Here is a 115,343-nt window from a genome sequence, read left to right as displayed (position 1 = left end):
ATCTCGAGCAGCTCGGCATCGAGTATCCCACGGTGCGTCCGATCGAAGCCAAGCCGAAGGGCGACAATCAGTGAGCCTCCGCACCAGACTCCTGACGGCCGCCCTCGCGGCGGCCGTCGTTCCCTCGCTCAGCGCCGCGCAGCCGGCCATCTCCGACGCGGCCCTCGCGTCGGAGATCGAGAAGCGCACGGCCGCCATCACCGACAAGGTGACGGCGTGGCGCCATGACATTCATCAGCACCCTGAACTCGGCTATCAGGAGAAGCGCACCGCGGCGCTCGTGGCGGCGCACCTCAAGTCGCTCGGCATTGAAGTACAGGAAAACGTGGGCGGGATCCCCGGCGTGGTCGGCATCCTCAAGGGGGGCAAGCCTGGACCCACGGTGGCCCTCCGCGCCGATATGGATGCCTTGCCCGTCACAGAGCTTGTGGACGTGCCGTTCAAGAGCACGGTGCGCACCGTGTACAACGGCGTGGAAACGGGCGTGATGCATGCCTGCGGGCATGACATGCATACCGCGATGCTCATGGGCACGGCCGAAGTGCTCGCGGGGCTGCGCGCGAAGCTGCCGGGCACGGTCAAGTTCCTCTTCCAACCGGCCGAGGAAGTGCCACCGCGCGGCGGGGCGCAGCCCATGATCGAGGCCGGCGTGATGAACGGCGTGGACGGCGTCTTCGGGTTGCATGTGGGCCCCGGTCCGTCCGGCGCGATGAGCTACCGCGGCGGGTCGATCAGTGCGTCGGCGGATACATGGAAGATGATCATCCGCGGCAAGCAGGGGCACGGAGCATTCCCGTCGGCCGCAGTCGATCCGATCGTGGTCAGCGCCGAAATCGTGTCAGCCCTGCAGACCATCGTCTCTCGCTCCCTCGACCTCACGGCAGGCCCGGCGGTCGTGACGGTGGGCGCCATTCACGGCGGCCTGCGCGAGAACATCATCCCCGATTCCGTCTGGATGATCGGGACAATCCGCACCTTCGATCCCAAATCGCGACAGATCGTGGCCGAGCGGATGAAGACCCTGGCCCAGAACATCGCAGAGGCGCACGGGGCGAAGGCCGAGGTGGACGTGGTACTCGGCTACGGCAGCACGATCAACAATACCGGCATGGTCACGAAGTTCGCGCCCACGCTGAAGAAGGTGGGTACGCCGGCGGGGGTGTTCGAGAACAAGGCCGGGACGATGGCCGGTGAGGATTTCTCCCGCTTCGCCGACAAAGCCCCGGGTTTCTTCTTCAACCTGTCGGTCACGCCGGCCAACGTGGACCTGTTCAACGTGGCCAGCAATCATTCGCCGCTGTTCCAAGGCGATGACAAGGCGCTCCCCGTGGGCGTTCGCGCGATGAGCACGCTCGCCGTGGAGTTCCTCGTATCAGGGGGCGTGCCGCGCGTGCCCTAGTCCGCCAGCGGCAGGCGGCAGCGGCAGGCCGGCGCTGCCGCCTGATAGATTGATGGTATGCCCATCGCCGACTCTTCCGCGGGCGACCTCCCGCCCGAGGCGTTCCGCACCGCCGCGCATGCCGCCGTCGACTGGATTGCCGAGTATCTTGAGCAGAGCGCGCACTATCCGGTGCGCAGCCGGGTACAGCCCGGCGATATCCGCGCAATGCTGCCGGCACATCCCCCGGCGCAGGGGGAGCCGCTCGACGCGATGCTGCAGGACTTCCATGCAACGATCCTGCCCGGCATCACCCACTGGAATCATCCGGCGTTCTTCGCCTACTTCGCCAACTCGGCGTCGTATCCCGGCATCCTCGGCGAACTGCTGACCGCTGGCCTCAACGCCAACGGCATGCTCTGGATCACGAGCCCCGCCGTGACGGAGCTCGAGCAGGTCACGCTCGACTGGCTCCGGCAGCTCATGGGACTGGGCGACGGATGGTTCGGGCAGATCACCGATACCGCCAGCGTGAGTACGTTCTACGCGCTCGCTGCGGCGCGTGAGCGGGCAGGATATGATGTGCGCACGAAGGGCATGACGGCGCGGCCGGAATTGCCGCGCCTTCGCGTGTACTGCAGTGAGCATGCCCACTCGTCGATCGACAAGGCGGTCATCGCTCTCGGGATCGGGCACGAAAACCTGGTCAAGATTCCCGCCGATGACCAGTTCCGTATGCGCGCCGATGCCCTCGCGGCGGCGATTGCCGACGATGTCGCAGCGGGATTCAAACCGATCGCCGTGGTACCGTGTATCGGCACCACGAGCACCACCAGTGTCGATCCCGTGGTGGAGGCCGTGCGCATCGCGCGCGAATACGGGTGCTGGGTGCACGTGGACGCGGCCTACGGGGGCGTGGCGGCGATCGTGCCGGAACTCCGCTACCTGCTCGACGGCGTGGATGGTGCCGACTCGCTGGTGGTGAACCCACACAAGTGGCTCTTCACCCCCATGGACTGCTCCGTGTTCTACACGCGCGATCCCCACACCGTGAAGCAGGCGTTCGCCCTGCTGCCCGAGTATTTGGTCACATCGACGCCCGACGAGACCATCAACCTGATGGACTACGGCATCCAGCTCGGCCGGCGCTTTCGTGCGCTCAAGCTCTGGATGGTACTACGCGCCTTTGGCCGCGAGGGATTGGCCGAACGCATTCGTCGGCACTGCGAACTCGCCCGCGAGTTCGCGGGCATGGTGCACTTCGAAGGGGGCTGGGAGCTCACCGCACCGGTCACGCTGTCACTGGTGTGCTTCCGTCTGGTGCCCCCCGGTGCCGACGAAGACACCATTGCCCGGGTGAATGCCGCGATCATGGAACGGGTAAATGCCCGCGGACACGCCTACCTGTCGCACACCAAGGTGGCGGGGCGTTACACACTGCGCCTCGCCATCGGCAACATCCGCACCGATCGGTCGCACGTGGACGTGGCGTGGCGTGAATTGCGTGGGGCGGCGGCTGCAGTGCAGCGAGCCGAGTAGGCCGCCGCGCGGCACGAGCGGGCATCCTGCCCCACAGGATACGGGCGAGGATGTCAGCCCGCGGGGGGGCCGTCCTCGGCGTGGCGCTGCGTGGCCTGCCGGCTTGCCTTCCGTTCCTGCCGACGGCGCTGCCAGCGGACGAACGCGAGGAGCGCCACCGTGACGCTGATGGCGCCGACGACTTCGCCGGCCTTGCCGAGATGTCCGATCGCCTGCACGGCAGCCTCGCCGGCCGCATAACCGACCGCCGAAAAGAGCGCCGTCCAGAGCGCGGAGCCAATCAGCGACACCGGGAGATACACCAGCAGGGGGACGCGGGCCGCTCCACAGGCCATGGGAAGCACGAGGCGCAGCCCGAAGGCGAAGCGCACCAGGAAGGACGCCGTCCACGGATTTCGCCGTACCACGCGCAGCGCCACCGTGCCGGTGGCGCGCGTGCGCGGGAAACGACGACGGATCGTGTCCCACTTGAGGCGCCCCACCGCATAGAGCAGCGTGGTGGCGAGCCATCCGCCGACGGTGATGCTGACCAGCAGGGGCGCGAGCCGCAATTCCTTCTCGTGTACAGCAATCCCACCGAAGATGGGCGCAAGCTCTTCGGTGATGATAGCCGACGCGCCGAGGACGAGGTACGTCCACGGCGCGTCGGTCAGAGCAGATAGCCACGTCGCATCGGCAACGAGCAAGGAGACCAGCAGGCGCATGTCCGGCTAATCTAACCGCGAGCCGCGCGTTACCGCCCCCGCCACGTTTCCTTTTTCACGACTGGTACCTCGGTTCAATTGCCGGCCTCGGGGACCGGCAACTGATAGGTGCGGAACTCCCCGGTCTGGGGCGGGGTGAGCCCCACCATGCCGGCGAGTCGCGTGCGCCACCGGTCGAAGATCTCGTAAAAGGTGGGGATCACCAGCAGCGTGAGGATGGTACTGGTCACCACGCCGCCGATGACCGCGACTCCCAGCGGGGCACGGAACTGGGCGCCTTCGCCCCGCCCGAGCGCGACCGGCACCATGCCGGCGATGAGCGCGAAGGTGGTCATGAGGATGGGCCGTAGGCGGATCGCTCCCGCCTCGATCAGCGCCTCACGCAGCGGCATGCCGTTCTTCTCGCGGGCCCACTTCGCAAAGTCGATCAGGAGGATCGCGTTCTTTGCCACGATCCCGCAAAGCAGGATCACGCCGATCAGGCTCATGAGGTTGATCGTGTTGCCGGTAATGGCCAGCGCACCCATAACGCCGATGAGCGACAGCGGCAGCGAAATGAGAATGGAGATCGGATCAAGGAATGAACCGAACTGCACGACCAGGATGAGGTACATCAGCGCCACCGCTACGCCGAGCGCGATGAAAATGCTGCTGAACACCTCCTGCTGCTGCGCCACCTGTCCACCACTGCTGAGCGACACGCCCGGCGGCAGCGGAATCAACGCGGTCCCCTTGGCAATGTCGGCCTGCACCTCACTGAGCGAACGACCAGCGATGTTGGCTTCCACCTTGATCACGTTGTCACGATTCAGGTGGTTGACGACGGCAGGGCCGAGCTCACTCTTGATGCGCGCCACCTGCTGCAGCGGGACGAGTGTACCCGTAGCCCCCTGCCCCACTGCAATCGGCAGCTGTGCCAGGTCAGTCCCGCGGGCGCGGGCTTCTGGAGACAACCGTACGATCACCTTACGGGTCTCGTTGGAGGGATCGACCCAATCACCAGCATCGAGCCCGGCGAACGCCGGACGAATGGCATTGGCGACCTGGCCGACGCTCAGCCCCAGTGCCCCCGCCAGCCCGCGATCTACCTGCACCGTCAACTCAGGCTTCTGCCCCTTCGTGCTGAGCCCCACGTCCACGGCACCGGGCGTACTCTTCATGACGGCCAGATACTGATCGGCGACTTTCTGCAGCGCGTCCTTGTTCTGACCGCGCAGCTCAAGTGAGATCTGCTTCTCCTGACCGGCGAAGTCATTGGTGAACACCGACACCGTGGCGCCACCAATCCCGGCCACCTCGCGACGGACCACCTCACCCAACTCCTCCGCCGACCGCTGCCCCTTGGCGAGGCGGTCCCCCTTGGGATGCAGCTTGAGGTAGACGCTGGCAGCGTCGACCGCGCCGCTCACACCTCCCGCCGTCACGAAGCTGTACATCACTTCAGGGTGCCGGGTGGAATCGGTGAGCGCGAGCGCCTCGGTCACCTTCTGGCGGAGATAGGCGATGTTCGCACCCGGCGGCGTTTCCACCGTCATGTTGAGCTCCGCGTTATCCTCGAGCGGAAAGAATCCGCCACCCACGAAGCCCATGGCCGGCATTGCGAGGGCGAACACGAAGGTGCTGACGGCGAGCGTGACCATGCTCTTGGGGTGATCCAGCGCCCATCCGATGAGCCGGCGGTACCCGTTGGCGAGCCCGTTGAACCAGGCGTTGAACTTGTCGAGCTGCTTCGTGATCCAGCTCTTCTGGTGCTCCTCGAGATGGGGATCGGGCCAGTAGGCCGACAGCATCGGATCCAGCGAGAACGACACGAACAGCGACACGAGCACCGAGCAGGCGATCGTGAGCGCGAACGGCTTGAACCACTGCCCCGACTCGCCCTGCAGGAAGGCGATCGGCACGAAGACCGCGATGATCGAGAAGGTCGTGGCCGCAACCGCCAGACCAATTTCGTCCGTACCCTCGCGGGCGGCAGTGTAATGATCCTTCCCCATTTCCACGTGGCGCACGATGTTCTCGCGCACCACGATGGCGTCATCGATGAGAATCCCGATCGCCAACGACAACCCAAGCAGCGACATCGTATTGAGCGTGAAGCCGAACGCCCACACGGCCACGAAGCTGGCCAGTACGGAGACCGGCAACGCCAATCCGGTGATGACCGTCGAGCGCCACGAGTTCAGGAAGAGGAACACCACAAGGACAGTGAGGAGTGCGCCTTCGATGAGGGCGCTCTGCACGTTGTTGACCGAATTGGTCACGCGCGTCCCCTTGTTCTTCACCACGTCGAGCTGCGCCCCCTTCGGAAGCGTGGGACGCAAGGCGTCGACCTTCTTGACGATCGCCTCGGCGACGGCCGTGGTGCTGTAGCCCTTGGTCTTCTTGATTTCGATGCCCACCGCATCGCGACCATTGAAGAGCGCCAGCGTGCGCTGCTCCTCGATGCCGTCGTCCGCGGTGGCCACGTCCCCGAGGCGTACGATGCGGCCGCTCCGCTCTGACACGACGAGGCGCATGAAGTCCTGCGGACCGTCGAGACGACCGCGCAGACGGATGGTGCGCTCGTCGAGCGCCCCGTTCACCCGACCGACTGGCACTGCAAGATTGCCCTGCTGCAGCGCGGCCACTACCTGCGGCACCGACACCCCGGCGGCGATCAGCCGCTGCGGGTCCAGGTTGACGGTGAGCTCGCGCTTCACCGATCCGGTCACCGACACATCGGCCACGCCCGGGATCGCGCGCAACTCCCGGGTGATGCCGGGATCCGCGAGCAGCGTGAGCTGCGCCGGCGTGAGGGAGCTGGAATACAGACCGAGCGTCACGATCGGTGCGTCGGTCGGATTAAACTTTCGAAGAATTGGCTCCTCGATTTCCTGCGGCAGATCCTGACGCTTGGTGCTGATCGCGTCGCGGATGTCCTGCGTGGCTTCCTGGAGGTCCTTCGAAAAGTTGAACTGCGTGATGATCTGAGCGAACCCGTCACGCGCCTCTCCGCTGATGGTCTTCACGCCGGAGATGGACTGGATCGCTTCCTCGATCGGCTCGAGCACTTCGCGCTCGACCTGCTCGGGTGACGCCCCCGGATACACCACCGTGGTCAGTACGACCGGCGGTTGGACCTCGGGGAATTCGTCCGTTTGCAGCTGGAACAGCGCGACGAGGCCGAACCCCACCAAGGCCAGCATGGCCACGACGGTGATCAACGGTCGCTTGATGGCGAAATCGGAAATGAGCATGTGTGCCTGGGTAAGTGTCGGTCAGGACACGCGGGTCAGTTCTTCGCGGGCTTCGCGGGGACTGCGGGTGCCACGGCTGCCGAGGGCGACGCCGCGCGGGCGGCAGCATCGGCGGGTGCCGAGACGGTGATCGCCACGCCCGCCGAGATGCCGCGCGCAGCGCCGAGCAGCACGGTATCGCCACTCGCAAGGCCGATGGTTACCTCCACGCGCTCGGTCACCTCATCGCGCAGCCCGATCTGGATCTCAACCTTTTCCACCTTGCCACCCTTGAGACGCATGACGTTCGGCACGATGCCGGTCTGATCCACCGCCTGCTCCGGCACGAGGACCCCCACACGCTTCTGCGCGGCCACGCGCCCCTCCACGAACAGGCCGGCGACGAGCATACCCGCGTCGTTGGGGACCGACGCCTGGATGTCGACCTGCTTGGTCTGCGCATTCACCATCGGCGCGACCCGCGTAATGGTGCCCCGCAGTTCGCGATCCGTGCCGTTGACGGTGAACGTGACGGGCGCCCCGACACGCACATCGCTCAGCGCCACCGCCGGTACCGATGCTTCCACGCGCAAACTGCGGGGATCGATGACCGTGAAGAGCGCAGTACCCGGCGCCACGATGTCGCCAGGGCTCACGGTCTTCTCAGCCACGATGCCGGCGAAGGGTGCGCGGATCTGCGTGTTGCGCAGATTCTTGTCGGCGGAGGACTGACGTGCCTTCGCGTCGGCGAGTGCCGCCTGGGCCGACAGGTTGGCGCGTTCGGCGATCTCCACGTCACGCTCTGCAATGGCACCAGCCGCCGCCAGCGTCTTCGCGCGCTGCAGCTCGCGCGCGATCTGCTCGGCGCTCACCGTGGCCTGTGTGACGGCGGATCGTGCCGACATCGCCGCATCGCGCACAGCGGCATCCTCGATACGCGCCAGAACCATCCCGTCCGTCACGCGCTGGCCGGCATCTACGTAGGTCTGTCGCACGGCCCCGGCGACTTCGGCACGAATACGGGCTTCGCGATCGGCGGCCAGGGTACCAGAAATTGCCGGACCACTGCTCAGCGTGTCCGCGGTGGCCACCGCGATGTTGTCAGGGCCGATGGTCTGTGTGGCACCGGTGGCCGTGGCGTCGGGGGCCTCGGTTTTCTTGCCGCAGGCGGTGAGCGAGACGACCGTCATCACCAGGAACGCAACAGGCGCCGAGCGGCGCAGAAGGGAAATCATCGCGAGGTACCCATGTTCGTGGAAGCGGCTGCCGACGCGCCGCCAGAGGACAGCGGGAGATACGGAAGGAGTTCAATACGCTTGCGTGCGACTTGCAGGTCGCGCGCCGCGCGCGCCCGATTGGCAAGGGCCTGTTGGAGCTGCACGCGCGTTTCGGATAATTCGAGTTGGGTGGAGATCCCCTCACGGAAACGGACTTCCGCAATGGTGTACGCACGCTGTGCCTGCTCGGCCGTGCCGATGCTCGCCGTCCAATTGGCTTCCGCCTCGGTGAGCTGCAGGGCGGCGACCTTGGCATCGAGGGTGGCCCCCTCTTCGGCGAGCTTGAGCCGCTGCCTCGCCTCGGCCACGCCGGCCTCGGCGGCTACGATCTCGTTGCGCACGCGCCCCCCAGTGAATACCGGGTAGGACAGACCGATTCCCACCGTCCAATTCGGGAAGAATTCGTTGAGACTCGTTGGCAGCGCGTTGGACGGATAGGCAAGGCGCTGGTACACAGTCGTTGCCGAAAGCTGCGGTAAGCGCTGGCCCTTGGTGGAGCGGAGCTGCAGCTTGGCGACCTCGACCGACTTCTGAGCTTGCCGCACGGCCGCGCGTGCCCGCGCCGCCGTATCGCTTGCGGCAATCACACGGGCCACCTCGCCAGCGACGCGCGGATCGGCAGCGAGCACCTGCCCCGCATCCACATTGACCGTAGTAATTGGGGCCGTGCCGAGCGGCTCAACAGCGACCGGCCCCTCGGCAATGCTGTCGACCAGGACGATCGATTGGCTGGCCGGCAGGTCCAGCAGCTGCCGGAGGCGCAGTAAGGCACTCTCGCGGTTCGTGCGCGCCTGCAGCAGCTGCGGACGCTGGTTGTCGCGCGTGACGCGCGCCCTCACCAATTCAAACTCCGACGCAGCACCCACATTCCGCGTCAGTTGTACCTGACGCAGCGTCCGTTCCGCCTGCACCAACGCCGAATCGGCGATCAGTGCAAGCCGCTCGGTGAGCAGGGCATCATAGTACGCCTGCGTTACGTCGAGCTGCACCTGCGCATCGGCACTGGTGATGGCAATCACGGCCGATTCGCGGGCGATTTTCGCGGCCTTGAGATCGCTCGTGATGCGCCCACCGGTGAAGAGCGCCTGGGACGCCGTGATGCCGGCCGCCAGGTTGTACGGCGACGCAAAAATGCGGTTGATGGGGTTGTCGGCAAGCGACGCCGTATCCCTGCTTCCGCCGCTCCCGTCCGCGTTGTTGTTGCCGCCACCGAATCGCTCGCTGATGGCCGCAAACTGATTTTGCAGCTGCTTCTGCCAGGTCAGCGTCGTGCCAATCTGCGGCAGTACAGCGGAACGCCGCTGCCCCACCTGTCCGCGGGCACGCTGTTCGTCGGCGCGCGCCATGGCCACGTTTTCACTCGTGCTGCGCGCAAGCTTCAGTGCGTCCGCCAGCGACAGCGGCCGTGGTGCGGGCGGCTGCGCTGTGGCCATGGCCGGCGTCAGGATGGTAAGCGACAGTGCGACGACCCGCCTCCGCACAGAACAAAGAGACGTCATTCGGAGATCGATGTTGGAGACGAAACAACCGCGGCCGTCCGCGCGGTCGGCCCGGATGGGCCGGACACTGCGCGAATGCCGCGAAGGAATATCCGGACATACGACTGCAGACTCACGTCGACGGTCTGCGTGAACATCATTGGCATGACATCGCGATTCATGCCGTCGGCGAAGAGTGCGCCCATGAGCATGGTGACCGCGGCCTCCACTTCAGCCTCCGGCACAGCGCCGTTCGCCTGGATAAAGCCATACTGCGCGAGCCGTCCGACGTACTCGCGTAGCTGATTCGACGCACTATTGGGGCCTTCGGTTGCGCAGCCCACGAGATCCGGATGCGTCTCGAGGTCCGACATCAACTGCCGGATGAAGGGACGACGGGCGCAGGTTTCGCTGTGGTGTGCCACCATCCAGCCGAGCAGCTCGGCTTCCGGCGTCACGGGAATGGGGGGGAGCTGCATGCCAGCCGTGGCGGCCTCGAGCTCCCGCATCATCTGCGCGAGGAGCGCGTCCTTTGATCCGAAATGGCGGAACAGCGTCACTTCGTTGACTCCGGCTTCTTCGGCAATGCGCCGCGTGGTCGCGCCACGCCACCCGTGTTGGGTATAGACGCGAGCGGCTGCCTGCAGAATCCGGTGGCGGTGGTCGTCGATCATGATGGAATATTAAGCAAGTGTTTGCTTGCACGCAAGCAGGCACTTGCTTTCACTGTACGAAGCACCGTGCGAGAGGCCAATGGCCTCGAGGGCCGTTGTGTTTCACCGGGCTTGCGCCAGCGGGTCTGGATTGCCCCAGCGCAGCCGCCCTCGCTAATTCCCCCGAACACGCGTTTCCCTTCCCCGTTGTCTGCCGGAGCATCCGTGAACGGCTTCGTCGAACTCGCGCGAGCAGCCGCCGCCGCCCGGCAGTCCCGCCCGCAGGTAGCGCTGGCGCTTGCCACGCTGGTGCAGGTGGACGGGTCGTCGTACCGACAGCCCGGCGCACGGCTGCTGGTGGACGCCGAGGGACGGGTGCTGGCCGGTGCCGTCAGCGGCGGCTGCCTCGAGGGTGATGTGGCGGCGCGGGCGGCAGCGGTGTGCGCGACCGGGCGTGCGGCGCGCCTTACCTACGACCTCCGTGCCGACCTCGAAACGATCTGGGGGCTGGGCGCGGCCTGCGATGGCATCGCGCACCTGCTGCTCGAACCGCTTCCGGACTGGCAGTGGATGGCCGAGGCCGAGGCAATCCGTGCCCGTCGGCAGGGAGGGACCGTGGTCACCATCCTCGACGCACACGGGAGTGGGACCACCTGCCTGCTACTCGACGGCGACAGCCCGTCGGCCCGCTGGCACCCGCTGACCGATGATGCGCGGCTCGTTTCGCCGACCGACGTGGCACCGATCGCGCACACCGCCATACGCACGGTGATGCCCGTGCTGCACGCCCTGTCCAACGACGCCTCGGTATTCGTGGAGCCGTTGGTGGCACCCATCGCCCTGCATTGCGTAGGAGCCGGGCGCGGCGCCGCGGCCTTCGCACACATCGCCGTGACGCTGGGCTGGCACGTGACGATCCTCGACCACCGGCCAGCGATGCTCGAGGCGCTCGAGGTACCGGAGGGCGTGCATCGGCGCCAGATGCGGCAGCTCGATGCGGTGCAGACAGCCTTGAGCGAATTGCCGCACGATGCGCGGACCGCAGTCGCGCTGCTGTCGCACATGTTTGACGTGGATGCCGCGTGGCTCGCCGCCACGCTCCCGCTGCCGCTCGGCTACGTTGGGGTGCTCGGTTCACGCAAGCGCGCCGCGCAGCTGCTCGCATCGGCTGAGGCAACGCTGGCGGCATCGCAGGTGGAGATCACCCCACGCCATCGCCACAAGCTGCACGCACCGATCGGACTCGACTTGGGTGGTGAAAGCCCAGCGTCTATTGCGCTGGCTGCGATCGCCGAGATCGAAGCGGTGATGCACGCCAGACCGGCGGGGTTTCTCCGGGAGCGCCAGAGCCCCATCCACTCGCGCACGCCCACACCGACACTGCCGGAAGACGGCAGGGCACCGACGTCCCCAACGCAGCCGTTACGCTGCGAGCTCCCCGAGCCGCGCGTCGACTGAATGGGTGCGGACATGACCATCGCCGCCGTGCTCCTGGCGGCCGGGGCATCGCGCCGGCTCGGCGAGCCGAAGCAACTGCTGCAGGATGCCGAGCATGTGCCCACGGTCGTCCGCATGGTGCAGGCACTACGTGATGGCGGGTGTGCACCGGTGATCGTCGTACTCGGTGCTGCCGCCCACGAGGTGCGGCACACGCTCGAGGAGCACGGCGTTGCGCGGTGGGTGCAGTGCGTACTGAACGGCCAATGGAGCGAGGGCATGGGCACATCCATCGCCGCCGGTGTGGCAGCGATTCCGTCCTGCGACGGGGTGCTCGTGGCGGCCTGCGACATGCCGTCGGTCGATGCCGCGCATGTGGGTGCTCTCCTGCATGCCGCGCGCAGCGGCGGGCGTGTGGCCTCGACCTACGTCAGCGGCGATGGGCGATGCGTGCGTGGTATTCCCGCCGTTCTTCCCGCGCAGGACTGGCCGGTGCTCCGTGCTCTGCGTGGCGAGACGGGCGCGCGGACACTCCTGGCCAGTGACGGCACCATCACCGTACCGTTGTCAAACGGCCACTTCGATCTGGATACCCCGACCGATGTGGCCCAATGGCGCCGTTCTCTCGCGCCGCCGCGTCGAGACGAACACTGAACGCAGCGAGGGGGATGCAGCCGGTCGGCCACATCCCCCTCAGGCACTCGATGATCAGCGGGGGCGTGCCGCCCTCGGCCGTTACGATGCGCCGCCCGGACCGAGCGGGCGCTGCGGGCCGCCGCGGCGGACGCCCCGCCCGCCCGCGCGCCCGTTATTGCGCATCGTGCCGCGCATCTTGTCGCGCGCCTCTCCGCGCATCGCCTTCCGCATGTTGTCGAGCGTGGTCCGCTGCTCGGCGTTGAGGACCGCGCGCGCGTCCTGACGCAGCTTGAGCCCCCCGATCACGCGCTCGTTGCGAAGGGCACTCATGCGGTCGAGGGCCGCACGCGCCTTCGTGAGATTCCCGTCGCCCTGCATGGCGTCCATCAGATCAGCGCGCGCACGAAGCAGATCCGACGCGTTCGACTTCGGGGCCGCCACGCTCTGCAGCGCCTCCAGCTTCTTCACCTGATCGTCCGTGAGCGACAGGGCCGTGCGCAGACGGAGGAGCATGGCCGCCGGATTGCCGCGGGCGCCACGCCCCGGCCGTTCGCCGCGCTCACCCATGACGCCCGGCGGCCCGCCGGGACCGCCAGGACCACGTCGCGGCATCATGCCGCCGGGGGCACTCCCGCGCTGACCGACGGGTGGGCGCGGCCCCTGCCCACCCGCACCCTGCGCTTCGGCAGCCGACGCGAGGGTCAGCCCGACGATCGTGGCGGCCATCAGGAACTGGGAACGGCTATGTGTCATGGGATCCTTTCCGGTCGAGGGGTACGGTCGCCCATCCGGCGCCCGCTTCACCTCATTGGACGAGGCTCCGCCCCCGATGTTAAGGCGTCGCCGACGGCGCGGCCCTCGTGCTCGAGGCAAACGCCACCCGGCGTCTCGCGATGGATCAACCGTTGCTGTTGGCCCATAGGCGTCGCGTCACGCCGAGCAGCACCCCACCGCTCACGACCAGCACGGCGGTAAGGATCCACGCATCGGCCACACGTGACGGATCGCCCGCTGCGTAGAGGAAGTTGCCGATCGCGAACAGCGATGACCAGATCACAAGGCAGCCTGCCACCCACCCGAGCAGCGAGGTGCCCACACGGTTCTCCCGTGCGACCTCGGCGTCACTCACACCGGCCTCGGCGCGCTGCAGGCGCCAGCCGGGCCCAGCCGGCTTCACCTTCCGCACGAACGCCACGAGGGTGGTGCGGTCCGTGGCCGGCCCCACGAACGCGGTCACGAGCCACGCCAGCGTGGTGATGCCCACCTGCACGATCGTGGTCATGGCGAAACCGGCATCCGGTATGAGTTGCGGTACCGCCAGGCTGGTGACGAGCGACATCACCATGGCCACAATCTCGCACCACGCCGACACGCGCCACCAGAACCAGCGGGCCATGTACAGGAGACCGGTGCCGGCACCGATGGACAGCAGCACCTGAAAGGCCTGCTGCGCGGAGCTCATGGTAAGGCTGAGCAGAGCCGCCACCACGTAGAGCAGCACCGTACACCACCGCCCCGCATTCACGTAGTGCGATTCCGTGGCATCGGTACGCACGAAACGGCGGTAGAAGTCGTGCACCAGATATGACGAGCCCCAGTTGAGGTGCGTGAGGATCGTCGAGGAATTGGCGGCGATGAGACCACCGATCATCAGCCCCACGAAGCCGACCGGCAGGAACTTCAGCATCGCCGGAAAGGCGGAGTCGTGACCGATCAGGGAGCGATCCGCCATGGGAAAGGCGGCCTGAATGCTGGCCAAGTCGGGGTAGACGATGATCGAGCAGAGGGCGGTGATGATCCACGGCCATGGGCGCAGCACGTAATGCGCCACGTTGAAGAAGAGCGTGCCGCCGAGCGAGTCCTTTTCTGACTTTGACGCGAGCATGCGCTGCGCGATGTACGACCCACCGCCCGGCTCCGCACCCGGATACCAATTGGCCCACCAGCTCACGGCGATCGGCAGAATGAACACCATCAGCGCCAATTCCGACATGCTGAAGTTGGGGAGCATGTCCAGGATGGGCTGCCCCGAGCCGTCGGCGACCGACATGACCGGCTGCGCATCGCCGGCCCCCTGCACCACCTGCTGCGTGGAGAGCTTCTCGATCAGCAGCGTGAGTCCCGTCCAGCCGCTGGCGTCGTTGCCAAGCCGGCGTCCCACCTCGACGAGCGAGAACCACGCGGCCGCGAACACGGCCGTCATCTTGATGAAAAACTGGATCATGTCGATGACGAGCACGCCCCAGAGACCGGAGTGTGCCGCGAACACCACATTGAGCACACCCGTGAGCAGGATCGTCTGCCACGGGGCAAGCCCGAAGAGGATGTTGGCAATCTTGCAGGCCGCAAGCGTCACCATTCCCATGATGAAGCAGTTGAAGAACAGCCCAAGGTACAGGGCGCGGAAGCCGCGCACCCACGAGGCCTCACGCCCGGAATAGCGGAGTTCGTAGAACTCGAGATCAGTGAGGACCCCGGAGCGGCGCCACAGGCGCGCGAAGAGAAAGACGGTGGCCACGCCGGTGAGCACGAACGCCCACCACTGCCAGTTGCCCGCCACACCATACCGTCGCACCTGCTCGGTGACCCAGTTGGGGGTGTCCGAGGAGAAGGTCGTCGCCACCATCGACAGGCCGGCGAGCCACCAAGGCACCGACCGGCCCGAGGCAAAGAACTCGGTGGTGCTGGCTCCTGAGCGCTTAGCGAGAAAGAGCGCGGGCACGAAGCACACGAGGATGGATGCCGCCACGATGACCCAATCGATCCAGGAAATGGTCATGCGCGCCGTCCGGGGAGGAGAGACAGGAAGGGAAGGTCCATGAAGCGGGAATGTGGGGGGCGGTTCGCTCTGGAGCAACGCGTGCGCCGGTATTGGCGCGCAGCCGCTCCCGGCGGCTCGCAGCGCGCCGGCGGTGGCGGTAGCCCCTGACCGTCAGTGCGGCCCGGCAGAGCCGTCGCTCCGCCGCACCAGTCCCTTGAGGAAGTCCAGCCGGAATTCCACCCAACCGGTCACCTGCACGTACTGCACACGCACCCTGTGAGACCCGCCGCGCAGCTCAGCGTAGGCCGGTGCGGTTTCGTGGGGGGCGAAGTGGTCGATCACGAGCCGATCGTCGACCCAGACGCGCACCGCGTCGTCGCTGAGGGTGCGCAGCGTGTACTGACCGGGCGGCAATTCGATGCGACTCTCTGCTTCGACCGCAAAGCGCGACATGGGAATGCCCGCCTCGCGTGGGCGTGACCAGAAGAGATCGAGACGCGGAACCGTGCGCGTGAGCAGCGGGGCCTCGTTCAGCAGGGCCGCGAATGCCTCCGGCCTGGTGAACGGGTCCGTGCTGTCGGCATAGGCGAAGAACCGCTGCGTCCACTCCTGCGCCGGCTCCCAGTGCGCATACGCGAAGCGGACCGGCATACCACGCCCCACACGCCGGCCGTTGCGGAGCACGACGGCCTCGCCGCGATACTCCAGCTGCAGGCGCCAGTCGCCACGGTGGGCCACCGCCGGCTCCACCGTGATGGTGTCGCCGGTGCGTCCGCGCCCCGCGGAAAGACGCGCGATGCCGCGCTGTGCAATCACGCGCCATTGTCCGACCGGTCCCAATACCCTGAGGCGCAAGGGCGCGGCGCGGGTGCTGTCGAGTGGCCAGAGTCGCGGGGATTGCCAGTCGTACGGCCCCCATTCGTCCACCACGATGGCCTGACGGTTGCGGGTGGCGTTCCCAGCGGCAGGCCAGCGCAGCGGCGCAGCGGGAATGTCCGGGACGCGCCACCAAGCCGTCGTGGGAACGATGCGCGCCGGGTCACAGCTGCTGTCGGGACGCACCATCACCACCTGATTGCGCGCGCTGTCCAGCGCACTGGTGTTGGCAATGCGCCACGGTTGTAACACCGCCTCAAACCGGTTCTCCACAATGCGCCAGTTTCGGCTTCGCGTATCGCGGTGCCTCGGATAACCCCAGTCACTCGGCTCGATCGAATCGGCCCAGAGACGAATGCCGAGCGTGTCGCCGCTGAAGTGGTTGCCGCCCACGACATTGTCTTGCCCGTGCTCGATTGCCACCGCGATGCGGTTGTTCGAAAAGCAATTGCCCACGATGCGCGTGCCATAGCTGTAGCCGCCCCACAAGCCGTGCGTGCTCCCCTCGATGCGATTGCCGATGAACTGGTTACGACTGAACGTGGCTTCGATGCCGTTGGTGGGCGCGAAGCTGAAGTCGTTCATGAGGAACAGGTTGTCGTTGGATCCCCCCTGCCCCGTGTCCATCGTGTGCTGCCCGGCCCACAGAAACAGCCCGTCGCCACTGTGGGTCATGCTGTTGTACGCCACCACGTTGTGCATGCACTGCTCGAACATGAGCAGGGCGGCGGAGTCCTGCCCTCGCTGATAGAAGCCGTGCGATGAACCACGCACGTTGTAATCCACGCGATTGTTCACGATGCGGTGCCAACTGGCGCGGTACATGCCGATACCGAGACCGGAGTTGTACGAAAAGTCGTTGTCGCGTACGTCGAGCGAGTCGCTGTGCGACAGCAGCAGCCCGTTCATGCCCTGCCGCACCGTAGTGCCGGTAATGCGGCCGCCACGCACGCCGCGCAAATAGACCCCGGCGCCGAACCGCAGCCACTGATCGTCCTCGTTCTTGTGATACGAGAGCCAGTCATTGAGACTCTCGTGTTCGACGAGACTGAATAGCCGTGGCTTCCAGCCATAACTGAGATCATTCCGCTCGAGCACCAGGTCGCGCACCTGGCGCGCGAGAATGCCGACCTTGTAGCCGCGGGCAACGAGCCCGTGCAGACGCACGTTGCGGCCGCCGTCGATGCGCACGGCGGTCCCGCGCGCCGCGTCGGGAGCGCTATCGGTGGGCGTGCCCACCAGCACCACACCGCGCATGTCGACGGTGATGTCGCGACCTCGCACGGTGATCAGGGCGGAATCGAGTGAGGCGGAGGCACGCAACCGGTACACGCCTGGCCGCACCTTCACGCTCGACGTGATCACCAGCCCTGGGCGTGGGGTGACCACTGGTACTGGCTGCGCCTTGAGCGGGAGACCGGCACCGAAGATCATGCCGGCGATCAGGAGCCGACGGATCAGATCCAACGGCGCACCCTCGCGCAATACGCGGCGTACTCCTGCGGAAATCGCTGCCATAAGTGACGCTCCTCACGGGCGATCACGTGCACGTGGAGCACGACGAGTACGATGGGGAATTGGACCAGCGCGCCAAGCGAATGCAGGATCAGCACACCACCGGCATAGAACACGGACATGCCGAGGTACATGGGGTTGCGCGTGAACGCGTAGATGCCGGAATCGACGACCAGCTTCGCCGGTCGATTCGGATAGATCGCCGTCCGGAATCGCCGAAAGGTGAGGATACCCGTGTACACGATGGCGAGCCCCAGCACCCCGAGCAGCGCGCCGACCACCTCGACAGCAGGGGTCGCAGGCCACAACGGCGGGAGCTGGCCGTATCGATCGATCATCACGCCCGTGCCAAGCCCCGCCACAAACAGCAGCGGTGGGGGAAAGCGCACCGCCGGTCCCAGATCCTTGGTCATCCGGGCAAAGCTACCGTGTCAGTCCCCGGGCAGCATCACCCAGAGCGCGGTCCGCCCCACGTTGCAATGCACGACCCGTGAGATGGGCGTGAGTGCACCCCAGCTCATCCACAGTGCCTGCCGCGCCAGATTGTGCGCGTGCCAAAGGCGAAGGCCACCGGCCGCATCCTGATCCAGTCGCGCCAAGCGATTGGAGCGTGCGGGCACCGGATGGAAGATGCGCTCCACGTTGGGGGTACGGGTGGGCTCGTCATCCTGCCACTTGTCCAGCAGTTCGATGCTCGTGCGGAGTGCCGCGTCGCCCTGCGTGCGACGGACGGCATCGTCGGTGGCATAGACCGCGGCGCGCGAGGGGGTGGGGAGCAACAGGACACCGGCGAAGGCCCAAAGCGTCATGCCGGCCATGAGGGTGACCACCCCCGCCGCCGTGGCCGGTGTGGTACCCGTGACCTGCTGCACGACCACGAAGCCGATGGTGTTCCAGAGCAGGGCGCCGAGCACCCCCCGCAGATGTGCGCCGCTGTCGGCCACCGCCTTGCGACGCGCCAGTTGTGCCGCAAGTACCCTTACCGGCAGGGTGCCCCAGCGCATCGGCACCAGCAGGGTGCGCGGCCAGAGGCTGCTCCATCCCCCCACGAAGCCTTCGTCTGGGGAGTCCACCACGCGCAGCTGCTCCACACGAAGCCCCGCCAGCTCGGCGGCCTGCACGAAGGTGGCGCTGGGCGGATGCGGAGTGAGCGGCGCGACCAGACGAGCCATGCGTCCGCGAAAGGCCGCCAGCAGTAGCTGCACCACCACGAACACGGCCACGGTCGCGAGACCGCCGACCGTACGTGCCGTGACCATGAGCGCCACGGCGGCAAGCATCCACACCAGCCACTGCAGCGCCGCGCCACGGAGCCAACGGAACAACCAGTACTGCGCATGACCCTTCCGACGCACCACCCATGCGCCGCCCATCAGGTCGAACAGAAAGAAGAGGGCCGCCACCATGGCGAAGAAGATCCCAAGGGCGAAGAGCGAGCGCCCCAACGAGTACTCGGCGCTGACCGAGAAGCCGGCCGTTGGAATATCGAAGGCCAACAGACAGACGGCGGCCAGGACCGCCGTCCCCACCCCGCTGATGCCGAGGGAGAGACGCGCGCGGGCGTACGACAGGCGGCCAGGACCGGCGCCACGGGGAAACGAAGGAGAAGTCATGGGCCTGTAACGCACCGGTGCCGATTTTGGTTTTCGACTCGCGTTTTCGTCCGTCGGGCGTAGGCTATGGGCATGGACCGCCGACTCTTTGTCTCCGATCTCGCGCGCTATGCCGCGCTCTGTGCCGCCGTGCCCAACGTGTGGCGTGTGACCTCCCGTCCCCGGTTTGCCGACGACCCGTTTCAGCTCGGCGTCGCCTCTGGCGATCCGACCCCGACCGGCGGCGTGTTGTGGACGCGCCTCGCCCCCCGTCCCTTCGAGCCGGATGGCGGCATGGACGGATTGCGCACCACCGTGGACTGGGAAGTTGCCGACGACGAGGCGTTCAGGACGATCGTGAAGAAGGGGCGCGCCACCGCCGCCCCCGAGCTGGCGTTCAGCGTGCACGTGGAGCTCGAAGGGCTGCAGCCGGACCGCTGGTACTTCTACCGGTTCATGAGCGGTGGCGCGACGAGCAAGACGGGACGCTTCCGTACCGCGCCGGCCGACGGCGCCATGTCACCGCTCGCCTTCGCCTTCGCCAGCTGCCAGCACTGGGAGCAGGGGCTCTTCACCGCCTTCGATCACCTGTCCCGTGAGGAGATCGACCTCGGTGTGCATCTGGGGGACTACATCTACGAGTACGCCGGCAATACCCGGAGCGTGCGCACACATCAGGGGCTCGAGATCCGTACGCTCGACGACTATCGCCGGCGCTACGCACAGTACAAGAGCGATCCGATGCTGCAAGCTGCGCATGCGCGCTGCCCGTGGGTGGTCACGTGGGACGACCACGAGGTGGATAACAACTACGCAGGACTGGTCGGCGAGAACGGCATGGAGAGCACCGACCAGATGCGGGCGCGTCGCGCGGCGGCGTATCAGGGGTGGTGGGAGCACCAGCCGGTACGGGTGCCGCGCGTGCAGTCATGGGCGGACCTCACGATCACGCGTTCGGTAAACTGGGGGGCACTGGCACGCTTCTGGGTGCTCGACACGCGGCAGTACCGCGATGACCAGGCGTGCAACGACGGCACGCAGGCGCCATGCGCCGAGTGGAGCGATCCGCGACGCGGCCTCCTTGGCGCACCGCAGGAGGAGTGGCTGGTAAAGGGGCTTGGCGCCTCGCGCGCACACTGGCAGGTGCTGGCGCAGCAGATCATGATGGCCCCGTACGATGCGGCCGAAGGCGATGCCATTCGTACCTCGATGGACCAGTGGAGCGGCTATCCGGTCGCCCGTGACCGACTGCTGGGCGAGGTGGCCAAGCGTGCCCCCAACCGCACCGTGGTGCTCACCGGCGACATTCACAGCAACTGGGTGAATGATCTGCGCAGCGATTTCTCACGCCCCGATCGGCCGGTCGTGGGCGCAGAATTCGTAGGCACGAGCATCTCGAGTGGCGGGAACGGCGGCGACGTACCGGCAGCACGCCTCGACGACATGCGCCGTGAGAACCCGCACCTGCATTGGTACCAGAACCGTCGCGGCTACGTACGCTGCACGGTGAACCGTGACGTGTGGACCGCCGACTACCGCACCGTACCATTCGTGGATAAGCCTGGGGCGCCGATCGAGACCGCTTCCACGTGGCGAGTGACGCATGGGAAAGCGGGGATCGAAAAGGCGTAGCCGCGAGCCGCGATCACGAGTGCTCCGGCGCCACCGCAGTCGGGGGGTCGCCGGACATGATCGAGCTGAACTCGCGCGTGGACATGCGGGTGCCACCGCGGAGACTGGCGATCACGTCGTCGGCACGGTCGTCGTCGCAGCCAGCGGCGCGCAGGCTGTGGTACGCCATACCGAAGGCCAGTTCGCGCTCCCCCATGAGCGCCTTGCTCACGCCAAGCTGCTCGAAGAATGCCTGCTCGGTGTCGGCATGCGTGCGCACGATGATGTCGATGTGTGGGTTGCGTGCGCGGGCCAGTTCAATCACGTGGCGGGCGTGATAGGGATCGGGGGTGGCGATCACGAGCAGCCGCGCGAATTCAGGGCGTGCGTAATCGAGGATGCCGGGGCGCGTGGCATCACCGTACACGGCCGTCACGCCGAGCGTGCGCATGGCTTCCACCACGCGGCGATCCTGCTCGATCGCGATGAACGGCACACCCACGCGCACGAAGGCTTCGCCGATGGTGCGCCCCACCCGACCGTAGCCAATCAGGATGGCGTGGTTGGCAGGGGTGGCCATCCACAGGTCGGTCGTGACTAAACGCGGCGCCTTCAGTCGCTCGAGGCGATCGAGCAGTCGCGGATGACGCGAGATCCACGTAGCCAGCCGGTCCATCCCCCAGAAGAGCGCCGGATTGAGCACGATGGTGCACAGTGCCGACGCGAGAATGAGGCTGCGCCCCTCGTTCGAGAGCACGCCAAGCGAGACGCCAAGCCCCGCGAGGATGAACGAAAATTCGCCGATCTGGCCAAGACTGGCAGCGAGCCGCAGCGAAGCGCCGAGCGGATGCCTGAGCATGACCAAGAGCGCAGCAGACACCAAGGAGTTGCCCACGATGATCACGCCGATCGTGGCCAGCACCTTGAGTGGCTGCTGCAGCAGGATCGACGGCTCGATCAGCATACCTGCCGACACGAAGAAAAGGACAGCGAACGCGTCCTGCATGGGGAGAGCGTCGGCGCCAGCGCGATAGCTGAGGTCCGACTCACTGATCACCACGCCGGCCAGGAAAGCACCGAGGGCAAACGATACGCCGAACAGTGCCGCAGCGCCCACGGCGACGCCCAGCGAGACCGCCAGCACCGCGAGCGTGAACAGTTCTCGCGAGCCGGTACGCGCCACATGCGTGAGCAGCCACGGCACGACGCGGCGTCCGACCACCCCCATAAGCACGATGAATGCGGCCACCTTGAGGAAGGTGACACCGAGGACCTTGCCGAGGGCCACCGCATCCACCGCCCCTCCTCCGGTCGTCGTGCTGCCAAGCGCCTCGAGCACGGCGGGGAGCAGCACCAGGGCGATGACTACAGCCAGGTCTTCCACGACCAGCCAGCCCACCGCAATGCGGCCATCGACGGAGTCGAGTGACCCGCGGTCCTCGAGAACCCGGAGGACAATGACGGTGGAGGCCACCGAGAGCGAAAGCCCAAACACCACCGCCGCACCAGCAGACCAGCCCCAGGAGATCGCGAGCGCGGTACCCAACGACAGCGCCACCACCATCTGCGCGACGGCGCCCGGGAGCGCGATGCGGCGTACGCGACGCAGATCACCCGGTGAAAAGTGCAGCCCCACGCCGAACATCAGCAGAACGACACCGATTTCAGCCAGCTGGCTCGCGATCGATCCATCGACCACGAGCCCCGGTGAGTTGGGGCCCAGCGCGATGCCCGCCAGCAGGTACCCTACCAGCGGCGGCATGCGGAGCTTGGTGGCCACGAAACCAAAGACGAACGCCGCAGCAAAGGCGCCGGCCAAGGTGACGAGGAGCGCGGTCTCGGGGTGCATACCCTAAACTACCGTTCCAGCGTCCGCGTGAAGCTCAGCCCGCCTGAAGCGCCAGCAGCGCGAAGGTCGCCAACCAATGCTCACCCATGTAGTCACCAGCCACGTGGGGCAGGCTGGCGTCGAGATGCCGCGCCGCAGCCGCACGGGCAATGGCGCGGCGCGGATCCGCGTCGGCCATCTCACGCGCCAGCGACCGCCAGCACCAGGCCCGGGACAGGTTGAGTCCGTCGAGATGCGCGATCTTGCCGTCCGTGCGATCGCTCACATGTGCCGGGGTGACGAGCGTTGACGGCTCCCCGTGCGCCAGACGGGGCAGGAATCCGCTGAGCCAGACAGAAAACTCCGGCGCGTCGAGTACCAGACGCATGCATTCCGCCTCGATGAGCGCCGATGACAGAAAATCGTCCCCGCCGGGCTCCCAGGCCTGGCAGTCCCGGTCGCCCGCATACCAGCGCACCGCCGCTTCGCGGAGCGAGGCAGAAAGCGCGAGGTCGCCTGCCGCGTCGGCGTACTCGACGGCCAGGCGCACGGCGAATGCGGTGTTGAAGTGGGTGCCCACCCGGATCGGATACGTGGCGCGCGGCAGGAAGCTCCGGAAGCGCCCAGCGAACACGTCGGCGAGCGGCTGAAGGGCGCGCGACCAACGCGTTGCATCGGGATGGCGCGACAGCTCCGCCTGTAGCATCAGTAGCCACGCCCATCCGTACGGCCGCTCGAACCCGGCGCGCGAAGGATGGGCGGCATACGCCACCTCCGCGCTCACCTTGTCTGCTGTGAACTGCGCGTCGAACAACGCCACGATCTCCCCGCGCTCCGGCAAGGCGGGGACAAGGCGTGCGAGCGTGGCGAGCAACCAGTACCCATGCACGCACGAATGCCAGTCGAAGCTGCCATAGAACACCGGATGCAGTGCGGCCGGCCCCCGCACGTCGTGTGCATCGAGCAGCACGTGATCGAGCTTGCTGGGATACTCCCGCCGCACGTGCGACAGGGCGAGCCGCGCGAAATGCGACGCGACGGCAGGAGTGACGACGTGCAGGTCTGTGGCCATCAGGCGGTCACGGGAAGGCAAAGATCGCCATGAAGACGATGTTGGCGAGCAGCAGGGCAAGCGCCGTGGGTACCTGCGCACGGATCACGCCGTAGCGATCGGTGAGCTCGAGGAGCGCAGCCGGCACGATGTTGAAATTGGCGGCCATCGGTGTCATGAGAGTGCCGCAAAAACCCGAGAGCATCCCGATGGCGGTAACCACGACCACGTCCCCGCCGAACTGCTGGACCACGAGCGGCAAGCCTATCCCCGCGGTCATCACAGGGAATGCCGCAAAGGCATTGCCCATGATCATGGTGAACAGCGCCATGCCGATCGCGTACGCCGCGACGGCCGCCACGGGCGTGCCGAGGGGCAGATAGGTGGTGGCGAGCGCACTCACCACGTTCCCCACGCCAGCCGCGGCGAACAGCGCCCCCAGTGCGGCGAGCGACTGTGGCAAGACGGCCGCCCACCCCACGCTGTCCATGAGGCGGCGAGCCTCCACGATCGGGGCGCTCACCGGTGGGCGCAGCATGACCAGCCCGGTGAGCAACCCCAGCACCGTGGCCAGCCCCAGCGCAATCTGCGTGACCTGCTTCACATCCACGAGCGGCACGCCGCCGAGGGTGAGATCCTTCAGCAGGAGACTCCCCACAAACGTGGCGATCGGCACGACCAGCACCGGCACGAACAGTCGGCTCCCGAAACGGCGCGCCGACGCCGCACGCTGTTCGGCCGTCACCGCTTCCCGCGTCCCCTGCCCTAACCCGGCCGCCGCGGTGCCCACCATGATCAGCACCAGCACGCCATTGACGAAGTCGCCGAGGTACGATCCGGCGAAGAAGAGCACCGCGTACACGCCCCAGAACAGCGTGTTGCGCCAGCGGCGTGGGTTGCTCACGTCGCGGGCATTCACCACCGCGATGCCACCGGTGAGCAGGCCCATGAGCACGTAAATCACGTCGAGGGTGATCATGCGCGGGGCCCCCCATTGGACGCGTCGGCCTCGGCCGCCACCTCACGCGCAATCCGACGATCGAACCACAGCACGCGCGACCCGTGCACCACGAACGCCACGATTGCCGTGGGAATGGCCCAGCGCGCGAGCTGCAACGGTTCCACCATGATGCCGTTCTGTTCGAGGAAGCCGCGAATGAGCAGAATGGAGCCGATGGCCACGAATACATCTTCACCAAAGAACATGCCCACGTTGTCCACACCCGCGGCCATCGCCTTGATTCGCTCGCGCGTGGCGCGTGGCAGGTCACCGTGCGCGTTCTCCGCCGCCCCTTCGGCCATAGGCGCGACGAGCGGCCGCACCATCTGCGCATGACCGCCCAACGATACGAGGCCAAGCGCCGACGTGGCCTGTCGCAGGGCGAGGTAGACGAGTAGCACGCGTCCGGCCGTAGCGGCTTTGATGCCGCTGATCACGTCACGTGCGCGTTCCTTGAGCCCCGAGCGCTCGGCGAGCCCAATGACCGGCAAGGCCAGCCACACGATGGCGATGTAGCGACTGTCCACGAACGCCTTGCCGAAGGCGGCGACAACAGCCGGCAGCGATTGCCCGCTTGCGAGCCCTGTGGCGATACCGGCCAGAGTGACCACCAGCAGCGCATTGAGGCGAAACGCAAAGCCGAAGATGACGATCAGAATGCCGACGAGCGGCAACAGCGAGGGGGTGTCGGGCATGGCGACCACGATACGTCTTGGGAGCCTAGAGGGAAACACCGATGGCCAAAAGAGTGAACGGCGAACCGACGCCGGCGGCCATGATTCCGGGGAGGGGGTAATTTGAGCGGGGCGAATGGTGGTATTGTTCCTGGTTCCTATCGGCCACACGTATCCCTGCTCCCTCTTCCAAATGTCCCGCCGATCCGCTTCCTCACTGCTGCTGGGCGCCCTGTCGCTCCTCACCACGGCGTGCCTGCCGGGGGGCGGTCGCGCCTACACGACGGAGCGCGCGCCGGAACCGGCCTTGCGCATCTACGACAGCAAGGCGTCACGGTTCGTGAGCTTCCGCGAGTTCGCCAACGCCGTAGCCAAGGCGGACATGGTGTTCTTCGGCGAGCAGCACGACGATCCGGCCACCCACGCGGCGGAACACGCCGTGATGGCGGCACTCGGCGAGCGACGGGGGCATGTCGTAGTCACGCTCGAAATGTTCGAACGTGACGTGCAGCCGCTGCTCGATCAGTATCTCGGCGGGGTGATCGGCGAGAAGGAGTTCCTCGCGGGGGCCCGGCCATGGGATCGCTACACCACCGACTACCGCCCGATGGTGGAGCTGGCGCGGGTGCGCGGGTGGCCGGTCGTGGCAGCCAATGTGCCGCGCCGGCTCGCGAGCGCCGTGAGCCGTCGCGGCCTCGCCGTACTCGACACGATGAACGCGCGTGACCGCGGCTACGTGGCCAAGGTGAACGTCTGCCCCAAGGATGCCTACTACGAGAAGTTCGCCGCGACCATGACGGGGCACAGCGCCGGCGGCGGTCCGCCGACCGCGGCCGACCAGTCAGCAATGGCCCAGATGACGGATCGCTTCTACGAAGCACAGTGCCTGAAGGATGAGGCCATGGGCGAAGCGGTGGCCGATGCGTACGCGCGCGCGCCCAGGGGATCGGTGATCTTCCACGTGGATGGTGCGTTCCACAGCGACAGCCGCCTTGGCACCGTTGAACGGGCGCTGCGTCGCGCGCCCAAGGCGTCGAGCGTGGTGCTCACCGCCGTACCGGTTGCCGACCTCGGCAAGGCCAAGGGATCCGATCACGCAAGCAAGGCAGACTACGTGCTGTTCACGCGAGCACCCAAGTAGATCACAGGACGAGCGACACGAACGAGGCTCTGGTGCGCGAATATCGATTTCAGGCGACCGCCGAATCCATGGAAGCCATGCGCAAGTTGCGTGGGGCATGGCGCGGCATGGCAGTCTCCGAGCACGAAGTCACCGTCGTCCTGCGCGATGGCGTCACGGTACGGATCGGACTCGACGAAGCCGATGTGGAGGGACTCTTCGACGCGTATCGCATCCGCGCCGAGGTAGAAGCCAACACCGGCGTATACGGGGTGCCCGTCGAGGACTTCATCGACGGCAACAATGACATCGTGCTCTTCACCGGCGTCACCTGGAGCGAAGCGCACGGGATGATGAAGGCCGAAGGGATGTCGGAGCAGTCAACCATGTCCTTCTCGGGGCACCCGGGGCAACTGTCGGAAACGGCCGAGGTGGTGTGCATTACCACCGATGCATTCGTGGTCGCCAGCGGCGCGGGCCGCGGCATGCTCATTCGCACGGGGCTCAAGCCAGGATCGCTCGAGGTGGAGCGGAACCCCGACAAGGTGCGGGCATTCTTGCTGGAGCGCGGATACCGCGAGTGATGGCACGGCACGCCCGGGACGCGGACATCTCGAGGGCGTGGTGATGTCGGACCGCGCGCAACGCAGAACGGCGCCCTGGGCAGTGGCCCAACGCGCCGTTCTGCGTGGTGTACCTCTTTATCGCTTCCCGTCTTCTTCCGTCTCGAAGCCGAAGGGATTGGCGCCACCGGCGGCGCCCATATTCTCGATACGCAGCGTCTGTTTCTGGATCGTGTTGCCGATCTGCAGCACGATGCCGTACTCGCCGGTATTGGCCACACCACCGCCGCCACCGAAACCGCCAAAACCACCGCGACCACCGGCCGGCATGGGCAGACCAATCAGCTCAAACACTTTGCGCACGGCCGGATTGCTGCCGGCGTTTTGCATCTGGGCCGCACGGGCCTGCAGCTGCGCGGCCGCGTCGCCGCCCCCCTGACCGGGGCGCACCGTCGCCTCCGCCGGACGCGCGCAGAACGTGTCCCACTGCGTGAGCGGGCGTTCGCACGGCACCGATGCGCCACGGCCACCGCCGCCGCCGCGGAAGTTGAAGCCACCCGCGGGCGGGTTGAGGAGTTGCTTCGCGAGCGCGAGCGCCGTGCTGTCGTACTTCGCCTTGGTCAGCGAATCGAGGACCGCCGGCATGCGGACGGCGCGCAGAATGCTGTCGCGCTTCTCGCTTGCCGAGAGCGGTGCGCGCGGAGCGGGACGGCCACTCACGCTGAAGTTCCACGTGACCGTGTGCAGCCCAACGCTACCGGGGCCGGTGATGGTGGAGATCGTGTCACCCACGGCATTGAGCACGCTGATGCGCGCCGGCGAACCGGCCTGCGTGACGCGATAGGAGATGTTGGCGCCGTAGGCCGGGTTGGGCGTCGTGAAGAAGCTCTGACCGTTGCCGTTGCCGGTCGAACCGCGCAGGGGCACCTCGCCCCACTGGAACGCCGTCTTGGGCTGGAACAGGTGCACCGGCTTCTCCGCGATCGCCTTGGTCATCTGCGAGAGCGGCGCGACGTCCACGATCCAGAAGCCGCGGCCGTGCGTGGCGGCGATCAGCTCCTTGTCGCGCGGATGGATCTGCAAATCGTACACCGGCACGCTCGGCAGGCCCGCGGCGAACTTCGCCCACGTCTGACCACGATCGACCGACGCATACACGCCGAGTGACGAGCCCACATACAGGGCGTTCGGGTTGTTCGGGTCTTCGCGCACGACGTGCAGGAAGTCCGCATTGCCGTCGGCCGGCAGATTGTTCACGATGCTGGTGAACGTCTTGCCGCCGTCCTTCGACATGAACAGGTACGGCTTGAAATCACCGTTGCGGTGGTTGTCGAACGCCACGTACACGACGTTGGTGTCGAAGGCCGATGCGTCGATCCGCGTGACGTACACTTCGCCACCGTTCGGCAGCCCCATGATGTGCTTGCCGATGTTCTCCCACGTGGCGCCGTCGTTCGCCGACTTCCACACATTGCCGTCGTCGGTACCGGCGTAGAGCAAGCCCTGACGCGCCGGGCTCTCCTCGAGGGCCACCACCGTGCCGTAGGTCTCTGCACCGGTCGCGTCGAGCGTGATGCCGCCGGTGAGACGGAGCGCCGTGTCGAGCTTGGCGGTGAGCTGCTTCGAGAGGTCGGGGGAAATGATCTGCAGGTCCTCGCCGCGCTTGGTGGACTTCATCACACGATTGCCGGCGTAGTAGATGGTGGCCGGGTTATGCGGCGAGATGAAGAACGGCGTGTTCCAGTTGTAGCGGATGCTGAGCTCTGCCGAGTCTTTGGCCTGCAGCTTGCGCAACGCTGTAATGGCCGTGAGCTGTGCCTTGCTGGCCGGCTCGAGCGGGTTGCCGCGGACCACCGCAATGGAATCTTCCCACTGCTTGTATCTGGGCTGCCAGCTCGGCTTGGCGAAGGCCATGCGCTCCCCGGTCTTGAGGTTCAGGCGCTGGGCGTTGCCGCCCTGCGACTCGCCGTACACGATGTTGGGATCGGTCGGATCCATCGCGGCGTAAAAGCCGTCACCACCGGCAATCGTGTACCAGTATCCGAGGCTCGTCTGCGACGCGCGCAGACGGCTGGGACCGCACCACGTGCCGTTGTCCTGTGCGCCGCCGCAGATGTTGTACGGTACGGCCATGTCGTAGGCCACTTCGTAGAACTGCGCGATGGGGAGATTCTGCCCCTGCAGAAAGTTGCCGCCCGCATCGTACGTAATGGCGATGCCACCGTCGTTCGCAAGGAACCAGCGCTGCGGATCATTGGGATCGATCCAGATGCCGTGGTCGTCCACATGCACATTCTGCGCAGCGTTCCGCGACGTCTTGCCACCGTCTTCCGACAGCTGCAGCTCGGTGCTCGAGAAGTACACGCGATTCGGGTTCTTCGGATCGCTGCGCACCTGCGAGTAGTAGAACGGCCGCACGTTGATGTTGTTCATCTGCGCCCAGGTGGCGCCACCGTCCGTGCTCTTCCACAGGCCGTTGAGCTTGGGGCTTCGCTCCCCGACGATCGGGCCCGTGCTGTTGCTTGCCGCCTCGATCATCATGTACATGATGTCGGGGTTGGCGAGATTGATGTCGAGGCTCATGCGCCCCTTGTAGGTGGCGGGGAAGCCGCCGCCCTTCACTTCCGCCCACGTGTCACCGCCGTCGGTGCTCTTCCACAGCGCCGAGCCGGGGCCGCCACTGAAGAGCGAATACGGGGTACGCCGACGCTCCCAGCTCGTGGCGAAGATCACATTGGGATTCTTCGGATGGATCGCCACATCCACGAAGCCGGCCTTGTCACTGATGAACTTCACCAACTTCCACGTCTGGCCGCCATCGGTGGTCTTGTAGAGGCCACGGTCGGGGTTCGCACGCCACGCCGCGCCGAGGGCCGCCACGAACACCACATTGGGATTGGTGGGGTGTACGGCGATGCGCCCGATGTGTTCGGTCTTCTCGAGCCCCATCGGCTTCCAGGTGATGCCGCCATCGGCGCTCTTGAAGATGCCGCCACCGGGTTCGATCGAGTTGCGCGAGTTGGGCTCACCCGTGCCGGCCCAGACCTGCTGGGTATCACTGGGCGCGATGGCCAGCATGCCCATGGAGATGATGCGCTTGTCATCAAAGACCGGGCGCCAGGTGACGCCATTGTTGGTGCTCTTCCAGATGCCGCCACCGGCCGCAGCAACGAACACCGTCTTGGACGGGCTCGGGATGCCGGCGACATCAGAGAGACGACCCATGAAGTTCGCGGGGCCAACGGTACGCCAGCGCATGCCGGCAACGGTGGCGGAATCGAGCGCCTGCGCATGGAGCGAGCCAGCCAGCATCGCGCTCTGCAGCACGAGCCCACCCGCCACCGCGAGTGTGGAGGCGGCGCGTCGCGGGGCGAAACGAGAGAGGGACATGTGGAGAGGTAAGGGGAAACGGTGTGGGACCTGCGGAATCCACGTATGGAAAACGTGCGTCCCCGGCTGCACGTTTACCAGACCATGATTCCAGCTTTCGGCATTGCCGCTTTCGCAGCGGCCGGTCCGCTCGCCCCTTGGCGCTTCGAGCGCCGCGAGGTGGGTGCCAGCGATGTGCAGATCCAGATCCTCTATTGCGGCATCTGCCACTCCGATCTTCATACGGTCCGAGGCGAATGGGGCCCCTGCCCCTACCCGCAGGTGCCCGGCCATGAGATCGTGGGCCGTGTGAGCGCCGTCGGACAGGCGGTGACCAAGTGGCAGGTGGGTGACCTGGTGGGCGTGGGGTGTATGGTCGACAGCTGCCGTCAGTGCGACCCATGCCAGCAGGGGGTCGAGCAGTATTGCGACAATGGCATGACGGGGACGTATGGCGGCACGGAAAAGGAGACGGGGCGACCGACGCAGGGTGGCTATTCGAGCGTGATCGTCGTGCACGAGGATTTCGTGCTTCGTGTACCGGCCAATCTCGATCCGGCCGCCGTCGCGCCCCTCCTCTGCGCCGGCATCACCACCTGGTCGCCACTGCGCACCTGGAAGGTGGGCCCCGGCTCGCGCGTAGGCGTCGTGGGGATTGGTGGCCTCGGCCACATGGCGGTGAAGCTCGCCAGTGCGCTCGGCGCCCATGTGGTTGTGCTCACCACTTCGCCTTCCAAGGCCGATGACGCGCGCCGGCTCGGTGCGCATGAGGTGCTGGTGTCGCGGGAGAAGGCGGTCATGAAGCCCCTGCGCAACTCGCTGGACCTCATCATCGACACCGTCGGCACCCCCCACGACCTCGAGGGAGAGATGCAGCTCCTCCGCCTCGACGGGACTCTGGTGTTGCTCGGCGGCTCCCCGGAGCCACATCCGTCGCCGGGGGCTTTCACGTTCATTATGAAGCGCCGGCGCCTCGCGGGCTCGCTCATCGGCGGCATCAAGGAGACCCAGGAGATGCTCGATTTCTGCGGCCAGCATGGGATCACCGCCGACATTGAGCTCATCAGCGCTGCCACCGTTAACGAAGCGTACGAGCGCATGCTCAGGGCCGACGTGAAATACCGCTTCGTGATCGACCTCCAAACGCTGTCAGCACCGGTGGCGTAGCACCGGTGGCGTAGCACCGGTGGCGTAGCACCGGTGGCGTAGCCTAGCGGGGCCCTGGGGGCATGGCCTCCCGTCCCTTCCGATTGCCGGAAGGTGACGGCTGCCGTCACGGGCCCACCGGTCCAGCACCGCGTGGATCAGCGCAGTGACAGGCCCGCCCACCTAGGTTGTGGCCGGAGTTCGGCGACCGTTACGTTTCCGGGATGCTTCATCCCCTACCGACGGAGTGGCCGGATCCGGAGACCATGCTCGTCGTAGCGGATGACCCGGGATTGCGCGAGACGCTCGCCGCCACGCTGCAGCCCAATTGTCGACAGCGCGTCCTGTGCGCGGGCACCGTGGCGGAAGCCATCCGCGAATGCGCGCAGTCGTCTCCCGAGGTGGTCATCCTCGACGTCGACCTCCCCGACGGCGACGGTTCCGAGCTACTGGAGCGGCTGCGTGGGCTGACCGACGTGCCGATCATTGTCCTGTCGGGGCGCGCCGGTGAGGACGAGAAGGTGGCGCTTCTGGACGCCGGCGCCGACGACTTCGTGATGAAGCCGTGTAGCGCCGCCGAGTTGCTTGCGCGCGTCCGTGGCCAGCTGCGCCGCTCCGCGAGGGCCTCTGCCGCGCGTCTCTGGGCGCACACGATCACGGACGGTGTGGAGATCGACCTCGCCAAGCAGCGCGTGGTGCGCAATGGCGTACCGCAGCGCCTTACGCCCACCGAATGGGCGCTGCTGCGCGCGCTGGTGCTGCATGCGGGGCGTCCCCTCTCATCCAAGCAGCTCTGGGACATCGTGTGGGATCGCGAATTCGGTGATTTCGCGACGCACGTTCGCGTGCACATTACGCACTTGCGTCGAAAGATCGAGCCCGATCCCGCCACGCCTCGCCTGATTGTCACCGAACCTGGCGCGGGATACCGATTCGCCGGTAAGCGGTGAGGCCGCGCCGGACCACCCGCATACCATACATTTCGCCAAATGAAGATTCCAATACTGGCCCTTCCAGTGGTGCTCGCGATAACTGGTGTGGCCGCGGCGCTCGGACGCCCCGAGGCACGACCGGCGGACACGCCCTCGTTGGTCGTCCTGATCACGATCGACCAGTTCCGTGGCGAGTACCTGACGCGCTACGGCACACAGTTGAACGGCGGTATTGCCCGCCTCGGGCAAGGTGGCGTGCGGTTCACCAACGCGCACCACGATCATGCCATCACCGAGACGGCGCCGGGACACGCGACGCTGCTGAGTGGACGCTTTCCCCGGTCCACCGGGATCATGATGAACGCGATTGGGGTGGCGGATAATGCGGCACCGCTCGTGGCAGGCGGCGACGGACCCGGAGCCTCGCCGGCCCGGTTCAGGGGCACCACGCTCGTCGACTGGATGCGTGTCGCCGACAAGCGCACCCGATCGCTGTCGGTCTCGATGAAGGACCGTGCCGCAATTCTTCCCATCGGCCGCTCGAAGACGGATGTGTACTGGTACTCGGTCGACGGTCGCTTCCTGACCAGCACATACTATCGCGCGGACCTGCCCGCGTGGGTCCAGACGTTCAACGACCGCCATCTGTTGGCACAACACCTCGGCAAGACGTGGGGACTGCTGCTTCCCGATAGCGCCTACCGGGAACCAGACAGCGTAGCGATCGAGGGGGGCGGGTACAATGTGGCGTTCCCGCATCGCCTCAGCGACGACATGACCAAGGCGGGCAGTGAGATTCGCCTTACGCCATTCATGGACGACCTGGTACTGGCCTTTGCGCTGCACGGTGTGCACTCGCGGCAACTCGGCCTGGGGCCGCAAACGGACTTGCTGGCCGTATCCCTGTCAGCCACCGATGTGATTGGCCACTACTATGGCCCTGATTCGCGAGAGATCCATGACCAGGTGCTCCGGGTGGATCGCGCCGTCGGCGCCTTCCTCGATTCTTTGTACAAGCTCCGGGATTCCTCACGCATCACCGTGGTGCTCACCGCTGACCACGGCGTGGGTACCATACCAGAACTCGCCCCAGAGCACGTCCGGCCACGCCCGCGCCGCGTGTCGGTACAGCAGGTCATGCCGCTGGTCCGCGCCAAGCTGCGCGAGATGAAGATCGACACCGGCGCCCTTGGCCTTGACCTCAACGTACTCGTCTCGAATCGCCGGGCGTTCCGCCGACCGGAGGATCATGATGCAGCCGTGGCGCTCTTCATGCGCGAGGCGCGGAAGATCCCCGGCGTCGCACGAGTGGATCGCTTCCGGCAACTGCTCGCCGACACCACCGGCAGCGCCATTGCGCGCCGCTGGGCGCATCAGTTTCCCGCAGAGGGGAACGTGGCGGCAGTGGTCACCCTCGATTCGCTCAGCACCTGGGACGGCAACGTCGCCTCGCATGGCTCGCCGTACGACCATGACTCCCATGTACCGATCATCTTCGCCGGATTCGGCACGGCGCAGCGGGTGCGCTCAGACTTCGTCCGCACCGTCGATATCGCGCCCACCCTCGCGCGATTGCTGCGGGTGAAGCCGCTCGAACGGCTCGACGGCGCCCCTCTTCCCCTCCGATAGCCCTGTGGATGGTCGCATGAGACTCGCCCGATGGCTGACCGCGGCCTTCATGGTGGCCCTGCTGCTCATGCTGGCCTACTCGGCCGTGGCCGCTCCGGACATCACCGTAGCGGCACTCACCCCACGCTGGGCACCTGCCCCATCGGTGTTGCGCCCCGTCGATGGAGTCACGGCCCATCTGCGCGACGAAGGACCGCGGAACGACAGCGTGCCGGTGCTCCTGCTGCACGGCACCTCGGCCAGCCTGCACACGTGGGAAGGGTGGAGCGCGGCGCTTCGCTCGACACGCCGCGTGATCAGCGTCGACCTGCCGGGCTTCGGCCTCACAGGCCCCGATCCGCTCAACGACTATCGCATCGAGCGGTACACGCGATTCGTGGTGGCCCTGCTCGACTCGTTGGGTGTCCGGCGTGCTGATGTCGCGGGAAATTCGCTCGGCGGAGAGATCGCGTGGGAGACGGCCGCGCGCGCGCCGGACCGTGTGCGCAAGCTGGTGCTCGTGGATCCGGCGGGCTTCAAGTTCACGAGCGAGTCCGTACCGCTGGGTTTTCGGCTCGCCCGCACGCCATCCCTGTCGTGGCTCTTCACGCGCATTCTGCCTCGTGGCGTGGTCGAGTCGAGCGTGCGCAGTGTGTACGGCGATCCCGAGAAGGTCACCGACGCGCTGGTGGACCGGTACTACCAGCTCACCCTGCGCACGGGCAACCGCACCGTGCTGGCCCATCGTTTCGCACAGACCGCCCCCGGGGCCGACACGGCGCGCTTGGCATCGATCACGGCGCCGACGCTAATCCTCTGGGGCGGACGCGACCAGCTCATTCCGCCGTCGGATGCGGCGCGCTTCCAGCGCCTGCTTCCGAGGGCGACACTCATCATCTATCCGGAGCTCGGGCACGTGCCGCACGAGGAAGATGCGGCACGCACCGTGCGCGACGTCCTGGCGTTTTTGCGGGCGCCGTGAGCCGGTCAGCGCCCGGCGTTGGCGCGCAGGGCGAGTGATCCCAGCCGCTCCCCTGCCGCCCGCAGTGTTTCCTCACGCTTGGCGAAGTGGAAGCGGATCAGGTGCTTCACCGGCTCCCGGAAGAAGCTCGATCCGGGCACGCCCGCCACGCCCACGTCCTTGATGAGCCATTCGCTGGCCGTCGTGTCGTCGGGGAAGCCGAGCGCACTGATGTCGACCATCACGTAGTACGCGCCCTGCGGCTCCGTGAAGGGGAGGCCAGTGGTGCGCAGGATGTCGAGGAAGAGTTCGCGCTTCGCGCTGTAGAGCGCCGTGAGTCCGTCGTAGTACGACTGCGGCAATTCGAGGGCACCGACCGCCGCCTCCATCAGCGGCGCCGCCGCACCGACCGTGAGGAAGTCATGGACCTTCTTCGCCTGGTTGATCACGTGCGCCGGGGCATGCACATAGCCAAGGCGCCAGCCGGTGATGGAGTACGTCTTCGAGAGCGAGTTGCAGGTGATCGTCCGCTCGAACGCTCCCGGCAGCGTGTTGAAGTACACGTGTTCGTGCGGCGCGTAGACGATGTGCTCGTAGGGTTCGTCGGTGATGACCCAGGTGTCGTACTGCTCGGCGTACCGCAAGATGGTGAGCAGCTCGTCGCGCGTGAACACCTTCCCGCTCGGATTTGACGGATTGCAGATCACGATCGCCTTGGGCCGCTGCGCAAACGCTTTCTTGAGGTCGTCCTCGTCGAAGCCGAACCCGGGCGGGTGGAGCGGCACGTAGATGGGCTCCGCACCCGAGAGAATCGCGTCGGCGGCGTAGTTCTCGTAGAAGGGCGAGAACACGATCACCTTGTCGCCCGGATTGCAGGCGGTCATCATCGCCACCATCATCGCTTCCGTGCTGCCGCAGGTGACCACGAGATGCTGTTCGGGGTCCACCTCGAGCTTCGTGAAGTGGCTGATCTTCTTCGCGAGTGCCTGCCGGAAACGCGGCGCGCCCCACGTGACGGCGTACTGGTGGAACGGCCCGTTGCGCGCGCGATCGAGCCCTTCGAGGAGAACCTCCGGCGGATCGAAGTCCGGGAAGCCCTGCGAGAGGTTGATGGCGCCGTGCTGATTCGCGAGGCGCGTGGTGCCTCGGATGACGGACTCCGTGAAAACGGACAGGCGGCTGGCGGTCGTTGGCATGATGGTGACACTTATACCGCCGTATTCCTCACCACGCCACTTCGTGGCAACTTTTACCCATGACGAACCATACGGTGCCCGCCATGCCGTCCCGCGCGCTGTGGCTGATCAGCGCCTCGGGGCTGATCCCGTTCCTTGTCTGTCTGGCGGTCGGATACGGGGTCCCGACGCAGCGCCCGGTCGCGACCACGGTATTCCTCGTCTACTCGGCGCTGACGCTCACTTTTCTGGGCGGTGCGCGCTGGGGGGCCGAATTGGTGCGGGCCCCGCAGCACCCGCGGCTCGCACGGCTTTCGGCGGCGGCCGCGCCATCGGTCGTTGGGCTTCTCGCCCTGCTGCCGCAGCTCGATCGGCGCATCGGCTTCGCCCTGCTCATTGCCTCCAGCCTCATCCAGTTGGCATGGGACGTGTCAGCCGCGAAGACGGGGCTCCTCCCGGCATGGACCGGTCGGATGCGGACGGTGATGACGGCACTCGGGACGCTCTGCACACTGGGCATGCTGCCGCTGGTGGTGGGTTAATCGGCGGCCCTCGTCACTTCGCCGCCGCCACGCACTCCAGCTCCACCCGCGCGCCAGCCAGCAACGTGGCCTGTACCGCCGCGCGCGCTGGGTACCTGCCGTCTGGGAAATAGCTGCGGTACACCTCGTTCATGGCCGGCCACTCCTTGAGGTCGGCGAGAAACGCCGTGCACTTCACCAGCCGGTCCATGCCGAGGCCGGCCGCCCCGAGGGTGCGTTTGATGTTTTCCATCACCTGCTTCGTTTCGGGGCCGATCCCGCCGGGAACGAGCTGCATACCGGTGCCCACGGTCCCCAGTGTCCCCGAGACGAATACGAGGTCGCCCACGCGCACCGCGGGCGAGAAGGGATTGGTCGGCGGGCCGTCGGGGTGGATGAAGGCCGGCTCGGACGACCGCCCAGCGCTTCGGCCGATCGTGCGCGAGCAGGCGGTCAGCAGAGGCAGGGCGAGCAGCGCGAGCCCCAATCGACGGGCGGAGGTACCACGGAGTGTGAGAGAGGTGAGCATGTCTCGATTCTCACCGCCGGGCGCGCCCCGTCAAGCCGGACCCGTTTCGGAAACACCCCTCGCGGGCGGTGGTCCCATCGCACAGCTTCTTCCATGGCGCGCGTTGCGCGACGCCGGCGACGCATCCACCCACGCCGGCGCCGGCACCGATCGGCCCATCACTCCCGGGGCTGCGAAACAGGAGGAGCAGTGCAGGCTGCACAAGCGACGGAGTTCGACGCAATCGTCGTAGGTTCCGGTATCTCCGGCGGCTGGGCCGCGAAGGAGTTAACCGAAAAAGGCCTCAAGGTGCTGTTGCTCGAGCGTGGCCATCACATCGACCACATCACGGGCTACAAGAACGCCACCAAAGGCCCCTGGGAATTCCCGCACCGTGGCGGACGCACGCAGCAGATGATCGCCGATTATCCGGTGCTCAAGCGTGACTACCCGTTGAACGAAACGAACCTCGACTACTGGGCCAAGGACAAGGAACACCCGTACACTGAGGTGAAGCGTTTTGACTGGTACCGGGGTTACCACCTCGGCGGCCGCTCGCTCATGTGGGGGCGCCAGAGCTACCGCTGGAGCGACTTCGACTTCGAGGCGAATGCCAGGGACGGCATCGCCGTCGACTGGCCGATCCGCTACAAGGAAATCGAAGGCTGGTACGCGCACGTGGAGAAGCACGCCGGCATCCAGGGCACGCGCGAAAACCTGCCGCAGCTCCCCGATAGCGAGTTTCTCCCCGGCTTCGCGCTCAATTGCGGCGAGCAGCACGTGGCCGAGCAGATCAAGAAGCACTACAAGGGCAAGCGCCACCTGATCATCGGCCGCAGTGCGAACCTCACGCAGCCGCTTCCCGGCCGCGGACAGTGCCAGACGCGCGATGCCTGCTGGCTGGGATGCAGCTTCGGCGCCTATTTCAGCACCCAGTCGTCGACGCTCCCGGCCGCAGTGAAGACGGGAAACCTCACGCTTAAGGTTAACGCCATCGTTCACGAACTCGTGTACGACAAGAACACGAAGAAGGTCAGTGGCGTGCGCGTCGTCGACGCCCTCACGCAGGAGGCGACCGAGTACACGGCGAAGATCTTCTTTCTCTGCGCCTCGACGCTCAACTCCACGTGGCTGCTCATGCGCTCGGCGCGCGACATCTGGCCCGGGGGGCTGGGCAGCAGCAGTGGCGCGCTCGGTCACAACCTCATGGACCACCACTTCCGCCTCGGTGCCAGCGGTCGTCTCGAAGGCTTCGACGACAAGTACTACCATGGCCGGCGGCCCACGGGCTTCTACATCCCGCGATGGCAGAACCTGTTCGGTGACAAGCGCCCGTATCTCCGCGGCTTCGGCTATCAGGGGAGCGCCAGCCGTCAGGGATGGGGACGTGCGGTGGCGGAGCTCGGCATCGGCGGTGCGTTCAAGGACGAGATGGCGCAGCCGGGCGACTGGCGAATCGGTGGCACCGCCTTTGGTGAGATGCTCCCTGATCACAAGAACATGATCTCGATTGACGAAACCAAGCAGGACAAGTGGGGCCTGCCGGTGCTCAAGATCGATTGCGAGATCGGTGAGAACGAACGGCTGATGCGTAAGGACATGACCGCCGAGATGGCGGAAATGCTCGAAAACAGCGGCGTGAAGAACGTGAACCCGTACGACAGTGGCTACGCCCCCGGCATGGGCATTCACGAGATGGGGACAGCGCGCATGGGCCGTGACCCCAAGACGTCAGTGCTCAATGGCAACAACCAAGTGTGGGATGCACTCAACGTGTTCGTGACCGACGGGTCGTGCATGACGTCGTCGGCGGCAGTGAACCCGTCGCTCACCTACATGGCGCTCACGGCACGCGCGGCAGACTTCGCGGTGAATGCGCTCACGCGTCGCGACCTCTAAGGAGCCCGAACCCATGACGGATTTCGACACGACCCCGGGAGTCTCGGCGGCGCGGTCCGCAGGCATCGCGCGCCGCGAGGCGATCAAGCGCGTGAGTGTGCTGCTTGGCGGCGTGGCATTCGTGGGTGGCAGCCAGTTGCTCACCGCATGCGCCGGCGATCGCCCTCCCGCGGCCAACGGTACCAACGCGGCCACGGGGCCGTCGCCGATCGGGGAGTTTTCGGTGGCCGATCAGCAATTTCTCGACGAAGTGGCCGACACCATTCTGCCCGAGACGGAGAAGTCACCAGGCGCAAAGGCGGCGGCCACCGGTCCGTTCATGGCGTTGATGGTGACCGACTGCTACACGCCGGACGACCGGAAGATCTTCCGCGAGGGGATGACCGCGCTTGAGGAGGCATGCAAGGCCACATGCGCGACCGGCTTCATGCACGCCACGCCGGAACAGCGCATTACGCTACTCACAGCGCTCGACAGGGAGCAGCACGCGTACCAGAAGACGAAGACACCGGAGCAGCCGCCGCACTACTTCCGCATGATGAAGGAGCTCTCTCTGCTCGGTTTCTTCACCAGCGAGATCGGCGCCACCAAAGCGATGCGGTACGAGGAGGCACCGGGGAACTACGAACCATGCCTCCCCTACACCAAGGGGGAAACGAGTTGGGCGTCGCACGCCTGAGCGTCACCCGCTCGTCCACTGCGCAGACCTTTCCCGAGACGACCCGGAGACGACGATCGCCGCGATGAGCAGAGGCTCACCGCGGCGATCGTTTCATTGATCCAGCGCTGCCGTGGGTCTTAGCGACGCGCGACCGGCTCGAGACGCACGATCGGCGTCGGCTTCCCCTGCTGGTCATCCACCGCGAGGTAGATGAAACCATCGGGGCCCTGACGCACGTCACGGATGCGCCCCTGATTACGCACGAGGTTCTCGGCGAAATCGGCCTTCTGCCCGTCGAGCGTGAGGCGCGCCACACGCTGCCCGGCGAGTCCGCCCACGAACACGCTCCCCTGCCAGGCCGGGAACTTGTTGCCCGTGTAGACCAGCAGGCCGCTCGTGGCAATCGATGGCACCCACACGTGCTTGGCATTCTCCATACCCGGTGCCATGGTGCTGGCGTGGATCGCCTTGCCGGGGCCGTAATTCACGCCAAAGCCGACGACCGGCCAGCCGTAATTCTTCCCGGGCTCGATGAGATTGAGCTCGTCGCCCCCCTGCGGGCCATGCTCGATTTCCCAGAGGTCACCGGTCACCGGGTGGATGAGCAGCCCCTGGGGATTGCGATGGCCGAAGCTCCAGATCTCCGGCTTCGCACCCGCCTGTTTGGCAAACGGATTGTCGGCCGGCACGCTGCCATCGAGGTTGAGGCGGATGGTCTTGCCGTGGTGGTTCGACAGCTCCTGCGCGGGGTGCTTCGCGAGATCCCCCTCAGGAGCGATCTGACGGTCACCCACACTGATGAACAGGTGGCCACTCTTGTCGAACGTGATGCGCGAACCGAAGTGGCCCGGCCGGCCCTTGGTATCGGCGACGAAAATGTCCTTGCCGTTCACCAGCGCGTCCTTCTCGAACTTCGCCAGATGCAGCGCGGTAGTGGAACCGCCGGGGACCTGCTTCGAGTAGGTGAGGTACACGAGGCGATTGGTGGCGAACTGCGGGTGCAACGCCACGTCGAGCAGGCCGCCCTGCCCTGCCGCCGCGACCGCCGGCACTCCGGCCACCGGGGTGGGCACCAGCTTGCCGCCGCGCACGATGCGCAGGCGCCCTGGTCGCTCGGTCACCAGCAGGTCGCCGCCCGGTAGGAACGCGATTGCCCACGGGTTCACGAACCCATCGGCGACGGTCACCACGCGGTAGTCGTGCGCCACCGACTGGAACACCTTGGGCTGGGCCTGAGCGGCCGTCGCCAACAGCGCGAGTGGGGCGGTCACGGCGAAAACAGCAGCGGCACTCTGCCGCAGGGTACGACGGGTCATCGGGGGTCTCCTGTGGGACGGGACGGACTACCCTTAAACGTACGCCCGTAGGCTACCGCTGGGCAAAGGCTCGCAACACCCGCACCGTGTTGAGATGCACCGCCACCGTGTCGTGCACGTCACGGCCGTAGCCGCCGCTCATGGTAGCGCACACCGGGATCCCCACCTCACGGCAGGTGCTCACCACATAGCGGTCGCGCGCCATCAGACCGTCGAAGGTGAGCGTGAGTCGGCCCAGTCGGTCACCCTCGTGCGGATCGGCGCCGCTCAAGTAAACCACGAGATCCGGGCGCGCCTCGCGGATCACGCGCGGCAGGTGCTGGGACAGCAGATCGAGGTACACGTCATCTCCAGTGCCGTCCTCGAGCTCCACGTCGAGCGTGCCGGGCACCTTGTGAAACGGGAAGTTCTTCGCGCCGTGCATACTGAAGGTGAACACGTGCGGATCGCCTGCGAAGCAGCCGTGCGTGCCGTTCCCCTGATGCACGTCGAGGTCCACGATGGCCACGCGCCGCACCCTGCCCAGTGCCTGCAGGCGGCGCACGGCCACCGCGACATCGTTGAAGGTGCAGAAGCCTTCGCCTCGGTCCGGAAAGGCATGATGCGTGCCGCCGGCGAGGTTCATTGCCACACCGTGCTCCAGCGCCGCCTCGCTCGCCTCGACGGTGCCCTGCACCACACGAAAGGCGCGCTCCACAAAGGCGTCACTCCACGGCAACCCGATACGACGTTGTTCCGCGTACGGCAGCGTGCCATTCACGATGTGCGCCACGTACGCCGGCGTATGCACGCGCAGGAGGTCTTCCAGGGCCACGCGTTGCGGGTCGTGCAATCGTTCCGGCGGCACCAGCCCTTCGCGCAGCACGCCTTCGCGCAACAGCTGGTACTTGGCCATCGGGAAACGATGGCCGTCGGGAAGTTCGATCGCGTACCTGGAGGAGGACCAGAGGTTGAGCACGCTGCAATGTAGCGCGTGGCGGAACATCCAAGCGCTCCGCGGCAACAGACAAGGCAGCGGCGACGACGGTGCTCCGCCGCCTCCGCTGCCTCGTCTGCCGCCGCCGTCCTTACGGACGTTTCACGAACTCAACGCGACACTGAAGCCCGCTCGAGCTCCGCCGCCATGCGCTTGTAGTAGCGCAGCTGTGAACGCTGATCCGCCGTGGGCGTGCCGGTCCAGCGCGCCACCGACGAGTAGAGCGTGGTGAGCCGCGACTGCAGCTCGGCCGCCTGACGCTTGAGATCGCGCGTCTGGGTTTCCGCGCCGCTCAGCCCGCGCACGCGCGTGGCCACCTCGGCGAAGCTCGTGACCAGGTTGGCCACATCGCGGTGAAACGCCGTCCATGCCGCGCGCTGCGCGCGCGTGACGGTGAGGCGCGGGTCATCGCGCACCACCACCTTCTGCTCCATCGTGCGGCCGGCATGCGCCAGGCGTACGGTGTACGTGCCCGGCAGCACGAGCGGGCCGGGGGTAGTGGGGCGCGGCCCCTCGTCATCGTCTTCCCCCCCACCGCTGCGCACGGGCAGATCGGCATGGCGGAGGTTCCACACCACGCGGTTCACACCGCGCTGCCTTGACGGCGCGAGCGACTGCACCAGACGACCGGTGCTGTCGTGCACCGTGAGCGTAACGGCGGCGCCGTCGTCACGCAGCCAGTAGTCCACGAGCGCCCCGTTGGCCGGATTCTCACCGCGAAAGATCATGTCGCCCGTGTGCGGCCGCAGGTTGGCGGTGCGGATCTGGTGCGCAGGCTGCATTGAGAACAGGTGCGCCGCGCTGGCCGCCACCTCCGTGGTGAGCTCCTGCAGCGCGTTGATCTGGTCGAGCACCCACACACCACGGGCGTGCGAGCCTAGCACCAGCGCGTTGTCACGCGGGTGGATCACCATGTCGTTGAACGGCATCAGCGGCATGTTCATGCGCAACGGCAGCCAGTTGGCGCCGGCATTGGGCGAGAGGAACATGCCGAACTCGGTGGCGAGGTACAGCAGCCGCGGGTTGCGCACATCCTCACGAATGGTGCGCGCGACGCGGTTGGGGGGCAGATCCCCTTCGACCCGCGTCCACGTGGTACCGTAATCGGTGCTACGGTACACGTAGTTCGTCATGTCGTTACTCCGGTGATTATCAGCCACCACATACACCGTACCTGCCGCGTGGCGCGACGGCTCTACACCGGCGAACCACGAGTCCTTCGGCAACCCGGGAAGCTTCGTCTGCGCATCGGTCCACGAGAGGCCACCGTTGCGCGAGATACGAAAGCGCCCGTCGTCGGTACCCACGTACAACAGTCCCTTTACGAGCGGTGATTCGGCCAGCGCCGTCACCCCGGGGAAGTACGGTACGCCGTCGTCGAGCGAGAGCGTGTTTTCGTTCGGCGTGCGCCCCATGAGCGGCAGCGTGCTGCGATCCACGCCGGTGGTCATGTCGCCGAGGCTCTTCCACGTGACGCCGCCGTCTTTCGACGTAAAGAGATGCTGCATGCCCACGTACAGCGTGTTCGTGTCGTGCGGTGAAATCACGATGGGGGCGTCCCAGTTGGCGGGATGCATCGCATTACCGAGGACCTGCGTGGCGCCGGGCTTGCCCCACGTTTCCCAGTTGCGACGGCCGCCGATGCGGCCGGTGCTGTCGCCCGGACGCAGATCCTGCACCTGCCAGGTGCGCGTGTCGTTCTTCTGCAGGCCGAGGAATTGCGACGCCGAGTAGACCGTGCGCGGATTCTTCGGGTTGGGCACCACCCAGAAGCCGTCGCCGCCGCAGAGGCGGGACCAGTGTTCGTTGAGGATGCCGCTGGTGGTCCAGCTGGCGCTCGGTCCCATCCAGCAGCCGTTGTCCTGCAAGCCGCCGTACACGTTGAAGGGCACGGCGTTGTCGACGGCCACGCGATAGAACTGCGACAGCGGCAGCGACGAGACGAAGAGGAAGGAGCGGCCGCGATCGTAGCTGATGCCAATGCCACCGTCGTCGAGCTTGATCACATGGCGCCCATCCTTCGGGTTCACCCACACGAAACGGTCGTCGCCGTGCGTGGTGGTGCGCGGTGCCGTGAAGGTTTTGCCGCCATCGTCGCTGAACGAGTACGCGTTCAGCATGTAGATGCGCTTGTCGTCGTTGGGATCGATGATCGGCTGGCTCGCGTACATGGGGCGCGGGTTCCAGTCGCTCATGAACGTCCACGTCGCGCCGGCATCATCGCTGCGGTACACGCCCGCCTTGCGCTGGATGTAGGCCGTGCTGGCGTTGTAGCGCGCCCCCTGCTCAATGCTCACCACCACAATGCGCGGGTTCTTGCGATACACCGCGATGCCGATGCGGCCGTACTCGCCGGCGGGCAGACCGTTGCCGGTGAGTTTGCGCCACGTCTCGCCGCCATCGGTGCTCTTCCAGAGCGCGCTTCCGGGGCCACCGCCATCGAAGCCGTAGGCGCTGCGGCGGCGCTGATAGGTGGCCGCGTAGAGCACGTTGGGATCGTTCCAGTCGATCGCCACATCCGTCACGCCGGTGTCGTCGTCGCCCGTGAGGACATGCGTCCAGCTACGGCCGCCGTCGGTGGTCTTGAAGAGGCCGCGTTCACCACCCGGGCCCCACACGCTACCCTGGGCCGCGACCCATGCGGTGTTGGGATCCGTGGGGTGCAGCTGGATGCGCCCGATGTGCATGCTCGTCTGCAGCCCGACGTTCACCCACGTCTTGCCGCCATCGGTGCTCTTGTACACACCGTCGCCCCACCCCACGCTCTGCCGGTTGGCGCGCTCGCCGGTCCCCACCCAGAGGATCTGCGGGTTCGGCTGAAACACGGCCACATCACCGATGGAATGGACCGGCGCATCGAAGATCGACGTCCAAGTGACGCCGTTGTCGGTGGTGCGCCAGAGGCCACCGGTCGCGCCGGCCACATACATCGTGTACGGGTTGGACTCCACCACGTCCATGTCGACCACCCGGCCGCTCATGGAGGCGGGACCGATGGAGCGGAGGCGGAGGCCGTGCAGGTCGGCGGCGCGGTAGGGGGCCTGCGCGTGGAGCGAGGCCAGCGGGGCAGTCACGGCCGCCCAGCAGAGCGCGGCGGGGACCGATCGGAATAGAAGGCGGGTCAGCATGCGCCGAATATGCCGCGTAACTTTAGGATACGCTCGGGGGCTGTTGCCTGCCCCCTGGCCTCCCGCCTCCTGCTCCCTGCTGCCCGAGAGCCACACGTGATCTACGCACGTTTTGTCCCGCCGGCGCTTCTTCTGGCGTCCGTTTGGGCCGCCACCGCCGGCGCCCAGAACCGCCCCACCACCCAGACCGCCACCGTCCGCACCGAGCGCACGGTCTGGTCCGACGAGGGGCCCCGCAAGTGGGCGCCGCGGCCTACGACCACGGCGATCACGGCCAATGATCTCCGCACGCGCCTCTACCAGTTCGCCGACGACTCCATGATGGGGCGTCGCATCGGCGAGCAGGGGAACTACAAGGGCACCGCCTACATCGCGCGGGAGTTCAAGCGCCTTGGCCTCAAGCCGGCGGGTGACAGCGGCGGATTCTTCCAGACGCTCCCCTTCGGACCGATCGGCTTTGACAGCGCTACCGCGCGACTGAGCGCCGGCGGCAGGACGCTCCAGCCGAAGAAGGATTGGATCCCAACCGCGCCGTCGCTGGCCAACGGGTTCGGCGGCGCAGCGGAGATCAACGGCATCCCCGCCGTGTACGCGGGACAGTGGGGCGACTCCACGGCGATGATCGATGCCAATGCCTACCGCGGGAAGGTGATCGTTTTCAGCGCGGCACCCGCGGCACGCGCGGTCGCCCCCAGCACCGGTGCACCGGTGAGCTTCGTCAGCTGCGCCGACGTACCAGACAAGTTCGGCGCCAATGCGGCCATTGCCGAAGAAGCGCGCCAGCGCGCCAATCCGACAGCAGCGCCAGCGCGCCGGGCCGTACCCACTGTCCTGCGTGACCCGCGCGCCACCGGCGTCGGCGCGGTAGCGGTGCTGGTGATTGGCCTCGACGACATGTCCCAGGCGGCCGTGAATGGCGCCTTCGCGCAGCCGATGGGCATGCGCCCCTCGACCGTGCTCAACCCCAACGCGCCCGCCGCCGCGACCATATCGCGCGACGCCGCCGAAGCGATTTTCGGCAAGAAGCCGAGCGACCTGCGCGTGGGAGACGTGGGCGCCCCCGTCACGGCGTCGTTCTCGCACGCGTGGCGCATGTCGCCGCATCCGGCGCGCAACGTGATCGCCATGCTCCCTGGCAGCGATCCCAAGTTGGCCGGTGAGTATGTGCTCGTCGGCGCGCACAACGACCACGTGGGCGTCAACTCGGTCGTGGTAGACCACGACTCCGTGCGCGCCTACAACATGGTCGTGCGCCGTCAGGGCTCGAACGACCCGGTGTGCACGCCCACCGCCGAGCAGCAGCGGAAGATCGACTCGCTCATCAAGGTCGCCCGCGCCACCCGAGCCCCACGTCGCGACAGCATCATGAACGGCGCCGACGATGACGGCTCGGGCACCGTGGTGCTGCTCGAACTTGCCGAGCAGTTCGCGAGGGAGAAGCCGGGGCGAAGCATCCTGTTCATCTCGCATCAGGGCGAGGAGGGCGGCCTGCTTGGCTCACGCTGGTTCACGGATCATCCCACCATTCCCCTCGACAAGGTCGTGGCGGCGCACAACATGGACATGGTGGGCAAGGGCCGGAACTGGCAGGTGAAGTACGGAGGCCCCAATTCCGTTCAGATGCTCGGCGCACGCCGACTCTCCCGCGAGTTCGGCGACATGATCGACTCGGTCAATGCGAACATTGCCGAGCCGATGGTCATCGACAAGAGTTGGGACGTGCCGGCCAATCCGCTCAATCGCTTCTGCCGCAGCGATCAGGTGAACTACGTGCGCAAGGATATTCCTACGGTGTACATGTCCCTCGGCTACGCGGTGGACTATCACCAGCAGACCGACGAACCACAGTACATCGACTACGATCACTCGGCGCGACTCGGGCGCTTCGTGCATCAGGTGATGACGGCGATCGCGAACCGCCCGAACAAGCCGGCGATCGCGGGACCCGATCCGACGATGCCGACGTGTATCCGGTGATCACCTCGCGTCGCTCACGTCTTCCAGTCGTCACAGCCGGTCGTGCGGCGTGTATCGGCCAATTCGAGGATCTTCCACTCGCCGCTGCCGTTTTTGACCAGCAGGAAATGATCGACCCCGCAGTGTGAGAAGCGTGGGCCGGCAAAGAACGCGTAATCCACCCACACCGAGGCCAACGTGCCGTCGATCCGGATCTGCTCGTTGCGGATGCGCTCGTCCCAGACATCAGCATGGGGCGAGCCAACCGCCTTGGCGAAGTTGTCGGCGCCGATTCCCACGTTGACCTCGGGACGCCCGCTGCGCTGCTCCACGGTGATCATGCGCACACGGGGATCGAACACGCGGCGCACCACCGCCGAATCAGCGGCGCGCATACCGTCGAACAGTGCGCGTACCACGGTCATGACCGCGGCCTGTTCGGCGGAAGCAGGAGGCTGAGCCTGCGCGGTGGCCGGTGCAGGGAGCGCCAGCACGGTCGCGGACAGCAGCGTGGCCAAACGGGTACGGATGGGACGAATCAGGGGCATGGGCGCTGGAGATGGAGAGAGTGAGGAGGGACGCGCACAGGAATGTGCGACGCGCCGATCCTGATCACACTACCCAGTGATTGCGTACGAGGTTTCTGCCCTTCATAGTCTGGGATGTCCACGACACGTCTGCTCTTCCTGCTGGGGCTGGGATGCCTATTGGCACCATGCCTGTCCAGCCCTGTCGGTGCCCAGTCGCTCGAGCCGGTTGGCACCATTTCGGGTGGCAATCAGGTCGCCCTCGAGCGCACCACCACCAAACGTGAGAAGGGTGAGGTCACGGCCACCTTCCGCACCACCTTTACCAAGCCGGCCAAGGTGCCGGGCGGCGAGTGGTTCGGCTCGCGCACGGTCGTATCGGTGCGCTGTGCCGACGGCACGGCGGCCGTGAAGGCCAATCGCTATTACAGCGACAAGGGCTTCAAGACGGTTGCCAGCGAGAAGATCGTGAAGATCCCGGGGTATGCCGCACCCGTTCCGGGCTCTGTCCCGATGCTGGCACTCCGGCATTTCTGCCGAGGCGCATAAGGCGCCGGCGGTTCCTCAGCCGACCGCGTCGCGTGTGACGAGCAACGCGCCCAGTGCCGTAGCCGAGCCACCGTCGGGCGGAATACGGATGGCGGCGCCGTAGTACTGCCCCACCAATTCAAGGGTACGGCGGATACTCGGCAGGTCAGTGAGATGCCCCACGATCACCGTATCCTCGAGCTGCTGCGCGCGTGCGGCGTTGATGGCGATCACGGCGATCACCTGCCCCACCATATTCACGAGCGCGGCCGCGGTATCCTCCCGTGACGCGTCCACTGGATGGCGCGCCACTCGGCCGAAGTTCACCGCGGTGGTCTCCGGCGGCAGCGAACCGATCGCCTGCCCCAGGATCTCGCCGATCGTGAGGTTGTGCGCGGTATCCTTGCCACGCTGCGCGAGCGCGTCGATCTCCCGCGGGTCCACCGTGCCCACCAAAAGGCGCGAGAGCCCCACGAGGGTGCCGCCACCCACACCCGTCCCACTCACGTGGTGCGACGTACCGGGGCCCGCCGCCACGACGGCGGTGCCCGAGCCCGCACTCGCCACAACCGCGCGTTCGAGGCCGGCCAAGGCAAGCCCCCCGCGCCCGATGGCCTGGACCTCGGGCACGTGATGGACCGCGCGCCCATCGAGGGTCGGTGAGAGCTCGGTGCGGTTGCCGCCGGTCACCGCGATCCAGGCGACGTCGGATGGCGTCATTCCGCCGACCGAGAGCGCATGCCGCACCCGCTCATCGCTCGGCTGGCCCTCAATCGGCAAGCGCCAGTGACGGAGCTGGCGGCCGTCATGAATGACGACGTCGGTATTGCTGGCGCCGAAATCGACGGCGGCGGCGGGGAGGGTAGCCGTCACCGGATTGCTCACTTGCCGGGCTGGTAGGTACGCACCGCGTGCTTCTCGACGTCTTCACGATGGAAGTTCACCTCCTTGAAGTTGCCGGTGGCGTAGCGCTCGCCCTGGTTGAAGAAGTACGGCGACGACGGATCGGCATGCACGCCGCCCGCCAGCACACTCTTCGCGCGCACGCGCGGCCCGAACTCCACCGCGGCGACAAAGCTGTTGCCTCGATTGCCATAGCGCTTCTTCGTGGTGCGCGCGCCAGTCTGTCCGTAGGCGGCAAGCGACCCCCAGTTGGCCGACGCGAACGCGACCGGGAGGCTCGGCTTGCTGTCGTCGAAGCCCGCGCCGATGTCGCCGCTCACGCGCTGAAACCGGTTCACATCGCCCCACGGCGTCTGCCATGCGCCGAAGTCGTTCGTGAGCGTTTCGCTCGCGCGCGCGAGTGCCGCCAGCACGAGATCGGCCGGGGCCTTGCTCTTGATGTAGTCGAGCACCGGGAGGCCGGCGTCCCGGGCGCCATCACGGGCTGCCTGCGACACTTCCTCCCCGTATTCGTTGGCGAGCGTCATCACCACACTGGCCACGCCGAAGCGGTAGTCCCATGCACGCAGTGTGCGCACCTGGACGGCCAGCAGCGCCTTGCGGGCGTCGGCGGCGGGGAGGGCGTCCCACGCGGCGATCACCGGTGGTACAAGTTGCTCCATGGCTGGCAGGTAGCTGTCGTAGGCGGCGCCAATGAGTCGATCGACGGTGAAATCCCTGCGATTCTCCAGGACGCGCACCGCGTGCACCCCGCGCGGATTGTCTTCGCGCTGCGCCGACATGTATACCGGCCAATCGCCGATCTTCGGACTGTTCGCACCGGCCGCCGTGAAGGGCCAGTTGTTGGTGTTCATGAGCCAGCCGCTGGCGGGGCTCTTGAGCAGGATCATCTCATCGAGCGTGTGCAGCCCCTGCCATTCGGTGCGCGGATCGCTGCCGTCCACCGGCTTCGTGAAGTCGATGCTCGTGTCGCGCTTGGGGATGAAATTGCCGTGGAAGTACGCAATCACACCGTCGGCGTCGGCGTACACCGTGTTGTTGGACGAGTTGGTGCGGATGGCCATGACCTGCTTGAACTCTTCGAAGGTCTTCGCCTTGGTGCGGCCGTAGCTCTGCTGAATCGCATCGAGCGGACTGTTCATCATCCGCACCGCCACCCAGCGGTCACCACCAGCCGTCTTTTGTGCGCGGATCACGGGGCCATGGTGCGTGAAGTACGCGGTCACGACCTTCTGGGCGATGCCGCTCGCCGTCTTGTACGGCAGGCGAATGGTCTTCGCGGTCACATTACGTGAGCCCGCGCCGTACCGGTACACGAACCCCTTGCCCTTGGGCGACACCGTCTCGAGGTACTCGTCGATCACGTCACCGCCGCCGGAGGTGTGCATCCAGCCGAGGCGATGGTTGAAGCCCTGATAGATGAAGAACTGCCCCCACGTGACCGCCCCATAGGCATCGAGTCCTTCCTCGCTTGCCATGTGGATCTCCGGGCGGAAGTAGAAGCTGGTATGCGGATTGATCATGAGCAGCGCATGACCGTTCGCGGTATTCTGCGGCGCCACGGCAAACCCGTTGGAGCCACCGGGCTCCTGGCCGAAGGGCGATGCGTCATCGTCGTCGCGCGATGGCGCGGTGGGCGTGCGATCGGCCGCGCCGTAGAACTGCTCGAGACCGCGCAGGCTCACGCTCTCGATGTCACCGCCGATCGACCCTTCACTGAAGGACAGGGCCATCCACGGTTCGAACGTCGTGAGGAGGCGCGGTGTGACCGACGGGTGCGTGGCGAGAAAGTAGTTGAGGCCATCGGCCCACGCGACCATCAGTGCCTTGAGCCATGGCGGGCTGGCGGTGAACTGCTTTTTCAGGTCGAGCGTGTCGATGAACAGCTTCATGCGCAGATCGCGCCAGATCTCGCGTTCGCCTTCCACCTCGGCGAGACGCCCCATGGCGTTGATGTAATTGAGCTCAATGCGCGGGAAATCATCCTCGGCCTGGGCGTAGATCATGCCGAAGACCGCGTCCGCGTCGGTCTTGCCGTACACATGCGCCACGCCCCACTGGTCGCGCATGATGGTTACGCGCTGCGCCTGGGCGGCCCGGCTGGCCGCCGCGGTGGCTGCCGACGGTGCGCCACCTCTGGTGGTTTGCGCGGAGAGCGGAGCGATCAGGGGCGCCGCATACAGCAGCGCCAGGGCGGAGAACGAACGGAGCCGGATGGTCATGGCCGGGGAGGTGGAAGCGTGGGCGGTGCCGCGATGACGGCGGGCGTGCTGCGGTAAATCGAGATCGCGGTGTCCTCGAGCATCACGAACTTCGAGGCGCGCGGGAGCTGATGCGTCCGGGCATGTTCTGCCACCAGCACGCGCGACCACGGCGCGCGCAGCCAGCGCTCAATCAGGCGGTCCAGCATGCGTGACTCGTACGGCGGATCGGCGAACGCGAGGTCGTAACGCTCAGGGGGAAGTGCATCGGCGAAGGGCAGCGCGTCCTTCTTGTACACCCGCGCCTTCTCACTCACGCGCAACGCTGCGATGTTGGCGCGCAGGGCGTGCAGACTCGACGGACGAAACTCCACGAAGTCCACGTACTTTGCGCCACGTGACACCGCCTCGAGCCCCAGCGCGCCGGTACCGGCGAAGAGATCGAGCACCCGCGCCCCTTCGAGGTCGTCCGCGAGGAGCTTCATCATCTGGGCGCGCACCGTTTCCGCGGTGGGACGCACGCGAAAATCGTTGGGCGACGTGAGCTGACGTCCGGCGAACTTGCCACCGACAATGCGCACCGGTTACTCCGGCTGGTTGCGCATGTGATCGGCCAGCTGCTGGAGCCGCTGCCGCAGGAGCGTCTTGAGATCATCGGGCGCATCATGTTCGGCGAGCGCACGGTCCATGCACCACAACCACTCGTCGCGCTCACGGGCCCCGATGGCAAAGGGGAAGTGGCGCATGCGAAGGCGCGGGTGCCCGTACTGCTCCACATAGAGCTGTGGGCCGCCGGTCCACCCCGACATGAACCGATACAGTTTCTCGCGCGACACCTTGAGGCTCGCCGCATGCAGCTCGCGCACATTGACCGCCTCCGGCGCGCTGTCCATGAGGTCGTAGAACCGGTCCACGAGAATTCGGATGCCGGCGTCGCCGCCAAGCTGGTCATAGTGCGTCATCAGAGCGGAAGGCTAGCGGTTCGACCGAGCGGGGAGCAAGGCATGTGACCACCCCCCAACCAACCGCTTCCGCCTCGCCAGACACCCCTGACACGCGCGGCGCATGACCCACCTCCCGGCGCTCGTGGTGCTGCCTCCACCGAGGTCGTACACGCAGAACCTGCAGCACGGACCGCCCCCGTGGCTACGCGGACGACGCCTACCGTTATTGTCGTGTATTGATCTTGTTCTGTCCTATTACTGTTTTGATACTGGCTCATAAAATGGCAAACGCGTGATACATCAGCCGCACACCGGAATCGCATGGGCAGAGTCGGGGTGGACACCGGCGAGCCCCACGCGCGCCCCCAACACCGGCGACGCGTGCAGAGCGCGCCATTTGGCCGTAACGTTGGGCGTCCCGAGTTCCCTCGGGCATGCCATCGCTGTTCACCGCTCGACCTTCCGATCTCCGAGGACCGTCATGCGCCCGTTCGTGTCCAGCCCGCTCTCCCGCCGTCAGTGGCTCAAGTCGTCTGGTGTGGTGGCCGGCGGTGCGCTCGCCGCCCAATCGCTCGCGCCCGCCGTGCTGCCCGCGCTCGAGGCGCCGAACGGGGCCCCTGCGGTCGTGAATGGCCAGACGACGCTCGAAGGATTCCTCGCGCTCGAACGGGAAATCGAGGCCATGCGCCGTGCAGAGGGGCCCCTCCGCTTGGCATCGAACGAGAATCCGTACGGGATGGCCCCGTCGGCGCGCCAGGCGATCATGGACATGTGGAAGGAGCATGCGTGGTACAACGCCGCAGCCGTACCCACGTTGCGCAGCGTGTATGCCAAGCATGTCGGCGTCCCGGAAGACCACGTGCTCGTGACCGCCGGGTCGGGCGACGTGCTGTCGATCGTGGCGCTCGCCTACGCGATGCACGGCGGCGAGGTTCTCACGCCGTGGCCCACCTACGAAGGGCTGCCGCGCTACGCGGAAAGCATGGGCGCCACGGTGCACAAGGTCCCGCTCAATGGTGACCTCGCCCACGACCTGGCGGCGATGGATCGCCGCCATGTGAACTCGGTCGACCTGGTCTTCGTGTGCAACCCCAACAACCCCACGGGCACCCTCACCGACGGCGCCAAGCTGCGGGACTTCGTCACGACCGCCTCGAAGAAGTCCGTGGTGTTGGTGGACGAAGCGTATCACGACTTCGTGACGGCCCCGGAGTACACGAGCATGATCGATCTCGTCACCAAGGGCGAGAACGTGATCATCTCGCGCACCGCCTCGAAGATCCACGGCCTCGCCGGACTGCGCACCGGCTTCGCGATCGCGCGTCCCGACATCATTGCCCGCCTGCAGCCATGCGTGACGAGCTTCCCGGGCGTGTTCGGTGCCCGCGCCGCGGTGGCGTCCATTCAGGACACGGCCTACCAGACCATGTGCCGCGATCGCAACGCCGAAGGTCGGGCGATCATGGCTGAAGCGATCAAGAAGATGGGTCGCCGCATGACGACGTCCCACACGAACTTCGTGTTCTTCGACACTGGCATGCCCGTCGAGCAGGTGCAGGCGGCGATGAAGACGAAGGGCTTCCTCATCGGCCGTGCCTTCCCGCCGTATACCACGTGGGCGCGTATCAGCATCGGCACCCCCGACGAAATGCGCCGCGTGGCAGCAGCGTTGCCGGAGATCGTGCGCGCCTAGGCGCGCCTGCGCAATCGACGTGCACGTCACCCGACTGCTTCCGCTGATCGGCCTGCTCCTTGCCACGGGCGATCGGGCCCAGCCACCGGTCATTGCCCATAGCACGTGGCAGGCCGCGGCGCCCGTGGGGATCACCCCCGCGGGCGCCGCGGTGCGACGCAACATCGGCGTGGGCGACTCGCTGGTGTTCGGCAATCACGTGGTGCATGTCATGGCCACGGCGCGCGACAGCGTGAACGGCCGCGCAATCGATCTGGCGCGTCTCGAACTCGCGACCGCCGGCGGCACGGGCACCGCGGTGCGCGAGCCCCGCACGGTGACCGAAGGGCGCGCGTTCAACTGGCGCGGCATACACGTGGTGGTCGTGGCGGTGTACGGCCCGGGCGAACTGGGCGCCGGCCTGGTGGCCCTCGAACTCGCGGCGGTTGCATCATTGCCCGCAGCCGTGGCCGATGCCGACAGCGCCGGCGGTGCGGCGATGCGCATCCGCATCCCCCACCAGATCACACACGTCACGCTGCACCACACCGGCGATGCACGCCCGTTGCGGGTGGAGGAAGATCCCGCCCAGCGCCTGCGCAACCTGCAGGCCTGGGGCGCCCGCGATCGCAACTGGTGGGACGTGCCGTACCATTTCCTCCTCGACCTCGAGGGCGATATCTACGAGGGGCGCGACTGGCGCTTCATGGGCGAGACCAATACCACCTACGATCCGTCCGGACATTTTCTGGTCAGCATCATCGGCAACTACGACCAGCAGGAGCCTACGGTGGCCCAATTGGCGTCGATCGCGAAGCTGATGGCGTGGGCCATCCGCACGAATGGTCTCTCGATCGACGATATCGGCGGACACTACCACTACGCCAACACGGGATGCCCCGGCAAGTACCTCAAGCGCTATCTCGAGGACGGCACCTTACGGCGCATGGTGGAGGCACAGCTCGCCGCCCACTGACCTCGCGGCTGCTGACGTCTACGCGAGGGGAATGACCAACGACTGGGTACCGCTGCGATCCACGCGGGCCAGTCGCCGCAGCTGCATCGAGTCGGCGGCGGCCACGAACGCGCGCTCCACCTCGTGGCCGGTCATGGAGCGCGTGAGCTGCGTGAGCCCGCCGCACAGGTAGCGGTTGCACAGATTGGAGCGCAGGACGCGGGCCAACGTGCACCCGTCCTCGGCGTGAAACACGCACGAACCATGATAGTGGTGCACTGGCAACGCCGACATATAATGGGCCTCGATCGACGCCGGCGTCGGCGCCTCGCCCTGCGCGACGAGCTGTGCCCGCACGCGCACGAGGCTCGCCGCCTTGAGAAAGGCGTGCGTACCTCCCGCCGTGCAGCACTCACCCCGGCAGATGGCACAGCCCGCACCAAGCAGTGGACCGTGGATGGTGGCATCCGAATCGGCGTCTGGCCCCTCGATCTCCCCCGCATCGTGGCCCGCACTGAGCGTCGCCTCGGTGATCGCCACGGATGCGTCGGCCGCCGGCACGCTGAACGCTCGTGTGATCTGCAGCCGCAGATGCATGAGAAACCGCTCGCGCGCCTCAGCGGGCAGGACGACGATGCTGCGCGTGTTGATCGGCAGCATCACGACCGGCAGACGCTTCCCTTCGCGCTGATGGGGTTCAGCCAACTGCTCGGCCTGCGCCTGCAGCCTGGCGTTGCGTGCACGCCGGGCCGCGAGTGGGCCCCCTGCCGATGATGCGGTCATGCGACAGCGCCCGGTAACTGACCGAACGTGCGCCCTGCGCGGGGTGTCATGCTACAAGCTACACCAGACCGGGCCGGTGCGCCGAGGTGGCGCTACACGCCGAACTGCCGCAGATGGTGATCGAGATGTTTCGCGAACAGCCCGTTCCACTGTACAGCGGTGAGCGGTCCGAACGACAACGACTCGCGTCCTTCGAATCCGGTCCGGCCTTCCGCCACGACCTGGTGCAGAAACGCAATCAGCCGGTCGCGCTCGACCTCGAACGCCGGTGCGTGACGGATGCGGAATGCCGGTGCCGTGGGAGTGTTCCGGGGGTACGGTGCAGGTCCCACCACCCGCTCCTTCACGATTCGCTTCAGTACCCACCGCATGAGCGGATTGGGGCGTGGATGCTTCGTGGTGTAGACCATCTCGTAAGCCACGTTCGCGTGTGCCAGCATCTGCGACACCGACATCGTTCCCCACCCGGGCGCCGATTCGGGCGTGAGCGCGCGGATGCGTGAGACCGTCTGCGCGACCTGCTCAGGATCGAAGAGATCAGGAATGGACGACATGATGCGGGGTTGGATGAGGATGAGAGGGACCACCCACTGAGCCGCCTACAGCTGCCCGGTACTGCCCCAGTTTGCGAGCAGCGCACGGTAGGTGGGATCCTGATAGCGCGAAAGCAGAAAGGCCCGCTCGTACGCCGGTCGTGGGGCCCCGGTGATCTGCTGCGCCAGCAATTCGGCAGCGGCCGGCGCCGCCATGAGGCCGAAGCCGGAGAACGCCGCGCACACATACGCGCCGTCCACGCCGAGCGGTCCCACCAGTGGGCGGTTCTCGGCCGTCTTCGTATAGTACCCCCCGTCCACGTAGGCGTGGGGCAGCCGCTCTAGATAGGCGGCGAGCCCCGGTGCAAGCGCGGTCATGCCGCGCAGGACCACCTCGGGGTAGAACGGATCGTCGGGCAACGGATATTCCGGGGCATCGTAGCGATGCGCACTGTGGTAGTCCCACAGCATGAGCACCGTGCGGGCGCTGCCATATCCCTCGGGGCGCAGATGAATCCCCGCCGGGAGCGGCTCGGTCAACCAGCGGGTACTGTCGTCGGCAGCAAGCTCCGCGCGCTCCTCATCACTCCAGGACAGCGACTGCGGATCGTCGAGGATCACGAGCCCGGTATTGCGGTCGATCACGCCGAGCGCGTCCTCGATGGCGATCTTGTAGTGCGCCTCGCTGAACAGCGGGAGATCGACGCCGCAGAGGGCCCCGACGGACTTCGCGTAAGGGCCCGCCGCGTTGACGAGGCAGGGGGTGGCCACGTGCACCGTATGGCCGCCCGCAACATCCACCGCCACGCCCTCCACGCGTCCGCCCGAGACGTGCACGGCCTTCACGCGCCCGGCCAGAACCTCGGCGCCGTTGCTCTTCGCCTCCTCGAGCAGCATCATGCCCAGCTGCTGGCCACTGAACCATCCGCAGCGCCTCGCATGGAGTACGGCGCAGATGTCTGGGGCGAGCCAGGGGAACTGCGCTCGGATAGCCTCCCGGTCGAGAAAGAGATCGGCCCCATCTGGATGCCCACGGTACCCCGTGTGCGACGACGGCTGGTACGTCGAGGCCTCCGCGGTGGAGCGATACACCCGCAGCGGACCGGCCCCCTGCGCCGAGGCGATCGCTGCCTCCTGCTCGAATTGCGCCGCGCGCTCGGCGCGCGCGGTGGCGTAGACATAACCACGGCGATTGAGCAGGAAACGGTTGTCGCTGCGGTCCGCCCATTGCTCGAGCAGGTCGATACTGCGATTCACGAGCGCCACCATCGCATCGTCCGGACCAGGCCACCAGTTGCGATAGGCCTCGGTGCTCTTGTCGCTCGTGAGCGTGAGAGGCGGGTGATCGTCCAACAGCAGTACGCGCTGCACACCGTGGACCGTGCTGAGCGCATGCGCAACGGCGATCCCCGCAATCCCCGCGCCGCAGATCACCACATCGGCCGTACGCGTGGTCACCATGCTCATACGCGCGCTCCGGCGTTCACGCCGTCGGCCCAGAGTGCACGCTCCACCAGCGTGGCCGTCCAGTCGTCACCGAGTTCGTCCGCTCGTGCAATGAGCGCCGCGGCATACTTGCGATAGAACCCCGCCGTCCACGCCACAGGCCCGAGACCAGCGACCTGCCCCGCCACGATCTCATCGAAGAAGGGGAAACGCGGTGGTGACAGCACCGCCAGCGCCGCGGAGGCGGTGGCCGGGCCTACGCCATGCAGCGCCGAGACCGCCGCCAGCGCCTTCGGCAGGTCCTCGAGCAGGCCAGAAGCTGCCGACGTGGCCTCCTCGACAGCGCCCGGAGCATTCTTGCGCACCAGCACGAGGTTGGGAGCACGCCACACGCCACGCGCCATCTTCCACTCGGTGACGCGCACCATCTCGTCGTGTGTGAGGTGATGCGGCGAGCGCTCGGCAACACTCACCGGCAGTGCATGCCGATACCACGCATCCAGCGCCACCAGCCGAGTGTTCGGCAAGGCGGCGATGGCGTGGTCATAGCCAGCGAGCGCAGCACGCCAGGCATCGGCCGACGTGCTGCCCCAGAGTGGCCGGTCGGCAAGAACGAGAGTCACGACAGGTGCACCGACGACGAGGAAAAGGGGGTGATGATCAACGAAGCACCTTCAGCACATCCACACGCGAGACTGTCCAGACACCATCGGTTCGCACCACGACCACACGCCAGGCCGTCCGGCAGATTTCGCCGCAGGCGCGCCCGACCACCACGACCGCCGAGTCGGCGAACATGCGCGGCCTCGTGACCTCCACGACGCCGGCACTGCCCGGATGCGCCGCGAACCACGCATCCCACCCCTTCGGGTGCGCCTTGAAGTAGGCTTCGACGTCGCGAAGGATGGTCCGCTCCACGCGAAACGGCAAACCGAGTCCGGTGGTGTCCACGATTTGGAGCTGCAGCGTATCGTGGTGATCGTACGGGCCGCCGAATGCAGAGAGCGTGGGTGATTGCTCCCGTGGGTCGTGCCACACCGTGATGGCCCGCGCCTGCTCACGCCGAGCGAAGAGCTCCACGAGCGTGGCGCGCAACACGGCGCGCTCCGAGGGATAGTCCCGCCCGGGCGCGCAGGCGACCAGCGCGCCAACGACCAGAAGACACCACCAGCGCGCCGTCCCTGTCATCCGATCAATCCGTTCAGCACGTAGGTGGGAGCATGCACGCCTGCGTGCATCGCCTGCGCATCCGTCGTGACGCCTGTCAGTACAATGGCGCTGGCGATACCCACACCATGGGCGCCGGCGACGTCGGTGTGCAGTGTGTCGCCAAGCATGACCGCGTCGCGGGTCCCAACCATCGACAGCGCCGTCTCGAAGTGACGCGGTGCGGGCTTGCCCAACACCTCGAACCGGGGCGCCTCACTCCCCAGGAGCAACTGCAGGGCGCGTTCCAGCATCCCGGCCAACGACCCGGCGGTCAACCCGAAGGTCCCCCCTCCCGAGGGATACACGAGGTCCGGATTGGCAAGCAGCAGGACCGGCGTGCGCCCCCGCGCGTGACCAGCGAGGATCATGCTCAGCGTGTCGTCGAGCGTCCCGAGTGTATCGAAGCCCCCCTCATCGGCGATCACCACGGCGTCCGCCGGATCGGCGACATCCGGATCGACGACAACCGCACCGATCTGCCGGGCGTAGTCGGCGGAGTCGCCGGTGCCAAGCACCACGACGCGCCTGCCGTGCATCTCATGCGAGGCGAGCGCTGGAGCGATGAGCATGCCGGAGCTGAGCACATGCTCGGGGCGCACGGGAATGCCCAGTTTCGTGAAGCGCGCCGACGCCCGGGCCGGAGCGCGCGATGCGTCGTTGGTGACAACGAGGAACGGCTGCTCACGACGCAGCAGCAGCGCCACGGCGTCTGCGGCCCCCGGCAAGGCACCGGAGGCATCGACCAGAACCCCGTACGCGTCGAAGAGGATGGCCTGATGCCGATCGATGAGCCCCGAGAAGGCGAGGCGGACGGGTACGGAGTCGGCGAGCATGCCACAGAGCTAGGCGCCAGACGGGAGCGGGGCAAGCGTTCGCCGCTACATCAGTGAAAGCAGGCAAATCCGAAGTGGCGTACTCAGCTATGAGGGATTTGCCAAGTGGTGATTTGCGAAAAATCCACGACAGAGCATTGCTTCGTGGTTCACTCCCCCCTACCTTTATCGAAGCGATGCATGCGCAGCAGCTTATAAAGGCGCATGGACATGTTCCGACCTAACGGGCCTGCCAAAGCGAGCGGGCCCGTCTGTGTTTGCACCGTAGCCATCACTGAGAGATGGCGCCCATCGTGAGGGCGATCACGAGCAGGTGGAAGTCGGTTTCGTTTTGCATTCGAGTCTTCAGGACCCTGTGCTCCGACAGATCCAGCATCGATCCATCCATAAGGAGTACAGCATGCGTACGACCGGCACTGTGAAGTGGTTCAACGACGCGAAGGGCTTCGGCTTCATCACGCCCTCGAACGGCCAGAAGGACTGCTTCGTCCACCACTCCGCCATCCAGGGCAACGGCTTCAAGTCGCTGACCGAAGGCGAGACCGTCGAATTCGACATCGTGCAGGGCCAGAAGGGTCCGGCGGCCGAGAACGTCACGCGCGCTCGCTGAGCACGCTCGACAACGGTTTAGCGCGTGGGAGTGCACCTCACTCCCACGCGTCGTCGTTTCCCCAGTCAGGAGGTCCCGTGATCGAGCGCGCCTCGCCGGTACCCGCGTCCGAAGCCCGCTTCGGCCCCGATCGTACCAATTTCCTTACGTCGCACCGCGCCCTTTCGGTTGGTGGTCGGGAATTCTCCAAGCTGACGGACTCGATCGTCGCGCAGGCCCGACGGTATGCCACGGCGCAATCGTGTGAGGCCCCCACACTGCGCCTGTCTCCTGATCGCTGCATCGTGCAGCTCGGCCCTGTCGCGCTGACCATTGCCCACATCCGCAACGGCAATGCGGTGCCGCCCGGCGGGCAGCTCCTCGCCATCGCCTGGCATGGCACCATCGCCGCACGCGGCGACCACGTGCCCGAGCGCCTTGGCGCCCGCCGCGTCCCCCCCACTCCCGTCTCGCTGTGGGAAGAGTCACTCGTCGTGTCGGCCGAGAGCGAGACCAGCTGGCACTGGCACCCCAATGGCACCGAAAGTGAAGGGTTCACGTCGACCGAACTCGCCGATCGGTGCATGGCGCAATTGCAGCAGGCTTTCGATGAGCACCGTCACGTCGACGACGTGACGCCGGCTTGATTCTCCTCTCAGCCAAGGATTCCGCATGAAGCAAGACATGATCGAATTCGAGGGCGTCGTGACCGACGTCCTTCCCAGCACGATGTTTCGCGTCAATCTCGAGAACGGACACGAGATCCTCGCCACCGTTGCCGGCAAGATGCGCAAGTTCCGCATCCGCATTCTCGCGGGTGACAAGGTGACGGTCGAAGTGTCGCCGTACGACCTCAATCGCGGCCGCATCACGTTCCGCCACAAGTAAGCGACGCCTCCCCCGTTTCAGGGGTCAGAGTCGTCAATCGGGGCGCCACCCACGCACCTGCAGGTTGCGAATGGGAAGAAAGAGCGGGGCGGGGAGCGCGTCCCATGCGAACCACTGCCACGCCTCGCACTTGTCCGGCTCGCGCACGACGGGCTCTCCGTCGTCGCTGCGCCCCACCATGAACAGCGTCACATAATGTCGCTGTTCGGCGTCGAAGCGATCGTTGGTCCATGGACCCTCCCCTTCGATCTGCACGGACAGCCCGGTTTCCTCGAGCACTTCGCGCCGCGCGCAGTCATCGACCGACTCACCCCACTCGAGGTGCCCGCCGGGGAACTGCCACACGCCGTCACCGTGCGTGGCGCTGCGTCGTTTCCCCAATAGGACCAAGGCGCCCCGGCGGACGATCACCGCCACGCCGATGCGGGGATGGCGATCGGCCATCACGCGCGCTCCAACGGCAACGGCCCGTCCCGCAGGAATAACGCGGCCCGTGCGTTCCGGCCCCGCTGGCCGGTCAAGGTATGCGATGCTTCGGTTGCGTGGGCGTCGATCATGCGAATGTGGCGGAGCGAACGGGAGAACCAGGGCATTGCGACGGTGGGCGGATTGGCGAGACGACGGGGAGCGCTGTGGAACGACACTTGCCGGTTTCAGCAGCCTGACTCGAACCGCACTCCCGTGTCCCAACGAGGCCAGCGACGGTCCTCGGCGCTCACCGACCGGAGCTTCACATGCTGAACAATCTGCCGCTTCACGCCCTGATCGTACACATGCCCATCGCCCTGACGGTGCTGGTGCCGCTCTTCATGGTCGTCGCCTTTGCACTCGGGCGCAAACAGCTGACGCCTCTCCTCGCGTGGGCCGTCCCGGTCGGCCTGCTGGCCCTCCAGCTGGCCACTGGCGTCATGGCCGACAAGACCGGGGAGCAACAGGAGGATCGGGTAGAGAACGTGGTGCCGCCCAACGCCCTCGAGGAGCACGAGGAGGCGGCCGAACTGTTCCTGGTGGTCACGGCGGCGGTACTGGTGATTTCGGCCGGCGGCTTGATGAACAACACGGTCGGTGCCGCCATGCGCGCCGCGGCACTGGCGGGCTCGATTGCGGTGCTCGCCGCTGGCTGGAATGTTGGCCACAGCGGTGGGTCATTGGTGTACCGATACAACGCCGGGGCCGTCTATTCGCGCGCCCCACAAGGGGGCGGCGCCACGTCGACCCGCCCGCACCCCGCGCCATCAGACGATCACTGAACCGGATCGGCGTGCTGGGGCGGCACTCCGATGCGCTGCCCCATCCGCACGGGGTCGCCCAAGCGCAGCGGTTCGATGGTCCCTGCCTCACGCGAGCAGACGAGCACCACGGTGCTGCCGAACTCGAAATGCCCAAGCTGATCGCCGGCCTGCAGGCGGACGGGCGGGTCGTAGTGGCGCGTCTGGACCTCCCGACGGCGCGCGTTGGTGTGCAGGTCGTCGAAGACGAGACGCGTCATGCCCACCATGGTGGCACCGACCGGCACGATAGCCATGTGCCCCCCGTGCGCGGGCTCGAGCATCACCACGATGCGCTCGTTGACGGCGAACAGATCCGCCACGTGCGTTACCGCCGCCACATTGACCGGCCACAGTTCACCGGGGATATAGGTGGCAGTGGTGATCGCCCCCGACGTGGGTACGTGGATGCGGTGGTAATCCTTGGGCGACAGGTACAGCGTGGTGTACGTGCCTCCCTCGAAACGATCGGCGAGCGTCTTGCTTCCCAGCAACGCGGCGAGGGAGTAGTGCCGCCCCTTGGCCTGCACCAGCGTGTCGCGCTCCACGATGCCGTAGGCACCGACCGCGGCGTCGACGGGACTCACGATCGCCTGTGGCGCAAGCGGGCGCAGTCCGGGCTTCAGCTCGCGGGTGAAGAACGCGTTGATGCTGGCATACGCCTCGAGCGGAAGTGCGGCTTCCTCAGGTTTGGCCCCGAAGAGCCGGCTGTAGCCGCGGTACACCGCGCCGCGCATTCCCACCGGCACGGTATGACCGGCCAACCAGCCCGCCGCGCGACTGAGGGCGTGCTTGGGGAGGACCGAAAGCAGGAGAATGAGCAGGCGTCCGAGCATGAACAGCGAAATCTAGCGACCGGTCATCAACGGTTCAGGGCGCAACGTCGGGGCGCGGCTTGCTCTTCCGCGGATGCGCCACCGAGTGCAGGTACAGCGACTCGACCTTCGCGCGCGCCCAGGGCGTCTTGCGCAGGAACTTGAGCGAGGAGTTGAGGCTGGGGTCGTGCGTGAAGCAATTGATGGTGATGCGCTCACCGAGCCCATCCCAGCCGTAGCGCTCCACCAGATGCTCGACCATCGCCTTGAGGGTGACCCCATGCAGGGGATTCGCCGGGCGCGGGGCGGGTGTGCCGGATTCGGGGGTACTCTCGTCGGTCATCGCTGCAATGTAGTGCCTGCCACCCGGCTACAGGCGGCCCCGGTGCGGCGCTAGGTTGCGGCTGTCTGGAGCGCGCGGCCGCCGCGCTCCCACCTCCACGGAGCGCGCGATGTCGATGGCATTTCTGCGGGACGATGCGGAAGGGGAGATGCCCCGCCGCCACTACGATCTGCCCGCCAAGGACGACCCCGATTACGACCGGGCCGCCGCGCGCGCGATGCTCGAAGCAGCGCGTGTGGGGGAAACGCAGCTCGCCGAACGCGCTACCGGCTATTACTGGGGTGAACCGGCGCTCCGCCCGTACGTGGACGTGATCCTCGCTGAAGCAGCACAGGCGGGTGACGATCGGCTGGAGCAGGTAGCGCGCCGATTTTTGCGCTGAGCGACGCGTGACGGAGGGCTACCCCAGCACGTTGTCGTTGCGATGCCCGGCCGCGAAGTCGTCGAGATTGCCGATCGTCGTGTTGGCGATCGTGGTCATGGCTTCCTCCGTGAAGAACGCCTGATGACTGGTGAGCAGCACGTTGGGAAAAGCGAGCAGCCGTGTGAGAATTTCGTCCTGCAGCACCGTATCGGAAAGATCACGGAAGAACTTTCCCTCTTCCTCCTCGTACACGTCGAGCGCCACAGCGCCCACATGCTGTGTTTCGATGGCCGCCACCAGTGCGGGGGTATCGATGAGACCACCGCGACTGGTATTGATGATGGTCACGCCGGGGCGCATGATGCCGATCGTATCGGCGTTGAGGAGATGGTGCGTCTCGGGCGTGAGCGGCACGTGCAGCGACACGATCTCCGACGTGCGCAGCAGCTGATCCAGCGGCACGTAGCGCACACCGAGCGACACCAGCTCCGGATGCTCCTGCACGTCGTGCGCCAATACCGGGCACCCGAATCCCAGCATGATGCGGGCGAAGATCGCGCCGATCCTCCCCGTCCCCACTACGCCCACGGTCCGGCCGTGAAGGTCACGCCCCAGCAACCCGGCAAGCCGGAAGTTGTGCTCGCGCGTGCGATTCCATGCGCGATGAATCCGCCGATTGAGCGTTTGCAGCAACCCCACCGCGAATTCGGCGACCGAATGCGGCGAGTAGCTGCGTACGCGCATACAGGTGATGCCGTGCGCGGCCGCAGCGTCCAGGTCGAGGTTGTTGAAGCCCGTGGAGCGCTGCACGATGCAGCGCACACCACCTTCCGCGAAGCGCGCCATGACCGACGCATCAGCGCGGTCATTCACGAACAGGCATACGGCGTCGAAGCCGTGTGCCAGCGTGACCGTGTGTGCATCGAGCTGCGCGGCAGTGAACTCGAGCGCGTGACGGCCGGCGTTGGCCTGCTCGAGAAAGGTGCGGTCGTAGCTGTGCGTATCGTAGACGAGAACGCGCATGCTGTTCACTCGTGCTGAAATTCCGCCACGACCACATGCCGCCGATCGCGCGGGTGCGTTCGGACGGCAAGGCGCTCGCCGTTCACGTGTGTGATCACGGTCCGGGCGGAATCGGCGGGGACCCACCCGGTCACACGGTCCACGGTGGGGATCCCCCGCGGGATGCCACGCGCCGGTGTGCCATCGATCGTGACCGTATCGCGCCCCGAACCAAGGTACCCGCGCGGGCGAACGAGCAGCACCCCCACGCTGTCACGGGTGCCGCGCGATGGGGCCGGTAGGCGGAAGTTGATCACGCCACTCGAACGGAGAATCGGCGAGCGATAGAGATGCATGATCACGCTGCTGTCCGGGGCCGTCACCTCGAACTCATACCATGCACCGAGGGTGGACCGGAACGGTCCCCATCGCCCATCGGCACCAGTGGCGGCGGCGTATCGAGGCACGCCGTCACGCACACCGGTGCGCGGATCGACCGCATACACGGCGACCCGTGCGCCGATCAGCGGGGTGTTGGTCGGTCCGTTGTTGAGCAGTCCGCTCACCGTGCCGTCCAGCACGACCGTGGACTCCGGCGCAATGGCAAGTGTCTGCGGCGGCCGCCCGGTCACGAAGCGATACTGCGCCGCGAAGGCCTGCGCGCCGAAGGCGATCTCCCGGTGATCGGTGCCGGGGATGACCACGTTGGTGGCGCCGCGCAGCGCCGGCCCCTCCGCCGTCACGTTGGTCACCATGGCAGGGTTCCCGAGCCCCACGCCGGTGGGTTGTGCGTACTTGTCGAGCGAATCCGAGCGCAGCGTGAGAAAGCGGACACCGGCCACCACTTCGCTGCCGGTATTGAGGCGTTGCAAGTAATCGCCGGCGCCATTGAACTCCATGCGCGCCATGCCAGCGACCGCCATGACGCCGTGGTTTGGCGTCCCGCAGGTTACCACGGCCTCCACATGCGCCGCACCACCACCGAAGCGCACGTACTGGCGGATCGTCATGCCGCCACGCGAGCTCCCCACCAGCACCACCTTGGGGGCACCCGTACGCAGCAGCACCCGCGTCACGAACGCCGAAAGCGCGGCCACCTGGTCGTCCGGCGTGCTCCGGTTGAGCTCCACCGCGTCGATTGTGCTGCCCGCAAGTGGTGCCGGCAGATCCACGGCAAAGAGGCGGTCGCGCGGATAGCCGTTGCTCTCGAAACGCCAGATGTTGGTGTCCCACAGCCCGGCATGATCACCGTTGCCATGCACGAAGACGATTGGCGGCGGCGCAGATACCGTACGCGAGTTGCGGACGACAGCTCGCGAGGGGCCGGCGCCCTGCGCCGCCGCACGCTCGGACAGTAGTGCATCCGCGCCCAGCAGGGCAACGGCGAGAGCAAACACCTGGGGCACGGCAGCTGACCAACGGCCTGCGCCGACGAAGGATACTGGGTGCGCCCAGGAGCACCACACGCGCACCACCTCAGGCGTGGATGTACTTCTCGAACACGGCACTAAAGTCCTTGCGCATGTGTCGCTCCAGTACCGCTTCATTGAGCTCCGCGAGCAGTGTGCGATAGTGCGCCGCTACCGCGGTCGGATCACCGACGTTGTTGAGCTTGAGCATCGACCCCAGCACCGACGCCGCCGAGATCGCGTGCGAACGCCCGGATTCATCCTTGCGCTGGAGCTTCCCGATCGTGTGCAGCGCCTTGTAGATGTCTTTCAGCTGCTCGATGAAGTCTTTCCGCACGTCAATTGTGAATGCCGTCTCGCCAATCGTGAACTTGAGCTCGATATCGAGGTCAATCGTGCCAGCGGTTTCGATGCTCACATTCGCGATCTGGTACGCCGAGTAGTCGTACCGCCGGATCACGCGCTTGCTCGAGATCGCCGACTCACCATCCACGTGAATGAGCGCGAGATTGGTGAAGCAGTATTCGTCCTTCTTCGACTTGATCAGGAAATAGATCTTCTCCTGATCCTCGTGAAAGAGGTAATCGTCGGCATCGACCTTGTCGTAATCCTTGGTGGATACGATGATGCCGATGTCGCTGAGGCCGAGCGCCTCCGCTGCAAACTTCTTGAACATGGAATCTCCGCGAATGTCGGAACGGGGCTGGGGCCGTGCTGCCGGTGTAGCTCCAATCTGTGCGCAAGGGAGTCTTCGTGTCGAGAGCGGCCGGCGGTGCAGACTGGCACCGGCCTGTACCGGCCAGCACGGGCCGCCAGCAGTTGCGCCCTTCCCATCCTCAATCGTAGGCTTTGGGACGCCGGCGGTTCACCGGCGACGGCGCCATCCCTCCCGTACGGCCGCCATCTCACCCTTGGGCGAACTCCCCGTGTCACGATACGCCGCCATCACCGGCTGGGGCGAAGGGCTCCCGCCTGCCGTCCTTACCAACGACGACCTCTCCACCTTCCTGGAGACGTCGGACGAGTGGATCACCCAGCGCACCGGCATGAAGGAGCGCCGTATCTCGCACGTGAGCGCGATCGACATGGCGACACTCGCCAGCCGACGCGCACTCGCCTGCGCGGCGCTCGCGCCACACGATCTGGAGCTGATCGTCTACGGCAGCTGCTCTCCCGACGAGCAGGTCCCCAACTCCGCCTCCGGCGTACAGGTCGCGCTGGGTGCCACGCGGGCAGCCGCGATGGACGTCAACACGGCCTGCACCAGCTTCCTCTACGGCCTCTCCACCGCCACCGCGATGATCCAGACGGGCGTGGTGCAGAACGCGCTGGTGATCGGCGTGGAGTACATCAGCCCCTTCATGGACTGGAGCAATCGCAACGTGGCCGTGTTGTTCGGCGACGGCGCCGCCGCGGTGGTGCTACAGGCAAGTGACACGCCCGGTGGCGTGATCGGGACCGTACTGGGCTGCGACGCCGAGGCGAGACAGACGCTTCGCGTGCGCGGCATGGGGTGTTCGTACGTGAATGGTGACCTGCACTACGGCGACACGCTGTGGGACTTCGATGGGCAGGCCATCTTCAAGCGCGCCGTGCATGGGATGAGTGATGCCTGCCAGCGCGTGATGCAGGCGGCCGGCGTGACCGCCGACGATATCGACCTCGTGGTACCGCATCAGGCCAACCTCCGCATCATCGAGGCGGTCGCCAAGTACGCCGGCGTGCCCATGGAACGGGTGATGCTCACCGTGCAGCGCTACGGCAACATGAGCGCGGCGACGGTGCCGGTGAGCCTGGTCGACGCCCTCAAAGAGGGCCGCGTGAAGCCGGGGAGCCTCATCCTGATGCCCGGCTTCGGCGGCGGGCTCACCTTCGGCGCCCTGCTCGTACGTTGGGGGGAGCGCATCACGCCGCTCGGCGACAGCGACGCCCAGCACCCGCCGCTGCAGCACTCGGCCCTGGAGATGGTCAATGCCATCCGCGCCCGGCAGGACCCCCACGGTCGGTCACGTGAGGCGCTCATGGCCACGCACTTCATCGAAGAGTCGCATTCACCGGCGTGAGCGCGCCGGCAGTACCGCCGGGTCGGAACGTTCGAGGTCGGAACGTCCGGCTCGGCGGCACCGTTAGTTTGGCGCCATGAGCTTTTGGTTCAATCCCGACGACCGCGTCGTCCTGCGACGCATTCCCCTCGCCACACTGGTGGCGACGATCGGCAGTACACTCTGCAACGTGGGCGTGCATCATACCGCCCAACGTTATGGTCGCATGACGATCGGCCTCCAGGAAACGGTCCTGGCGAGCGTGATCGGCGCGGTGCTCGCCGGCGCGGTGTACTGGCTGCTGGCGCGCTTTACGGCACACGCCGTGCGCTGGTTCACGGTGATCGCCACGCTGGTGATCGGCGTGTACGGGGTCGGCCCCGTGGCGGCGGCCTACGCCCCGTACATGGAAGGGGCGGAGCTGTTTACGCTCACGACCGTGGTCGCCACGGAAATCATGCACATCGTCAGCGGTACCTGGGTCTTGTGGGCGCTGCTGCGACTGGCCCGGGAAGCTCGCTGAGCGAAAGCACCGGTTCCGTGGCGACACCGGTCAGGCCATCACGGCCACGGTAGAATGATCACCGGGAAGCGCGGACGGGCGGCCGGCACATCCTCTCCGTCGAGGAGCCGTTCGATATCCACGCGCGCCGCCGCCACGTGGGCGATGTATGCGGCATCCGGGCTCACCACCTTGGCAAGTCGGGCATCAAGCAGTTGGACATGCCGGATGGCCGTGGCACGAACATCCGGCAGCGCCTGAGCATCCCCGGCGATATCGAGCAGCTTATCCAGCGTAGCGCGTTGCACGGCACGCATGACCGCCCGTTCGGCGCTCGTTCGTGGCAGTGCCGCGCCCCACGTGCGTGACACCAGTGCGTCCATCACCTCGTGCAGCGTGAGCGCCTTGGGATCGCTGGCGGCGAACTGCACGAGGCGCGCGGTCCGCTCGCGATCCAGCAGATAGCCCACCACTTCGGTGGCGAGACCACCGGCGAGGGTGATGGCATCGAACGGCGTGCTGGCGCCTTCGATCCACGTCTGCGCCGTATTGAAGCCCGGCGGCGGCGGCGGGATGAGCCGCTGCACGCGCTCCGGCACCACCAATTCCGACGGGGCGAGCGCATCGAGCAGTGCCCCAAGCGCCCGCCGCTGGTCGGCCACCGGAACGACGGTCGTGGGAGCCTGCCCATCGCCGCGCAGGGCGAAGGTGAAGTCCATGCCGCCCACGTATTTCGCCATCGCCTCGAGCGAGTAGCGGTGATGCAGGTACACGTGCGCGAACCGCATGTTGAGCAACGCCATGGGCTCGCCGGGCTGAATCGCACGCTCGTCGAACTTGTCGATCAGCACCCGACGCACCTTCACGCTACGGCTCACCGCATCGAAGGGCGTGGCGCCCTCGTCCCAGCGGGTGACGAACGGAATGGAGCCGCTGGCATCCGCATACGTGTCATTGATGAAGCGGATGTTCTTCGCGATCCCGTCCTTCATGATCGATGCCAACCCACGCTGCTCGGCCGCGGCATCCGGGTACCAGGTGTAGCCCAGGCGGATGGCGAGTGTGTCCCACGCACCGGGCCCGGTCCGATACGCATCACGCAGATCCGGCGTCCCGGCGTCGGTGAGCGTGATCAGCGGAAACGGATAGTCCATCACGCTCGAACGCCCCTGCGCCGATGCGATGTAGTTGTGCTGCAGGCCGAGCGTGTGTCCGATCTCGTGGGCCGTGTGCTGACGGCGTCGCGCCATGGCGAACACGTCGGCCGCGAGATTGGGACCGTTGGCGCCGGCGGCCGGCACCGCGCCCGCCCAGATGTTGTAGTCGATGAGCGAACGCCACGCATCCATGCGCACAACGGCGCGTACGATTTCGCCGGTACGCGGATCCGTGTAGCTGGGCCCCACACTGGGGCCCGGCCCGGTGCGATGCACCCACATCAGCATGTTATAGCGGGCATCCATGGGGTCGGCGCCCGCCGGTAGATCGAGCACGCGGAAAGCGTTGCGGAAGCCGGCGGCCTCGAACACCTTCGCCCACCAGTTCCCCCCTTCGCGGAACGCCTCGCGGTACGGCGCCGGGATACCGGGGTCGAGATAGTACGTGATGGGCGTGACCGGCTCCACCAGTTCGCCCCGCGCATACGCGGCCGGATCCTTGGGAACCAACCGCCACCGGTTGATGAAGCCGCCGCGATAGTCGCCGTCGAAACCCTTCGACAGATCGAAGAACTGCGTGCCGCCGTAGCCGAAGCGCGGATCATACTCGCGAGGGCGATACCCGCTGATATCGGGCAGCACCACCAGCGAGTGATGCAATTCGAAGGTGAGCGCGCGCGGGTCGGGGGCCACGCCGCCGCGGCCACGCCCTCCGCCGTCGCTCACGAACGTGAGGACCGCATGGACTTCGGCGTTGCGCGGGAACGCGCGCGTGCGCTCGCCATCGAGATAACTGCGGGCTGCATCCACACGATAATTCCCGACCCCAGCCGCCGCGACCGCCGTACCGCCGGCGCTGCCACCGGCGCGGAGCAGGTCGGCCACGCCATAGGCATCGGCAAGGAAGACGCTGCTGGCATCTACCACGATCGTGCCGGCGCTGTCCTTCTCGATCGGCAACGAGGCCACGATCGAGCGCGGGAACGCCTCACTCGCGGCACGCTGATTGGCCGCATCACCCTTGGGGGCGCGGGCCATCATATTGTCGCGCACCATCAGGACACGATTGCCGCGGCGCTCCAGGCGCACGATGCCGCTTGGCCCGGTCTGCCCCCGATCAAGTGCGCTGTTCCCGTATCCCGTGGCCAGCGTGACGGAGTGCAGGAACTCCTTGTTCAGCTGCCCCGACGGAATGTCGAGTAGCGCCCGGTTGCGGGCCTCGTCGACCCGCACGCGCAGGAACGGCATCTCGCCCTGCGCGAACGCCGTACCCGGAGCGGCCGCGAACAGCAGGCCCGCAACGAGCCAGGAAGTCGCGTGTGACGTCGAACGTGAAGTGTTTGGCATGGTCATGGAGGATCAGGGAAAGCCTTGTGCGGACCCATCCGGCTGCTGGCCGCCTTGGCCGCCGACGGCGCGCAGGGAAATTACGTCCTGCGAATCGGGGCCGCTGCCTCATGACGGGATGGGTGGTCCGCGGAGGACCGGTCGGTCACGGCAGAGCGGTGAGGCGCTTCACGAGCCCCGAAGATCGCGCCACGCTACGCGAGATCGCACGCCGGATCATCTCCGAACTGCCGATGACGGTCACGGAGGCCTTCGCGCGCGTGAGCCCGGTGTAGAGGAGCTCCCGGGTGAGACCGCGGGTGTCCTTCTCGGGGAGGACCAGCACGACGTGATTGAACTCGGAGCCCTGGGATTTGTGCACCGTCATCGCCCACGCCGTCTCGTGCGCCGGGAGACGCACGGGCGTGAACGACCGCACCCCGCCCCCCGGCACCGGAAAGTGCACCATGGGCACACCATCCACGGCAAGGGTGGTCCCCACATCACCGTTGAACAGATGGGTTGCGGTGTCGTTGGCCGTGATGAGAATAGGACGGTGGTCGTACCAGCCACCCGTACTGCGCCCTCTGACGCGCAACCAATGCTCGATCGCGTCGTTGAGCCCCGACACGCCCGTGTCCCCGTCACGCATTGCACACAAGAGGCGGAACGTGGCCAGCGCATCGAGCGCTGCGCGTGGGGTATCGGCGGCGAGGTAGGCATCGAGGTACCGCTCGATGGGCGCCAGAAGCGAACCGATCGACGCCATGGGGTGCACGGTAACGTCGGGGTAGCGCGGATCGCGCAACACGTCGAGCGCCTCGGACGCCTTGCCGGCTTGCGTGGCAGCGGCAAGTGCGCCAATCCCGGGCTGGGCACCGAAGCGATAGGACACGCGAAGACGGACCACGGCATCGCGCAAAGGCCCCACGCCGAACAGCGTCGCATCCTCCGGCTCGAGCAGCGCGGCATCCGCCCCCGCAAGTTGGGCGTACGCGTTGGCCAGTGACCGCGAATGGCGTCCGGGGGTACTCCCCCCCGCCACCATGGCGGCCCGGGCCACATCACCCAGCACGAAGCCGGTATCCACACTGGCCAGCTGGTCGGCATCACCGAGCACGATGATCCGCGCACTGTCGCGTGCCGCTGCGAACAGGGCGTCCATCATGAGCACATCGACCATACTCGCCTCGTCGATCACGATCACATCGTGTGGCAGCTGGTGCCCGGCACGGTAGCGGAAGCGCTCGCTCCACGGCTGGTATCCGAGCAGGCGGTGCAGCGTACTGCCGGCCGACGGCAAATGATGGCCGACGATCGCCCCAAGCTGCTCGCGCTGCACGGCCCCGCCGATGGCCTCGGCGAGATGCGCGGCAGCGCGTCCCGTGGGGGCCGCCACGGCGATATCCAGATTCGGGGTGCGGTGCAGCAGCAGCGCGAGCAGCTTCGCGGCGACCGTCGTCTTGCCCGTGCCAGGACCTCCCGTAATGAAGACGAGGTTGGAACGAAGTGCGGCGGCGGCGGCCACGGCCTGCCAATCGGCCGCTCGCGATGCGTTCGGGAAGAGCTGCCGGAAGAGCGCGGATGATGCGGTCAGATCGACCGTCTCGTGCTGCGTGAGGCGGCTGCGGATCGCTGCCGCGAGCCGCTGCTCGGCGAGGAAGAACCGACGGAGATAGAGACGATGCCCATCGAGCACGAGCGGGCGCGCCCCCACGGCATCGGGCGCGGCACACCGCCCGCTCGCCAAGAGCTGCCCTGCCCACTCCGTCGCCGCAGGGAAGACGAACGGCTGCGTGGTATCGGGCGACGGCTGACCAGCCCACGCGGTGAGCTCCACGCAACTGTTTCCGTGTGCCCGCTCGGCGCTCACCAGCAGCGCGCTGTGGTACACAAGCGCGGCGTGGGGCTGTCCCAGCTCGTCATGGATCCGCACCAAGGCGCGGGCGAAGGCCAGGTCGAGCGGTGACAGATCGGATGACGTCGAGCCGTCTGGCCCCGACGCCTGCCGCTCCGACCGGCGGGCGGCACTCATGACACCACCTCGGCGGTGGGGCGATCCATCAGGGCACTGAGCGCCTCGATCAGCGAACGGTCGGGGCGCTCGGTGTACCAGCCATGTCCACTGACGGATGCACCTGTCTCGAATCCGCGGAGAAAGGCGTACCCCGCACCGCCCACGTGGCGATCGTAGTCGTAGTCGGGTAGACGCAGCGTCAGGTATCGGTGAAGCGCGACGAGATATAAGTGATACTGCAGCACGTAGTGATGCGACTCCATCACTTCCTGGAGTGACTCGCGGGTGTACGCGGCCGGATTGGCGCCGAGCTGGTTCGACTTCCAGTCCACCACGTACCAGCGTCCAGCGTGCTCGAAGACGAGGTCTACGAACCCCGTGAGGAAACCGTGGACCCGGGCGGCACTCAAGGTGCGCAGGCGGGCCGCGTAGCGCACTCCGTCTTCGCCGCCAAAGCGTTCGAACTGATCGGCGATACGCTGGCGCATGAAGGCACGACGTGCATCAGCAAAGGGCAACAGGAACTCCCACTCGTGCCGCGTCCGCGCCGCCGGTACCTGCGCGAGGTGCACGGGCCACGGGGCGAGCGGCGCGTCGAACACCGCGCGCATCATGCGTACCACGGCCTCGATGCGCGGATCTGCCTCATCTGCCGCAAGGCGGGTGCGCAGCAGGCGCCAGGTGGCGCGCTCACGCAGGACCTCCACGCTGTCATCGAACGCCGACGTTTCGAAGAGCGTGTGCAGCACGGTACCGGCCCATCGGCCAGCGGGGAAGCTGCGGAAGTCCGATGCGGGGAGGTCACGGGGGTTCATGAACTCGGTCGCGGATGTGAACGCGCCGGTCTCGCGCGCATCATCCACGTCACGGGCAGCCTCGGTGGTCCGCGCGCCGTGGGTGAGCCCCGTGAAGCTGGTTACACTGTAGGTATCGAATCGCACCGCCGGCACCGGATCGCCGGGCAAGTCACGGGCAGCGATCAACGCTGCTGCCCCACGCGCCCCGGGGTCGAATGCGGTGCCCAGATGCATCGACTCCACCACTTCCATCGCCATGTGCTCCGAATGGCGCGCCGTAAAGCGGCGAAGGACGGGCTCCCAGCGCGTGAGATCCTGCTTGAACCAGGACGCGACGACCGTGGGCTGCTCAAGGCTGCTCAGGCTGTCGAGCCCGGCATCGTCGCAGAGGAGGTAGCTGAGCGCGGAATCCCAGGCACCCTTGCCCTGCGATCCCACCACGCCCCAGCCCACGTAGGTACGGAAGCGCGCGCGGGTGAGCGCCACGTAGGCGAGGCGACAATCCTCCGCTAGCCGCTCCATATTGGCGCGCTCCGTGCGCTCGGCGTAGCGCGGCGACCAATGATCGAACACCACGCCGTCGGGTTCATGCACCAGCCGGGGCTCATCGGGCTTGAGGGGGAACGCGTGGTACAGCGTCGGACAGTAGACGATGTCGAATTGCAGCCCCTTGCTCTTGTGGATCGTGAGGATTTGCACCGCCTCCGCGTCAGTCTCGAGACGCAGCTCGGCGATTTCCCGCTCGCGCTCCGCGTCGGCTCTGCGGGTGGCAATCCAGCGCAGGACGCCGTCGGCATTGAGGTCATCGGCCACAGCCGCCGCGTGCACCAGCTCCGTGACATGACGGAGATTGGTCATGCGCCGATCACCATTGGTGCAGCCCATGAAGCGCGTCAGGACGTGGCGTGCGGCGTATAGCGACTGGAGCAGCTGTAGGGTCCCGCGCGACAGCCAGATGTCGCGCAACGCCGACAGGTCGTTGAGCAGCTGCTCCCACTGGTCCTCGGCGCCTGGCCCCGTAAGCCGCAGGAGGTCGGTGCTGTCTGCCCCCCAGAGCGACGTGGCCAGTGCCGCGCGCACCCGCGACTCGTGGCGTGGTGCCGCAATCGCCTCGAGTACCAGCTGCAGCTCGGCCATCTCGGTGGACTGCAGCACGTTGCCCAGACCGGAGACAACCGCGGGAATCCCTTCCGCACGGAGTAGATCCGCCATGGCCACCCCTTCCGACGTGGTGCGCACGAGCACGGCGAGCTGCCCCGCCTTCCAGCCGGCCGCGAGCTGCGCTTTCATGTGCCGAATAGAGGCGGCGTACGTGAGCTGCTGCGCCTGCGCGTATGTCGTGGGCTGCAGCGTGCCCTTGCGCTCGTCGGGGCCCACGAAGAGCCAGTGCAGTGCGTGGGTGCCGTCGAGCCGCGCCAGCGGTCCGGGATTCCCCGCCGCCTGTGCAGGGTGGAAGCTCATGGCCTCTTCCACGAACGCGCGATGGCGCTGCTGGAACACGGCATTTACCGCTTCTACCATGCGCGAGGTGCTGCGATGGTTGTGATCCAGTGTGAAGCGATGCGCTGCCGTTTCGGCGGCAGCGAGATACGCGTGCACATCGGCGCCGCGGAAGGCGTAGATGGCCTGCTTGGGATCACCGATGAGGAACAGCGGCAAGCCGTGAAACGCCGTCTCGAATATCCGGAACTGATGCAGGTCCGTATCCTGGAACTCGTCGATGAGCGCCGCATGAAACTGCGCGCGAATGGCGCGCGCCAGCAACCCGTGCGGCCCCTGCACGACAAGGGCGCGACTCAACTTCTCGAGAAGGTCGTCAAATCCAAGGAGGTTGCGGCGCTGCTTCTCGTCGCGCAGCCTCGCGTGCGCGATCGCGAAGCAATCGACGCGGAGCGCTTGCTCGAGCCGATCGAGCACGGCCTTCACCTGCGAGGCGACCTTCGCCACATCGAGATCGGCGAGAGCGGCGTGGGCAGCCTTTGCCTCATTGCCTCTTTTCCCTGCGTATCGCTGCAGTTCCTCCACGCATAGCATGTCGGCAACCGTGACGGCCATGGCGAGATCGCCGCGAGCGGCCTCCTCCACGAGGATGTCCAGTTTCTCCAGCTGACCGGGGCGGGCACACGGCGCCCCCTTGTTCCAGGTGATGGCACGCAGCTGGGCGCGGATCGATGCGCCACGCGCGCGCCAGAGAGCCGCGAGCGCCGACAGCTGCATGGCGAGCGTCTGGCGAACCGCGTCGAGCGATTCACTGGGCTCCATTCGCACGTCCGAGAAGCGACGCCAGAGCCGGTACTGCTTCATGAAGCTGGTCGGTCCCCACGCCTTCGAGACCGCAAAAGCGGCGAGCGCGTCATCGTCGTAGAAGCGAAGGCGCCACCAGTGCTGCAAGGCCTCGACCAGCAGCGGCTCATCATCCTCCACGAGCGAGGCACCGAACGCCGTACCGCTCTCGAGGGCAAACTCCTCGAGGACGCGTTTGCAGAAGCCGTGAATCGTGAACACGGCCAGGGTATCCACCTCCGCCAGCGCCTCGGCGACCCGTTCACGCGCAAACGGTTCCCGGCCGTTCGCCAAGCGGAGCAGCAGTTGCGCCGTGGCGTTGGACGCGGAGGTAGGACGGCCCTGATATACCTCGTTGGCGTGGCGCAGGAGCGTGCGGATACGGGCGACCAGCTCGTCGGTGGCCGCCACCGTAAAGGTGACCACCAGGATGCTGCCGATCCCCTTCACCAGCGGGCGACCTTCGACATCCCGCTCCAGTAGCAGGCGCACAATGCTCATGGCAATGTTGAAGGTCTTGCCCGTGCCGGCGCTCGCCTCCACCAGCGACACGCCGCGTTCGAAGGCGCTGCGCTCCACTACAAACCGCTCACTTCCAGCCGCGATGATGCGTGCAGGTGGCCTCGGCGGAACGGTCACGAGAGCACCTCGTGAAGGCGGGTCCAGAAGGCATCACAGACACCAACGAACGCCTCCTCGTGCTCCGGAATCGGAGAGCGCCCGCGCCACAGGAGTGCGACGTACGGATCCCTGCCGTCCCCAGGTGAACCGAAGAGCCCATCGGACAGGAACGCACGCTGCGCCGCCTCCAGTCCCGGCTCACCCTTGGCGATCTTCTCGCTGTAGGCGCAGCCCGCTTCCAGGAAGTACGGTAGGGGGAACGCGAGAGCGGCGCGGTAGCCTTGCACGAGGATGTCGAGGATGTCGTGGGCATCATCGATGGGTGCGAGCACAAGCTGCTTGTCCGTGCTGACCACCCGCGTGGCGACCGGCGCCGCCGCGGCGCATCGGACCACGTGCAGGATCCAGGCCCGTGCCTTGTCCTTGGCCTTGAGCCTGGCGGCTCGGATGCACCACTGACTGTCGGTGGTCTGCAAATCGAGATGCCCGCGTAACCGCCAGTCTGCGCCCTCGATGTTCACTGGAAGCGGATCCACGAACTGGGCCTCGGCGGCCAGCGTAACCAGCGGCTCGAGCTCCTCTTGCAACGCGTCATACCAGCGCAGGCCGAGCGCAGCCACCGGGAGGTCGCCGCTGGCCACGGCGAGGGCACGGGCCTCCGCATCATTCGCCGCACCCCTGAGTGTGCGATCGAGCATCCGCTGCTGCACCTTGCTCCGCAGCAGCGCATTGATCGCCATGGGTTCGACCTCGTCGAGCAATTCCTCGGCGGAAGGGAGCGAAAGCTGCAACACGCGCCGGCAATAGAGTCGGGCGGGATTGGTCCATGCCTCCACGAGGTCGTCGATCGTGATTTCATCACGGGGCGCGGAGAGGGCTCGCCAGTTACGCGTGAGGACCGGGACGGGAGGCGCCGCGGCGAGAAATGGAGGCGCCGCGTGGCGCTCGGCGGCCGCCCGCACGCTGTCGGCCATCTCCCGATCGAAGCTGAACAACCGTGGCGCGTCGCCCGGCTGCATTACGAAATAGGCGGCACTGAACGGCTGCAACGGATGCTCCACGCGCAACCGGGTGGAGGCTTCGTGCGTCGTCGCCGCGGGTAGGGTCGAGGCCAGGAGATCGAGACGGTCGAGCAGCTCCGCGATCACCACGCTGGGAGCAATCTCCGCATTGTTCTGCTGCGAACGACCGACGTACGACAGGATGAGCCGGTCTCCGGCGCTCATGAGCGTGTCGAGCACCAGCTGCCGGTCGTCGGCGCGCGCGTCGCGATCCCCTCGGCGCGGATCACTCGACAGCAGGTCGAATGCCGCACGGCGGTGCCGACGGGGATAGGCACGGTCGTCGAGGCCCAGCATCGCGATCACTCGATGTGGGATGGCGCGCATGGGCTTCATGGCGCATAGCGTGAGGCCGCCGGTGAGGAACCCGCCGGGATGATCGTCACTACCGAGCGCCGATGTGACCCAGTCACGCACGACGTCGAATGTGACGGGCTGGTCGGGATGGAAGGACTGGCCTCGCTCACGTGTGAGATCACCCAGCCGTTCGAGATCGCGCAGCAGGCGATCCATGGACGCATGTTCGTCGGCACCTTCGGCGACGACGAGCCAACGCACCGTATCCTGCAGCACCTGTGTCCACGCACCGAGCGGTCGCGGTTCCCGCAGTGCCTCGAGCCGCGCGAAGAGGGCATCGATCCACACCGCGAAGGTGCCCAGCAAATCGGTGTCACCGAGCAGATCTCCGCCAACCGGGAGCACGCCATCCACGAGGGTGTCCACCCGGCCGGCCGCATAGCCGCTGAGCAGTCGGTCGAGTCCCCACCGCCAGCTGTTCTCCTCGAAAGACGGCGTGCCATGATCGCGCATGCGCATCTCACCGTCGCGGCCCCAGCGGATGGCCGCCTCCTCGACCCAGTGCGTGACCTGTGCGAGCTGCGCCGCGCTGATCCCCGCGGCGCGGCGTACGACGGCGTACGACAGCAGCTCCAGCACGTCAGTCGTGGTCAGTCGCGCCGTGACGAGTTGCAGCAGGTGCACGGTGGCCCGGGCGGGCATGGTCTCGCGGGCCAGAGTACGATCGGCCACGCGGTACGGAATGGCGGCCCGGTCACCACGCTTGTCGCCGAAGATCGATTCGGCGAAGGGTGCGTAGAGCTCCACATCAGGGGTCATCACCAGCACATCGTGGGGCCGCAGCGTGGGATCAGCGGCGAAGGCATCGAGCAACTGATCGCGCAACACCTCCATTTCGCGCAGCGGCGAGTGGGTCGCATGCACCGTAAGCGAGCGGTCGTGGTCGCGCACCACGACCGGCGCAGGCTCTGCGCGGCGAAGTGCGCGCTGCAGCTGCTGCAGCACGCCGTCGGACGGAACGGCGGTGCTGTCGGCGACATGACGGCGGACGGGTGCCTGCCCCGTGGCATCGGGCGCCTCGAGGAGCGTCAGCAGTTCGCGTGACGAGCTGCCGAACGTCTCGAAGAGTGGATGGCGCACCGCTCCCTCACGCCAGCTGTCGGCGTCGGGCAGGAGCACGTAGAAGCGTACCGGAACGAACCGCGCCACCGCCTTGAGAAGCCGGATGAAGAGCGGAGGCAATGTCGAGACGCCGAAGACCGACACGCGCTCGGGCAGCCCCGCCGGGCGCTCGGCGCGCTGTTCAAGACGGTGCACGGTCCCCATGAACCACCGCGCGAAGTGGGGCGGCTGCTCCCCGGCGAGGAGGGTTCGCCAGAGCGCCGCCTGCCACGGCTCGTGCGCGTTCTGCGTGCAGTCGCTCCTTCCGGCTTCCCACTCCAGCAGCACGTCGGGGCGGTAGAGTCGGTACTCATCGAAGCAGGTCGCGATGCGTCGAGCCAGGCCGTAGCGCTTCGACTCGCTGCCATTGTCGACGAAGGCACGCAGCGGCTCGCAAACCGGATCGCGCAAGAGGTCGTCCTGTTGCAGGAGCGCGAAGATCCGCCAGACGAGCGCCTGTTCCTCGAAGCGGGCGTCGATCCCACCGGCCTGCAGCCCGGCCGCGAGCCGCCGGCAGAATGCCGCCGGAAATGGCATGGCCAAGGATGCCGCGCACCCGCGGCGCATAGCGAGCTGCTGCCGCACCCACCGCTCCATGCCCAGCGACTGCACCACGATGCACTCGTCCTCGAACGGCGGCAGCGGTGAGGCCGCCAGATCGGCGTCCATTTGGGCGAGCAGCACGTGAGGGGTGTCGCCCGTAATGATGGCCATCTGGGTCATGGATCAAATCTGCGGCAGACGTCCGACAAAGCGAGGTGCCGAGGCACGGCGCCGATGGCTAGTCGTTCACGGCAGCGCCGCGTCAGCTGCGATCACCGCGTTGAGCAGCACGTTGGCGCCGTTGGTGATGTCGGTGGCGCGCGAGAACTCCTTCGGTGAATGACTGATCCCGCCCACACTCGGCACGAAGATCATCCCCATCGGCGCGATGTGCGCCACTTCCTGCGCGTCGTGCCCGGCGCCGCTGGGCATCCGCTGATGCGAGAGCCCGAGTGCCATGGCGCTCTGCTCCACCACCCCCATGATCCGTGCGTCGGAGAGGGCCGGCGTGCTGTTCACCAGCTGGTTGAAGGCGAACGTGGTCCGTGTTTCCGCGCCGATCTCACGCGCGATCTGCTCGAAGGTGCGCGTGAAGCGATCGATCTTGCTCTGTTCGAGATCACGCAGGTCCACCGTCAGCACCACCTGCCCGGGAATGACGTTGGTGGTGTTGGGGAGCACGTTGACGCGCCCCACCGTGGCCACCTGGCGCCCCGGCTCCTTGCGGATGGCCTCATTCACTGCCACGGTGAACTTGGCCGCAGCGAGCATCGCATCCTGCCGTTGATCCATGGGGGTGGCGCCGGCATGATTGGCGAAGCCGGTGATGGTGATCTCGAACCACCGAAGCCCCACGATTCCCTCGACCACGCCAATCTGCCGGCTGGCCTTTTCGAGCAGTCCACCCTGTTCGATGTGGAGCTCGATATATCCGGCAATGTCACCCGGCGTGCGCACCGCCTCCTGCAACCGGGACACGTCACCGCCGATGATGCCGATCCCCTCGCGCACCGTCTTGCCGCTGCGTGCGACCTTCTCGAGATCGGCGGGGGTGAGGAGGCCCACGGCGATCTTGCTGCCGATCGTACCGCCCTCCTCGTTCTGCCACACCACGACCTCGAGCGGATGGCGGAGCCGCACCTTCTGCTCGGCGAGGGATCGCGCCACTTCGATCGCGGCGAACGAGCCGACCGGTCCGTCATAGTTGCCGCCGTCGGTCACCGAATCCACATGGGAACCGATCAGAATTGGCGCACGCTTGGGATCGGTGCCAGGCACCCGAGCCAGCATGTTGCCCGCCGTGTCGAGCCGCAGCTGCAGGCCGCTCTGCGCGAACAGCTCCCTCGTGAAGGCCCGCCCCGCGAGATCTGCCGCGCTGTAAGCCACACGGTTGATGCCGGTCGGCGTGCGACCGATGCGATCGAACTGCGCGAGCCAACCATTGAGGCGGTCACCGTTCACCACCAGCGGTCGCTTCTGTGCACCCAAGGGCGCGGCGAGACGACTGGCGAGAGGAAGGGCCGCGAGCGCGGCCGCATGCTGGACGAACTGACGACGGTGCATGAGTACGGGGCTGTTTGCGTGGGGCGGAAGACCGCTTTGAAATGTATCTTTCCCCGTCATGATCCGCCGACTGCTCCTCGCCTTGCTGGTGGCCACCCCGGTCGCCGCCCAGAATGCCGACTGGCCCGTGTATCACGGCAACGACGACCATACACACTTCAGCAGGCTCTCGCAGATCACGCCGGCCAACGTGAAGCAGCTCAAGGTGGCGTGGACTTTCGATACGAAGGACGCGTTCCCCGGCTCGGAGATGCAGGCGAACCCCATCGTGATCGACGGCGTGCTGTACGCGACCACGCCCAAGCTGCAGGTCATCGCGCTCGACGCGGTATCGGGGCGGCAGATTTGGCGCTTCGATCCGCAAAATGGCGCACCGCCCACCTCCCGCATCCGGCACCGCGGGGTGGTGGTCACCGGCGACCGTGTGCTCTTCAACTACCGGAACCGCCTCTACGCGCTCGACCGCCGTACCGGGCAGCCCATTCGCACGTTCGGCGATAGCGGGTGGATCGATCTGCGCCAGGGGCTGGGACGGCCAGTCGAGGGACTCTCCGTGAGTGCCAGCACGCCGGGCGTGGTCTACGGCGACCTGCTGATCGTGGGGAGCACGGTGCCCGAGCAGCTGCCGAGTGCGCCCGGAGACATCCGCGCCTTCGACATCAATACGGGGCAGCTCCGCTGGAGCTTCCACACCATCCCCCACCCCGGTGAACCCGGATACGACACGTGGCCGGCCGACGCGTGGAAGATTGCGGGCGGCGCCAATGCCTGGAGCGGCGTAACGCTCGATGCGAAGCGTGGCATGGTGTTCGCCGCCACGGGATCAGCGAGCTACGACTTCTACGGCGCCAACCGGCTGGGCGACAATCTCTACGCCAACAGCGTGATCGCGCTCGACGCGAAGACCGGACAGCGCCTCTGGCACTATCAGGTGCTCAAGCACGACCTGTGGGATCGCGACCTTCCCGCCGCACCGATCCTCGTGACCGTGCAGCGCGACGGCAAGCCGGTAGAGGCGCTGGCACAGATCACCAAAACGGGCCACACGTTCCTCTTCGACCGTGTCACCGGCACGCCGCTCTTCCCGATCGAGGAGCGCCGCATGCCGCAGCAGACGCTCCCCGGTGATCGCGTCTCGCCCACGCAGAACTTCCCGGTCTCGCCGCCGCCGTTTGCGCGCCAGCAGCTCACGCGGCGCGATCTCACACGCCGCACACCGGCCGCCTACCGCGCCGCGCTCAAGACGTTCAACGAGTACAACACGCCACACCCCTTCACCGCTCCTACCGGCAAGGGAATCATCATCTACCCCGGCGTGGACGGCGGTGGGGAGTGGGGCGGACCGGCGTTCGATCCAGGCACGGGGCTCATGTACGTGAACTCCAACGAAATGGCCTGGCTGCTCAAGCTGGTGCCCCGCAGCGATGCGTCCCTGTACAGCGCCAACTGCGCCGGCTGCCACGGCGACAAGCGCGGCGGCACCGCCATCGGCCCCTCGCTGCTCGACATCGCGAGCCGCCGGTCACGCGAGCAGATCACGCAGATGGTGCGCGAAGGGACGGGGCGCATGCCGGGTTTCGGTGCGGCGATGGACGGCGGCGCGATCAACGACATCGTGAACTACCTCGTCACCGGCAAGGACGAAACGAAGGCCAAGGCCACGGCCGCGCCCAATCCGTACGCGCTGCCATATCGCACCGCCTACTTCGACATCTTCCTCGACCACGAGGGCTATCCCGGCGTGAAGACGCCCTGGGGAACCCTCAACGCGATCGACCTCAACAAGGGCACGATCGCATGGTCCATTCCGTTCGGCGAGTATCCCAAGCTGGCCGCAAAGGGCATCCGCAACACCGGGACCGACAGCTACGGCGGAGCCATCGTCACGGAGAACGGGCTGCTGATCATCGCCGCCACCACGTACGACAACAAGATCCGCGCGTACGACAAGTTGAAGGGCACGCTGCTGTGGGAAGCCACGTTGCCATTCGCTGGGAATGCCACACCCAGCACGTACATGGTCAACGGCAAGCAGTACATCGTCATCGCCTGCGGCGGCGGCAAGAACGGCGCGCCGAGCGGCGGCGTGTACGTGGCGTTCGCGCTACCCTGATCCGAACTGGAGCCCCGCGTGTCCGAGCTTTTCTCGCCCCTCACCCTGCGCGCCCTCACCTTGCGCAACCGCATCGGCGTTGCCCCCATGTGCCAGTACTCGAGCACCGAGGGCTATGCCAATGACTGGCACTTCGTGCACCTCGGCGCGTTCGCCACGGGGGGCGCTGGCCTCGTGATCTGCGAAGCCACGGCGGTCCTGCCCGAAGGACGGATCTCCCCGGCGGATCTCGGCATCTGGCACGACGATCACGTGCCAGCGCTCCGGCGCATCACTGACTTCGTGCAGGCGCAGGGCTCGGTGGCAGGCATTCAGCTGGCGCACGCCGGGCGCAAGGCAAGCACGAAGCGTCCATGGGAGGGGAGCGGCACGGTACGACCGGCCGATGGCGGCTGGATCGTGAAAGGGCCGTCTGCCATTCCCTTCTCCCCCGAGTACCCGCAGCCGGAGGCGATGACGCACAACGAGATCCGGTCGGTCATCGACGCCTTCACCGCCGGAGCGCGCCGAGCATGTGCCGCGGGCTTTCAGGTTGCAGAAATCCACGCAGCGCACGGCTACCTGCTGAATGAATTCCTCTCGCCGCTGACCAACCATCGCTCCGACGAGTACGGCGGGACATTCGAGAACCGTATTCGCCTGACCTGCGAGGTCTCGGCGGCCGTACGCGCGGTGTGGCCCGACGAGTGGCCTGTGTTCGTGCGCATCTCGGCCACCGAATGGGCGGACGGTGGCTGGACGGTCGACGATTCTGTCAGGCTCGCGACGAGGCTCGCCGCGCTCGGCATCGACGTCATCGACACCTCATCGGGCGGCAACGTGGCGCACCAGCAGATCGAGGTGCATCCGGGCTATCAGGTGCCCTTCGCCTCGCGCATCCGCCGCGAGGCTGGGGTCGCGACGGCTGCGGTGGGGCTCATCACCGAAGCAGCGCAGGCCGAAGCGATTGTGGCGAATGGCGACGCCGATCTGGTGCTGCTCGCACGGGAGCTGCTCCGCAATCCACGCTGGCCACTGGATGCCGCGCACGCGCTCGGCACGAGCGGTCCGTGGCCCAATCAGTACCTGCGCGCCCGTAAGCGCTGAACAATGCCTACACGCCGCCGAGTGCGCAGAGGTGCGCCCACTCGGCCGGCGTCACGGGAACCACGGACAACCGCCCCACCTTTACGAGCGCCATCTCGGCGAGTGCCGGATCGCTCTTGATCTCCGGCAGCGCCACCATGGTCTTGAAGGGCGTCACCGCCTTCACGTCGACCATGAACCAGGTGGGCACCTCAGGATCCGACTTGGGATCGAAGTAGTCGTGGGCCGGGTCCCACGCCGTGTGGTCGGGGTAGCCTTCGCGCACGATCTCGCAGATGCCCACGATGCCCGAGGGTTCGGCGTTGGAGTGGTAGTAGAACGCGAGGTCGCCCTTCTTCATGCCATCGCGCATGAAATTGCGGGCACTGCTGTTGCGCACGCTGTCCCAGCAGGTGGTGCGCTTCGGTGCCTGCTGGAGATCGTCGAACGAGAATACGTCGGGCTCCGACTTGATCAGCCAGTAGCGCGTCTCACCGGGCGTGCGGGGCGCGAATACGTGGGCCCATGCGCCCTGCTCGTAGGGCATGGACCTGGGGGCCTTCTTCGCCGCGGGCATAGCGGTCTTCTTCGCAGGCATATCAGGGCAAGTGCAGGAAAAGCTCGTCGCAGCGCAACGGCGTCAGTTACGGCAGCAGTGTCCGGCGCCGCACCCCATGGCCGGCGCGCCGGCGGGGAAGCCGCAGCTGTCACCCAACGCGCCCTGCGTGAAGGTGACCAGGCCACCCGACAGCACGCGACACACGGGCACCCCGGTCTCGGGGTGCTGGGTAAGCGCCGCCTCGGACATCGCCTGGCGCAACTCGAACCGCTCGACCGGCTGGCCGGGCGCGGTGGGCTGGGTCTCGTAGACGTAGATCGGCATGAGGGTGAAGCTTAGGCATTGGGAGCCGATTCTGGAACGAGTCGCAGGAAACCATGGCGCCAGCCACGCCGCGCTGTAGCTTGGCCGCCATGCGTACACTTCCCCTGCGGCCGGCGCCCCGCCTGCGCGCGCTGCCGGCTCTCTTCGCGACCATACTGGCGCCGGCGATCGCCGACGCCCAATCCGCCACGACGGGGGCGCCGCTCGTGGCCGCCGCCGACCGGATCTTTGCGCCGTGGAACAATACGCACGGCCCGGGATGCGCCGTGGGGGTCGCGCGGGGCACCACCACGTTGCTCGAGCGCGGCTACGGCATGGCGGACCTCAATGGGAACCGGCCGATTATCGCCTCCACCATCCTGGAGTCGGGCTCGGTCGCCAAGCAGTTCACCGCAGCGGCCGTGATGCTGCTGGTTGCCGATGGCAAGGTGGCCCTCGAGGACGACGCCCGGAAGTATCTCCCGGAGTTGCCGTCGTATGGGCACACCATGACCGTGCGCCACCTGCTCACACATACCAGTGGCCTGCGCGACTGGGGCAGTCTCGTGGCGTGGCAGGGGTGGCCGCGCAACAGCCGCGCCTACACGCAGACCGATCTGCTGCTCCTGCTCACGTCGCAGCGGACGATCAACTATCCGGTCGGCGATCACTACTCGTACACCAACGCCGGCTTCATCCTCGCGCGCACGCTCGTCGAGCGCGTGAGCGGCATGGACTTCGAAACATTCTCGCGGCTGCGCATCTTCGAGCCGCTGGGACTCACGCACACGTCGTGGCGTGGCGACTACCGCCGCGTGGTCCCCGGGCTCGGGCAGGCCTATCGCCGCACGGCGGGCGGCTGGCAGATCGAGATGCCCAATGAAAGCATCATCGGCCCCGGCGGTCTCTGGACCACCGTGGGCGACTGGCTCACATGGAACCAGCACCTCACGCGCAAGACGCTCGGCAGCGCGGTTGTGGACTCCATGACGCGGCAGATGCGACTCACCAGCGGGCTCGAGATCGCCTATGCACTGGGCCTCACCGTAGGGCAGTACCGCGGGACGAAGGAGATCGGACACTCCGGCTCCACCGCCGGCTACAGCACCTACCTCGCGCGCTACCCCGAACTCGGTGATCTCTCGGTGGCGGTGATGTGCAACGCGGCAGGCGCCCCCGCCGCCAGCTACGTGCACGCCATCGTGGACGCGCTGCACCCCACGCTCCCGCGCCCCTCCATAATGGACACGGTGGCACTCGATATCGCCGCGGTATTGCCATGGCGTGGACACTACGAAGACACCCGCTGGCACAGCATCTCGGTTCTCGATACCGCCGGTGGTGTCCTGCGGCTCTCGGGGACCCCCGTACGGGCGCGCCGCGACGGCAGCTATCAGGTGGGCGGTCAGCACGTACGCCTCGCCGCTGGCAGCCATACGACGCCGCGCTCCATCCGGACGGTCACCAGCGACGGGGACAGTGTGGTGCACGTGTGGCGCGCCGCCGAGCGGTGGCAACCCACCAACGCGGAACTTGCCACACTCGCCGGTCGCTATCGAAGCGATGAACTCGACATCACCTTCAGTGTGCGCGTGCGCGACGGCAAGCTGGTGGTCAGTCCTCGGCACGGCGTAGACGACGTACTCACCCCCACCGTGAAGGATGCCTTCGACGGTGGCGACAACGCCGTGTGGTTCACACGCGGCAAGGGCGGAAAAGTGACGGCCATGCATTTTGGCGCTTCGCGCGTGTGGGACCTCGTGTCGGTGAGGGTCCCATGATGACCGGCGAGACATCACCTGTGGTACTCATTACCGGTGCCGCCACGGGCATCGGCGCCGCCTGCGCGCGCGCCTTCGCGCGGGCGGACTGGCGCGTGGCGATCGCCACCCTGCCAGCCACACAGGCCGAGGCGGTGGCGGTGCAGCAGGAGTGCATGGCGATCGGTGCCGACGCCCTCGTAGTGGAGCTCGACGTGACCGACGATGCGAGCTGCCGGCGCGCTGCCGATCGGGTGGAACAGCACTTCGGCCGCCTCGACGGGCTAGTGAACTGTGCGGGCGTCACGCGTTTCATCCCGCACGCCGATCTCGAAGCGCTGCCGTCGAGTGAATTCGGCCGCACGAACGACGTGAACGTCATGGGTTCTTTCCAGATGATTCGCGCCTGCCGTGCCGCGCTCGAACGCAGCGGTCGCGGCGCGATCGTGAATTACTCGTCGATCGCGGGGCTCTCCGGCGTGGGGTCGTCGGTCGCGTATGCGGCAAGCAAGGGCGCCGTGGTCTCGCTCACGCTGTCCATGGCGCGCGCACTCGCACCGCACATCCGCGTGAACGCCATCGCGCCGGGCTACGTGGCCGGGGGTCTCCCGAGCCGCGTGCTCGATCCGGCAGCACTCGCCGCCGTGGAAGCGAAGTATCTCGAGACCCAGCCACTCAAGCGCCTGTTGCAGCCCGAGGAGATCGCCGCACTCACGGTGTTCCTTGTGAACGGCCCCGCCGGCATCACCGGTGAAGTGATCCGCATGGATGCGGGTCTCCATCTCAACGGCTGACCGCGGGAGTCTGCATGTCCGACGTGGAGGAGGCAGGGCGCATCGGCTTCATCGGCACGGGGCTGATCGGTGCACCCATGGTGGAACGGCTGCTGGAGTGTGGCCGGAACGTGACCGTATGGAACCGGTCCCCCGACAAACTCGCGCCGCTGCTCGCGGCCGGCGCGCGCGCGGCCGCGTCGGCACAGGCGCTTGCGGCCGATTGCGACATCGTGTGCCTGTGCCTCACCGATACGAGCGCCGTGCACGACGTGGTGTTCGGCGACAACGGGATCGTCCACGTGCTGCGTGACGACGCGCTGGTGGTGGACTTGTCCAGCATCGCGCCTGATGTCACGCGGCAGATGGCGCGCGACCTCGAGGCACGCTGCGGCGCCCATTGGCTCGATGCCCCCGTGTCGGGTGGAGTGCCAGCCGCACGCGCGGGGCGGCTCATCGTGTTTGCCGGCGGCAGCGAGGAGGACATCGTGCGCGCTGCTCCCGTGTTCAGCGCGCTTGCGCAGCGCGTGACGCACATGGGCGGACACGGCGCCGGACAGCTCACCAAGAGCTGCAACCAGCAGCTCGTGGCGTGCAACCTGATGGTGATGGCCGAGATGCTCGCCTTCGCACAGAAGTCGGGCGTGGATGCGTCCCGTCTTCCGGAGGCGCTGGCCGGCGGCTTTGCCGACTCACTGCCGCTGCAAATCTTCGGGCCGCGCATGGCCCAGGGCGTGCACACCCCGCGCCTTGGCGCAGTGGGCACCTTCCGCAAGGACATTGAGCAGGTCGCTCGCCTGGCCGCGGAGGCCGGCGCTTCGACGCCGGTCACGCTCGCGGCGCTGGCGCAGTACCGCGAGGCGGCATCGCATCCGGCCATCGGTGCGGACGCCGACGCATCGGCATTGATCCGTCTCCTGCAGCACACCTGACCGCCGAGCGTCCTGTCCATGACCCGTCGTTTCCGTTCGCAGGCGATCTACGAAGGCACCATCCGCGCCACCACGCATGCGTTCTTGCAGGCGCTGGGGCAGGATGACGACGAAATCCGTCGCCCGCACATCGGGGTGTTCCACACGGGCGGCGAGATGAGTCCATGCAACCTGCCGCTCCGCGAGCAGGCCATGCATGCCCGCACCGGGATCTACGCGCACGGTGGCATGCCCCACGAGTGTCCGGTGGTGAGCGTTTCCGACGGGCTCTCGGTGGCGCACCCGGGGATGCGGTACTCGCTGGTCTCGCGCGAACTGATTGCCGACAGCGTGGAAGCCAGCACCGAGGCACACCAGTGGGACGGCATCTTCGCCATCGGCGGCTGCGACAAGAACCTGCCGGGGCTGATGATGGGGATGCTGCGCTGCAATGTGCCCGGTGTGTTCGTGTACGGCGGCGCGGCGCTCCCGGGACACTGGCAGGGGCGCGACACCAACGTGGCGGAGACCTACGAAACGATCGGCAAGGTGCTCGCCGGCGAGGAAACCGAAGAGACGCTGCGTGCGCTCGCGCATGCCTGCCTCCCCACGGCCGGCGCCTGCGCCGGACAGTTCACCGCCAATACCATGGGCATGGTGTCGGAGGCGATCGGCCTGGCCCCGATCGGGTCGAGCATGATCCCGGCGGTGTACAGTGAGCGGGCCCCCATGCTGCGACGTGCGGCCGCTGCCCTGATGCGCGCCGTAATGCACGATGCCCCGAAGCCACGCGACATCGTCACACGGGCCTCCCTCGAAAACGCCTGCGCCGTGGTATCGGCCACCGGCGGTTCCACCAATGCTGCGCTGCACCTGCCCGCGCTCGCTCACGAAGCGGGGATCCGTTTCACCCTCGCTGATGTGGCGGCGGTTGTGGCGCGCACGCCGCTGATCGCCGACCTGCAGCCAGGTGGGCGATATGTGGCGCGCGACTTGCACCACGTAGGTGGCGCCGGCATGGTGCTGCGCGCGCTGCTCGACGCTGGATGCCTCGACGGCTCGGCACTCACGGTCACCGGGCAGACCCTCGGCGACGCGCTGCAGAACGCGTCGTCACCGGACGGCCGCGTCGTACTGCCGGTGACCGCGCCGCGCAGCCCCGACGGCGGGGTCACGGTACTCACCGGCAACCTCTGCCCCGACGGCGCGCTCCTCAAGACGGCAGGACTCTCCACGCTCGTGCACCGTGGACCGGCTCGGGTCTTCGAGAGCGAGGAAGAGGCGCAGGTCGCCGTGAGCCAGCAGGCCTATGCCGAAGGCGACGTGCTGGTGATCCGCAACGAAGGACCGCGTGGCGGGCCGGGGATGCGCGAGATGCTTGGCATCACGGCGCTACTCTACGGCCAGGGCATGGGACAGAAGGTGGCGCTGCTCACCGACGGTCGCTTCAGTGGTGCCACCCGTGGGCTCTGCATCGGCCACGCCGGCCCCGAGGCTGCCGATGGTGGGCCCATTGCCGCCCTGCGCGACGGGGATATGATCGCGATCGATGCACGCCCCGAGGCACGGCGCATCACCGTGGAGTTGAGCACCGAGGAGATCGCAGCGCGTCTTGCCGAGCGTGCGGCGCGGCTCTCGTCAGTGCGTGGCGGGCTGCTCGAGAAATACCGCGCCGTGGTGGGACCGGCCCATCTCGGTGCCGTCACCCACTCCGGCCCCGGACCGGCGGATTGACGGTCAGCGCGGGCGCGATGGCGTGCTGTCGCGTGGCGCCGCGGGCATGACCGGCAGGCACATCACGTACACGTGGTACCGCGTTTCGCCCGCCACCAGCGGACGGCGGTCTTCGGCCAGCATCTCGGCGTCGGTGTTGAGCATGGCGGCGCCGTACACGTTGAATAGGCAATCCGCTGGGCCACTGCGAAAGCGCAGCGAGCCTTCGCTGGGCGCGTCGCGCGGTTCGGGCGTGCGTACCCACCCCACCGCACGCACGCGCTCGTAGAACCCCACCGCCTCCGCCTGCACGCCACGGGTCGTGCCGCCGGCCGCGGTGACCCGACATCCCGCCACGCGCTTCCGGGTGCGCCAGTCGTCGACGGTGTCGGGTTCGACGATCGCGGCCATGCGGCGGTCGTCGCGCAGGAAGACTTCGGCGGTCGTACAGAGCGGCTGGGGCTGGGGCTGACCGAGAAGGACCGAGACCCAGAGCAGGCTGGCAAGAGGCATGGCCAAAGGTACTTCATCGGCCCCCGTCCAGTAGCGCACGGGCGCCTCGCGGACAATCGTTCGGCATGATGCGTTCGTCCCCGACCGGTGGCCGCCCCACCCTCGCCCAATTCCTCATCGAGTCCCGCCGAGAGGTGGCACAGGTCACCGGCGAGTTCGATGGTCTCCTGACCGACATCGGCCTCGCCTGCAAGGCGATCGCGCTGCAGGTGTCACGCGGGGTACTGGCCACGCCTGCCGGCGAGACGGCACACACCAACGCGCACGGCGAGGTACAACGGCCGCTCGATGTGATCAGTAACGAGCTGTTCCTCCGCGCCACGGAGTGGAGCGGGCATCTGGCCGGGATGGTGTCCGAGGAGCTCGATGAGCCCTGGGTGGTGCCACCGCCGTACGTGCGCGGTAACTACCTGCTCTGCTTCGACCCGCTCGATGGGTCGTCCAACATCGACGTGAACATGAGCGTGGGGAGCATCTTCTCCGTGCGCCGTGCCGCACGGGCCGGCGACGTGCCGACCATCGATGACTTCCTGCGCCCAGGCACCGAGCAGGTGTGTGCCGGTTACGCGGTGTATGGCCCGGCCGCGATGTTGGTGCTCACCCTCGGCCAAGGCACCCACGCGTTCACCCTTGATCCGCAGCTCGGCGAATGGGTGCTCACGCACCCCCGCCTCACCATCGCCCCCACGACACGCGAATTCGCGATCAACGCCTCGAACCGTCGCCACTGGGAACCCGCAGTAGCCCAGTACGTGGAGGAATGCCTCGCGGGGGAAGCCGGGCCACGGGGGGTGAACTTCAACATGCGGTGGATCGCCTCGCTGGTGGCAGAGGCGCATCGTATCCTCATGCGCGGCGGGGTGTTTCTCTATCCGGCCGATGCCCGCGCCGGGTACGAGCAGGGACGCCTGCGGCTGCTGTACGAAGTGCACCCGATCGCGATGCTCATCGAACAGGCCGGCGGATGGGCGAGTGATGGACTCGGGCGCGCGATGGACGTGACCCCCGCTTCGCTCCACGAGCGGCGCCCCTTCGTGTTCGGCGCACAGGCGGAGGTGTCTCGTGTCGAGAGGATGGGGCGGGAGGCACGGACGCCGGAGTGCTGAGGTCGGCCATCACCCGGAGAGGATAGGCGTGACATCGCGTCCGGCGCCGGTATCTTTGGGAAGTCGTCTTCCCCTTCGAGGTGTCCATGTCCCGTCGCTTGAGTCTCTCCCTGCTCGTGCTTGCCGGTGCGTGCACGTTGCAGCGCAGCACGCCGTCCGCCCCGGGCTTCGCCCGCTCCTCCTCAGTGCCGCAGTCCGTCACATCGATGGGCACCGACGAACACATGGCGCACATGAGCGCCGCCGACATGGCAGCACCCGCGGCGTCCTCGGCGCGTGTGCCGCAGAACTTCGCCTTGCCGGCCAGCAACAACGGTGCGGCCGACCGGCTGAAGAGCTCCCCGCGGCACGGCGAATGGGTGAAGATCGCCTACGAGGCCGGTTCCACCGACTCGCTTATGGCGTGGGTGGTGTACCCGTTCAGCAAGAACGCCAAGCAGAAGGCGCCCGTGGTGGTGGTGGTGCACGAGATCTTCGGGCTCTCCACGTGGGTGCGTGGCGTGGCTGATCAGGTGGCCGCCGACGGGTTCATCGCCGTGGCGCCGGACTTTCTCTCGCGGGTACGCGGCGGTCCGAGTTCGGTCGAGCTTTCCGCCGACACCGCGCGCCGGCTCATCCAAGGCGTGAGCACGACCGAGCGCAACACCATCATCAAGGCTGCGGCCAACTACGCCATGATGCTGCCCAGCGCGCAGCAGAAGTATGCCGTGATCGGCTATTGCTGGGGCGGCACCACCACGTGGGCGCACGCCGTCCACGGCGGCGTAAAGGGCTTCTCGGGCGGCGTGGCGTTCTACGGCGCGCCGTATACCAAGGGCGGCACCCCGGCTACGGCAGCCACGGCAGCCGTACCCGCGTCGGTTGATGCCGACTCACTGTCCAGAATCACGCAGCCGGTCATGCTGCTGAACGGCACCAAGGACGCACGTATCGCTGCGCTGATGCCGTCGATCGACTCGGTGATGAAGGCCATGGGGAAGCCGTATACCGGCGTGAACTACGACGGGGCCGTACACGGCTTCCTGCGCGCGCAGAACGATCCGCGCCCCAGCAACCGAGACGAAGCCGAGGAAGCCGCAAATCTGGCGGCCACCAAGGACGCGTGGCCGCGCACGATCGCCTTCCTCAAGAAGCAGATGGGCGTGAAGTAAACCGCCGTTGGTGCATACTCAGCGGGCCGTGCGGTGCGACTCCACGTCGTACAACACGGCCCGCAGTGCATCACAGGCCGCACGTACCGACAGCGATGCCAGCGTGCCGCCCGGGCTTTCAAGGTTGATCCCCGGTGCGCGATACAGTCCCCACTGCGAGGCCTTGCCCTGCAGCAGCATGTCGACCGTGGGGACCTTGAACGCCGCGGCTGCATGGGCAATCGACGTATCGGGGGTGAAGAGCGCGTCGGCGGTAGCGACGAGCGCGAAGGCATCGCGCAGCGGGCGGGGGGGCACGGCCCGCCCGCCCGTCATGCCAGCCAGCTCTGCGGCGCGCGCCGTCTCGTGCGGCGCACACATGATGAACAGCTGCAGCGACGGCACCACCTCGCGCGCCGCCGCAATCACCTGCGCGTACGACGCCAGGGGCCACGCACGCGCTGTGATCCCCGCGGAGATGTTCACCAGCAGACGCAGCGGGCGCGGACCGGAAGGCACATTGGCGGCCCACTCTGCTTCAGCGCCTGCGCGCTCGCCGTGGGCGAGCACGAGGTGTGGCCCGAGGTCGAGATGCGCCACGTCGTCGCGAAACGGCTCCACCAGCAGCGACAAGTGGTCCACGATGTGGTGTTCGATGGGTAGGGCCCGCGTGGCTGGCGACAGGATGTAGTCGATCCCCCGTCCGGTTGTGCCCACCCGTCGACGCGCGCCGCTCGCCATCATGATCAGCAGCGTGGTCACACTCGGCGCTGTGGGCATGCAGTCCACCACCACATCGTAGTGTCGCCGACGCATCGCTGTGATAGCGTCCTTCAGGCCCCCTTTGCGCTTGCGATCGAGCACGAGCACCTCGCGCACCGCCGGCTCGGCACGCAACACCGGTGCATTGGCGGGTGATGCCAGCACATCGAGCTCCACCTCAGGGGCGGTGCCAATGGCTCGTAGCACCCCGGTGGTCACGATCATGTCGCCGATGCGATCCGGGCGCAGAAAGAGCACCCGTTGCTTGCCTGGGCGACGTGCGCCGCGCGGCAGGCGATCACGCACCCACAACGCGCGCGCGAGCACGGGAACTAGTTGGCCACGCCACCACAGTTCGATTCGCCGGCCAAGGCGCGGAGGAGCGGAAGCCATTCGTGAAAGGTAGCTGAGGCATAGAAGAACAGCCCGTCGAGTACGTCGACGGGCTGCTCGGGTTGTTGCGACGACCAACGCCTGCCGGTCAGCGATTCGCCGTGTTATCCAGGAACGGGCGGTTAGTCGCCGTCGTGCTGGTCACCGTCATGTCGCCACGCAACGTGATGGTGTAGACCCGCCCGGGACTGAAGGCGACCGCGGTCCGGGTGACGACCGCCGGACCCGTCGCACTGCTCCGGATGAACAGGTCATATCCCCCGAGGGGCAGACCGACGAACGCGCCACCCGCCTTGTAGGCGGTCAGGGCGCCGAGGGCCTTCTCCTCCATGGTCGTCGTGTTGCGGGCCACGAGCTGCATCGGCACCGAGTTCGGGCTCGCGTTCACGAAGCGGACGAGCGCCTGCGTGTAGTCGGGCTCGAGCGCGAAATTGTCCTCGACGACGAAGCCTTCGACCTGCTTGGCGGTCGCGTCGTAGAACCCACTCAGGTACACCGAGTAGGCCTTGCCATCTGCCACGGTGCCGGGGATGGTCGCGACGGCGACCCCATTGTCGATGACCGTGGTGATGCGCCCGCCGAAGTTGTACTGGCCCGGCTTGATCTGGGTGTAGAACCCACCGGCCCCGGCCGCACCGTACCCCACGCCGACGTTCGACTCGACGCCGGTCGTGGAGGAGATGGCCGTGATTTTGGTGTCGTTGGCGAAGAAGTTCACCGACGGGGCGTTGATCCCGAAGTTGAAGAACTTCACACGGGCGCCGGCCAGCGGCGCCGTGATATCGTCGATCTGCGTGGCGTTCTTGTCGCACGCAGCGAGGGCGACGATTCCCAGAAGAAGTGCAAGCTTACGCATGGGTTTCATCGTCCTTACGGTTGGGTGATCCAGAGCGGCTTCGTATGGAAATCGAGCGCCAGCCCGCCGATCACATCGAGCGCGGCGCGATTCCAGACATACTCCGAATTGAAGCGGGCACGAATGCGGTGCACGATCTTCCCGTTGTTGTCCGGGAACAGGTTGGTCGGGGTCGAGAAGCCCGGATAGATCTGGTTCCCCGTCTGCGGATCACGCCCCGTGTAGTTGTACCGGCGCATGTCCATCCACGTTTCAACGTGCCCCCACGCCCACTGGGCGATGTACTTCTGCGACATGATCTGCGTGAGCGTCAGGTTCGACGCGCTCGGGATGATCGCCGGGTTCGCCAGGAAGGCATTCTTCTCCGCCGGCGTGATCTGCGTCGGCGTCTGCCCTTCATCGAGATTGCGCGCGTTCACGAAGTCGATGTGCGACGACACCCCGTTCGTGTACGCCGCCAGCGCCACCGCGCGGTTGCCGCTCCGGAGCGCGGCTTCCGCCTTGATGAACTGGAGCTGGCTGTACGTCATGATCGGGAACCGGCTCTTGTCGGCGAACAGATAGCGAGACGGGAGCCCGGCGCCAGCGGTGCCGGCATACCCGAAGAAGTTGTTCGGCAGCTGCGCCGTCGGAAGCCCGAGCGTTCCCGAATTCGGATCCCACGCACGGAACTGGCCATCCGGCGACGGCGACAACATGCGCGACAACCGCGGATCCACGGCGCCACCGAACGCGGTGCCATCCAGCAGGCCGAGCACGAAGCGGGTCTGGCGATACGAATTGAGGTTGGCGCGACGTGGACCCCAGAAGTTGCCGTCGGCATTGTCGGCGCTGGTCCCCGAGTACGGCAGCAGCGCATCGTCGGCGTTGCCGACGAACGACAGATCCACCGCCGCGATGACATCCTGCGGCTTGTACGTCGACTTGTTGGAGAAGTGGCTCAGCGCCATGGCCTTGAGGCCGTAGGCGAACTTGAGCCACTTGGTCCGGTCGCCGCCATAGATGCGGTCGTAGCGTGCCAGATACGACTGACTGACGGCGCCATCGGTCCGCTGCAGGTTCTTGATCGCCTCGTCGAGCAGGCGAATGATCTCCTGGTAAGCGTACTCCTGGTTGTCGTAGTCGAATGTGAAGCGGGTCTGGTCGAACGCCTGCTTGATGATCAGTTCACCGTGCACGTCGGTGACCCGGAGCCATCCCCACCCCTTGACGGCATAGCCGATCCCGAGCAGGTCCCACCGCTCTTCGGCCTCCGCCTTGGTCATGAGGTCGACGAGGTTCTGCCCGATGTTCCAGTAGACATCGCGCCAGAGCTGGCCGCCGTTGTCCGAGGTCGGGTCATAGCCCATGCGGTCCCAGGTGCTGGGCGTGGCCGCCGAGCCCGAGGGCAGCGTCCAATTCTGCGTATAACGGCCGATGAAGCGGCCATCGAACTGCTCCGACGTCGCCATCCAGTGCAGGATCGGCGGCAGGTACAGGTTCGGCGAAACCGTCTGCGGCGCGTTCGGATTCTCGTTGACGTCCAGGAAGTTCTGGCACCCGGCGGCCAGCACGAGCGTGCTGGCGGCGGCGGCCGTCGTCGCCACGCGACGCGCAAGGCGGGGCATGGTCGTCATGGTACGGGATGCGAGGAAGGTGCGTAGGGTGGTCATGGATCAGTACCCCACGTTGATGCCGAAGGAGAGACCACGCGGCATCGGGAAGTTTCCGTAGTCGATACCGACGGCGCCCGAGCCACCCACGGCGGCCGTGTTGCCGTTCACGATCGGATCAAGCCCGGAGTAGTTCGTGAAGAGCAGCAGGTCGGTGCCGCGAACGAAGGCGCTGGCGTTGCGGGCGGCCATCATCTTGCCCGGAAGTGGGAAGCGCACCGTGATGTCGCGGAGGCGCACCCAGTTGATGTTCCGCTCGATGAAGAACTCCTCGCTCATGCCGGTGTAGAAACCGGTCTGTACCGCCGGGACCACCACGATCCCGTTGCGCGTCGGCGAGTCCGAGTTCTCCTTGCCGTCGCGGAGCACACCCGGGATCACTCGCGGCCGCTCGCGATCGGTCGTCTGCATCGACAAACCGGCCGTGGTGAGCAGGTGCTGGGTGGCATTGAAGACATCGCCGCCATTACGGAAGTCCCACAGCATCGAGATCGACGCCTTCTTCCAGCGGATGATGTTCGTCACGCCCATCGTCCAGCGCGGCGTGCGATCGTAGCCGGCGTCGATGAACGCCGTGCTGCGGATCGGCAACCCGGTGGTCGGGTCGATGATCAGTTCGCGATTCTTGTTGCGCAGGAAGAACGTGCCCGTCATCGAGCGCGTGGACAGCCCCGGCGCCACACCATTGCGGATGTTGCCGTAGAGCCACGTGTCGGACACGTACGACTCCGGCAGTGCATTCGGCAGCGCCACGACCTCGCCGCGCGACTGGTCGTAGTTCGCGATCACTTCCCACGAGGCCGTCTTGGTGCGGATCGGGAAGCCGCGGGCCACGATCTCGGTGCCCACGTTGCGCGTCTTCGCGCCATTCAGATTGAAGAGGATGAACCCCGTGCCGTACGACCCGCGGATATCGTTGACGATCTGGTCTTCCGTTTCCTTGCGGTACACGGTCGCGTCGAGCGACAGGCGCTCCTTGAACCACGAGAGTTCCACGCCGGCTTCGCGCGACTTGGCGAACTCGGGCTTGAGGCCGAGGTTCGGACCGGTGAAGCCGTAACCGTACCCGCCGCCGGTCGTCGTCTTCGACTCGAGGGAGGGGCGGTACGCATACGGCCGCGCGTCGCGACCCACCTCGGCGTACGAGGCGCGCAGCTTGGCCGTCATGAACCGGCCAATCGACTCCACGGCGTCCGACAGCACGAAGGAGCCGGAAACCGAGGGGTAGAAGAAGGAGTTCCGCTCGATCGGGATCGTCGACGTCCAGTCGTTGCGGCCGGTGACCGTGAGGAAGGCGTAGTCGTTGTAGCCGAGCTGCGCCTGGCCGAACACCGACACGAGGCGACGCTGCGCGATCGTCGTGCGGGCGAAGCGCGTCGGCAGGTCGGTGTTGTTGATCGAGATGAAGTCGGGGTCGAGGAAGTTGCGCCCGCTCTGTGCCTGCACCGTCGACTTGGAGTCCGACAACGCATGGCCGACGAGGCCGCTCATCGTGAAGCCGCGCCCGACTTTCTGCCGGTTGACGTTGAAGATCGTCTGCGTGTTGATGTTGCGCGTCACATCGACGGCGACATCGAGAATGCCGTTGTTCGCGAAGCCCGTGGCGCTCTCGGGATGACGCAGCACCAGGTTTTCGTTCGTGTAGTTGTCGGCGCCGATGTTGGTCTTGAGATAGCCCCACGAGAACGGGGTGACCGTCAGGCCGAGGTTCGGGAAGAAGCGGGTCGTCTTGGCGTTCACCTGATTGCGGTTCACGCTGAAGTACGGATTGTCCGTCTCACCCGACTGCGTGAGGTTCGTGATGCGGCGGCGCTGGCCGGAGGGGGACAGATAGTCCGACGCCTGGTCCGTCTGCGGCCAGAGCAGGAGGCCGATCAGCGGCCCGCCCGCACCCTTGATCGGCTGCTCGTTGTCCGACGTCATGAACAGCATCGACAGGTCGGTCTTGAGGTACTTCGTGACCTGCGCCCCCGACGCACCCGTCAGGTTGAGGCGACGAAGCCCCGACGTCGGCACGACGCCGGCGTTGTCGTTCATGTTGCCGCTGATGCGGTAGTTGATGCGCCCATCGCTGGTCGCGCCGCTAAACGTCAGCACATGCTGCTGCGACACCGCCGTGCGGAAGAACCCGTCGACGTTGTTGAACAGCTGCGTGCCGGCCGCATAGGGTGCGCCGAAGTACTGGAATGACCCGAGGTTCGCACCCGTCTGCGACGTCGGCCCGTACACGCCCTGAATCTCGGGCTGGGTCCGCGTGTTGTCGAAGCGGAAGAAATTGCTGTATTCGAACCCGCCGGTGCCCGCCTTGCCGCGCTTCGTCGTGATGACGATCGCGCCATTGGCGGCGTCGATGCCGTAGAGGGCAGCCGCTTCCGGACCCTTGAGAACCACGAGGTCCTCGATATCCTCCGGATTGATGTCGGCGGCGCGGTTCGTGAAGTCGAGGCCGCGGTTGCTGAACGCCGTCGCCGATCCGGGCGCGTCCGACGCGAGCACGCCCGTATTGAGCGTCTTGTTGTCCAGCGGCAGGCCGTCCACGATCATGAGCGGCTGGTTGCTGCCGCTGATCGAGCTGACGCCGCGGATCGTGATGCTCGACGACGAGCCGGGCACGCCCGAGGAGCTGGTCACGTCCACACCGGCCACGCGGCCGGCGAGCGCGTTGATGAAATTCTCGCGACCGGTCTGCGCCAGTTCGGCACCGGAGACCGTCTGCTGGGCACTCCCAAGCTCACGCTTGGCGGCCGTCTGGCCGAGCGCCGTGACCACCATGGCGTCGAGGTTGGCCGCTGATTTCTCGAGCGCCACATCGATGATGTTGGCGGCGCCGACCAGCTGTTCCTTCGGCACATATCCGATCAGCCGGAACTGCAGCGTCTGGCCGACGCGTGCGCTGATGGTATAGATGCCGCCGCTGCTGGTCTGGACAACCTGGCTGGTGCCTTTGACGACGACCGACACGCCGGAAAGGGGCACATTGCCGTCGCGCGTGACGCGCCCGGTGACCGTCTTCTGCTGTGCCGCAAGCGGCGACACGGACAGGACGGCACCCAGGAGCACCGCGAGGATGCGAATCTGCATGTGAGGAGGGGGCCTGAGGAGGAGGGAATAGCCCTACCTTACCAGAGGCGGTCGGCGCTGTCAATTCACGCCGCTCGTGTGAAAGGCCCGGTCCGGCTACTCTTCCTGCATCTTTGCCCCGTCCTCGATCATGTCCGGTCACGTGCCATCACCCCGCCCACTGACACTGCCTGCCGCACCGCCGCGCCTCCCGTCGCGGGTCCTCGTGACCGGCGGCGCCGGGTTCATCGGTAGCGCCCTCGTCTGGGCGCTGAACGGACTGGGCATCGAGCGCATCGTGGTCACCGATCGCCTCGGCACCGACGAGAAGTGGCGGAATCTGGTCCCGCTCCGCTTCGAGGATTACCTCGAGGCCGACGACCTCATGCCGGCGCTCACCCGCGGGGCCCTCGGGGACTTCGACCTCGTCTTGCATCTCGGGGCCTGCTCGGCCACCACCGAGACCAACGCCACGTATCTGGCCAAGAACAACTTCGAGTACACCAAGCACCTCGCCCACTGGGCACTGGGGCACGAGGTGCGCTTCGTGTACGCCTCGAGCGCCGCGACCTACGGCGACGGCGCCCAGGGCATGGAGGACGCCGACGACAGCACCCCGGCCCTCTCGCGACTGCGCCCGCTCAACGCGTACGGGTACTCGAAGCACCTCTTCGACCAGTACGCCGCAGCCATGGGGGTACTCCCCAACGTGGTGGGGCTCAAGTACTTCAACGTGTACGGCCCCAATGAGGCGCACAAAGCCGACATGCGCTCGCTCGTGCACAAGGCCCACGGCCAGATCACGGAGACGGGGCGCGTCAAGCTGTTCCGGTCCCACCGCCCGGACTTCCGCGATGGCGAGCAGCGTCGCGATTTCCTATATGTGAAAGACGCGATCGCCATGACGCTGCACCTGGCCATGACCCCCACCGCCGGCGGCCTCTACAACATCGGCAGCGGCATCGCGCACACGTGGCTCGACCTCACCGGCGCCCTCTTCAGCGCGCTCGGCCGCACCCCGGCGATCGACTTCATCGACATGCCGGAGTCGATCCGCGCCAAGTACCAGTACCACACCCAAGCGTCGATCGACAAGCTCCGCGCTACCGGCTATACCGCCGCCGTCACCCCGCTGGTCGATGCCGTACGCGACTACGTGCAGGGGTATCTCGTGGGCGATCGCCGCCTCGGCGACTGACGAGCCGCGTGTCGCGCCGCGCCTCGCTGGTCGCGCTCGGGCTTGCCACCATCATGCTGGTGGCATGCGCGCCGTCCGGTCCGGCTACGGACGCCCCCGCCGAGGCGCCGCGCCAGCCGCTGCTCCGCTGGGGGGGCGACGCGGAAGGCGGCGCCCCGTTCGTGGAGGCGGACCCGGCGGACCCGGCCGTGGTGCGCGGCTTCGATGTGGAACTCGCCGGCTTCATCGCCGAGGGGTTGGGGCGCCGGCCGCAGTTTGGGCAGGTCGCCTGGGCGTCGATCGAACAGTCCGTGGCCCGCGGCGATTTCGACGTGGGCATGTCGGGGCTCGAGGATCGCGAGGAGCTGCGCGCCCGCTATGCGGTCAGCCTCCCCTATTTCGAGTTCCGCGAGGTGCTCGCCGTGCGCCCCGGCGACTCGGCCCGCGTGCACGCCCTCGCCGACCTCGCCGGCAAGCGCGTGGCCACCCTCGGCAGCACCATGGCCTACCGCCTCCTGCTCGAGGCCGAGCAACGGCACGGCGTGGTGCCCGTCAGCTACGACGACGATGTGCACCCGTACACCGACCTGCTGGAAGGGCGGGTCGATGCGGTGCTGCTCGATCATGTGATTGCCGAACGGGCCCAGCGCCGCACGCCGGGCTTCGTGATCCAGCGCGACGTCATCGCGCGCGGCCACTACGTGGCGGTCTTTGCCCGGGAGCGCGCAGCGCTGCGGGACTCCGCCGACGCCATTCTGCGCGAGCGCATGCGCGATGGTGCGCTGGAACGGACGTTCCGTCGCTGGGGGGTGTGGGACGCCGAGCAGGCCGCGTATCAGCGGCAGCTGCTGTCGTCTGCCGAGGCCCCCAGCACGCTGGGCACCAATCCAGAGAAGGTGGCACGCCCGGCGACGGGCGCGGCAACCGTGATGGCCTACCTGCCGGCACTTGCGCGCGCGGCAGCGATCACGCTCGGCATGTCGTGCGCGGCCATGCTGCTGGCGGTGCTGCTTGGCGGGGCGATTGCCGCGGGGCGTGTGTACGGTGGGGTCGTAACACGCGCGGCGCTGGCCACCTACGTCGAAATCGTGCGCGGCACCCCGGTCCTGCTGCAGCTGTTCGTACTGTACTACGGTCTCAGTACCATGGTGCGCCTGCCCGCCCTCTTGGCCGCGATTATCGGACTCGGGCTCAACTACGCCGCCTATGAGTCGGAGATCTACCGTTCGGCACTCCTCGCCATTCCACGGACGCAGCTCGAAGCCGCACGCACGCTGGGGCTCTCGGAGTGGCAGTGCTTCCGTCTCGTGCGTGGTCCGCAGGCGCTGCGACTCGCCCTGGCGCCTATGACCAACGATTTCGTGGCGCTGCTCAAGGACTCCTCGCTCGTGAGCGTGATCACCGTGGTGGAGCTCACGAAGCAGACGGCGATCTACGCCACCAACGCAGGGTCGTGGCTGGTGCCTGGCCTCCTCTGCGGCGTGATCTATCTGGCGATGTCGTTGCCGCTCTCCCGGGTGGCCCGCCGTCTCGAAGCGCGATGGAGCGTGCGATGAGCGACGCGATAAGCCGTGCGGTGAGCGGTGCCCCTGTGCTCGAAATCGATGGCCTGCGGCTCGCCCGCGATCAGCGCGAGGTGCTGCGGGGCGTGTCGCTTCAGCTGCAGGCCGGGCAGGTATGCGCGCTCATGGGGGTGTCGGGCGCCGGTAAGAGCACGGTACTCCGCGCCGCCGTGGCGCTCGAGCCCTTCGACGCTGGTCGCATTTCGGTCGACGGGGTATCGCTCGTGCCCGGGCCCGTCCCGCGCGAATCAGCGCTGCGGGGGTTGCGACGCAAGGTGGGGATGGTGTTCCAGCAGCACGCGCTGTTCTCCCACCTCACCGTCCGCGAGAACGTGATGCTCGCTCCGGTGCACGCCATCGGGGCCGTTCCGCATGATGCGACCAGCGCGGCACACATGCTCCTCGAGGCGCTCGGGGTGGCGCACCGCGCCGATGCCTATCCCAGCCAGATCTCCGGCGGTGAAGCGCAACGTGTGGCGATCGCGCGCGCCCTCGCACTCGACCCACCGGTTCTGCTGATGGACGAACCCACTGCGGCACTAGATCCCGCGCGACGTGGCGCGCTCGCCGGCACACTGCGCGAACTCGCCGCGGCCGGGCGCGCGCTCCTCATCACCACGCACGACGTGGCATTCGCGAAGGCCGTCGCCGACACCGTGGCCGTGCTCGCGCACGGCGAAGTAGTGGAACTTGGCGACGCCCGTCGGGTGCTCGACGCGCCAAGCCACGCAGCGACGCGCGACCTGCTCAGTCACGAACGGGGATCGCCGCTGCCGACATGAACGGCCACGATGACGGCCGTTACGCCCGCCCGATCAACTGACGCGCCCGCGCATACACCCCGGCGTACTGTCGGGCGGCGGTGCCCCACGAGTGGTCCTCGCGCATACCGCGCTCGCGCATCGGGTCCCACGCGGCGCTGTCGCGATAGCACTGGAGCGCGCGCCAGAGTGCATCGCGGAACGCGCCGGGGTCGTAGGGATGGAACACGAAGCCGTTGCCGTCGGGCGCCTCGCGCACCGTGTCCACCAAGCCGCCGGTGGCGCGTACCACCGGCACGCTGCCGTAGCGCAGCGCAATCAGTTGCCCCAGACCACACGGCTCGAAGCGCGACGGCATGAGAAACAGGTCGCTGCCCGCGTAGATGCGTTGCGCCAGCCCCGCGTCGAAGCCGATGGTCACCGCCACCCGATCCCGGTGTCGCGCCGCCTGCTGCAGGAACCTGTCCTGCCACTCCGGCTGGCCGGTGCCAAGGATCACGAGCTGCGCGTCCGTCTCGCCCATGAGCCATGGCATCACGCCGTGCAGCAGGTCGAGCCCTTTTTGCTCCACCAATCGCGACACGATCCCCAGCAGCGGACGGGCCGGATTCACCTCCAGACCGCAGGCCTCCTGCAGCGCCGCCTTACAGGTGGCCTTCCCCGCCATACGCCCGGCGTGGTACGGCGCGGCGATATACCGGTCGGTCGAGGGGTCGAAGACGGCCGTATCGATGCCGTTGAGGATCCCCGTGACCCGATCCCCGCGACGCCGCAGCAGGCCATCGAGCCGCTCGCCGTACTCATGCGTCATGATCTCGCGCGCATACGTGGGGCTGACCGTGGTCACCACGTCGGCGTAGAGAATGCCGCGCGCCATGCTATTGAACGAATTGGCGATCCCCGGCCCCAGGCCGTTCTCCACCAACCCGCCCTCGCCGAGGCCGGCAAGGTGCGCCACGTCGGGGTGCACCTGCCCCTGATACGCCAGGTTGTGAATGGTGAACACCGTGGCGATATGCCCGAAGGTGTACGCGTAGTAGCTCTTGAGGTAGTTAATGACGAGCGCCGCGTGCCAGTCGTGGCAGTGCACCACATCAGGCTGCCAGCCGTCCACTTCGCGCAGGTGCTGCATGGCGTCCATGACACCGCGGGCGAAGAGGATGAAGCGGCGCGCATCGTCGGGCTCGCCGTAGATTTCCGCCCGCTCGAAGGCCGCCGGGATATCGAGGAAGTAGAGCGGCACAGCGCTCGTGGTGGCACGCCAGATGCGCTGCTCCTCGGCGTGTGCCCCGACCGGCAGGAACGAGGCGCCGATAGGACCCTCCATTGGCACCCCCGTTTCTCGAAGCGCCCGATAGTGGGGCATGACCACCCGCACATCGTGTCCGGCGGCCCGCAAGGCCTGGGGGAGCGCGCCGGCCACGTCGGCCAATCCACCGGCCTTCACATACGGGGCCACCTCGGCGGCCACAAAGAGGACGTTCATCCCCCTACCTTACGCGGTGCGTCCCCCCGACGCAAAATGACCTCTCGTCCCTGCATGCATCGAACATGGTCCCCGCCACCGGAGCAGGCTTCCGCATGACGCCGTGTACCCGTGGAACGCTCGCCCGTAACGCCATGGCGTATGTGCTCGCCGGAGGGCGCGGGTCGCGACTGTACGAGCTCACGGACCGACGCGCGAAGCCCGCCGTGTACTTCGGCGGCAAGACGCGCATCATCGACTTCGCGCTGTCGAATGCGATCAACTCCGGCATCCGGCGCATCGGCGTCGCCACGCAATACAAGGCACATAGCCTCATCCGGCATCTGCAGCGCGGCTGGAACTTCCTGCGGCCCGAGCGGAACGAAAGTTTCGATATTCTTCCCGCGTCACAGCGCGTGAGTGAGACCCAGTGGTACGAGGGGACCGCCGACGCCGTCTACCAGAACCTCGACATCATCGAGGCCTACGGGCCGGAGTTCATGGTGATCCTCGCGGGCGACCACGTGTACAAAATGGATTACGAGCTGATGCTGCAGCAGCACGTAAACCAGGGGGCCGACGTGACGGTGGGCGTGCTCGAGGTGCCACGGCTCGAGGCCACCGGCTTCGGCGTGATGCAGGTGGATGCCGAGGATCGCATCGTGCATTTCCTCGAAAAACCCAGTGATCCGCCGGCCATCCCGGGGAAGCCCGACATGGCCCTCGCAAGCATGGGCATCTACGTCTTCAGGACGCGTTTCCTCGCCGACCTGCTGCGTCGCGACGCGGCAGCTCCATCGTCCACGCACGATTTTGGCAAGGATCTCATCCCGTATGTGGTGGCCCACGGGAAGGCGGTGGCGCATCACTTCAGTACGTCCTGCGTGAAAGCCACCCGCGAGAGCGAGGCCTACTGGCGTGACGCGGGGACCATCGATGCGTATTGGGAAGCCAACATCGACCTCACGTCGGTGCTCCCCGGGCTCGACATGTACGAGCATGACTGGCCCATCTGGACCTACGCGGAGATCACCCCACCGGCCAAGTTCGTGCACGCCGAGGAGGGGCGTCGTGGCTTTGCGCTCGATTCGCTCGTGTGCGGCGGGTGCATCATCTCCGGTGCCGGCGTGTTCCGCTCCCTGCTCTTCACCAATGTGCGCGCGCACTCGTACGCCCACCTCGACGGCGCCGTCATCCAGCCCGATGTGGATGTGGGGCGGGGCGCACGGCTCACGAGCGTGGTCGTCGATCGCGGGGTCCGTATTCCACCGGGCCTGGTGGTCGGTGAGGATCCGGCACTCGATGCCGCGCGTTTCCGACGGAGTGACCGCGGCATTGTGCTCATCACGCAGCCGATGCTCGATCGTCTCGCGACCTGATCGCCATCCCCATCCTGCCACGCTGCGATCCTGCCAATGATCATGTCGAGCCGCCTCACCCGTCGCGCAATACTCTCGTTTCTGATGGCTGGCAGCCTGGCCGCGCTCTCTGGCTGCTACAGAGCCAACAGCGGGAGCGGTCAGCAAACCATCATTCTGCTGGTGAACAACCGCGGCTTTTACGACGTGAACGTGTACGCCATGCGGGCCTCACTATCGAGTGGGCGCCGACTCGGCACGGTCAGCGGGAACTCCCAGGCGACGCTGCGTGTCCCGGTGAACGAGCTGCAGCCCGGGGGCGGGCTGGTGGTCAACGTGCGCACCGTGGGCGGCCGCTACCAGTGGGTCAGCCCCTCGGTGCAGGTAGGGAGCGGCATCGTGGCGCGCCTCGACGTCATTCAGACCGCCAACGGCGAACTCACGCAAAGCCAGATGTATTCCCAGGTCGCACCGCAGCCCGATCGCTGAAACACCCGGTCCGTCGCGCTACTTCGCGGTCGCCGGTGCGCGCCAGTGTGCCACCACCGCCTGCCCGATGCGGGCAATCACGGCATTGCCCTCGCTCTCGCTCCAGTAGCGGGTGTCCTGGTTGTCCTTCGTGAGCACGCACGTCACCACGCGGGCGGGCAGATACAGCACACCGCAATCGGTGCGGGAGCGATCCACGTCGCCGGTCTTGTGGGCGGCACGCACGCCGTAGTTGAAGCGCATCAGTTTCGAGGTGTCCTCGTTGTGCTCGAGGATCTCCAGCATCGTCGAATCAGCCGACGGGCTCACCGCCTTGCCCTGTGCGAGGAGCGTGAACAGCCGCGCCATCTCGTTGGGGGTGGTGACCCCCAGGCCGTACTTGGCAGAGCTGTCCGGAGCCACACTCGCTATGCGGGTCATGCTCCCCGAGTGCACCTTCGTGCGCGGCAGCTGCAGCGCCTCCATTTTCTGCCACACCCGCCGGATCTTGATGCGATCGAGCAGCAGATTGGTCGCGGTGTTGTCGCTGAGGGTGCTCATCAGCCATGCCGCATCCCAGAGACGCATGGTGAACGGCGTGCGCATGAACTGCAGCTGGCCGGCCCCGCCCACCTTGTCGATCGCCGTGAGCACCACGGGATCGTCGAGCGAGAGTTGCCGCTGCTCCGCCAGATCAAAGAGCGCCACCAGCACCGGTACCTTGATCAACGACGCCGTCGAGAACGGCTCATCGCCGCGCCGTTCGAGATGTTCGTCGGTTTCCAGGTTGGTAATGCTGTAGCCGACTACGCCGCGGTGGGCATCGGCGATGCTGTCGATCGTGCGCTTGAGCCCGGGGAGTGCGGGCCCGGGGCGGGCGGACGCTTGGGCGGCCAATGTGTCCGCCAGCCAAGGCACTGACAGGGGGGCCAGCAGGGGGGCCAGCATCACCACGGCGCAGGCGCGCGCGAGAACGGGGAGGAGTCGCATGCCGGGAAACTAGGGTTTCCCTCAGCGCCTCGCTCCCCGTGTGCGGACCCGACCGTCCCTCAACGGCCGACCCACGACCTCGTGCCTCTGGCTCTGGTAACGCCCGAGTGGCGCCGTCCCCTACCTGCGGGCATCGCGCATGACGCGCCCGTCACGTGGCCACGGCCTGCAGCCCCCGGGGAGCCGGGGTATTGCCGAGGCGGCTTGGAAAGAGGAATCTCAAGATCCGCCTAACGGGCTCTGGACGAACACCCCCCACGAGTCCAATCTCCCGTATACATCACTTTGGCTCAATTCGCCCCGACCCTGCCGCGCGGTCCAAGACGGCAGGGTCGGTACTGTTGCGAATTACTCGGGCCCGCCCCGAGGGCCACATTGCGAGGGAACGGGCTGGTCCGTAACCACAGGACCCGCCCCCCTTCGCTGGTCTGTTCTACTTCATTCCCTCCTTCATGGCCTCCGATCCCTTCGTGCCAACCCCAGCGCTCCCCCGCATCATTCAAGGCGGTATGGGGATCGGCGTCTCCAACTGGCGTCTGGCCAATGCCGTCTCACGGCTCGGTCAGCTGGGTGTCATCTCGGGCACGGTGATCGATACGGTGCTGGTGCGCCGACTGCAGGACGGTGATCCCGGGGGGCACATGCGTCGGGCGCTGGCGCACTTCCCCATCCCGGGTGTGGCCGACGAACTGCTGACGCGCTACTTCCTCCCTGAAGGCCGCGCGCCGGGCACACCGTACCATCTCCTGCCCATGTACCGGCAGGTCGTGACCAGCGCCCGCCAGCGGGTCACCGTCGCCGCCGCGTTCGTGGAAACGTGGCTCGCCCGCGAAGGGCACGACAACGCCGTGGGGATGAACCTGCTCACCAAAGTGCAGATGCCGAACCTCCCCACGCTGTACGGCGCGATGCTCGCCGGCGTGGCCACGGTCATCATGGGCGCCGGCATTCCGCGCGAAATCCCGGGGGCACTCGACGCGCTCTCCACGCACAGCAAGGCCACGCTCAAGTTCGACGTGGAGGGGCTGGGCCGCGAGGACGCCGAGTACCTCACCTTCGATCCGGCCGACGTGTGGCCGGAGCACGCGCTGCCGACCGAGCCACTCCGCCGCCCCGACTTCTATCCCGTCGTATCGGCCGTTTCGCTGGCCGCCACGCTGGCCCGCAAGTCGAACGGCAAGGTGAATGGATTCGTGGTGGAAGGCCCCACCGCCGGTGGCCACAACGCGCCGCCCCGCGGGGAACTGAAGCTCGACCTGCTCGGCCAGCCGATTTACGGCGAGCGCGACGTGGTGGACCTGCAGAAGATGGCCGAACTCGGCCTGCCCTTCTGGATCGCCGGCGGTGCCGGCACGCCCGATGGCCTCTGCCGCGCGCTCGAGGCGGGCGCCGCGGGCATCCAGGTGGGCACGCTCTTCGCCTTCTGCGACGAGTCGGGGCTGACACCCGAGATCAAGCGCGACGTGCTGGCCGGCGTCACCGACGGTACCGCGAACGTGCGCACGGACCCGCGCGCCTCGCCAACCGGCTACCCCTTCAAGCTCGTGCAGCTCAAGGGGCACGAGCAGGCAGCAGAGCGCGAGCGCTGCTGCGATCTGGGCTATCTGCGTGAGGCGGTCAAGCGCGAGGATGGCCGGATCATCTACCGCTGCGCCTCCGAGCCGATCGGCACGTTCGTCAAGAAGGGCGGCGCCGAAGGCGAGACCGACGGCCGCAAGTGTCTCTGCAACGGCCTGCTCGCCGACATCGGGCTCCCGCAGCTGCGTGACGATGGTGGCGTGGAACCGCCGATCGTGACGAGCGGCGACGACATCGCCTCGCTGGCCGCCGTCGCGCACGACGGACACTACTCCGCCGGCGATGTGATCGAATGGCTGCAGGCACCGGTGCGCGCCTGAGGCGACTGTCCCGGCATGACGACGAAGGCGCGCTGCGGATGCGGCGCGCCTTCGTCGTTTCGCCCGACACGCGGTTGGGTAACAGGGTAGGTTTCGCCGTCGCTCGTTTCGACCTTACACGCCTCTTCGTCATGCGCTCTTCCCGTTACCTCGCCGTGGCCGCGCTGTTGGCGGTGACCCACGCGCCGCTCCCCGCGCAGCCGGCGCAATCTGCGCCGGCAGACACCAGCATCTCGAAAGCCGAAGTCGCTGCCCGTCGCGCCGCCTTTGCCGAGCGTATCGGCGACGGCGTGGTGCTGGCCTTTGGTGGCCGCACCCTCGTCCACGATTTCACGACGTTCTATCAGCTCGCGGCGTTTCGCTATCTCACGGAGCTGAACGAGCCCGATCACGCGTTCGTGATGGTTGTGCGCAACAAGGTGCCACAGACCACGCTGTTCCTCACCAAGATGGAGCCGCGCACCGCGTTCTATTACGGCACGAGTACCGACTCCACCAACAGCGTGTCGCGTACGGGACTGCCGGCGCGCTCCTTCGGCGCGCTTCCCGCCGTGCTCGACTCTCTGGCCACCAGCGGCCTGCCCTTCTACCACATCCCCGATGTGGAGACGATGGACTTCTCCCGCGCCGACTCGCTCACCCGCGGGCAGGAAACGGTGAAGGCCCTGGCGCGCAAGCACCCGACGCTCACGATCCGCAACGCCATGCCGCACGTACTCGCCGTGCGCGGCAAGAAGTCGGCGGCCGAACTGGCACTCATCCGAAAGGCCGTCGAGGTATCGAGCGAAGGACATCGCGCCGCCATGCTCACGGCCAACCCGCTGCACGAGTACGAGCTGCGCGCGGCCATCGAGTACGAGTTTACCCGACGCGGCGCCGAGCGCGTGGCCTATGGGTCCATTGTGGGATCGGGGTACAACGGCACCACGCTGCACTACATGAAGGACATGGATCCGGTGAAGCCGGGCGATCTCGTGGTGATCGATGCCGGCGCCGAATATCGCGGATACGCCGCCGATATCACGCGCACCATTCCCGTGAGCGGCACCTATACCGCGGAACAGCGGCAGCTCTATCAGTTGGTGCTCGACGCACAAAAGGCCGCGGAGCGCAACTCGAAGCCCGGCATGAGCATTCGCGCCGCCGCCGACAGCACCGTGGTGGTACGTACCAAGGGACTCGCGGCGCTCGGTCTCATCGAAAGCGCAGACGCGCAGTACGACCCGCCCTGGCGTGTGGACTGCACAGCCAACCCTCAGGGATGCAAGCAGGCCAACCTGTGGATGATCCACGGCATTTCACACGGCATCGGCCTCGCCGTCCACGATCCGCTGCAGGGTGATCTCAACGGCGGCCGCTTCGCCGAAGGCGACGCCTTCACCATCGAACCCGGCATCTACGTGAGTACACGCGCCCTCGACGTGCTGCCGGACACACCGCGCAACCGGCAGTTCAAGGCCAAGGTGCTGGCGGCGGTGAAGAAGTACGAAAACACGGGCATACGCATCGAGGATGACTACATCATCACCGACAAGGGGCTCGAGCGCATTTCCCTCGTGCCACGCGAGATCCCGGAAATCGAAGCGTTGATGAAGCGGCGGCGTGTCATCCAGCCCTGACATCGCGTGAACGGCAGCGCGCCCGATCGCTGAGGTTGCGCACCGCATCGGGCGCCACGTACACGGCCGACACGTCGTAAGCGTCAGCGCTGCTCGGAACGCCGTTTGGACGCCATGGCCCCCGCGGCGATCAGCGCAAACGGACTCACCGTGGCAATGAACACGCTCGCGATGAACACCGACGTGCGCGCCGGGATGGTCGCCGGCGAGTTGTCGGGTTCACCACGAATCAGCGTAACGAGGAGCATCAGCACCGGCTGCGTGGCCAGCAGCACGGCGGCCCACCGCCAGGGGCGTTCCGGACGCAGCCATCCGGACGCGCCGGAGCCGAGCATCACGAACAGTAGCCAGAGGAGCTGCACCGCCCCCTGCGGGATACCCATGCCTGTGAACCACGGGGTGGCATCGATAATGGCATACGCCACCACCCCCATCGCCACAGCCAGGGCAACCGACTGCGGGGCGGAGAGCGTGGACGGCAATTCCTGTGTTTCAGGCTGCATGAGGCGTTCGCTGGAGATCCGGGCCATGTGCACTCTGCTGACGTACCGAGGGCACCACCTGCAAAATAAGCGGCTGGAGGCCCATGGTGACCACACCACCACGGCGGGGCGTGGCATATGTTTCAGTGGCGGGCCGCGCCTGTCGCGGCAGCGGCCGATTTCCATTCGTGCGAGGAGCCAGTGCGCATCAGCAGGATGCTGCCGTGGTTGGTGTTCGTAACGCTGGTGGTGTTCAGCGTGGCCGTGTACCCCGAGCTGCCCGATCGACTCGTGACGTCGGTCGGCGCCTCTGGCCAGGCAACGCACCTGCGTGCGAAGACGCCGCTCGTATGGGGGATGCTGCCGGTCCTGTCGCTTGGTGTGCTGGGGATGATGCAGTGGATCCGCGCGCGGCTCCCCGCTCGCCCCGACCTGTTCAACTTCCCCGGCAAGGAGGATCTGCTGAAGCTCCCGAGGGAGCTGCATCCGCCTATCGTCGCCATGATGCAGCAGTTCATGGACGCCATGGCGGCGTTTACGATGCTCGTCATGCTGGCCGCGCAGGTGCTGCTGTGGCACGCCTCACGGGGTGGAACAAGCAGCGCGGGCACGATCCTGCTGATCGTGGGTCCGTCGCTTACGGTGCCGTTCACGTTTCTCTATCTGCAGCGGGTCACCGACGCGGTGGAGCGGGCCCGGCGCGAATGGGAGAGCCGGCGGCCTCCGCGCGCGGCGTAGCGCCGCCCACGCCGCGGCGCGTCGAGCAACGGGTGCTCGCACAGGTGGCTGGGGACGATGCAGATGCGCACCTGCCGGTCATGACAGAGATCGGCGGCGGGCTCGAACCGAAGCGGTCCCCGCCGCGGGACGGTACAATTCGGAGAGCGCGAGGAGCGCACATCTGTTTTCACCTTACGAGGTCTGTCCGATGGGTCGATCGAACCTCCTGCCGGCGCGCGCCGCGCGCCGGCTCGCCACCGCCCTCCTGGCGGCACCGCTGCCCGTGCTGGCGCAGGCCCCGCTGCCGAAGCCTGCGTCCAACACCACGCCCATGCTGGCCGGCCTCGACGCCGCCGCGGAACGGTACGCCGGGATCGCCAAGCAGATCTGGGGCTTCGCCGAGGTGGGATACATGGAGGAGCAGAGCTCGGCCCTGCTGCAGTCCGAACTCAAGCGCGCCGGCTTCCGCGTGACGACGGGGACCGCGGGGGAGCCCACGGCATTCGTCGCCGAATACGGCAGTGGCAAGCCGGTCATCGCCATCCTTGGCGAGTTCGATGCGTTGCCCGGGCTTTCCCAGGATGCGGTCCCCGAGCGCAAGGCCCTTCGCGCCGGCGGGCCTGGTCACGGCTGCGGCCATCATCTCTTCGGCACCGCCAGCACCGCCGCCGCGATTTCCGTGAAGGCGTGGATGGTGGCCAACAAGGTCACCGGCACGATCCGCATGATCGGTACGCCAGCCGAAGAAGGCGGATCGGGCAAGGTGTACATGGTGCGCGATGGGGTGTTCAACGACGTGGATGCGGTGATTGCGTGGCATCCCGGCGACGAGAACGCAGCCACGGGCGAACGCACCATGGCCAACATCACCGGCAAGTTCCGTTTCCATGGCATCTCATCACACGCCGCCGGTGCCCCAGAACGTGGCCGCTCGGCGCTCGACGCGGTCGAAGTGATGAATACGATGACCAACTTCCTGCGCGAGCATGTACCGGACGGGACACGCATACACTACGTGATCACCAATGGCGGCAAGGCCCCCAACGTGGTCCCTGACGAGGCCGAGGTGTACTACTACGTCCGTCATGTGGATATGAACGTGGTGAAGAACGTCTGGGGGCGTGTGGTCGATGCGGCCAAGGGGGCATCGATCGGTACCGGTACCACATACGATCTGCAGCTCATCGGCTCGGTCTACTCGCTGCTCCCCAACGAAACGCTGCTGCGCATCAAGCAGCGGGCGCTCGAAACGGTGGGCGGCTACACGCTGACCCCTGAGGAGCGAGTGTTCGCCGAGACGCTGCAAAAGAGTGAGGCGTTTGTACCGGTGGCGCTCGAGGCCACCCAGAAGATCAAGCCGCTCGTAGTGGGGCAGCCTGGTGCCGGCTCCACCGATGTGGGAGACGTGAGCTGGATGGTGCCCACTGTGCAGCTGTCGGCGGCCACGTGGGTGCCCGGCACGGCGGCACACTCGTGGCAGGCCGTGGCAGCCGGTGGCATGAGCATCGGGGCCAAGGGCATGATGATCGCCGCCAAGACCATGGCGCTCACGGCGGCCGACCTGTTTGCCGTGCCAGCCACGATCGCCGCCGCGAAGAAGGAGTTCGATGCCAAGCGTGGACCGAACTTCAAGTACGAAACCATCCTCGGCACCCAGAAGCCGCAACTCGACTATCGCAAGGGAACGACCAACTGATGCCGCACCGCTCGAGCAGCCGTCTCGCCGCCTCGTCGCTCGTCCTGGCCACCGCGCTGTTTGCGTCGCTGGCTGACGCCCAGGACACCCGTCCACGCACGCGCGTGCCGGCCACGCGCGGTACCGCGCGTCCGTCGCCCGTGCGTGTGCCGGAGGCCGACAGCCTCCTGCCCTGGTCGCAGCAGATCACCATCCGCGAGCAGTGGCTATCGAAGCGGCACGAGATGCTGCTGCCCATGATGCGACGCCATGGGGTGGGCATGTGGGTCGTGGTAAATGAAGAGTTCCACGATGATCCGCTCGCGCAATACGTGGCGCCGCCGCGGCCATACACCGGCAATCGCGATTTCTTCGTGTTCATTGATGGTGGCGCCGAGGGGCTCAAGAAGTACGCCATTACCGGGTACACCGAGGAGAACCTTGCCCGGTTCTTCGATGCGCCGTTCACGGAGCCCCGTCCGCCGGCCACCACGCTCCGCGATTTGTACGCCAAGTACAAGCCCGCGACGATCGGTCTTGGTATTCGCGGCACGCGCGGGCAGACGCGCACCCTTGGCTACGACAGCTATCGATTCCTCGCGGAAACCCTCGGCCCGGACGCCGAAAAAACGTTCATGAGCAGTGGGGAGCTGGTGCAGGAGTACCTCGACACCCGTCTCCCCGAGGAGATGTCGCACTATCGCACGGCCGTGATGGTGACCGAGGCGATCGTGAAGCGCGCGCTGTCGAACGAGGTAATCACGCCGGGCAAGACGACGGTGGGCGATGTGCGTCGGGCGCTCTTCGATATGCTGTGGGCCGCCGGGGTGCGGACGTGGTTCCAGCCGGACCT

General features: G+C 66.8%; 95 protein-coding genes and 1 pseudogene (1 of these 96 running past the window's edge). 44 read left to right on the top strand and 52 right to left on the bottom strand.

Annotated features, from left to right (window positions below; all coding sequences use genetic code 11):
* The 3 genes in view from ACIQ51_RS02295 to ACIQ51_RS02285 are tightly spaced (at most 57 nt apart) and all read left to right on the top strand, a layout consistent with a single transcriptional unit that may run on beyond the window.
* Window positions 1–74, top strand: partial view of a peptidase dimerization domain-containing protein gene (locus ACIQ51_RS02295; protein WP_396203387.1) — the final stretch only. The gene continues 1,615 nt to the left of window position 1, outside the view; only the last 74 of its 1,689 coding nucleotides appear in the window; the start codon falls outside the window, past its left edge; its stop codon occupies window positions 72–74.
* The gene (locus tag ACIQ51_RS02290; RefSeq protein WP_396203386.1) at window positions 71–1,399 is read left to right on the top strand and encodes an amidohydrolase; all 1,329 of its coding nucleotides are present in this window, start codon (window positions 71–73) and stop codon (window positions 1,397–1,399) included. Before ACIQ51_RS02295 ends, ACIQ51_RS02290 begins: the two co-directional genes overlap by 4 nt.
* Before the next feature lie 57 nt (window positions 1,400–1,456).
* Window positions 1,457–2,917 carry a pyridoxal phosphate-dependent decarboxylase family protein gene (locus ACIQ51_RS02285; protein WP_396203385.1) on the top strand — a complete coding sequence of 487 codons (1,461 nt, stop codon included), beginning with the start codon at window positions 1,457–1,459 and terminating at the stop codon, window positions 2,915–2,917.
* A 53-nt stretch (window positions 2,918–2,970) separates the two neighbouring features.
* On the opposite strand, the gene ACIQ51_RS02280 is transcribed toward ACIQ51_RS02285, so the two are convergent.
* From ACIQ51_RS02280 to ACIQ51_RS02260, 5 genes are all read right to left on the bottom strand, one after another.
* A complete protein-coding gene (locus ACIQ51_RS02280; RefSeq protein ID WP_396203384.1) occupies window positions 2,971–3,621 on the bottom strand; it encodes a DedA family protein in 651 nt (216 codons plus the stop codon).
* Between the two features lie 74 nt (window positions 3,622–3,695).
* Complete coding sequence (locus tag ACIQ51_RS02275; RefSeq protein WP_396203383.1) at window positions 3,696–6,857, bottom strand: efflux RND transporter permease subunit; 3,162 nt, start codon at window positions 6,855–6,857, stop codon at window positions 3,696–3,698.
* Between the two features lie 35 nt (window positions 6,858–6,892).
* Window positions 6,893–8,071 carry an efflux RND transporter periplasmic adaptor subunit gene (locus tag ACIQ51_RS02270; protein WP_396203382.1) on the bottom strand — a complete coding sequence of 393 codons (1,179 nt, stop codon included), beginning with the start codon at window positions 8,069–8,071 and terminating at the stop codon, window positions 6,893–6,895.
* Entirely contained in the window at window positions 8,068–9,546 is a 1,479-nt protein-coding gene (locus ACIQ51_RS02265) for a TolC family protein (RefSeq protein ID WP_396203381.1), read from the bottom strand. The genes ACIQ51_RS02270 and ACIQ51_RS02265 overlap by 4 nt, the downstream gene beginning before the upstream one ends.
* A 62-nt stretch (window positions 9,547–9,608) precedes the next feature.
* On the bottom strand, window positions 9,609–10,265 hold the full coding sequence (locus ACIQ51_RS02260) for a TetR/AcrR family transcriptional regulator (protein ID WP_396203380.1): 657 nt from the start codon (window positions 10,263–10,265) through the stop codon (window positions 9,609–9,611).
* 204 nt (window positions 10,266–10,469) lie between these two features.
* Between ACIQ51_RS02260 and ACIQ51_RS02255 the strand changes: the two genes are divergently transcribed.
* Together ACIQ51_RS02255 and ACIQ51_RS02250 are read left to right on the top strand one after the other, a co-directional pair.
* Window positions 10,470–11,702 carry an XdhC family protein gene (locus tag ACIQ51_RS02255; protein ID WP_396203379.1) on the top strand — a complete coding sequence of 411 codons (1,233 nt, stop codon included), beginning with the start codon at window positions 10,470–10,472 and terminating at the stop codon, window positions 11,700–11,702.
* Between the two features lie 12 nt (window positions 11,703–11,714).
* Window positions 11,715–12,335, top strand: coding sequence for an NTP transferase domain-containing protein (locus tag ACIQ51_RS02250; protein WP_396203378.1), 621 nt, complete (start codon window positions 11,715–11,717; stop codon window positions 12,333–12,335).
* A gap of 81 nt (window positions 12,336–12,416) precedes the next feature.
* On the opposite strand, the gene ACIQ51_RS02245 is transcribed toward ACIQ51_RS02250, so the two are convergent.
* From ACIQ51_RS02245 to ACIQ51_RS02225, 5 genes are all read right to left on the bottom strand, one after another.
* Window positions 12,417–13,070: a Spy/CpxP family protein refolding chaperone gene (locus ACIQ51_RS02245; protein ID WP_396203377.1), complete on the bottom strand. Its 654-nt coding sequence runs from the start codon at window positions 13,068–13,070 to the stop codon at window positions 12,417–12,419.
* 145 nt (window positions 13,071–13,215) lie between these two features.
* Complete coding sequence (locus ACIQ51_RS02240) at window positions 13,216–15,096, bottom strand: sodium:solute symporter family protein (RefSeq protein WP_396203376.1); 1,881 nt, start codon at window positions 15,094–15,096, stop codon at window positions 13,216–13,218.
* A 153-nt stretch (window positions 15,097–15,249) separates the two neighbouring features.
* Window positions 15,250–17,472: a NosD domain-containing protein gene (locus ACIQ51_RS02235; protein WP_396203375.1), complete on the bottom strand. Its 2,223-nt coding sequence runs from the start codon at window positions 17,470–17,472 to the stop codon at window positions 15,250–15,252.
* Window positions 17,412–17,882 (bottom strand): methyltransferase family protein, encoded by a 471-nt coding sequence (locus ACIQ51_RS02230; protein ID WP_396203374.1) that lies wholly within the window; start codon window positions 17,880–17,882, stop codon window positions 17,412–17,414. Before ACIQ51_RS02230 ends, ACIQ51_RS02235 begins: the two co-directional genes overlap by 61 nt.
* Before the next feature lie 18 nt (window positions 17,883–17,900).
* On the bottom strand, window positions 17,901–19,082 hold the full coding sequence (locus tag ACIQ51_RS02225) for a hypothetical protein (protein ID WP_396203373.1): 1,182 nt from the start codon (window positions 19,080–19,082) through the stop codon (window positions 17,901–17,903).
* 72 nt (window positions 19,083–19,154) lie between these two features.
* Here ACIQ51_RS02225 and ACIQ51_RS02220 point away from each other — a divergent pair, with 72 nt between their 5' ends.
* Window positions 19,155–20,693 carry an alkaline phosphatase D family protein gene (locus ACIQ51_RS02220; RefSeq protein ID WP_396203372.1) on the top strand — a complete coding sequence of 513 codons (1,539 nt, stop codon included), beginning with the start codon at window positions 19,155–19,157 and terminating at the stop codon, window positions 20,691–20,693.
* Window positions 20,694–20,706: 13 nt separating this feature from the next.
* Here ACIQ51_RS02220 and ACIQ51_RS02215 read toward each other — a convergent pair whose 3' ends face one another.
* Genes ACIQ51_RS02215 through ACIQ51_RS02200 form a run of 4 tightly spaced genes read right to left on the bottom strand, consistent with a single transcriptional unit; the run spans window position 20,707 to window position 25,228 of the window.
* Window positions 20,707–22,521, bottom strand: coding sequence for a cation:proton antiporter (locus ACIQ51_RS02215; RefSeq protein ID WP_396203371.1), 1,815 nt, complete (start codon window positions 22,519–22,521; stop codon window positions 20,707–20,709).
* A 34-nt stretch (window positions 22,522–22,555) separates the two neighbouring features.
* On the bottom strand, window positions 22,556–23,572 hold the full coding sequence (locus ACIQ51_RS02210) for a DUF2891 domain-containing protein (RefSeq protein ID WP_396203370.1): 1,017 nt from the start codon (window positions 23,570–23,572) through the stop codon (window positions 22,556–22,558).
* 7 nt (window positions 23,573–23,579) lie between these two features.
* Window positions 23,580–24,530 carry a DUF979 domain-containing protein gene (locus ACIQ51_RS02205; RefSeq protein WP_396203369.1) on the bottom strand — a complete coding sequence of 317 codons (951 nt, stop codon included), beginning with the start codon at window positions 24,528–24,530 and terminating at the stop codon, window positions 23,580–23,582.
* The gene (locus ACIQ51_RS02200; protein WP_396203415.1) at window positions 24,527–25,228 is read right to left on the bottom strand and encodes a DUF969 domain-containing protein; all 702 of its coding nucleotides are present in this window, start codon (window positions 25,226–25,228) and stop codon (window positions 24,527–24,529) included. The genes ACIQ51_RS02205 and ACIQ51_RS02200 overlap by 4 nt, the downstream gene beginning before the upstream one ends.
* Before the next feature lie 190 nt (window positions 25,229–25,418).
* Here ACIQ51_RS02200 and ACIQ51_RS02195 point away from each other — a divergent pair, with 190 nt between their 5' ends.
* Window positions 25,419–26,366 carry a ChaN family lipoprotein gene (locus tag ACIQ51_RS02195; protein ID WP_396203368.1) on the top strand — a complete coding sequence of 316 codons (948 nt, stop codon included), beginning with the start codon at window positions 25,419–25,421 and terminating at the stop codon, window positions 26,364–26,366.
* 77 nt (window positions 26,367–26,443) lie between these two features.
* Complete coding sequence (locus ACIQ51_RS02190; RefSeq protein WP_396203367.1) at window positions 26,444–26,929, top strand: hypothetical protein; 486 nt, start codon at window positions 26,444–26,446, stop codon at window positions 26,927–26,929.
* A gap of 117 nt (window positions 26,930–27,046) precedes the next feature.
* Here ACIQ51_RS02190 and ACIQ51_RS02185 read toward each other — a convergent pair whose 3' ends face one another.
* A complete protein-coding gene (locus tag ACIQ51_RS02185; RefSeq protein WP_396203366.1) occupies window positions 27,047–30,298 on the bottom strand; it encodes a WD40/YVTN/BNR-like repeat-containing protein in 3,252 nt (1,083 codons plus the stop codon).
* An 84-nt stretch (window positions 30,299–30,382) separates the two neighbouring features.
* Here ACIQ51_RS02185 and ACIQ51_RS02180 point away from each other — a divergent pair, with 84 nt between their 5' ends.
* From ACIQ51_RS02180 to ACIQ51_RS02165, 4 genes are all read left to right on the top strand, one after another.
* Window positions 30,383–31,444, top strand: coding sequence for an NAD(P)-dependent alcohol dehydrogenase (locus ACIQ51_RS02180; protein WP_396203365.1), 1,062 nt, complete (start codon window positions 30,383–30,385; stop codon window positions 31,442–31,444).
* A 203-nt stretch (window positions 31,445–31,647) separates the two neighbouring features.
* The gene (locus ACIQ51_RS02175; protein WP_396203364.1) at window positions 31,648–32,373 is read left to right on the top strand and encodes a response regulator transcription factor; all 726 of its coding nucleotides are present in this window, start codon (window positions 31,648–31,650) and stop codon (window positions 32,371–32,373) included.
* A 39-nt stretch (window positions 32,374–32,412) separates the two neighbouring features.
* On the top strand, window positions 32,413–33,984 hold the full coding sequence (locus ACIQ51_RS02170; protein ID WP_396203363.1) for an alkaline phosphatase family protein: 1,572 nt from the start codon (window positions 32,413–32,415) through the stop codon (window positions 33,982–33,984).
* Window positions 33,985–34,000: 16 nt separating this feature from the next.
* Window positions 34,001–34,945, top strand: coding sequence for an alpha/beta fold hydrolase (locus ACIQ51_RS02165; RefSeq protein WP_396203362.1), 945 nt, complete (start codon window positions 34,001–34,003; stop codon window positions 34,943–34,945).
* A 5-nt stretch (window positions 34,946–34,950) separates the two neighbouring features.
* Here the strand turns inward: ACIQ51_RS02165 and ACIQ51_RS02160 are convergent, their stop codons facing one another.
* Complete coding sequence (locus ACIQ51_RS02160; RefSeq protein WP_396203361.1) at window positions 34,951–36,120, bottom strand: pyridoxal phosphate-dependent aminotransferase; 1,170 nt, start codon at window positions 36,118–36,120, stop codon at window positions 34,951–34,953.
* A 59-nt stretch (window positions 36,121–36,179) separates the two neighbouring features.
* On the opposite strand from ACIQ51_RS02160, the gene ACIQ51_RS02155 reads away from it, so the two are divergent.
* Complete coding sequence (locus ACIQ51_RS02155; RefSeq protein WP_396203360.1) at window positions 36,180–36,641, top strand: DUF3429 domain-containing protein; 462 nt, start codon at window positions 36,180–36,182, stop codon at window positions 36,639–36,641.
* A 13-nt stretch (window positions 36,642–36,654) separates the two neighbouring features.
* Here the strand turns inward: ACIQ51_RS02155 and ACIQ51_RS02150 are convergent, their stop codons facing one another.
* Complete coding sequence (locus ACIQ51_RS02150; protein ID WP_396203359.1) at window positions 36,655–37,149, bottom strand: RidA family protein; 495 nt, start codon at window positions 37,147–37,149, stop codon at window positions 36,655–36,657.
* A 189-nt stretch (window positions 37,150–37,338) separates the two neighbouring features.
* On the opposite strand from ACIQ51_RS02150, the gene ACIQ51_RS02145 reads away from it, so the two are divergent.
* Together ACIQ51_RS02145 and ACIQ51_RS02140 are read left to right on the top strand one after the other, a co-directional pair.
* Window positions 37,339–39,027, top strand: a complete 1,689-nt coding sequence (locus tag ACIQ51_RS02145; protein WP_396203358.1) for a GMC oxidoreductase — start codon at window positions 37,339–37,341, stop codon at window positions 39,025–39,027.
* A gap of 13 nt (window positions 39,028–39,040) precedes the next feature.
* Window positions 39,041–39,706, top strand: coding sequence for a gluconate 2-dehydrogenase subunit 3 family protein (locus ACIQ51_RS02140; RefSeq protein WP_396203357.1), 666 nt, complete (start codon window positions 39,041–39,043; stop codon window positions 39,704–39,706).
* A gap of 119 nt (window positions 39,707–39,825) precedes the next feature.
* On the opposite strand, the gene ACIQ51_RS02135 is transcribed toward ACIQ51_RS02140, so the two are convergent.
* The 3 genes from ACIQ51_RS02135 to ACIQ51_RS02125 all read right to left on the bottom strand — a co-directional run bounded on the left by ACIQ51_RS02135 (window position 39,826) and on the right by ACIQ51_RS02125 (window position 45,108).
* Window positions 39,826–41,004, bottom strand: coding sequence for a PQQ-dependent sugar dehydrogenase (locus ACIQ51_RS02135; protein WP_396203356.1), 1,179 nt, complete (start codon window positions 41,002–41,004; stop codon window positions 39,826–39,828).
* Window positions 41,005–41,056: 52 nt separating this feature from the next.
* Entirely contained in the window at window positions 41,057–41,962 is a 906-nt protein-coding gene (locus tag ACIQ51_RS02130; RefSeq protein WP_396203355.1) for a histone deacetylase, read from the bottom strand.
* Window positions 41,963–42,090: 128 nt separating this feature from the next.
* Window positions 42,091–45,108: a WD40/YVTN/BNR-like repeat-containing protein gene (locus ACIQ51_RS02125; protein WP_396203354.1), complete on the bottom strand. Its 3,018-nt coding sequence runs from the start codon at window positions 45,106–45,108 to the stop codon at window positions 42,091–42,093.
* A 96-nt stretch (window positions 45,109–45,204) separates the two neighbouring features.
* On the opposite strand from ACIQ51_RS02125, the gene ACIQ51_RS02120 reads away from it, so the two are divergent.
* Window positions 45,205–47,085 carry a M20/M25/M40 family metallo-hydrolase gene (locus ACIQ51_RS02120; RefSeq protein ID WP_396203353.1) on the top strand — a complete coding sequence of 627 codons (1,881 nt, stop codon included), beginning with the start codon at window positions 45,205–45,207 and terminating at the stop codon, window positions 47,083–47,085.
* A 14-nt stretch (window positions 47,086–47,099) separates the two neighbouring features.
* Here the strand turns inward: ACIQ51_RS02120 and ACIQ51_RS02115 are convergent, their stop codons facing one another.
* Window positions 47,100–47,612, bottom strand: coding sequence for a nuclear transport factor 2 family protein (locus tag ACIQ51_RS02115; protein WP_396203352.1), 513 nt, complete (start codon window positions 47,610–47,612; stop codon window positions 47,100–47,102).
* A gap of 114 nt (window positions 47,613–47,726) precedes the next feature.
* On the opposite strand from ACIQ51_RS02115, the gene ACIQ51_RS02110 reads away from it, so the two are divergent.
* Window positions 47,727–48,140: a hypothetical protein gene (locus tag ACIQ51_RS02110; RefSeq protein WP_396203351.1), complete on the top strand. Its 414-nt coding sequence runs from the start codon at window positions 47,727–47,729 to the stop codon at window positions 48,138–48,140.
* Window positions 48,141–48,155: 15 nt separating this feature from the next.
* Here ACIQ51_RS02110 and ACIQ51_RS02105 read toward each other — a convergent pair whose 3' ends face one another.
* Genes ACIQ51_RS02105 through ACIQ51_RS02090 form a run of 4 tightly spaced genes read right to left on the bottom strand, consistent with a single transcriptional unit; the run spans window position 48,156 to window position 52,185 of the window.
* A complete protein-coding gene (locus ACIQ51_RS02105; protein WP_396203350.1) occupies window positions 48,156–48,992 on the bottom strand; it encodes a Fumble domain-containing protein in 837 nt (278 codons plus the stop codon).
* Between the two features lie 8 nt (window positions 48,993–49,000).
* Window positions 49,001–51,244 (bottom strand): penicillin acylase family protein, encoded by a 2,244-nt coding sequence (locus ACIQ51_RS02100; protein ID WP_396203349.1) that lies wholly within the window; start codon window positions 51,242–51,244, stop codon window positions 49,001–49,003.
* On the bottom strand, window positions 51,241–51,804 hold the full coding sequence (locus tag ACIQ51_RS02095; RefSeq protein ID WP_396203348.1) for an RsmD family RNA methyltransferase: 564 nt from the start codon (window positions 51,802–51,804) through the stop codon (window positions 51,241–51,243). The genes ACIQ51_RS02100 and ACIQ51_RS02095 overlap by 4 nt, the downstream gene beginning before the upstream one ends.
* Window positions 51,805–51,807: 3 nt before the next feature.
* Entirely contained in the window at window positions 51,808–52,185 is a 378-nt protein-coding gene (locus ACIQ51_RS02090) for a group II truncated hemoglobin (protein WP_396203347.1), read from the bottom strand.
* A gap of 463 nt (window positions 52,186–52,648) precedes the next feature.
* On the opposite strand from ACIQ51_RS02090, the gene ACIQ51_RS02085 reads away from it, so the two are divergent.
* Window positions 52,649–53,860 (top strand): pyridoxal phosphate-dependent aminotransferase, encoded by a 1,212-nt coding sequence (locus ACIQ51_RS02085; RefSeq protein WP_396203346.1) that lies wholly within the window; start codon window positions 52,649–52,651, stop codon window positions 53,858–53,860.
* A 19-nt stretch (window positions 53,861–53,879) separates the two neighbouring features.
* Window positions 53,880–54,815, top strand: a complete 936-nt coding sequence (locus tag ACIQ51_RS02080) for a peptidoglycan recognition family protein (protein WP_396203345.1) — start codon at window positions 53,880–53,882, stop codon at window positions 54,813–54,815.
* A gap of 18 nt (window positions 54,816–54,833) precedes the next feature.
* Here ACIQ51_RS02080 and ACIQ51_RS02075 read toward each other — a convergent pair whose 3' ends face one another.
* From ACIQ51_RS02075 to ACIQ51_RS02050, 6 genes are all read right to left on the bottom strand, one after another.
* On the bottom strand, window positions 54,834–55,577 hold the full coding sequence (locus tag ACIQ51_RS02075; RefSeq protein ID WP_396203344.1) for a hypothetical protein: 744 nt from the start codon (window positions 55,575–55,577) through the stop codon (window positions 54,834–54,836).
* 92 nt (window positions 55,578–55,669) lie between these two features.
* Window positions 55,670–56,131: a DUF1569 domain-containing protein gene (locus ACIQ51_RS02070; protein ID WP_396203343.1), complete on the bottom strand. Its 462-nt coding sequence runs from the start codon at window positions 56,129–56,131 to the stop codon at window positions 55,670–55,672.
* 45 nt (window positions 56,132–56,176) lie between these two features.
* The gene (locus ACIQ51_RS02065; protein ID WP_396203342.1) at window positions 56,177–57,577 is read right to left on the bottom strand and encodes an NAD(P)/FAD-dependent oxidoreductase; all 1,401 of its coding nucleotides are present in this window, start codon (window positions 57,575–57,577) and stop codon (window positions 56,177–56,179) included.
* Entirely contained in the window at window positions 57,574–58,179 is a 606-nt protein-coding gene (locus ACIQ51_RS02060; protein WP_396203341.1) for a hypothetical protein, read from the bottom strand. The genes ACIQ51_RS02065 and ACIQ51_RS02060 overlap by 4 nt, the downstream gene beginning before the upstream one ends.
* 37 nt (window positions 58,180–58,216) lie before the next feature.
* Window positions 58,217–58,744 (bottom strand): hypothetical protein, encoded by a 528-nt coding sequence (locus ACIQ51_RS02055; RefSeq protein WP_396203340.1) that lies wholly within the window; start codon window positions 58,742–58,744, stop codon window positions 58,217–58,219.
* The gene (locus ACIQ51_RS02050; RefSeq protein ID WP_396203339.1) at window positions 58,741–59,598 is read right to left on the bottom strand and encodes an HAD-IIA family hydrolase; all 858 of its coding nucleotides are present in this window, start codon (window positions 59,596–59,598) and stop codon (window positions 58,741–58,743) included. The genes ACIQ51_RS02055 and ACIQ51_RS02050 overlap by 4 nt, the downstream gene beginning before the upstream one ends.
* Before the next feature lie 400 nt (window positions 59,599–59,998).
* Here ACIQ51_RS02050 and ACIQ51_RS02045 point away from each other — a divergent pair, with 400 nt between their 5' ends.
* From ACIQ51_RS02045 to infA, 3 genes are all read left to right on the top strand, one after another.
* A complete protein-coding gene (locus ACIQ51_RS02045) occupies window positions 59,999–60,208 on the top strand; it encodes a cold shock domain-containing protein (protein ID WP_396203338.1) in 210 nt (69 codons plus the stop codon).
* Between the two features lie 77 nt (window positions 60,209–60,285).
* Window positions 60,286–60,834, top strand: a complete 549-nt coding sequence (locus ACIQ51_RS02040) for a hypothetical protein (RefSeq protein WP_396203337.1) — start codon at window positions 60,286–60,288, stop codon at window positions 60,832–60,834.
* Between the two features lie 25 nt (window positions 60,835–60,859).
* Window positions 60,860–61,075, top strand: a complete 216-nt coding sequence (infA, locus tag ACIQ51_RS02035) for a translation initiation factor IF-1 (protein ID WP_396203336.1) — start codon at window positions 60,860–60,862, stop codon at window positions 61,073–61,075.
* 33 nt (window positions 61,076–61,108) lie between these two features.
* On the opposite strand, the gene ACIQ51_RS02030 is transcribed toward infA, so the two are convergent.
* The gene (locus ACIQ51_RS02030) at window positions 61,109–61,519 is read right to left on the bottom strand and encodes an NUDIX hydrolase (protein WP_396203335.1); all 411 of its coding nucleotides are present in this window, start codon (window positions 61,517–61,519) and stop codon (window positions 61,109–61,111) included.
* A gap of 290 nt (window positions 61,520–61,809) precedes the next feature.
* Here ACIQ51_RS02030 and ACIQ51_RS02025 point away from each other — a divergent pair, with 290 nt between their 5' ends.
* Complete coding sequence (locus ACIQ51_RS02025; RefSeq protein ID WP_396203334.1) at window positions 61,810–62,325, top strand: DUF2231 domain-containing protein; 516 nt, start codon at window positions 61,810–61,812, stop codon at window positions 62,323–62,325.
* Here the strand turns inward: ACIQ51_RS02025 and asd are convergent.
* Window positions 62,319–63,179, bottom strand: a complete 861-nt coding sequence (asd, locus tag ACIQ51_RS02020) for an archaetidylserine decarboxylase (RefSeq protein ID WP_396203333.1) — start codon at window positions 63,177–63,179, stop codon at window positions 62,319–62,321. The genes ACIQ51_RS02025 and asd overlap by 7 nt on opposite strands.
* A 34-nt stretch (window positions 63,180–63,213) precedes the next feature.
* A complete protein-coding gene (locus tag ACIQ51_RS02015; protein ID WP_396203332.1) occupies window positions 63,214–63,501 on the bottom strand; it encodes a VF530 family DNA-binding protein in 288 nt (95 codons plus the stop codon).
* 109 nt (window positions 63,502–63,610) lie between these two features.
* Between ACIQ51_RS02015 and ACIQ51_RS02010 the strand changes: the two genes are divergently transcribed.
* Window positions 63,611–63,883, top strand: a complete 273-nt coding sequence (locus tag ACIQ51_RS02010; protein ID WP_396203331.1) for a hypothetical protein — start codon at window positions 63,611–63,613, stop codon at window positions 63,881–63,883.
* 18 nt (window positions 63,884–63,901) lie between these two features.
* On the opposite strand, the gene ACIQ51_RS02005 is transcribed toward ACIQ51_RS02010, so the two are convergent.
* The 3 genes from ACIQ51_RS02005 to ACIQ51_RS01995 form a co-directional block, all read right to left on the bottom strand.
* Complete coding sequence (locus ACIQ51_RS02005; protein WP_396203330.1) at window positions 63,902–64,888, bottom strand: 2-hydroxyacid dehydrogenase; 987 nt, start codon at window positions 64,886–64,888, stop codon at window positions 63,902–63,904.
* A gap of 5 nt (window positions 64,889–64,893) precedes the next feature.
* Window positions 64,894–66,273, bottom strand: coding sequence for an alpha/beta fold hydrolase (locus ACIQ51_RS02000; protein ID WP_396203329.1), 1,380 nt, complete (start codon window positions 66,271–66,273; stop codon window positions 64,894–64,896).
* 70 nt (window positions 66,274–66,343) lie between these two features.
* The gene (locus ACIQ51_RS01995; RefSeq protein WP_396203328.1) at window positions 66,344–66,952 is read right to left on the bottom strand and encodes a PH domain-containing protein; all 609 of its coding nucleotides are present in this window, start codon (window positions 66,950–66,952) and stop codon (window positions 66,344–66,346) included.
* A gap of 250 nt (window positions 66,953–67,202) precedes the next feature.
* On the opposite strand from ACIQ51_RS01995, the gene ACIQ51_RS01990 reads away from it, so the two are divergent.
* Window positions 67,203–68,339 carry a ketoacyl-ACP synthase III gene (locus ACIQ51_RS01990; protein WP_396203327.1) on the top strand — a complete coding sequence of 379 codons (1,137 nt, stop codon included), beginning with the start codon at window positions 67,203–67,205 and terminating at the stop codon, window positions 68,337–68,339.
* Window positions 68,340–68,415: 76 nt separating this feature from the next.
* The gene (locus ACIQ51_RS01985) at window positions 68,416–68,841 is read left to right on the top strand and encodes a hypothetical protein (RefSeq protein ID WP_396203326.1); all 426 of its coding nucleotides are present in this window, start codon (window positions 68,416–68,418) and stop codon (window positions 68,839–68,841) included.
* 38 nt (window positions 68,842–68,879) lie between these two features.
* On the opposite strand, the gene ACIQ51_RS01980 is transcribed toward ACIQ51_RS01985, so the two are convergent.
* From ACIQ51_RS01980 to ACIQ51_RS01960, 5 genes are all read right to left on the bottom strand, one after another.
* Window positions 68,880–71,324 (bottom strand): zinc-dependent metalloprotease, encoded by a 2,445-nt coding sequence (locus ACIQ51_RS01980; RefSeq protein WP_396203325.1) that lies wholly within the window; start codon window positions 71,322–71,324, stop codon window positions 68,880–68,882.
* Window positions 71,325–71,469: 145 nt separating this feature from the next.
* Window positions 71,470–73,338: an exodeoxyribonuclease V subunit alpha gene (gene recD, locus ACIQ51_RS01975; protein WP_396203324.1), complete on the bottom strand. Its 1,869-nt coding sequence runs from the start codon at window positions 73,336–73,338 to the stop codon at window positions 71,470–71,472.
* A complete protein-coding gene (gene recB, locus ACIQ51_RS01970) occupies window positions 73,335–77,039 on the bottom strand; it encodes an exodeoxyribonuclease V subunit beta (protein ID WP_396203323.1) in 3,705 nt (1,234 codons plus the stop codon). Before recB ends, recD begins: the two co-directional genes overlap by 4 nt.
* Window positions 77,036–80,263, bottom strand: a complete 3,228-nt coding sequence (locus ACIQ51_RS01965) for an exodeoxyribonuclease V subunit gamma (RefSeq protein ID WP_396203322.1) — start codon at window positions 80,261–80,263, stop codon at window positions 77,036–77,038. Before ACIQ51_RS01965 ends, recB begins: the two co-directional genes overlap by 4 nt.
* A 66-nt stretch (window positions 80,264–80,329) precedes the next feature.
* Window positions 80,330–81,646 (bottom strand): Zn-dependent hydrolase, encoded by a 1,317-nt coding sequence (locus ACIQ51_RS01960; RefSeq protein ID WP_396203321.1) that lies wholly within the window; start codon window positions 81,644–81,646, stop codon window positions 80,330–80,332.
* 58 nt (window positions 81,647–81,704) lie between these two features.
* Here ACIQ51_RS01960 and ACIQ51_RS01955 point away from each other — a divergent pair, with 58 nt between their 5' ends.
* Complete coding sequence (locus tag ACIQ51_RS01955; RefSeq protein WP_396203320.1) at window positions 81,705–83,759, top strand: PQQ-binding-like beta-propeller repeat protein; 2,055 nt, start codon at window positions 81,705–81,707, stop codon at window positions 83,757–83,759.
* Between the two features lie 18 nt (window positions 83,760–83,777).
* A complete protein-coding gene (locus ACIQ51_RS01950; protein WP_396203319.1) occupies window positions 83,778–84,845 on the top strand; it encodes an NADH:flavin oxidoreductase/NADH oxidase in 1,068 nt (355 codons plus the stop codon).
* A 7-nt stretch (window positions 84,846–84,852) separates the two neighbouring features.
* Here ACIQ51_RS01950 and ACIQ51_RS01945 read toward each other — a convergent pair whose 3' ends face one another.
* The gene (locus ACIQ51_RS01945) at window positions 84,853–85,371 is read right to left on the bottom strand and encodes an EVE domain-containing protein (protein ID WP_396203414.1); all 519 of its coding nucleotides are present in this window, start codon (window positions 85,369–85,371) and stop codon (window positions 84,853–84,855) included.
* A gap of 93 nt (window positions 85,372–85,464) precedes the next feature.
* Window positions 85,465–85,707 (bottom strand): zinc ribbon domain-containing protein, encoded by a 243-nt coding sequence (locus ACIQ51_RS01940; protein WP_396203318.1) that lies wholly within the window; start codon window positions 85,705–85,707, stop codon window positions 85,465–85,467.
* Window positions 85,708–85,796: 89 nt separating this feature from the next.
* Here ACIQ51_RS01940 and ACIQ51_RS01935 point away from each other — a divergent pair, with 89 nt between their 5' ends.
* From ACIQ51_RS01935 to ACIQ51_RS01920, 4 genes are read left to right on the top strand one after another with little or no spacing between them, the layout of a single operon-like run.
* Complete coding sequence (locus ACIQ51_RS01935; protein ID WP_396203317.1) at window positions 85,797–87,467, top strand: serine hydrolase domain-containing protein; 1,671 nt, start codon at window positions 85,797–85,799, stop codon at window positions 87,465–87,467.
* Window positions 87,464–88,240 (top strand): SDR family NAD(P)-dependent oxidoreductase, encoded by a 777-nt coding sequence (locus ACIQ51_RS01930; protein ID WP_396203316.1) that lies wholly within the window; start codon window positions 87,464–87,466, stop codon window positions 88,238–88,240. The genes ACIQ51_RS01935 and ACIQ51_RS01930 overlap by 4 nt, the downstream gene beginning before the upstream one ends.
* Before the next feature lie 14 nt (window positions 88,241–88,254).
* Complete coding sequence (locus ACIQ51_RS01925) at window positions 88,255–89,151, top strand: NAD(P)-dependent oxidoreductase (RefSeq protein WP_396203315.1); 897 nt, start codon at window positions 88,255–88,257, stop codon at window positions 89,149–89,151.
* Window positions 89,152–89,169: 18 nt separating this feature from the next.
* A complete protein-coding gene (locus ACIQ51_RS01920) occupies window positions 89,170–90,864 on the top strand; it encodes a dihydroxy-acid dehydratase (RefSeq protein ID WP_396203314.1) in 1,695 nt (564 codons plus the stop codon).
* A 3-nt stretch (window positions 90,865–90,867) separates the two neighbouring features.
* Here the strand turns inward: ACIQ51_RS01920 and ACIQ51_RS01915 are convergent, their stop codons facing one another.
* Window positions 90,868–91,356: a hypothetical protein gene (locus tag ACIQ51_RS01915; RefSeq protein ID WP_396203313.1), complete on the bottom strand. Its 489-nt coding sequence runs from the start codon at window positions 91,354–91,356 to the stop codon at window positions 90,868–90,870.
* Between the two features lie 65 nt (window positions 91,357–91,421).
* Here ACIQ51_RS01915 and ACIQ51_RS01910 point away from each other — a divergent pair, with 65 nt between their 5' ends.
* Together ACIQ51_RS01910 and ACIQ51_RS01905 are read left to right on the top strand one after the other, a co-directional pair.
* Window positions 91,422–92,462 carry a class 1 fructose-bisphosphatase gene (locus ACIQ51_RS01910; RefSeq protein WP_396203312.1) on the top strand — a complete coding sequence of 347 codons (1,041 nt, stop codon included), beginning with the start codon at window positions 91,422–91,424 and terminating at the stop codon, window positions 92,460–92,462.
* 86 nt (window positions 92,463–92,548) lie between these two features.
* Window positions 92,549–93,613 carry a dienelactone hydrolase family protein gene (locus ACIQ51_RS01905; RefSeq protein ID WP_396203311.1) on the top strand — a complete coding sequence of 355 codons (1,065 nt, stop codon included), beginning with the start codon at window positions 92,549–92,551 and terminating at the stop codon, window positions 93,611–93,613.
* Between the two features lie 18 nt (window positions 93,614–93,631).
* On the opposite strand, the gene ACIQ51_RS01900 is transcribed toward ACIQ51_RS01905, so the two are convergent.
* The 4 genes from ACIQ51_RS01900 to ACIQ51_RS01885 all read right to left on the bottom strand — a co-directional run bounded on the left by ACIQ51_RS01900 (window position 93,632) and on the right by ACIQ51_RS01885 (window position 100,336).
* On the bottom strand, window positions 93,632–94,747 hold the full coding sequence (locus tag ACIQ51_RS01900) for a glycosyltransferase family 9 protein (protein WP_396203310.1): 1,116 nt from the start codon (window positions 94,745–94,747) through the stop codon (window positions 93,632–93,634).
* Between the two features lie 88 nt (window positions 94,748–94,835).
* Window positions 94,836–95,603, bottom strand: a complete 768-nt coding sequence (locus ACIQ51_RS01895) for a DUF4397 domain-containing protein (RefSeq protein WP_396203309.1) — start codon at window positions 95,601–95,603, stop codon at window positions 94,836–94,838.
* A 14-nt stretch (window positions 95,604–95,617) separates the two neighbouring features.
* Complete coding sequence (locus tag ACIQ51_RS01890; protein ID WP_396203308.1) at window positions 95,618–97,219, bottom strand: RagB/SusD family nutrient uptake outer membrane protein; 1,602 nt, start codon at window positions 97,217–97,219, stop codon at window positions 95,618–95,620.
* A gap of 39 nt (window positions 97,220–97,258) precedes the next feature.
* Entirely contained in the window at window positions 97,259–100,336 is a 3,078-nt protein-coding gene (locus ACIQ51_RS01885; protein ID WP_396203307.1) for a SusC/RagA family TonB-linked outer membrane protein, read from the bottom strand.
* A 142-nt stretch (window positions 100,337–100,478) separates the two neighbouring features.
* Between ACIQ51_RS01885 and rfaD the strand changes: the two genes are divergently transcribed.
* The 3 genes from rfaD to ACIQ51_RS01870 are packed head-to-tail and all read left to right on the top strand — an operon-like array spanning window position 100,479 to window position 103,836.
* Window positions 100,479–101,513 (top strand): ADP-glyceromanno-heptose 6-epimerase, encoded by a 1,035-nt coding sequence (gene rfaD, locus ACIQ51_RS01880; RefSeq protein WP_396203306.1) that lies wholly within the window; start codon window positions 100,479–100,481, stop codon window positions 101,511–101,513.
* 8 nt (window positions 101,514–101,521) lie between these two features.
* Entirely contained in the window at window positions 101,522–103,048 is a 1,527-nt protein-coding gene (locus tag ACIQ51_RS01875) for an ABC transporter permease subunit (protein ID WP_396203305.1), read from the top strand.
* Complete coding sequence (locus ACIQ51_RS01870) at window positions 103,045–103,836, top strand: amino acid ABC transporter ATP-binding protein (RefSeq protein WP_396203304.1); 792 nt, start codon at window positions 103,045–103,047, stop codon at window positions 103,834–103,836. Before ACIQ51_RS01875 ends, ACIQ51_RS01870 begins: the two co-directional genes overlap by 4 nt.
* 19 nt (window positions 103,837–103,855) lie before the next feature.
* Here the strand turns inward: ACIQ51_RS01870 and ACIQ51_RS01865 are convergent, their stop codons facing one another.
* Window positions 103,856–105,301, bottom strand: coding sequence for a glycogen synthase (locus ACIQ51_RS01865; RefSeq protein ID WP_396203303.1), 1,446 nt, complete (start codon window positions 105,299–105,301; stop codon window positions 103,856–103,858).
* Window positions 105,302–105,396: 95 nt separating this feature from the next.
* Between ACIQ51_RS01865 and glgC the strand changes: the two genes are divergently transcribed.
* On the top strand, window positions 105,397–106,659 hold the full coding sequence (gene glgC / locus ACIQ51_RS01860) for a glucose-1-phosphate adenylyltransferase (protein ID WP_396203302.1): 1,263 nt from the start codon (window positions 105,397–105,399) through the stop codon (window positions 106,657–106,659).
* An 84-nt stretch (window positions 106,660–106,743) separates the two neighbouring features.
* Complete coding sequence (locus tag ACIQ51_RS01855) at window positions 106,744–107,127, top strand: hypothetical protein (RefSeq protein WP_396203301.1); 384 nt, start codon at window positions 106,744–106,746, stop codon at window positions 107,125–107,127.
* Between the two features lie 18 nt (window positions 107,128–107,145).
* Here the strand turns inward: ACIQ51_RS01855 and ACIQ51_RS01850 are convergent, their stop codons facing one another.
* The gene (locus tag ACIQ51_RS01850) at window positions 107,146–108,096 is read right to left on the bottom strand and encodes a serine hydrolase (protein WP_396203300.1); all 951 of its coding nucleotides are present in this window, start codon (window positions 108,094–108,096) and stop codon (window positions 107,146–107,148) included.
* A 452-nt stretch (window positions 108,097–108,548) separates the two neighbouring features.
* On the opposite strand from ACIQ51_RS01850, the gene ACIQ51_RS01845 reads away from it, so the two are divergent.
* Together ACIQ51_RS01845 and ACIQ51_RS01840 are read left to right on the top strand one after the other, a co-directional pair.
* Complete coding sequence (locus tag ACIQ51_RS01845) at window positions 108,549–109,994, top strand: nitronate monooxygenase (protein ID WP_396203299.1); 1,446 nt, start codon at window positions 108,549–108,551, stop codon at window positions 109,992–109,994.
* A 131-nt stretch (window positions 109,995–110,125) separates the two neighbouring features.
* A complete protein-coding gene (locus ACIQ51_RS01840) occupies window positions 110,126–111,613 on the top strand; it encodes an aminopeptidase P N-terminal domain-containing protein (protein ID WP_396203298.1) in 1,488 nt (495 codons plus the stop codon).
* An 83-nt stretch (window positions 111,614–111,696) separates the two neighbouring features.
* Here the strand turns inward: ACIQ51_RS01840 and ACIQ51_RS01835 are convergent, their stop codons facing one another.
* Complete coding sequence (locus tag ACIQ51_RS01835; protein WP_396203297.1) at window positions 111,697–112,143, bottom strand: hypothetical protein; 447 nt, start codon at window positions 112,141–112,143, stop codon at window positions 111,697–111,699.
* Window positions 112,144–112,296: 153 nt separating this feature from the next.
* Here ACIQ51_RS01835 and ACIQ51_RS01830 point away from each other — a divergent pair, with 153 nt between their 5' ends.
* From ACIQ51_RS01830 to ACIQ51_RS01820, 3 genes and pseudogenes are all read left to right on the top strand, one after another.
* Entirely contained in the window at window positions 112,297–112,833 is a 537-nt protein-coding gene (locus ACIQ51_RS01830) for a hypothetical protein (protein ID WP_396203296.1), read from the top strand.
* A gap of 190 nt (window positions 112,834–113,023) precedes the next feature.
* A complete protein-coding gene (locus ACIQ51_RS01825) occupies window positions 113,024–114,511 on the top strand; it encodes an amidohydrolase (RefSeq protein ID WP_396203295.1) in 1,488 nt (495 codons plus the stop codon).
* Window positions 114,511–115,343 (top strand): annotated as a pseudogene (locus tag ACIQ51_RS01820) (hypothetical protein); the annotation flags it as partial. The gene ACIQ51_RS01825 and the pseudogene ACIQ51_RS01820, both read left to right, overlap by 1 nt.

The organism is Gemmatimonas sp. (genome assembly GCF_044344655.1).
Taxonomy (GTDB): Bacteria; Gemmatimonadota; Gemmatimonadetes; order Gemmatimonadales; family Gemmatimonadaceae; genus Gemmatimonas.
This window is presented reverse-complemented; position numbering and strand designations above follow the sequence as displayed.

Bases quoted from the DNA above. Each gene is read 5' to 3' on its own strand.
- ACIQ51_RS02285 (WP_396203385.1), top strand. From the start codon at position 1,457: ATGCCCATCGCCGACTCTTCCGCGGGCGACCTCCCGCCCGAGGCGTTC.
- ACIQ51_RS02280 (WP_396203384.1), bottom strand. From the start codon at position 3,621: ATGCGCCTGCTGGTCTCCTTGCTCGTTGCCGATGCGACGTGGCTATCT.
- ACIQ51_RS02275 (WP_396203383.1), bottom strand. From the start codon at position 6,857: ATGCTCATTTCCGATTTCGCCATCAAGCGACCGTTGATCACCGTCGTG.
- ACIQ51_RS02270 (WP_396203382.1), bottom strand. From the start codon at position 8,071: ATGATTTCCCTTCTGCGCCGCTCGGCGCCTGTTGCGTTCCTGGTGATG.
- ACIQ51_RS02265 (WP_396203381.1), bottom strand. From the start codon at position 9,546: ATGGCCACAGCGCAGCCGCCCGCACCACGGCCGCTGTCGCTGGCGGAC.
- ACIQ51_RS02260 (WP_396203380.1), bottom strand. From the start codon at position 10,265: ATGATCGACGACCACCGCCACCGGATTCTGCAGGCAGCCGCTCGCGTC.
- ACIQ51_RS02250 (WP_396203378.1), top strand. From the start codon at position 11,715: ATGACCATCGCCGCCGTGCTCCTGGCGGCCGGGGCATCGCGCCGGCTC.
- ACIQ51_RS02245 (WP_396203377.1), bottom strand. From the start codon at position 13,070: ATGACACATAGCCGTTCCCAGTTCCTGATGGCCGCCACGATCGTCGGG.
- ACIQ51_RS02240 (WP_396203376.1), bottom strand. From the start codon at position 15,096: ATGACCATTTCCTGGATCGATTGGGTCATCGTGGCGGCATCCATCCTC.
- ACIQ51_RS02235 (WP_396203375.1), bottom strand. From the start codon at position 17,472: ATGGCAGCGATTTCCGCAGGAGTACGCCGCGTATTGCGCGAGGGTGCG.
- ACIQ51_RS02230 (WP_396203374.1), bottom strand. From the start codon at position 17,882: ATGACCAAGGATCTGGGACCGGCGGTGCGCTTTCCCCCACCGCTGCTG.
- ACIQ51_RS02225 (WP_396203373.1), bottom strand. From the start codon at position 19,082: ATGACTTCTCCTTCGTTTCCCCGTGGCGCCGGTCCTGGCCGCCTGTCG.
- ACIQ51_RS02220 (WP_396203372.1), top strand. From the start codon at position 19,155: ATGGACCGCCGACTCTTTGTCTCCGATCTCGCGCGCTATGCCGCGCTC.
- ACIQ51_RS02215 (WP_396203371.1), bottom strand. From the start codon at position 22,521: ATGCACCCCGAGACCGCGCTCCTCGTCACCTTGGCCGGCGCCTTTGCT.
- ACIQ51_RS02210 (WP_396203370.1), bottom strand. From the start codon at position 23,572: ATGGCCACAGACCTGCACGTCGTCACTCCTGCCGTCGCGTCGCATTTC.
- ACIQ51_RS02205 (WP_396203369.1), bottom strand. From the start codon at position 24,530: ATGATCACCCTCGACGTGATTTACGTGCTCATGGGCCTGCTCACCGGT.
- ACIQ51_RS02195 (WP_396203368.1), top strand. From the start codon at position 25,419: ATGTCCCGCCGATCCGCTTCCTCACTGCTGCTGGGCGCCCTGTCGCTC.
- ACIQ51_RS02190 (WP_396203367.1), top strand. From the start codon at position 26,444: ATGCGCAAGTTGCGTGGGGCATGGCGCGGCATGGCAGTCTCCGAGCAC.
- ACIQ51_RS02185 (WP_396203366.1), bottom strand. From the start codon at position 30,298: ATGTCCCTCTCTCGTTTCGCCCCGCGACGCGCCGCCTCCACACTCGCG.
- ACIQ51_RS02180 (WP_396203365.1), top strand. From the start codon at position 30,383: ATGATTCCAGCTTTCGGCATTGCCGCTTTCGCAGCGGCCGGTCCGCTC.
- ACIQ51_RS02175 (WP_396203364.1), top strand. From the start codon at position 31,648: ATGCTTCATCCCCTACCGACGGAGTGGCCGGATCCGGAGACCATGCTC.
- ACIQ51_RS02170 (WP_396203363.1), top strand. From the start codon at position 32,413: ATGAAGATTCCAATACTGGCCCTTCCAGTGGTGCTCGCGATAACTGGT.
- ACIQ51_RS02165 (WP_396203362.1), top strand. From the start codon at position 34,001: ATGAGACTCGCCCGATGGCTGACCGCGGCCTTCATGGTGGCCCTGCTG.
- ACIQ51_RS02160 (WP_396203361.1), bottom strand. From the start codon at position 36,120: ATGCCAACGACCGCCAGCCGCCTGTCCGTTTTCACGGAGTCCGTCATC.
- ACIQ51_RS02155 (WP_396203360.1), top strand. From the start codon at position 36,180: ATGACGAACCATACGGTGCCCGCCATGCCGTCCCGCGCGCTGTGGCTG.
- ACIQ51_RS02150 (WP_396203359.1), bottom strand. From the start codon at position 37,149: ATGCTCACCTCTCTCACACTCCGTGGTACCTCCGCCCGTCGATTGGGG.
- ACIQ51_RS02140 (WP_396203357.1), top strand. From the start codon at position 39,041: ATGACGGATTTCGACACGACCCCGGGAGTCTCGGCGGCGCGGTCCGCA.
- ACIQ51_RS02135 (WP_396203356.1), bottom strand. From the start codon at position 41,004: ATGACCCGTCGTACCCTGCGGCAGAGTGCCGCTGCTGTTTTCGCCGTG.
- ACIQ51_RS02125 (WP_396203354.1), bottom strand. From the start codon at position 45,108: ATGCTGACCCGCCTTCTATTCCGATCGGTCCCCGCCGCGCTCTGCTGG.
- ACIQ51_RS02115 (WP_396203352.1), bottom strand. From the start codon at position 47,612: ATGCCCCTGATTCGTCCCATCCGTACCCGTTTGGCCACGCTGCTGTCC.
- ACIQ51_RS02110 (WP_396203351.1), top strand. From the start codon at position 47,727: ATGTCCACGACACGTCTGCTCTTCCTGCTGGGGCTGGGATGCCTATTG.
- ACIQ51_RS02100 (WP_396203349.1), bottom strand. From the start codon at position 51,244: ATGACCATCCGGCTCCGTTCGTTCTCCGCCCTGGCGCTGCTGTATGCG.
- ACIQ51_RS02090 (WP_396203347.1), bottom strand. From the start codon at position 52,185: ATGACGCACTATGACCAGCTTGGCGGCGACGCCGGCATCCGAATTCTC.
- ACIQ51_RS02085 (WP_396203346.1), top strand. From the start codon at position 52,649: ATGCGCCCGTTCGTGTCCAGCCCGCTCTCCCGCCGTCAGTGGCTCAAG.
- ACIQ51_RS02075 (WP_396203344.1), bottom strand. From the start codon at position 55,577: ATGACCGCATCATCGGCAGGGGGCCCACTCGCGGCCCGGCGTGCACGC.
- ACIQ51_RS02070 (WP_396203343.1), bottom strand. From the start codon at position 56,131: ATGTCGTCCATTCCTGATCTCTTCGATCCTGAGCAGGTCGCGCAGACG.
- ACIQ51_RS02065 (WP_396203342.1), bottom strand. From the start codon at position 57,577: ATGAGCATGGTGACCACGCGTACGGCCGATGTGGTGATCTGCGGCGCG.
- ACIQ51_RS02055 (WP_396203340.1), bottom strand. From the start codon at position 58,744: ATGACAGGGACGGCGCGCTGGTGGTGTCTTCTGGTCGTTGGCGCGCTG.
- ACIQ51_RS02050 (WP_396203339.1), bottom strand. From the start codon at position 59,598: ATGCTCGCCGACTCCGTACCCGTCCGCCTCGCCTTCTCGGGGCTCATC.
- ACIQ51_RS02045 (WP_396203338.1), top strand. From the start codon at position 59,999: ATGCGTACGACCGGCACTGTGAAGTGGTTCAACGACGCGAAGGGCTTC.
- infA (WP_396203336.1), top strand. From the start codon at position 60,860: ATGAAGCAAGACATGATCGAATTCGAGGGCGTCGTGACCGACGTCCTT.
- ACIQ51_RS02030 (WP_396203335.1), bottom strand. From the start codon at position 61,519: ATGGCCGATCGCCATCCCCGCATCGGCGTGGCGGTGATCGTCCGCCGG.
- ACIQ51_RS02025 (WP_396203334.1), top strand. From the start codon at position 61,810: ATGCTGAACAATCTGCCGCTTCACGCCCTGATCGTACACATGCCCATC.
- asd (WP_396203333.1), bottom strand. From the start codon at position 63,179: ATGCTCGGACGCCTGCTCATTCTCCTGCTTTCGGTCCTCCCCAAGCAC.
- ACIQ51_RS02015 (WP_396203332.1), bottom strand. From the start codon at position 63,501: ATGACCGACGAGAGTACCCCCGAATCCGGCACACCCGCCCCGCGCCCG.
- ACIQ51_RS02010 (WP_396203331.1), top strand. From the start codon at position 63,611: ATGTCGATGGCATTTCTGCGGGACGATGCGGAAGGGGAGATGCCCCGC.
- ACIQ51_RS02005 (WP_396203330.1), bottom strand. From the start codon at position 64,888: ATGCGCGTTCTCGTCTACGATACGCACAGCTACGACCGCACCTTTCTC.
- ACIQ51_RS01995 (WP_396203328.1), bottom strand. From the start codon at position 66,952: ATGTTCAAGAAGTTTGCAGCGGAGGCGCTCGGCCTCAGCGACATCGGC.
- ACIQ51_RS01985 (WP_396203326.1), top strand. From the start codon at position 68,416: ATGAGCTTTTGGTTCAATCCCGACGACCGCGTCGTCCTGCGACGCATT.
- ACIQ51_RS01980 (WP_396203325.1), bottom strand. From the start codon at position 71,324: ATGCCAAACACTTCACGTTCGACGTCACACGCGACTTCCTGGCTCGTT.
- recD (WP_396203324.1), bottom strand. From the start codon at position 73,338: ATGAGTGCCGCCCGCCGGTCGGAGCGGCAGGCGTCGGGGCCAGACGGC.
- ACIQ51_RS01965 (WP_396203322.1), bottom strand. From the start codon at position 80,263: ATGACCCAGATGGCCATCATTACGGGCGACACCCCTCACGTGCTGCTC.
- ACIQ51_RS01960 (WP_396203321.1), bottom strand. From the start codon at position 81,646: ATGCACCGTCGTCAGTTCGTCCAGCATGCGGCCGCGCTCGCGGCCCTT.
- ACIQ51_RS01955 (WP_396203320.1), top strand. From the start codon at position 81,705: ATGATCCGCCGACTGCTCCTCGCCTTGCTGGTGGCCACCCCGGTCGCC.
- ACIQ51_RS01945 (WP_396203414.1), bottom strand. From the start codon at position 85,371: ATGCCCTACGAGCAGGGCGCATGGGCCCACGTATTCGCGCCCCGCACG.
- ACIQ51_RS01940 (WP_396203318.1), bottom strand. From the start codon at position 85,707: ATGCCGATCTACGTCTACGAGACCCAGCCCACCGCGCCCGGCCAGCCG.
- ACIQ51_RS01935 (WP_396203317.1), top strand. From the start codon at position 85,797: ATGCGTACACTTCCCCTGCGGCCGGCGCCCCGCCTGCGCGCGCTGCCG.
- ACIQ51_RS01930 (WP_396203316.1), top strand. From the start codon at position 87,464: ATGATGACCGGCGAGACATCACCTGTGGTACTCATTACCGGTGCCGCC.
- ACIQ51_RS01925 (WP_396203315.1), top strand. From the start codon at position 88,255: ATGTCCGACGTGGAGGAGGCAGGGCGCATCGGCTTCATCGGCACGGGG.
- ACIQ51_RS01920 (WP_396203314.1), top strand. From the start codon at position 89,170: ATGACCCGTCGTTTCCGTTCGCAGGCGATCTACGAAGGCACCATCCGC.
- ACIQ51_RS01915 (WP_396203313.1), bottom strand. From the start codon at position 91,356: ATGCCTCTTGCCAGCCTGCTCTGGGTCTCGGTCCTTCTCGGTCAGCCC.
- ACIQ51_RS01910 (WP_396203312.1), top strand. From the start codon at position 91,422: ATGATGCGTTCGTCCCCGACCGGTGGCCGCCCCACCCTCGCCCAATTC.
- ACIQ51_RS01905 (WP_396203311.1), top strand. From the start codon at position 92,549: ATGTCCCGTCGCTTGAGTCTCTCCCTGCTCGTGCTTGCCGGTGCGTGC.
- ACIQ51_RS01900 (WP_396203310.1), bottom strand. From the start codon at position 94,747: ATGGCTTCCGCTCCTCCGCGCCTTGGCCGGCGAATCGAACTGTGGTGG.
- ACIQ51_RS01895 (WP_396203309.1), bottom strand. From the start codon at position 95,603: ATGCGTAAGCTTGCACTTCTTCTGGGAATCGTCGCCCTCGCTGCGTGC.
- ACIQ51_RS01890 (WP_396203308.1), bottom strand. From the start codon at position 97,219: ATGACGACCATGCCCCGCCTTGCGCGTCGCGTGGCGACGACGGCCGCC.
- ACIQ51_RS01885 (WP_396203307.1), bottom strand. From the start codon at position 100,336: ATGCAGATTCGCATCCTCGCGGTGCTCCTGGGTGCCGTCCTGTCCGTG.
- ACIQ51_RS01870 (WP_396203304.1), top strand. From the start codon at position 103,045: ATGAGCGACGCGATAAGCCGTGCGGTGAGCGGTGCCCCTGTGCTCGAA.
- ACIQ51_RS01865 (WP_396203303.1), bottom strand. From the start codon at position 105,301: ATGAACGTCCTCTTTGTGGCCGCCGAGGTGGCCCCGTATGTGAAGGCC.
- glgC (WP_396203302.1), top strand. From the start codon at position 105,397: ATGACGCCGTGTACCCGTGGAACGCTCGCCCGTAACGCCATGGCGTAT.
- ACIQ51_RS01855 (WP_396203301.1), top strand. From the start codon at position 106,744: ATGGCTGGCAGCCTGGCCGCGCTCTCTGGCTGCTACAGAGCCAACAGC.
- ACIQ51_RS01850 (WP_396203300.1), bottom strand. From the start codon at position 108,096: ATGCGACTCCTCCCCGTTCTCGCGCGCGCCTGCGCCGTGGTGATGCTG.
- ACIQ51_RS01845 (WP_396203299.1), top strand. From the start codon at position 108,549: ATGGCCTCCGATCCCTTCGTGCCAACCCCAGCGCTCCCCCGCATCATT.
- ACIQ51_RS01840 (WP_396203298.1), top strand. From the start codon at position 110,126: ATGCGCTCTTCCCGTTACCTCGCCGTGGCCGCGCTGTTGGCGGTGACC.
- ACIQ51_RS01835 (WP_396203297.1), bottom strand. From the start codon at position 112,143: ATGGCCCGGATCTCCAGCGAACGCCTCATGCAGCCTGAAACACAGGAA.
- ACIQ51_RS01825 (WP_396203295.1), top strand. From the start codon at position 113,024: ATGGGTCGATCGAACCTCCTGCCGGCGCGCGCCGCGCGCCGGCTCGCC.